The organism is Sphingomonas sp. Ant H11 (genome assembly GCF_000797515.1).
In the GTDB taxonomy this organism is placed as follows: Bacteria; Pseudomonadota; Alphaproteobacteria; order Sphingomonadales; family Sphingomonadaceae; genus Sphingomonas.
Genome location: NZ_JSBN01000010.1, coordinates 57672 through 141218, shown reverse-complemented (window position 1 = coordinate 141218; position 83547 = coordinate 57672). Strand labels below are relative to the sequence as shown.

The 83547-nt window shown below is 64.5% G+C and carries 60 protein-coding genes and 15 pseudogenes (1 of these 75 cut by a window edge); 30 read left to right on the top strand and 45 right to left on the bottom strand.

Features of this window, described 5'->3' with window-relative positions; translation table 11 throughout:
• The 13 genes and pseudogenes from NW75_RS03395 to NW75_RS03335 all read right to left on the bottom strand — a co-directional run.
• A partial coding sequence (locus NW75_RS03395) for a tetratricopeptide repeat protein (RefSeq protein ID WP_033963730.1) occupies window positions 1-550 on the bottom strand: 550 nt, incomplete at its 3' end.
• Window positions 551-650: 100 nt separating this feature from the next.
• On the bottom strand, window positions 651-1355 hold the full coding sequence (locus NW75_RS03390; protein WP_033963729.1) for a Crp/Fnr family transcriptional regulator: 705 nt from the start codon (window positions 1353-1355) through the stop codon (window positions 651-653).
• Window positions 1356-1414: 59 nt separating this feature from the next.
• The gene (locus NW75_RS03385; RefSeq protein ID WP_033963727.1) at window positions 1415-1642 is read right to left on the bottom strand and encodes a hypothetical protein; all 228 of its coding nucleotides are present in this window, start codon (window positions 1640-1642) and stop codon (window positions 1415-1417) included.
• Window positions 1643-1742: 100 nt separating this feature from the next.
• A complete protein-coding gene (gene ccoS, locus NW75_RS03380) occupies window positions 1743-1931 on the bottom strand; it encodes a cbb3-type cytochrome oxidase assembly protein CcoS (RefSeq protein ID WP_033963725.1) in 189 nt (62 codons plus the stop codon).
• Window positions 1928-4048, bottom strand: coding sequence for a heavy metal translocating P-type ATPase (locus NW75_RS03375; RefSeq protein ID WP_033963722.1), 2121 nt, complete (start codon window positions 4046-4048; stop codon window positions 1928-1930). Before NW75_RS03375 ends, ccoS begins: the two co-directional genes overlap by 4 nt.
• Entirely contained in the window at window positions 4045-4503 is a 459-nt protein-coding gene (locus NW75_RS03370) for a FixH family protein (protein ID WP_033963720.1), read from the bottom strand. Before NW75_RS03370 ends, NW75_RS03375 begins: the two co-directional genes overlap by 4 nt.
• Window positions 4500-6015 (bottom strand): annotated as a pseudogene (ccoG, locus tag NW75_RS03365) (cytochrome c oxidase accessory protein CcoG). Before ccoG ends, NW75_RS03370 begins: the two are co-directional and overlap by 4 nt.
• Window positions 6015-6945: pseudogene (ccoP, locus tag NW75_RS03360) on the bottom strand (cytochrome-c oxidase, cbb3-type subunit III). Before ccoP ends, ccoG begins: the two co-directional pseudogenes overlap by 1 nt.
• Window positions 6938-7105, bottom strand: coding sequence for a CcoQ/FixQ family Cbb3-type cytochrome c oxidase assembly chaperone (locus NW75_RS03355; protein ID WP_033963718.1), 168 nt, complete (start codon window positions 7103-7105; stop codon window positions 6938-6940). The pseudogene ccoP and the gene NW75_RS03355 overlap by 8 nt, the downstream one beginning before the upstream one ends.
• A complete protein-coding gene (gene ccoO / locus NW75_RS03350; protein ID WP_033963717.1) occupies window positions 7102-7836 on the bottom strand; it encodes a cytochrome-c oxidase, cbb3-type subunit II in 735 nt (244 codons plus the stop codon). The genes NW75_RS03355 and ccoO overlap by 4 nt, the downstream gene beginning before the upstream one ends.
• A gap of 10 nt (window positions 7837-7846) precedes the next feature.
• Window positions 7847-9358: a cytochrome-c oxidase, cbb3-type subunit I gene (gene ccoN / locus NW75_RS03345; RefSeq protein ID WP_443024434.1), complete on the bottom strand. Its 1512-nt coding sequence runs from the start codon at window positions 9356-9358 to the stop codon at window positions 7847-7849.
• Window positions 9359-9712: 354 nt separating this feature from the next.
• Window positions 9713-10791, bottom strand: a pseudogene (adhP, locus tag NW75_RS03340) (alcohol dehydrogenase AdhP).
• 38 nt (window positions 10792-10829) lie between these two features.
• Complete coding sequence (locus tag NW75_RS03335; protein ID WP_033963716.1) at window positions 10830-12221, bottom strand: NAD-dependent succinate-semialdehyde dehydrogenase; 1392 nt, start codon at window positions 12219-12221, stop codon at window positions 10830-10832.
• Between the two features lie 249 nt (window positions 12222-12470).
• On the opposite strand from NW75_RS03335, the pseudogene NW75_RS03330 reads away from it, so the two are divergent.
• Window positions 12471-13186, top strand: a pseudogene (locus tag NW75_RS03330) (sterol desaturase family protein).
• 16 nt (window positions 13187-13202) lie between these two features.
• On the opposite strand, the gene NW75_RS03325 reads toward NW75_RS03330, so the two are convergent.
• The 7 genes from NW75_RS03325 to dxs all read right to left on the bottom strand — a co-directional run bounded on the left by NW75_RS03325 (window position 13203) and on the right by dxs (window position 21778).
• A complete protein-coding gene (locus NW75_RS03325) occupies window positions 13203-14762 on the bottom strand; it encodes a bifunctional aminoglycoside phosphotransferase/ATP-binding protein (RefSeq protein ID WP_052192125.1) in 1560 nt (519 codons plus the stop codon).
• 75 nt (window positions 14763-14837) lie between these two features.
• Entirely contained in the window at window positions 14838-16007 is a 1170-nt protein-coding gene (locus tag NW75_RS03320) for a L,D-transpeptidase family protein (protein ID WP_052192122.1), read from the bottom strand.
• 12 nt (window positions 16008-16019) lie between these two features.
• On the bottom strand, window positions 16020-16823 hold the full coding sequence (locus NW75_RS03315; protein ID WP_033963715.1) for a universal stress protein: 804 nt from the start codon (window positions 16821-16823) through the stop codon (window positions 16020-16022).
• A 66-nt stretch (window positions 16824-16889) separates the two neighbouring features.
• Window positions 16890-17288 (bottom strand): UBP-type zinc finger domain-containing protein, encoded by a 399-nt coding sequence (locus tag NW75_RS23425; protein WP_231564919.1) that lies wholly within the window; start codon window positions 17286-17288, stop codon window positions 16890-16892.
• The gene (locus NW75_RS03310) at window positions 17285-18928 is read right to left on the bottom strand and encodes an FAD-dependent oxidoreductase (protein WP_033963713.1); all 1644 of its coding nucleotides are present in this window, start codon (window positions 18926-18928) and stop codon (window positions 17285-17287) included. The genes NW75_RS23425 and NW75_RS03310 overlap by 4 nt, the downstream gene beginning before the upstream one ends.
• Window positions 18929-19054: 126 nt before the next feature.
• Complete coding sequence (locus tag NW75_RS03305; protein ID WP_033963711.1) at window positions 19055-19753, bottom strand: DUF6629 family protein; 699 nt, start codon at window positions 19751-19753, stop codon at window positions 19055-19057.
• Window positions 19754-19852: 99 nt separating this feature from the next.
• Window positions 19853-21778 (bottom strand): 1-deoxy-D-xylulose-5-phosphate synthase, encoded by a 1926-nt coding sequence (gene dxs, locus NW75_RS03300; protein WP_033963710.1) that lies wholly within the window; start codon window positions 21776-21778, stop codon window positions 19853-19855.
• 97 nt (window positions 21779-21875) lie between these two features.
• On the opposite strand from dxs, the gene NW75_RS03295 reads away from it, so the two are divergent.
• Window positions 21876-22415 carry a GNAT family N-acetyltransferase gene (locus NW75_RS03295; RefSeq protein ID WP_033963708.1) on the top strand — a complete coding sequence of 180 codons (540 nt, stop codon included), beginning with the start codon at window positions 21876-21878 and terminating at the stop codon, window positions 22413-22415.
• A gap of 45 nt (window positions 22416-22460) precedes the next feature.
• Here NW75_RS03295 and NW75_RS03290 read toward each other — a convergent pair whose 3' ends face one another.
• A complete protein-coding gene (locus tag NW75_RS03290; RefSeq protein ID WP_033963766.1) occupies window positions 22461-22919 on the bottom strand; it encodes a Fur family transcriptional regulator in 459 nt (152 codons plus the stop codon).
• A gap of 52 nt (window positions 22920-22971) precedes the next feature.
• A complete protein-coding gene (locus NW75_RS03285) occupies window positions 22972-23364 on the bottom strand; it encodes a MerC domain-containing protein (protein WP_052192120.1) in 393 nt (130 codons plus the stop codon).
• A gap of 129 nt (window positions 23365-23493) precedes the next feature.
• On the opposite strand from NW75_RS03285, the gene NW75_RS03280 reads away from it, so the two are divergent.
• The 4 genes from NW75_RS03280 to rpsI all read left to right on the top strand — a co-directional run bounded on the left by NW75_RS03280 (window position 23494) and on the right by rpsI (window position 26565).
• A complete protein-coding gene (locus NW75_RS03280) occupies window positions 23494-24531 on the top strand; it encodes a COX15/CtaA family protein (protein WP_171010559.1) in 1038 nt (345 codons plus the stop codon).
• Window positions 24528-25376: a hypothetical protein gene (locus NW75_RS03275; protein ID WP_033963705.1), complete on the top strand. Its 849-nt coding sequence runs from the start codon at window positions 24528-24530 to the stop codon at window positions 25374-25376. The genes NW75_RS03280 and NW75_RS03275 overlap by 4 nt, the downstream gene beginning before the upstream one ends.
• A gap of 149 nt (window positions 25377-25525) precedes the next feature.
• On the top strand, window positions 25526-26005 hold the full coding sequence (rplM, locus tag NW75_RS03270) for a 50S ribosomal protein L13 (RefSeq protein ID WP_052192118.1): 480 nt from the start codon (window positions 25526-25528) through the stop codon (window positions 26003-26005).
• A complete protein-coding gene (gene rpsI, locus NW75_RS03265; protein WP_052192115.1) occupies window positions 26005-26565 on the top strand; it encodes a 30S ribosomal protein S9 in 561 nt (186 codons plus the stop codon). Before rplM ends, rpsI begins: the two co-directional genes overlap by 1 nt.
• 89 nt (window positions 26566-26654) lie before the next feature.
• On the opposite strand, the pseudogene NW75_RS03260 reads toward rpsI, so the two are convergent.
• The 5 genes and pseudogenes from NW75_RS03260 to NW75_RS03240 all read right to left on the bottom strand — a co-directional run bounded on the left by NW75_RS03260 (window position 26655) and on the right by NW75_RS03240 (window position 31447).
• Window positions 26655-27421: pseudogene (locus NW75_RS03260) on the bottom strand (metallophosphoesterase family protein).
• Window positions 27418-28248: a diacylglycerol/lipid kinase family protein gene (locus NW75_RS03255; RefSeq protein WP_033963704.1), complete on the bottom strand. Its 831-nt coding sequence runs from the start codon at window positions 28246-28248 to the stop codon at window positions 27418-27420. Before NW75_RS03255 ends, NW75_RS03260 begins: the two are co-directional and overlap by 4 nt.
• Window positions 28249-28304: 56 nt before the next feature.
• A complete protein-coding gene (locus NW75_RS03250) occupies window positions 28305-29930 on the bottom strand; it encodes a DHA2 family efflux MFS transporter permease subunit (RefSeq protein WP_231564918.1) in 1626 nt (541 codons plus the stop codon).
• Window positions 29908-31008, bottom strand: coding sequence for an HlyD family secretion protein (locus tag NW75_RS03245; protein WP_033963702.1), 1101 nt, complete (start codon window positions 31006-31008; stop codon window positions 29908-29910). The genes NW75_RS03250 and NW75_RS03245 overlap by 23 nt, the downstream gene beginning before the upstream one ends.
• Complete coding sequence (locus NW75_RS03240) at window positions 31001-31447, bottom strand: MarR family winged helix-turn-helix transcriptional regulator (RefSeq protein ID WP_033963761.1); 447 nt, start codon at window positions 31445-31447, stop codon at window positions 31001-31003. Before NW75_RS03240 ends, NW75_RS03245 begins: the two co-directional genes overlap by 8 nt.
• A gap of 124 nt (window positions 31448-31571) precedes the next feature.
• Between NW75_RS03240 and NW75_RS03235 the strand changes: the two genes are divergently transcribed.
• Window positions 31572-33530 (top strand): OPT family oligopeptide transporter, encoded by a 1959-nt coding sequence (locus tag NW75_RS03235; RefSeq protein WP_033963760.1) that lies wholly within the window; start codon window positions 31572-31574, stop codon window positions 33528-33530.
• A gap of 140 nt (window positions 33531-33670) precedes the next feature.
• Here NW75_RS03235 and NW75_RS03230 read toward each other — a convergent pair.
• The 3 genes and pseudogenes from NW75_RS03230 to queF form a co-directional block, all read right to left on the bottom strand.
• Window positions 33671-34949 (bottom strand): annotated as a pseudogene (locus NW75_RS03230) (glycoside hydrolase family 130 protein).
• A 45-nt stretch (window positions 34950-34994) separates the two neighbouring features.
• Window positions 34995-37268 (bottom strand): glycosyltransferase family 4 protein, encoded by a 2274-nt coding sequence (locus tag NW75_RS03225; protein ID WP_033963701.1) that lies wholly within the window; start codon window positions 37266-37268, stop codon window positions 34995-34997.
• A gap of 151 nt (window positions 37269-37419) precedes the next feature.
• Window positions 37420-37866, bottom strand: coding sequence for a preQ(1) synthase (gene queF / locus NW75_RS03220; RefSeq protein ID WP_033963700.1), 447 nt, complete (start codon window positions 37864-37866; stop codon window positions 37420-37422).
• A gap of 96 nt (window positions 37867-37962) precedes the next feature.
• Here queF and sseA point away from each other — a divergent pair, with 96 nt between their 5' ends.
• The 3 genes from sseA to NW75_RS03205 all read left to right on the top strand — a co-directional run bounded on the left by sseA (window position 37963) and on the right by NW75_RS03205 (window position 41009).
• A complete protein-coding gene (gene sseA / locus NW75_RS03215) occupies window positions 37963-38802 on the top strand; it encodes a 3-mercaptopyruvate sulfurtransferase (RefSeq protein WP_033963698.1) in 840 nt (279 codons plus the stop codon).
• Window positions 38757-39995: a cystathionine beta-lyase gene (gene metC, locus NW75_RS03210; RefSeq protein ID WP_052192112.1), complete on the top strand. Its 1239-nt coding sequence runs from the start codon at window positions 38757-38759 to the stop codon at window positions 39993-39995. Before sseA ends, metC begins: the two co-directional genes overlap by 46 nt.
• 342 nt (window positions 39996-40337) lie before the next feature.
• Entirely contained in the window at window positions 40338-41009 is a 672-nt protein-coding gene (locus tag NW75_RS03205; protein WP_331385965.1) for a TorF family putative porin, read from the top strand.
• A gap of 76 nt (window positions 41010-41085) precedes the next feature.
• Here the strand turns inward: NW75_RS03205 and NW75_RS03200 are convergent.
• From NW75_RS03200 to sppA, 5 genes and pseudogenes are all read right to left on the bottom strand, one after another.
• Window positions 41086-41501: pseudogene (locus tag NW75_RS03200) on the bottom strand (DUF3035 domain-containing protein).
• A pseudogene (gene lspA, locus NW75_RS03195) lies at window positions 41494-42034 on the bottom strand (signal peptidase II). The pseudogenes NW75_RS03200 and lspA overlap by 8 nt, the downstream one beginning before the upstream one ends.
• Window positions 42031-44929: pseudogene (gene ileS / locus NW75_RS24900) on the bottom strand (isoleucine--tRNA ligase). Before ileS ends, lspA begins: the two co-directional pseudogenes overlap by 4 nt.
• Before the next feature lie 171 nt (window positions 44930-45100).
• The gene (locus NW75_RS03185) at window positions 45101-45685 is read right to left on the bottom strand and encodes a GNAT family N-acetyltransferase (protein WP_033963696.1); all 585 of its coding nucleotides are present in this window, start codon (window positions 45683-45685) and stop codon (window positions 45101-45103) included.
• A complete protein-coding gene (gene sppA / locus NW75_RS03180; protein ID WP_033963695.1) occupies window positions 45682-47559 on the bottom strand; it encodes a signal peptide peptidase SppA in 1878 nt (625 codons plus the stop codon). Before sppA ends, NW75_RS03185 begins: the two co-directional genes overlap by 4 nt.
• Before the next feature lie 212 nt (window positions 47560-47771).
• Here sppA and groES point away from each other — a divergent pair, with 212 nt between their 5' ends.
• Window positions 47772-48059 (top strand): co-chaperone GroES, encoded by a 288-nt coding sequence (groES, locus tag NW75_RS03175; protein WP_010404457.1) that lies wholly within the window; start codon window positions 47772-47774, stop codon window positions 48057-48059.
• Window positions 48060-48167: 108 nt separating this feature from the next.
• Window positions 48168-49813: pseudogene (gene groL / locus NW75_RS03170) on the top strand (chaperonin GroEL).
• 210 nt (window positions 49814-50023) lie between these two features.
• Here groL and NW75_RS03165 read toward each other — a convergent pair.
• On the bottom strand, window positions 50024-50503 hold the full coding sequence (locus NW75_RS03165; protein ID WP_033963694.1) for a hypothetical protein: 480 nt from the start codon (window positions 50501-50503) through the stop codon (window positions 50024-50026).
• 249 nt (window positions 50504-50752) lie between these two features.
• On the opposite strand from NW75_RS03165, the gene NW75_RS03160 reads away from it, so the two are divergent.
• Window positions 50753-53620 carry a TonB-dependent receptor gene (locus tag NW75_RS03160; protein ID WP_033963757.1) on the top strand — a complete coding sequence of 956 codons (2868 nt, stop codon included), beginning with the start codon at window positions 50753-50755 and terminating at the stop codon, window positions 53618-53620.
• Between the two features lie 70 nt (window positions 53621-53690).
• Window positions 53691-55556 (top strand): oligoendopeptidase F, encoded by a 1866-nt coding sequence (gene pepF, locus NW75_RS03155; protein ID WP_052192109.1) that lies wholly within the window; start codon window positions 53691-53693, stop codon window positions 55554-55556.
• Here the strand turns inward: pepF and NW75_RS03150 are convergent.
• Window positions 55553-56032, bottom strand: a complete 480-nt coding sequence (locus tag NW75_RS03150; protein WP_171010560.1) for a GNAT family N-acetyltransferase — start codon at window positions 56030-56032, stop codon at window positions 55553-55555. The two genes, pepF and NW75_RS03150, sit on opposite strands and share 4 nt — an antisense overlap.
• Window positions 56033-56051: 19 nt before the next feature.
• Window positions 56052-57049 (bottom strand): annotated as a pseudogene (locus NW75_RS03145) (mannose-1-phosphate guanylyltransferase).
• A gap of 239 nt (window positions 57050-57288) precedes the next feature.
• On the opposite strand from NW75_RS03145, the gene NW75_RS03140 reads away from it, so the two are divergent.
• The 6 genes and pseudogenes from NW75_RS03140 (at window position 57289) to NW75_RS03120 (ending at window position 64969) form a co-directional block, all read left to right on the top strand.
• Window positions 57289-58677 carry a TIGR03013 family XrtA/PEP-CTERM system glycosyltransferase gene (locus NW75_RS03140; protein ID WP_033963692.1) on the top strand — a complete coding sequence of 463 codons (1389 nt, stop codon included), beginning with the start codon at window positions 57289-57291 and terminating at the stop codon, window positions 58675-58677.
• A gap of 5 nt (window positions 58678-58682) precedes the next feature.
• Complete coding sequence (gene prsK / locus NW75_RS03135; protein ID WP_033963753.1) at window positions 58683-60734, top strand: XrtA/PEP-CTERM system histidine kinase PrsK; 2052 nt, start codon at window positions 58683-58685, stop codon at window positions 60732-60734.
• On the top strand, window positions 60731-62080 hold the full coding sequence (gene prsR / locus NW75_RS03130; protein ID WP_033963690.1) for a PEP-CTERM-box response regulator transcription factor: 1350 nt from the start codon (window positions 60731-60733) through the stop codon (window positions 62078-62080). The genes prsK and prsR overlap by 4 nt, the downstream gene beginning before the upstream one ends.
• Entirely contained in the window at window positions 62073-63452 is a 1380-nt protein-coding gene (locus NW75_RS03125; protein WP_231564916.1) for a tetratricopeptide repeat protein, read from the top strand. Before prsR ends, NW75_RS03125 begins: the two co-directional genes overlap by 8 nt.
• The gene (locus NW75_RS25780; protein ID WP_231564915.1) at window positions 63443-64117 is read left to right on the top strand and encodes a tetratricopeptide repeat protein; all 675 of its coding nucleotides are present in this window, start codon (window positions 63443-63445) and stop codon (window positions 64115-64117) included. Before NW75_RS03125 ends, NW75_RS25780 begins: the two co-directional genes overlap by 10 nt.
• A 40-nt stretch (window positions 64118-64157) precedes the next feature.
• A pseudogene (locus tag NW75_RS03120) lies at window positions 64158-64969 on the top strand (DUF815 domain-containing protein).
• 25 nt (window positions 64970-64994) lie between these two features.
• Here the strand turns inward: NW75_RS03120 and NW75_RS03115 are convergent.
• Window positions 64995-66786 (bottom strand): annotated as a pseudogene (locus tag NW75_RS03115) (ABC-F family ATP-binding cassette domain-containing protein).
• 403 nt (window positions 66787-67189) lie between these two features.
• Here NW75_RS03115 and NW75_RS03110 point away from each other — a divergent pair.
• The 3 genes and pseudogenes from NW75_RS03110 to NW75_RS03100 form a co-directional block, all read left to right on the top strand.
• The gene (locus NW75_RS03110; protein ID WP_331385964.1) at window positions 67190-67396 is read left to right on the top strand and encodes a hypothetical protein; all 207 of its coding nucleotides are present in this window, start codon (window positions 67190-67192) and stop codon (window positions 67394-67396) included.
• A gap of 32 nt (window positions 67397-67428) precedes the next feature.
• A complete protein-coding gene (locus NW75_RS03105; protein WP_010404476.1) occupies window positions 67429-68094 on the top strand; it encodes a response regulator transcription factor in 666 nt (221 codons plus the stop codon).
• Window positions 68095-68243: 149 nt separating this feature from the next.
• Window positions 68244-69564 (top strand): annotated as a pseudogene (locus tag NW75_RS03100) (sensor histidine kinase); the annotation flags it as partial.
• A 95-nt stretch (window positions 69565-69659) separates the two neighbouring features.
• Here NW75_RS03100 and NW75_RS28070 read toward each other — a convergent pair.
• Entirely contained in the window at window positions 69660-70244 is a 585-nt protein-coding gene (locus tag NW75_RS28070; RefSeq protein WP_081988605.1) for an NUDIX domain-containing protein, read from the bottom strand.
• 110 nt (window positions 70245-70354) lie between these two features.
• Here NW75_RS28070 and NW75_RS03095 point away from each other — a divergent pair, with 110 nt between their 5' ends.
• The gene (locus tag NW75_RS03095; protein ID WP_052192105.1) at window positions 70355-71110 is read left to right on the top strand and encodes a DeoR/GlpR family DNA-binding transcription regulator; all 756 of its coding nucleotides are present in this window, start codon (window positions 70355-70357) and stop codon (window positions 71108-71110) included.
• Between the two features lie 275 nt (window positions 71111-71385).
• The gene (locus tag NW75_RS03090) at window positions 71386-71916 is read left to right on the top strand and encodes an AAA family ATPase (RefSeq protein WP_033963689.1); all 531 of its coding nucleotides are present in this window, start codon (window positions 71386-71388) and stop codon (window positions 71914-71916) included.
• 109 nt (window positions 71917-72025) lie between these two features.
• Here the strand turns inward: NW75_RS03090 and NW75_RS03085 are convergent.
• Window positions 72026-73026 (bottom strand): annotated as a pseudogene (locus tag NW75_RS03085) (LLM class flavin-dependent oxidoreductase).
• A gap of 228 nt (window positions 73027-73254) precedes the next feature.
• On the opposite strand from NW75_RS03085, the gene NW75_RS03080 reads away from it, so the two are divergent.
• The 4 genes from NW75_RS03080 to NW75_RS03065 all read left to right on the top strand — a co-directional run bounded on the left by NW75_RS03080 (window position 73255) and on the right by NW75_RS03065 (window position 77876).
• Window positions 73255-73920, top strand: coding sequence for a pyrimidine 5'-nucleotidase (locus NW75_RS03080; protein ID WP_033963687.1), 666 nt, complete (start codon window positions 73255-73257; stop codon window positions 73918-73920).
• The gene (gene dapD, locus NW75_RS03075) at window positions 73917-74738 is read left to right on the top strand and encodes a 2,3,4,5-tetrahydropyridine-2,6-dicarboxylate N-succinyltransferase (protein WP_033963686.1); all 822 of its coding nucleotides are present in this window, start codon (window positions 73917-73919) and stop codon (window positions 74736-74738) included. Before NW75_RS03080 ends, dapD begins: the two co-directional genes overlap by 4 nt.
• 215 nt (window positions 74739-74953) lie before the next feature.
• Complete coding sequence (gene glpX, locus NW75_RS03070) at window positions 74954-75874, top strand: class II fructose-bisphosphatase (protein ID WP_052192103.1); 921 nt, start codon at window positions 74954-74956, stop codon at window positions 75872-75874.
• A gap of 139 nt (window positions 75875-76013) precedes the next feature.
• A complete protein-coding gene (locus NW75_RS03065) occupies window positions 76014-77876 on the top strand; it encodes a CocE/NonD family hydrolase (RefSeq protein WP_033963685.1) in 1863 nt (620 codons plus the stop codon).
• A gap of 243 nt (window positions 77877-78119) precedes the next feature.
• Here NW75_RS03065 and NW75_RS03060 read toward each other — a convergent pair whose 3' ends face one another.
• Window positions 78120-80723 carry a M16 family metallopeptidase gene (locus NW75_RS03060; RefSeq protein WP_033963681.1) on the bottom strand — a complete coding sequence of 868 codons (2604 nt, stop codon included), beginning with the start codon at window positions 80721-80723 and terminating at the stop codon, window positions 78120-78122.
• A gap of 386 nt (window positions 80724-81109) precedes the next feature.
• Between NW75_RS03060 and NW75_RS03055 the strand changes: the two genes are divergently transcribed.
• A complete protein-coding gene (locus NW75_RS03055) occupies window positions 81110-81670 on the top strand; it encodes a DUF1993 domain-containing protein (protein ID WP_033963677.1) in 561 nt (186 codons plus the stop codon).
• Between the two features lie 135 nt (window positions 81671-81805).
• On the opposite strand, the gene NW75_RS25775 is transcribed toward NW75_RS03055, so the two are convergent.
• From NW75_RS25775 to NW75_RS03045, 3 genes are all read right to left on the bottom strand, one after another.
• Window positions 81806-82207: an alpha/beta hydrolase gene (locus NW75_RS25775; protein ID WP_231564914.1), complete on the bottom strand. Its 402-nt coding sequence runs from the start codon at window positions 82205-82207 to the stop codon at window positions 81806-81808.
• Entirely contained in the window at window positions 82171-82689 is a 519-nt protein-coding gene (locus NW75_RS25770; protein ID WP_231564913.1) for an alpha/beta hydrolase, read from the bottom strand. The genes NW75_RS25775 and NW75_RS25770 overlap by 37 nt, the downstream gene beginning before the upstream one ends.
• A 312-nt stretch (window positions 82690-83001) precedes the next feature.
• Window positions 83002-83547, bottom strand: partial view of a CehA/McbA family metallohydrolase gene (locus tag NW75_RS03045; protein ID WP_033963676.1) — the 3' end only. The gene runs 618 nt beyond the window's last position; the window shows 546 of its 1164 coding nt (coding positions 619-1164); its start codon lies beyond the right edge, outside the window; the stop codon is at window positions 83002-83004.

Sequence of the window (83547 nt, the reverse complement as noted above, 5' to 3'; positions counted from 1 at the left end):
ATATCGCTAACAGACGGACAGCCGCGACATCGTTCAGGTCCAGCCCGAAGCGCGTCCACAGCGCCGCGCGAGCGCGCGGGTCCTCGCGCGCGAAGAGCGCACTCGCGACATCGGCGAGCGCGGCATCGCCGACATAGCCCGGCACCACGCGCATCTGCGCTGCGACCGCAGCGTCGGCGCGGTTGCGCAGCGCGAGCTGGTCCCCCAGCGCATGCCAGGCGAGCGACGATTGCGGATTGGCGCTGGTCGCGCGTTCCAGCGCGGCGATGGCGAGATCGGACCGGCCGAGCGCCGCCAAGGCCGTTCCATATTCGTAGTGCAAGCCCCACGCAGCGGGCCGCACCGTCGCCAGCGGTGCCAGCACCGCGCAAGCCGCAGAGATTTCCCCGCTCCGCCGCAACGCCGCGCCAAGCAGAAAGCGCGTTTCAAACGATTGCGGTTCCACCGCCACGGCCCGCCGCGCATATTCCACCGCAGCGACCGGATCGACGCCGAGCAACCGCCGGGCCTCGCGCAATTCGGGAGAAGGACCGGGTTTGGGCAGCGTCATGGTCCCGCAAGGCCAGAGGGGAAAACGCAAGCCTATCCACCGCCGCGCCTAAAATCCACAAAGGCGGCCCTTTCATCGCGATCAACGTCTCACCGCACGCTCAATCGGGATTGGCAAGCGCCTCCAGCGCGGCACGGTCGCTGACGACGATCGCTCGCCCACCCCGCGCGAGCGTGACTGCACCCAGCACCTTCAGTCGCGTCAATTGACGACTGACGGTTTCGATGGTCAGCCCGAGGAAATCCGCCATATCGCCCCGGCTGACCGGCACATCGATGCTGAGCGATCCGTCGGCGGACCGCACCCCGGTCCGATCCACCAGATCGAGCAGAAAACCGGCAACGCGCTCCTGCGCGCCACGCTTGCCCAGCGTCAGCATTCGCTCGCGCGCCTCGTTCAGCGACGCGACCGTGCGGCGCAACAAGGTTCGTTCGATCGCCGACACCTCGGCCACCACACGCTCGAAGCGCTCGCGCGGATAGACGCACAGATCGCTATCGACGAGTGCGGTGACCGTCAGCGACGACGTTTCTTCGAAAAGCTGCCCGACAAAATCGCCGCCAAACACAAGGCCGACAATCTGTTCGCGACCATCAGAGGTGGAGGCGGTGACCTTGAGGATGCCCGACACGACGTTCGCGCATACCACATTGTCGTCGCCCGCCCAGGTGAGCACCTGCCCCGCCGCGACCGCGCGCCGTCGGCCGATCGCGCTCAATGATGACAGTTCGTCGATATCCGCCGCGCCGCAAAGGCCCATGTCGCGAACGTCGCATTCCGCGCATCTGTTGGTGAGCGTCCCCATGTCCCTGCTATCACAGGAACAGCGCCCCACGCCTGTACGTAATTGTCCCGATGCCGTGCTCAGTCACCCTCGCCGTCGTCGATCAGATCGGCCGCCGTCCTGCGGCTGCACATCGCGTGGCAGCCGGTCGGACAGTCGCGCCGCTGGCCGGGTGGCTCGCCCGAACGTCCGAGCGGAATCGTCACGGTGCCATGCCCGCCGCAGATCGCCGCGGTGATGCTATCGCCCGGCCCCCCCGCCTGCGCCACCGTGGCATTCGCCAGCCCCAGCAACGCGACCAACGCCAAGGCCGCACCGCCCCGCGAAGACCGCGTAGAATGGCAAGGGGTGAAACAGGGCATGAGCGTCTCTGTACGCCGATTCACCGCGCCCGGTGTTTGACCCCGATCAAGCATGGGGAGGTACCGGATCGACAGCCTTGGCAAGCACGGGCTGATCCTCCTCGTCGATTAGGATGCGCAGCGCGGCCCCGTCGAGATCCTCGAACTGCCCCGAGCGCGCCGCCCAGAAGAACGCCGCCAGCCCCGCCAGCCCCAACGCCAGCGCCACCGGAATCAGAACCACCAGCCCGGTCATCGCGCGACCCCGCGCAAACGCAGCGCATTGGCGACCACGATCAGCGACGATCCCGACATGGCGAGCGCGGCGATCAACGGTGTCACTTGCCCGGCGATCGCCAGCGGCACCGCCAGCACATTATAACCAATCGCCAGCGCGAAATTCTGCCGCACGACCCGCATCGTCCGGCGCGCGGCGGCGACGGCGATCGGCACCGGCATCAATTTTTCGCCAAAGAAGACCAGATCGGCGACAAGCTGGCTGACGTCCGTGCCCGAAGACGGGGCCATGCTGACGAACGCACGCTTCATCGCCGGACCATCGTTCAGTCCGTCGCCGACCATCAGCACCTTGCGCCCGCGGGCCGCAAAATCATCGACGATGCGGCATTTGTCGGCAGGGTCCATCCGCGCGCTACTGTGAATACCGAGCGTATCGCCGATCGTCTCGACCACCGCCGCCGAATCGCCCGACAATAAGCGGGGCGCGAACCCTTCTGCGCGGAGACGATCGATCGCGGCGAGCGCATCGGGCCGCAAGGCATCCCCGAACGTCATCACGTGGGCCGGGCCAGTGCCGATGCGAAATGCGGTCGCCATGGCTGCACTATTCACGAGCGACCCCACCCAGTCGAGTCGCCCCAATCGCACGACCGCGTCTCCGAGCCGTGCCTCCACGCCCAGCCCCGGATGCTCGACCAGATCGGTTACGGCGGCGGCGACCACGCTATCGCGTGCGAGCGCATCGCTCAGCGCCACCGCCAGCGGGTGCCGGCTCGCCTCGGCGAGCGCCAGCAATACGCCGCGTTCTTGCTCGCAGGTGGGCATCCCGCCCAGTGGCACGACGTGGCCGAGCGTAACGGTGCCGGTCTTGTCGAGTAGCACGGTATCGGCGGCCGCCAGCCGCTCCAACGCCGATCCGTCCTTGAGCAGAACCCCGGCACGCATCAGCGCGCCCGCTGCCACGACTTGGGCAATCGGCACTGCCAGCCCCAGCGCACACGGGCAGGTGATGATCAGCACAGCGACCGCGATCGTCAGCGCCTGGTGCAGGCCCGCCCCCGCGATCAGCCAGCCGACCAGGCTCAGTGCCGCCAGCGTATGCACCGCCGGCGCATATAATTGCGACGCGCGATCGGCGATGCGCACGTAGCGCGACTTGCCCTGCGTCGCGGTCTCCATCAGCCGCGCGATATCGGCGACGATCGTCGCCTCGCCCGCCGCCGTCACGCGCACGGTCAACGGGCCGCTGAGGTTGATCGTCCCCGCCAACACAGTGTCGCCAACGGCGACCACCTCCGGGACGCTCTCGCCCGTCACCAGCGAGCGGTCGACACTGCTGCGCCCGGCCTCGACCACGCCATCGGCCCCGATCCGTTCGCCCGCCGCGATCAGCAGCCGCATGCCCGGCGCGAGTTCGGCGGCAAGGCGCTGTTCGGTGCTGCCATCGGGCCGCCGTACCAGCACTTCGCTTGGCACGCGTCGCATCAGCGCCGCCACCCCGTCCGCTGCCCGCACGCGCATCGCACTGTCGAGAAAGCGCCCGGCGAGCAGGAAAAATAGCAGCATCGTCACGCCGTCGAAATAGGCGTGCGCGCCGCCGATGACGGTTTCGTACAGGCTCATCGACAGCGTCAGGACGACGCCGATCGAAATCGGCACGTCCATGTTCGTGCGCCCATGCCGCAGCGCACCCCATGCGCTTTTGAAAAAGGGCCGCCCCGCATAAGCGACCGCCGGCAGCGCGATCGCCGCCGAGAGCCAGTGGAACAGCGTCCGCGTCGCGCCATCCGCGCCCGACCAGATCGACACCGACAGCAGCATGACATTCATCGCCGCGAACCCGGCGACCGCCAGCGCGGTCATCAACATGCGGCTTTCGCGATTGGCCGAGGCTTCGCTTTCCCCGACAAAGGGTTGCGCCGAAAAACCCAGCCGCCCGATCGCGGCCTGCAGATCGTCGTCGGCAACGTTGGCGGCGTGCTCGATCCGGACGCGCTTGCTGGTGAAATTGACCCGGGCCGACGCGACGCCCGAAATCTCCGGCAGGCCCTTTTCTAGCTTGGCGATACAGCCCGCGCAGCGCAGCCCGTCGACCGTGAAGATCGATGTTTCGAGCGGCGCTGCGGCACTCATGCCGGAATCTCGTCGTCGAAGCGCGCATCGTCGGCACCGCGGCGGACATCGACGCGCAACAGCCAGCGCCCCGCCGGGAGCGCCGTCGTCGACACGAACCGACCGTTGCCGACCGAGCGGAAGGCCAAATCCCGCTCGGGCATCCGGCCAAGCGGATGCGTTGCGCGCACCGTGACCACAGCATCGGAGAGCGGGCCATGCGGCGCGAGCGCGGTGACGATCACCACGCGGTCACCATCGACCGTAGCATCGACATTCCACTTGAGCGCGCGCTGCGCCCGCGCTTCGGCCAGCCAGTCGTTAAAGCGCTGGCTGGCGACATAGCTGTTGTCGACCACCGTTCCGCCAAAGGTGCCGATGGCATAGCTCGCCATCAGCACGTTGACCGCAATGACAAGGCCGAACATCGCGACGACAATACCGGTCATGTGCCAACCAGTGAAGGGACGGGTCATGGCGTTTGCTCCGGACGTTCGAAAAAGCTGCTGTCGCGCGCGGTTCCACCTTCAGCATCCAGCGCGCGGACGGTGAAGCCAAGGTCGGAACGCGCCGGACCCGCACCGGGCGCGGTAACGAACACCGGCACTTGCGCGACCTGATCGGGCGCGACGTTGACGTGCACGCTTCGCGCGGCACCACCGCGGCCAGACGCCTCGGTCCACAGCACCGCGCCCGGAACACCATCGATCGCGATTTCGACGGAGCGTGGCCGCTCCTCCATGTTGCGGACCTTGACGGTATAGCCATTGCGAATGCTGCCGTCCGACAAGCGTACCCATTGCGGATTGCGCGTCTGCAGCACGCCAATGCCGATCCGCTCACGATTGCCCAGCGCGAACAGCATCGCCAGGCCGATCCCCGCCCAGGCACCGAAATAGACAAGCGTGCGCGGCCGGAACAAGCGCTTGAGCGCGGGCACCGCCGCCTCCCCCGCCCGAGCCCGCCGGGCGTCGAGGTCGGTGGTATAGCCGATCAGCCGTGGAGGCCGTCCGACCTTGGCCATCATGCCGTCGCACGCGTCGATGCATAGTCCGCAGGTAATGCAGCCGATCTGCGCCCCTTCGCGAATATCAATTCCAGTCGGGCACACCGCGACGCAAGCGTTGCAGTCGATACAATCCCCGACCCGGTCCGCCAGTTCGGGATGTTCGAGCAGCGCGACCAGCGACGGCGTCGCCGAGTCCATCTGTGCCAGCGGCTCGGCGCGTTTCAGCCCGTGGGAGCGCGGCTCGCCCCGCCACGCCTTGTACGTCACCGTCAGCGATTTCTCATCGAGCATCGCGCTCTGGATGCGCGGCCACGGGCACATGTAGATGCACACCTGCTCCCGCATCAGGCCACCGAAGATATAGGTGGTGGCGGTCAATACCCCCACGGTGGCATAGGCAACGAAGGGCGCGCTTCCCTGCACGAAGGCCTGGCCAAGCGTCGGCGCGTCGGCAAAATAGAAAATCCACGCACCGCCCGTCAGCGCACCGATCACCAGCAGATCGTGTGCTTGGCAATCCGCCGCGCGACCTTGGCCGGCCCCCAGGGCGCGCGCTGCAGCTTGATTTGCGCGTTGCGGTCCCCGTCAATCGCGCGCTCGACATGCACGAACAGGTCGGTCCACACGGTTTGCGGGCACGCGTACCCGCACCACGCCCGCCCCACCGCCGAGGTACCAGGAACAGCCCGATCCCGGCCATGATCAGCAAGCCCGCGACATAATAGAATTCGTGCGGCCAGATCTCGATCGAGAACATGTAGAAGCGCCGATGCGCCAGATCGACCAACACGGCCTGATCCGGCGCATAGGGGCCGCGGTTCCAGCGCAACCACGGCGTGACGTAGTAGATCGCCAGCGCGATCAGCATGATTGCCCATTTCAAGCGCCGGAACGGACCGTCCACGGCCTTCGGGAACACCTTGCGGCGCGCCTCGAAAAACTGTTGGCCGTCACCGGTCAAGTCCCGCGGATGGACCATCAGCGGGCCGCGACCGCCGGTGCCGCCGCAGGCTCCGGAGCGGGATCCACCGGCGTCTTTTCGCCGCCGCCCAGCGAGTGGACATAGATTGCCAGCATCTTGATCGTCACCGGATCAAGCCGCGCGCCCCAGGCCGGCATGATGCCGTAACGGGCGTTGGTCACCGTCTCGGTGATCGTGTCGCGGTCCCCGCCGTAGAGCCAGATGCCGTCAGTCAGATTGGGCGCGCCCATCGCACGGGTTCCCTTGCCCGCATCCCCATGACACACCACGCAATTGGCGGAAAACAATGCCCCACCCCCGCTTCGACGATGCGGTCGCCCGCTCCTGCTTCGACAGCACACGGACATAGGAGACCACGTCCTGCACTTCGTCAGGCTTGAGGATTCCGTCGCGGCCGAAGGCCGGCATTTGCGACATGCGGGTTTCCTCGTCGCCGGGTTGGCGGACACCGTGCAGCAGCGTTTGCTGGATGGTCTTCAAATCACCACCCCATAGCCAATCATCGTCATTCAGGTTGGGATAGCCCTTGGCCCCGGCGGCCCCCGCGCCGTGGCACTGCGTGCAATAAACCTTGAACGCCGAATGCCCGCCCTCCTGCGCCGCGCGCAGCAATTTGGGATCGTCCGGGATTTTTTCGATCGGCGTTTGCGCCAGCGCGCGCATCACCGGCGCGCGACGCGCATGATCCGCCGCCATTTCCTTGGCGAGATCGCCATGGCTCGACCAGCCGAGCACCCCGGTCGTCGCGCTGTGCAACATCGGGATCGCCGGATAGAGCACGACCATCACCGCCGCGAAGGCAATGCAGGCGTAGAAGGTGTATAGCCACCAGCGTGGCATCGGGGTGTCGAGTTCCTCGATCCCGTCCCATTCATGCCCGACAAAGCTGGTGCCGGTGGGCTCGTCGATGCGCTTTTCGTCAGCCATCCACTTCGTCCTCTTGTTCGAAGATGCTGTTTGCCGCCCGTTCATGCTCGGCGGCGACCGAACGCAGGAAGGTCCAGCCGGTGAAGGTCAGGAACGCGACCCCCATCAGGATCAGCCCCCAACTGTCGGCGAATTCCCGCAGCAGATCGTAGGTTGTCATCGCGCTTGCTCCCGCGGCGCGGCCGACTTGAAATCGACCTGTGTGCCAAGGCCCTGCAAATAGGCGACCAGCGCATCCATCTCGGTCACGCGTCCGGGCTTGCCGTCGAAATCGCGCGCTTGCGCCTTGGGATAGCGCTTGACGAGACCCGCCGTGTCGCCTTCGCCCGTCGCCTGCGTGGTGACGTCGTCGGCCGCTTTGGCGATTTCCTCATTGGTGTACGGCACCCCGACCCGGCGCAACGCGACCAGGTGATCGCCAATGTGGCTGACATCGAGATCGCGATCCGCGAGGAAGGCATAAGGCGGCATGATCGATTCCGGCACCACCGCGCGCGGGTCCTTCAGATGCTGGACGTGCCATTCATCCGAATAGCGGCCGCCGACCCGCGCCAGATCCGGCCCGGTGCGCTTCGATCCCCATTGGAACGGGTGATCGTACATGCTCTCGGCGGCCAGGCTGTAATGGCCGTAGCGTTCGGTCTCGTCGCGGAACGGGCGGATCATCTGGCTGTGGCAGCCATAACATCCCTCGCGGATGTAGATGTCGCGCCCGGCGAGTTCGAGCGGGGTATAGGGCCGCACGCCCTCCACCTTGGTCACCGTCGAGTCGATCCAGAACAGGGGAGCGATCTCGACGATGCCGCCGATGGCGACGGTGAGGAAAGCGAACACGGCGAGCAACGTGACGTTGCGCTCGATCACTTTGTGGCGGTTGAGAAGATTTGCCATGGTCGCGCCCTTATTCTGCTGGGACGTGCTGGAGCGGACGGTCGCGCGCCGGATCGAAGGCCGGGGACGACATCGGGGCTTCGTCGCGGAGCTTGCCCGCAATCGTCATCCAGATGTTCCAGGCCATGATCAGCGCACCGGTGAGGTAAAGCAGCCCACCCGTCGTGCGGATCAGATAATAAGGGTGCATCGCCTGGACGACTTCGGCGAAGGAATAGACGAGATAGCCGTCGCTTCCATATTCGCGCCACATCAGCCCCTGCATGATGCCCGCCACCCACATCGACGAGGCGTAGAGCACGATGCCGAGCGTGGCGCACCAGAAGTGCCAGTTCACCATCCGCAGCGAATAGAGCCGGGTGCGGCCCCACAAACGCGGCGTCATGTAATACAGCGCACCGAAGGTGATCATCCCGTTCCAGCCAAGCGCGGCGGAATGGACATGGCCGATCGTCCAGTCGGTATAGTGGCTGAGCGAATTGACCTCCTTGATCGACATCATCGGCCCTTCGAAGGTGGCCATGCCGTAGAAGGCGAGCGCGAACACCATCATGCGGATGATCGGATCGGTGCGGATCTTGTCCCATGCGCCGTTGAGCGTCATCAGGCCGTTGATCATGCCGCCCCAGCTCGGCATCCACAGCATCACCGAGAACACTTCGCCCAACGTCTGCGCCCAGTCGGGCAGCGCGGTATAGTGCAGGTGGTGCGGCCCGGCCCAGATGTAGAGGAAGATCAGCGACCAGAAGTGGATGATCGACAGCCGGTAGCTGTAGATCGGCCGCTCGGCTTGCTTGGGCACGAAATAGTACATCATGCCGAGGAAGCCGGCCGTCAGGAAGAAGCCGACCGCGTTATGGCCGTACCACCACTGCGTCAGCGCGTCCTGCACGCCGGCAAAGGCCGAATAGGATTTGGAGCCGAAGAACGACACCGGCATCGTCACATTGTTGACGAGGTGGAGCATCGCGACGGTGATGATGAAGCCGAGATAGAACCAGTTGGCGACATAGATATGCGGTTCGGAGCGGCGCACGATCGTGCCGACATAGACCGCGAGGTAGGAGACCCAGACGATCGTCAGCCAGATGTCGACATACCATTCGGGCTCGGCATATTCGCGGCCCTCGGTGATGCCGAGCAGATAGCCCGTCGCCGCAAGCACGATGAACAGCTGGTAGCCCCAGAACACGAAGCGTGCGAGCCAGGGGAAGGCCAGGCGCGCGCGGCAGGTGCGCTGGACGACATAATAACTCGTCGCGATCAGCGCGTTGCCACCAAAGGCGAAGATCACCGCCGATGTGTGCAGCGGCCGCAAACGCCCGAAGGTGGTATATTCCGAATGGAGGTTGAGCAGCGGGAAGGCGAGCTGCGAGGCGATGACCACGCCGACCAGCAGGCCGACGATCGCCCAGAACACCGTGGCGATCACGCCCCAGCGGATGACCTCGTCATCATAGCGATCGCGCGGGGCGGGCAAGGACCCGTCCGCAGCAATCGCGGGATTGCCAACGCGACGCATCGCGTAGAACGCAGCGATAAATGCCGCCAGCGCGACGATTCCCATCTGGATGGCAAAGCCTGGTCGATCGCGCAGGCGGACATTCCCACCGCCGCGAAGGCCACCAAGAGCCAGGCCACCGCCCTCATCACGATTCCGTCCATTCGCGCCTCCGCAGCCACTACAGCTTGCCAATGGCCACGTCAGCCGACGCGGCCCTTGACCTTCGTCAAACCGCTACTGCGGATTCTGAACGGCGGATGTACGTAGAGTCACGCGGTTCGGCGGCATCGGTGGTGGCCGCGCAGCCGCACGAATCAAACGAGGCCGGGCATAGGCCCGGCCTCGTCCATGATCCATCGACTGAACCGCGTGTCAGGCCGCTGACACCAGGGCGGCCGCAGCCGTCGCATTCGCCGCGACCGGAGGATTTTCGAAATCGATCACCACGCGGCCCTCGATCTCGCCGCGGTGCATCCGGCCGAACACATCGTTGATGTTCTCCAGCGTGTCGGTCGTCACCGTTGCCCGCACCTTGCCCGCTGCGGCGAAATCGAGCGATTCCTGGAGATCGAGCCGCGTCCCCACGATCGACCCGCGTACGGTGATGCCATTGAGCACCGTATCGAAGATCGACATCGGGAATTCGCCCGGCGGCAAGCCGTTGAGCGACACCGTGCCGCCGCGCCGCACCATGCCCATCGCCTGTTTGAACGCGATCGGGCTGACGGCGGTGACCAGCACGCCCTGCGCGCCGCCGATCTCCTTCTTGATGAACGCCGCCGGATCGGCGTCGCGCGCATTGACCGTCAGGCTCGCGCCGAGTTCCTCGGCCAGCTTCAGCTTGGCATCGTCAACGTCGACCGCGACGACGTTCAACCCCATCGCCTTGGCATATTGCACCGCCATATGGCCGAGCCCGCCAATGCCCGAAATCGCCACCCAGTCGCCCGGCTTGGTATCGGTGACCTTAAGGCCCTTATAAACCGTCACCCCGGCGCACAGCACGGGCGAGATATCGACGAACCCGATATTGTCGGGGAGATGGCCGACATAATTGGGGTCGGCCAGCACATATTCGGCAAAGCTGCCATTGACCGAATAGCCGGTATTCTGCTGCGTCTCGCACAGCGTTTCCCAGCCGCCCAGGCAATGCACGCAATGCCCGCACGCGCTGTACAGCCATGGCACGCCGACGCGGTCGCCTTCCTTGACATGGGTGACGCCGCTGCCAACCGCGACGACGTGGCCGACGCCTCATGCCCGGGAATGAAGGGCGGGTTGGGCTTGACCGGCCAGTCGCCCTCGGCGGCATGAAGATCGGTGTGACACACACCGGTCGCCGCGATCTTGACGAGGATCTGGCCCGGCCCCGGCATCGGCACCGTGACCTCCTCGATCACCAGCGGCTTGCCGAACTCGCGGACAACGGCGGCTTTCATGGTCTTTTGCATGATCTGCTTCCTTTTCGGGGGAACTCTAAGGGGGGGCGTCAGAACGGGGCGTCGATATCGACGACGTCGATCAGCTTGTGATTGACGAATTCCTTGAGACCGAGGTCGAGCAGCTCGCGCCCATAACCCGAGCGGCGGACGCCACCGAAGGGCAGGTCGGCCTTGACCATCGTCGGATGGTTGACGAACACCATGCCGGTCGAGATCTTCTTGGCGACCTCCGCGCCATGCGCCGGGTCACTGGTGAACACCGAGCCACCGAGGCCGAACGGCGAATCGTTGGCGATGCGGATCGCATCCGCCTCGTCCTTCGCCCGGAACAGCATCGAGACCGGACCGAAGAACTCCCAATAGCGCGCCGGATTGTCCTCACCGATGTCGGTCAGGATCGTCGGTCGCACGAACGCACCGTGATTGGGCGCTTCCGGCCCGACTTCCGTAGCGGTGGCCCCATGTTCGACCGCCTTGCGGATCATCGCCTTCAGGTCATCTGCGGCACTCTGCGACGACAGGGGGGCAAGCGTGGTTTCGGGGTCGAATGGATCGCCCATGCGCAACGCGGCGACACCCTTGGTGTAGCCCTCCAGAAAGGCATCATAGACCGGATCGACGATAATCATGCGCTTGGACGACACGCACACTTGCCCGCCATTCCAGTGGCGACCGAACACCGCCCATTTTGTGGTCTTTTCCAGATCGGCGTCGGCCAGCACGACGAAGGCATCGGCACCGCCCAGTTCCATTGTGGACTTTTTCAGCGCCTTGCCCGCTGCGGCCGCCACGCTTGCGCCAGCGGCTTCCGAGCCGGTCAGCGCCACGCCCTGCACGCGCGGGTCGTTCAGGATCAGCTCGATTTGCTTATGGTCGACATACAGGTTGATGAACGCGCCCTTGGGCAGCCCGGCCTCGAGCATCAACGCTTCGAAAGCGGCGGCGCTCTGCGGCACGTTGGAGGCGTGTTTCAGCAGCATCGTGTTGCCCGCCGAAAGCTGCGGCGCGATGATGCGCGCGATCTGATAGTAAGGGAAATTCCACGGCTCGACGCACAGCAACACGCCCAGCGGCTCGTACACCAGCATCGCCTCGCCCTCGGCCGGGTCGGCAACGGGGAGCCGCTCGGGCTGCAACAAGGCTTCGGCATGGCGGGCATAATAGTCGAAAATCGCGGCGGACAATTCGACCTCAGCCTTCGCCTCGCTCAGCAATTTGCCCATTTCCAGCGTCAGGATCGCGGCCAGCGACGCACTGTCGCGCCGCAGGATCGCCGCCGCATTGGTCATGATCCGCGCGCGTTCGGCAAAACTCGTCTCGCGCCAGGACCGAAACGCCTGGTGCGCCGCGCCAATCGCTTCGACCACCTGGGCGTCGGTTGCAGTCGGGAAGGTCTTGAGGGTTTCACCCGTAAACGGATTGGTCGTTGCGAATGGCATGGAATATCCTCTGATCGCCGGAAGCGTCGGCCCGCGACGGCGCACAGATCGGCCACCCCACCCCATTAGAATATTGGGATTTTTACCTAGAGGCGGCGGCCATCGCCGATTTGATGGCGGTCAAACGCCGCCGCCTGCCCCACCGCTATCGCTCGCCCCCAATCGGAACGATCGGGCAGACATCGAGTGAACACCGCACGCACGGGCCAAAACGGCACCTTCTGGACACGGTCGCATTATCTGGACCGGATGACCTTCCGCGAATTGGTGGTCGCCTATTTCCAGCATTACACCATCGTCGCCTATCTGGCGCTGACCGCGCTTTCGATCGGCCTGTTCGTGTGGCACCCCGCCGCACCATTGCCGACGGTCGCGACGGTCGCACTGATCCTGTTTGCCTATCCGCTGATCTGGTACGTGCTGCACCGCTGGGTGCTGCATTGCCACTGGATGTTCAAGGTGCCGTTTCTGGCCTCCACCTGGAAGCGGATCCACTACGACCATCATGTCGACCCCAATCATCTCGAGGTGCTGTTTGGCGCGCTCTACACCACGCTGCCGACGCTGCTCGTGGTTGCCGCCCTGCCCGGCTATCTGATCGGCGGGATCGGCGGCGCGGCAGCGGGGTTCGCAACCGGACTGCTCTGCACCTGCTTCTACGAATTTTTCCACTGCATCCAGCATCTTGCGTACAAGCCGCGGATCAAATGGCTGGCGACGATGAAGGTACGTCACGTCGAACATCATTTCCACGATGAGGATGGCAATTTCGGCATCACCAATTTCCTGTGGGATCGCCTGTTCGGGACGCTCTATACGCGTGCGACCGACCCACGAAAAGCCCGACCGTGTTCAACCTCGGCTATACCGAGGAGGTTGCCCAACGCTACCCGTGGGTCGCACGGCTGTCCGGCGGCGTCGCAGTCGGCCATCCGCGCCGCCGGACAGCCAACAAGCAGGTATAGGCCGCGGCATCTGTCATCAGGCGCTGCGCACCAACGCGCGCACGGCGCGCAAGACGTCATCGAGCGCGCCATCTGCCGCAACACGGTGCCAGTCGCCGAGCGGTCCAACGGCCTTCGCCGCTTGCCCGCGAACGACCGCCGCATTTGCGTCCGAGGCATCATGCAGCCTCCCCACGACCCGCGCCAGACGGTGGTGGAGATCGGTCTCCAGCCAGATACCGGTAAAAGCCACGCGACCGCGTCTCCCCACGATCTCGATCGCATTGCGCTGATCGCGCGAGGCAAAGGTTGCATCGACGATGACCGCACTCCCCTGCGCCAACGCCGCAGCGGCCAGCCGATCGAGCAGACGATAGACCTGCTCCGTCGTATCGGGCCCATAATAAGCGGGCGGCAACCCCATTTCAGGCATGACGCCCGCACTGCGCTTTCGCAGCACGTCGGTGCGCAGGATACGGGCGCCCGGTGCGCGACCGATCTCTCCACCTAGACCGCGTGCGACACTCGACTTTCCAGTCCCCGACAATCCTCCGATCGCGACCAGCGAAGGCGGCACCGGCGCGATCAACTCCGTCGCCAAGGCAAGATAGCCACGCGCGTCACGGTCCTGCGCGCTATCCCGGCCGGCCTGCGTGCTGCGAGTCGCGGCGACATGCGCGCGAATAACCGCGCGCGTCGCCAGGAAAACGGGCAGCAGTGCAACGCCCCCTTCATCCTCCGGCGAAAGGTCGACGTAGCGGTTGAACACGATGTTCGCCGCGCGCCGCAGCCCGCGGTGCCACAAATCCATCAACAGAAAGGCGAGATCGTAAAGGACGTCGGTGGTGGCGAGTTCGGCATCAAATTCGAGACAGTCGAATAACGTCGGCTCACCATCGAGCACCGCGATATTGGCGAGGTGCAAATCGCCATGGACATGCCGCACCCGCCCCGCCACTGCGCGCGCATCGAGCAGCGGCGCGAGTTCCTCCACCCGTCTCCGCAGATCGTCGCCCAGCCGGGCGACCTGCGCTTCATCAAGGATCGTCGAAAACTCGCCCAGGCGATCCAGCGCCGCTTCGACGACGGTGCGAAAGCCTTCTGCCGCTGTCGCGGTCCGGACGATCGGTTCCGTGGCGTGGAAGCGTTGAACGCGATCCGCCAGCCGCAGCAGCAGCGCATCGTCGATCTCTGCCGTCGCCGCCATCTCGTCGAGCAATGCGCCGTCGGGAAACCGCGTCATTTCGAGCAGCCAGTCGACCGTCTCGCCCGCCCCGCCGATCGACAACTGCCCCGTTTTGCCGCGCCGGACAGGATGGAGCGCACGATACAGCATCGGAGCGGTGCGGCGGTTGAGTGCCAGTTCCGCCGCCAGTGCGCGTTCGCGCAGAGCCGGTGTCGAGAAATCGAGATAGGGCAAGCGCACGGCGCGCTTCAGCTTCCACGCGCGATCAGGGCACAGAAACACGATCGCAGCATGGGTGTCGATCCGGCGGGGCGGACTTGCGAGACCAAAGGCGGCACCCGACGAGAGAAACGCCAGTGTCTCTGTCTGCTCGCCCGGCGCGGGCGCTGGAATAGGCGGTGAGGTCTTCATCGGCTGGAGGGTAACAGCGACGCCGATCCGCTCTATCGGGAAGAGTACGTGGATCGTTGCCCTGGAGTGAAAGACTCAGGCTGCTTTCGCCAGCCCGGCATCGCGGCCGTAAACGTCGTCAAGATACGCCACGCCACTTGTTGCCGCCGGATCGGCCACTGCGGTGAAATAGACGATGTAGACGGGCACCGGGCGATCGAGCGCAAACGTATGATTGGTGCCCTGCGCCAGATATTGGTCGAAGCTCCGCGCGGTCTCCGGTGCGAGCAGCGTGCGCGCCAGCACGTCAGGGTGTTCGGTCCGCATACATCCGTGCGAGAATGCCCGCCGCTCCTGCTCGAACAGCCCCTTTGACGGCGTGTCGTGCAGGAAGATGCTATAAGCGTTGGGCATCTCGATCTTGACTTGGCCAAGCGCGTTGAGCGGCCCCGGTCGCTGCCGCACTTGCAATCGACCACCCGCGCCGCGCGTGGCGACATAGCCAAGCCGTGCGGCCTGAGCCGGACGATTGCGCACCATCGCACCCACGCTTTCCGACACGATGCTGCTCGGCACATTCCACCACGGATTGGCGGTCACCCCGGTCACCAACGTGGCAAACACGGGGGTCGGCGTGGTCGGCTTGCCAACGATAATGCGGTGGCTCTGGATGACGCGGTCCCCCTCGATCAGATCGAGTCGATACGCTGCCGGATTGGCCCAAAGGTAGTGGGCACCCAGCGCGCGCGGCAACCAGCGCCAGCGTTCGAGGTTGACCTTCAATGTCGTGCAATGCGCCGGGGTGTCGCAAGCCGGCAGCGCGGCGCGCAATGCGGCATAGCCCGACGACCGCGGCAGCAGCGCTTGCAACGCCCCGGCCACATCGTGCCGCGCGAGCGCCTCGCGCAGCCACAGGTCCAGGTCGATCGGATCGCGTGCGATCTCCCAGCCCTTGCGTGCATCGGCGGATGCCGCACCTTCCGCATAATCATGCGCGAGGAGCAGTGCGGCGCGGCTGGCCTCCGCCTCCAAATCTGGCGCGCGCTGGTCGATCGCGCGTTGCAACGCCGTCGCGCCGTAGCGCTCGGGACTCAACCCTTCCTGCGTCGACCGCCCGATTTCCTGGACGAGCGCGGCAAGATCGCCGGCCGACCAGCGCGGTGCCTGCGCCGCAGCGGGCGGCACCGGTTGTTGGAGTGTCGCGCTGGCAACCGGGACGCTCGCCGCGACCGAAAGGGCCGCAGCGAAGCGGACGAACAAGAACATCCCCAAGATCGTTCAGTGCGCCAGGAAAATCGGCACGGGGCTTTTCGTCAGCATCATCCTGGTAACTCCACCAAACAGGGCCTCGGCAACACGGTGATGGCCGAACCCGCCCATCACCACATAGCCGAAGTGCCCGCTCGACACCCGTTCAAACAGCACATCGCCGACCTTTGCCCCGTCCAGCGCGACATGTTCGACCTCTGCGTGAATGCCATAGCGAGAGAGATAGGCCGCAGCCGCTTCGGCGGGGAGTCGGTCGGACTCGTCGCCGATCGCGATGATCGTCACGCGTTCGGCATGGCGCAGGAGCGCCACCGCCGCCCGCAGTGCTGCCGCCGACGCGGTAGAGCCATCCCAGGCGATCAGCGCCCGGTCGAGATCGAGCCGACTCAAATCCTCCGGCACGGCCAGCACCGGGATGTGGGTCTTTACCACCAGGTCGCCCGCCAGCGCCCGCATGTCGGGCACCGGGCAAGCCTCCAACTGGCGATTGACGACAATGAGATCGGCAAGCGCGGTTTCATCGCGCAGGCACGGGGCCACTTCGCCGGTTGCATCGCGCCAGTCCCAGCTCACATCCTCATGAACGAGTCGGGCCTCCAGTTTCTCGCGGTTGGCGCTCTCGCGCTGCCTTTCCTCCTGCAGCAACATGCCAAAACCCGCATCGCCCAGCGCATCGGAAACCACCATGGTCGGCATGATCGTCACGTCCAGGCATACCAGATGCCCTTCCAAGGTGCGTGTCAGGTCCAGCGCAGCCTGCAAGCGCGCCTCCTGGCCACCATCGTCGTGCAGCAGCAGCAATATGGTCTTCATGCCAGCCTCCGTAGGTATCGATACCGGGGCCACGATACCGCTCACCGCCAGAGATCGGCATTGGGACTAATACGCAGAACCCGCCGGGCAATGGAAACGCGCGAGGCGCAACCGCGCTGTTCCGACGCCAGCGAGGCGATTGCCCATGCTCACTCGGTCGCTCAATAATAACGCGGAATCGGGCCCCGTTGCGGCGTTTGGTCGGGCAAATCGATTTCCTCCTGGTCGACGTAACACCACCCCCCAGCCCTCGGGCGGATCATAGCCTTCGATGATGGGGTGCTGGGTCGCATTGAAATGTGCGCGTGCGTGTCGATGCGGCGACTGATCGCAACACCCGACATGTCCGCACGAACGGCACAAGCGCAAGTGGAGCCAGACGCTTCCGATCTTCAGGCATTCCTCACACCCCCGCGCGCTGGGCGTGACTTCGTTGATCGTGATGCTGTGACGGCAGGATGTCATACGGTCTCCGTGGTCGATCGTTCGGCGAGAAGGGCGTGAATCTGCGCGACGACGGCGGCCCCCTCGCCAACCGCCGCAGCCACGCGTTTGGTCGAGCCGGCGCGGACGTCGCCAATGGCAAACACACCGGGCAGGCTGGTTTCCAGCGACCGGGCACCGCCGCCCGTTACAATGAAGCCCTTGTCGTCGGTGTCGACGCAGTCTTTCAGCCAGTCGGTATTTGGGTCGGCACCAATGAAGAGGAACAAGTGGTGCAACGCCAGGCGACGGGATGTCCCGTCGGCTAAATTTCGGAACTCCGCCGACTCAAGCCCGGTCGCAGGATCGCCCTCCAGCGCGACGACCTCGCTGCCGACATGGATCTGCACGTTCGGCAACGCGGCGATCCGGTCGATCAAATATTGCGACATGGTTTCGGAAAGGCTGCGCCGCACAATAAGATGCAGATGTCGCACCTGGGGTGCCAGAAATACGATCGCCTGCCCGGCTGAATTGCCACCGCCGACCAGCGCGACCTCTTCGCCTGCACAAAGCCGGGCCTCGATCGGGGAGGCCCAATAGGAAATACCCCGCCCCTCGAACTCGGCGAGGTTGGCGATTGCCGGCCGTCGATACCGCGCGCCCGACGCGACGACGATTGCGCGTGCCAGCAATTGCTGCCCGCCGACCAGGTCGAGCGCGATCCGCTCGGCGGTGCAATCGAGCGCCTTCACCCCCAGCGGCACCGCGATTTCCGCGCCGAATTTCACTGCCTGATTGAAGGCACGACCAGCCAAGGCTTGCCCCGAAATACCCGTGGGGAAGCCAAGATAATTCTCGATGCGCGACGATGCGCCAGCCTGGCCGCCCATTGCACGTTCGTCGAGAACGATGACCGACAGGCCTTCCGATGCGGCGTAGACAGCCGCTGCCAATCCCGCCGGACCGGCACCGACGATCGCCACGTCATAAATCTTCGCGGGATCGAGCTTGGGTGTCATGCCGACGCACGTGGCCACTTGCAGGTTGCTCGGATTGCGCAACACCTCTCCGCTCGGGCAAACCACGAGCGGGAGGTCTTCGGGCAAAACTCCGATGCGTTCGATCAGCGCCTTCCCCTCGGCATCGGCGGCCGCGTCGAGCACTTTATTGGGGTAGCCGCTGCGCGTCAGGAAGCCCTGGAGGCGGATGACGTCCGCGCTGTTCGGCACGCCGATCAGGATCGTCCCCGCCCCGCCTTGCTCGATCAGCGCGACGCGACGGAGAATGAGCGCGCGCATGACGATCTCGCCCACATCGGCCGACCCGACCATCAACGCGCGCAGATGCGCCGGATCGAAAGGCAGCGCCACACAGCCGTTCGGCCCGGCGTGACCCGCAGCAATCGAGCCACGCCCGGCCAGTTGATTGACCTCGCCGGTAAACTGCCCCGCATTATGAGTCGTAACCGGCGCTTCATGGTTCAAGCCATCGCGCCGGACGACGTCGATCGATCCCTCCAGCACCAGCCATGCCGGAGCATCCTGTTCGCCGATCGCATAGACTTGCTCGCCCGGCGCGAAGTGGCGTTCGGGGCCGCTGGCAAAGCGCCGCGCCGTCGCGATCTGCGCGGCATTGAGCACGGGAAACATCTGCGGGGCGCGTGTATCGGGCGTGCTCATTGCGTCCCCTTTCTCGACTGGGCGAAGCCACCATAACGCGCAACCGCAATAGCGGTGACCCCATTCGTGCCGACTATACCAAGATATAGGCCCCGCGACAGGGACGGTGGGGCGCGACCGCTCCCCTCAGCCGCGCAGCCACGACAGAAGGAACGGCCGCAAACCCGGTGTCGTGCCGTTGGGCGTTTTGATATCGATGTCCTGCCGGTTGAACTGGCGGTACAGCACCACGCTCAGCACCGCGGCGTAAAAGCACCACACCGAGGCGAAGGCATACCCCTTCACCAGATGCACGATCGTCAGCCCGATCACGTTGAGCGCACCATAGGTCCGCACCACGCGGTGGGTGGACAGCAGCAGCGCCCCACACGTCGCCAAGATGTAAAGCAGCGACACCCACAATTGGCTGGTGATCGGGTTGGTGTACCGGATCGAATGCTGCTCGATGACGGCGCAGGTCGGCGCGACGACAAGACCCGACATGTCCCAAGCGAACACCACCGCGCCGACCGCAACCGTCCCCAAAATCGCAATGCGCCGCCATCCCGGAGGCTCCATCAGCAGCACCGCGACTGGCATCAGCAGCGGCAGGATGCCGATTGCGTAGAGCGTGAACAGGAACACCGCATGATCGAGTGCATAGGGGCCCAGCCGCCCCTCAAGCGCGAGCCACACCATGCCTTCGGAAAACTGGTGCGCGGAAAACAGCAGCGGGACACAAGCGAATAGCAGCGCGCGCGGCTCACGCACATGGCGCAATGTCGCCACGCCGACCGTGGCCAGCACCCCGGCGGCGGTAAAGCTGGCGGTGGCCGAAAAGCACATGCGCGGGTCTTTCGAGAACGGCGGGGGTTTCGATGGGACGAGGGTCGCCGCTTATGACCAGCGCCAAGTATCGAGGGGAGGGGGCGAGCCCCTTCCCCCTCAGGCCCGCGCGCCCTCCACTACTGCGTTCGAATTGTGACGCAGCGCCTTCAGCACCGTATCGACGATCGCATCGGCGTCGAGCCCTGCCTGGGCATATTGCACCTCGGGCTTGTCCTGATCCTGGAACAGGTCGGGCAAGCGCATGGTGCGCAGCTTGAGGCCCGCGTCGATCAGGCCGGAGTCGCTTGCGAACGTCAGCACATGCGCGCCGAGCCCGCCGACCGAGGCTTCCTCGATCGTCACCGCCACTTCATGCGTGGTCAGCAGCTTGCGGATCAAGTCCTCGTCGAGCGGCTTGGCGAAGCGCAAATCGGCGACGGTGGTCGACAGGCCCCGCGCCTCCAGCGCCTCGGCCGCGCGCAATGCCTCGCCCAGCCGCGTGCCGAGCGACAGGATCGCCACCTTATGCCCCTGGCGGACGATGCGGCCCTTGCCGATCTCGAGCCGCTCGGCCACCTCGGGCAGCGCCACGCCAGTGCCGTTGCCGCGCGGATAGCGCAACGCGATCGGCCCGCTGTCGTGCAGCACGGCAGTGTGCGTCATGTGCACCAGTTCGGCTTCGTCGGCCGGGGCCATCACCACCATATTGGGCAGCGACGCCATATAGGTCACGTCGAACGACCCGGCATGCGTCGCGCCATCGGCCCCGACCAGCCCGGCGCGATCGATCGCGAAGCGCACCGGCAGGTTCTGGATGCAGACGTCGTGGACGACCTGGTCATAGGCGCGCTGCAGGAAGGTCGAATAGATCGCGCAGAACGGCCGCATTCCCTGCGCGGCGAGGCCGGCGGCGAAGGTGACGGCGTGCTGCTCGGCAATGCCGACGTCGAAGAAGCGTTCCGGATGCGCCTTGGAGAAACCGTCGAGCCCGGTGCCCGAGGGCATCGCCGCCGTGATCGCGCAGATCAGCGGATCGCTCTCGGCTTCCTTGCTCAGCTGCGCGCCGAACACATTCTGATATTGCGGCGGTCCCGGCGGGGCCTTGGCCTGCGCGCCGGTGATGACGTCGAACTTCTGGACGCCGTGATATTTGTCGGCTGCGGCTTCGGCAGGCGCATAGCCCTTGCCCTTCTTGGTCACGACATGGACGAGGATCGGCCCTTCCTCGGCATCGCGGACATTTTCGAGCACGGGGATGAGCTGGTCGAGATTGTGGCCGTCGATCGGGCCGACATAATAAAAGCCCAGTTCCTCGAACAGCGTGCCGCCCATCGCCATGCCGCGCGCGAACTCCTCGGTCTTGCGCATGCCGGTGGCGATCGGCTTGGGCAGCCGCTTGGCGACTTTGCGCGCCAGATCGCGCAGGCCCAGAAACTCGCGGCTCGACACGATCCGGCTGAGATAGGCCGACAGCCCGCCGACCGGCGGCGCGATTGACATGTCATTGTCGTTGAGGATGACGACCAGCCGGTTGCCCGCCTGGGCGGCATTGTTCATCGCCTCATAGGCCATGCCCGCCGACATCGCGCCGTCGCCGATGACCGCAATGCCCTTGCCGGGCTTGCCCGCAATCTTGTTGGCGACCGCAAAGCCGAGCGAGGCCGAGATCGAGGTCGAGCTGTGCGCCGCGCCAAACGGATCGTATTCGCTCTCGCTGCGCTTGGTGAAGCCGCTGAGGCCACCGCCCATGCGCAGCGTGCGGATGCGGTCGCGCCGCCCGGTCAGGATCTTGTGCGGGTAGCATTGGTGGCCGACATCCCACACGAGTCGGTCGTTGGGCGTGTCGAACACATAGTGGATCGCAACCGTCAGCTCGACCACGCCGAGCCCGGAACCGAGGTGCCCCCCGGTGACGCCGACCGCCGCAATCGTCTCCTGCCGGAGCTCGTCGGCGAGCTGGCGGAGCTGGGTGGGCGCAAGCGCCCGGAGATCGGCAGGATAATGAACCGTATCGAGCAACGGCGTTTGGAGAGCGTCAACCATCCCCCCAACTTAGCGCCGTGGCCCGTGCCTGTCGATTGCCTGGATCGCGCTCGGCAAATTCTTGACGAGCGGTGCATCTGCGCATCACAGTCTAACCATGCCGCAATTGACCCATCGCCTTGCCACCGAGGCCGACATCCCGGCAATCCGTACGGTCATGGATCGTGCGATCGACGCGCTGCAGTCGGCATTTCTGACCCCGGCGCAAGTCGCGGCAAGCCGGGTCAGCATGGGGTTGGACACGCAGTTGATCGCAGACCGCACCTATTTCGTCGTCACCGAAGGCGACACGATCGCGGGGTGCGGCGGCTGGAGTTATCGTGCGACGCTCTATGGCGGCGATGCCAGCGCGATCCGCCGCGATGCCCGCTTGCTCGACCCGGCGACCGAGCCGGCGCGGATTCGCGCCATGTATACCGACCCCGATTTCATCCGCCGCGGCATTGGCCGGATGGTGCTGACGCTATGCGAGGAAGCCGCCCGTGCCGCGGGGTTTCGCCGTCTGGAAATGATGGCGACGCTGGGCGGGGAACCGCTGTACCGGGCGTGCGGCTATCACCAGATCGAGCGCGTGCCCACAATGGCGGATACCGATCCCCCCGTGCCGGGGCTTAGGATGGGCAAGGATCTGGTCTGACGATATCGGACACACGCCGTTTTGCCCAAACCCGCCGGAACGCGCCTAGTCGCAATCCGCGCATTTTCCGCGCACTTCGATCACCGGGCGAACCGGCGAAAACCCGGCAGCCTCGGCCGCCGAGCGCACGCCATTGGTGATCCGGTCATCGTCCAGATGCACCGTCTGCCCGCAGGTGTCGCATACCAGGAAGATGCAGTCGTGCAGGCAGCCGGGATGGGCATTGGCGATATAAGCGTTGGAGCTTTCCACCCGCCGCGCCAGGTTCTTGCCGACGAATAAATCCAGGATGCGGTACACGCTATTGGCCGCGATCCGCCGCCCTTCGGCCTTGGAAACGGCCTCGGCAATGTCATAGGCAGAGGCCGGCTTGTCGAATCCGGCCAGCGCCCGAAAGATGTTGGCGCGCATCGCGGTCCATTGCTCGCCCGAGCGCTCGAGCGTCGCCTGCGCCGCGACGGCAAGATCCGCGCCCTGCGGTTCGGTATGGTGATGCGTTGCCATGCGGGTCAGATAAGCGTTGTCGACCCAAGCCGCAACGGCGCGACTCAAGCGGTCAGTTGGCCGCGCGCCGGTTCAGATCATGGCCGAGCGCGAGAATGGCGACGCCGATCAGCGTCCACACCGTCTCCATGCCCGATCCGTCATGCGGCAGCGAAATTGCCCCCGCCATCGTGCCGAGCCCGGCCGAACCGACCACCGCCGGGATCATATAACCGTGCGTGAAGATGCCGCGGCCCAGCGCCAGCACGCCGAAACCAATCGCAATCGTCAGGCCAACCTCATGAAACAACGGGTTGAGCAGCAACCCGCCCGCCGTCGAAGCCAGCGCGATAAACACCGAACTCGCGATGCAATGCACCACGCACAGCCCGGACAGGCCGATCGCCATATTGTCGAAACGCTGTTCGATCCACCGTACGGTGGGAGATAGGGTCAGAGTCGTCATTCTGCTGTGCCATGTGGCACGCCACGCCCAAAGTTACAACATATCATCGCAAGGATTTTTGTCGGGGATTTTTTGACGGAGCGCTATTCCGCAATCGACGCGCGGATGACGGACGCGTAAGGCAGACCCATGCTTCAAGCGTCCTCGCTCCCGCAACAGCTCCGCCCGCGCACCTTGTCCAACTGGTTGTTTGGCGTTGCCGCGCTCGTTGTCGCGATGGTGGTGATCGGGGGCATTACCCGCCTCACCGAATCCGGCCTTTCGATTACCCAGTGGAAGCCGATCAGCGGGGTGATTCCGCCGCTCAATGCCGTGCAGTGGCAGGCGGAATTCGATAACTACAAGAAAATCCCGGAATATCAGCAGCTCAATCGCGGCATGTCGATGGCGGGTTTCCAGGCGATCTTCTTCTGGGAATATCTGCATCGCTTGCTCGGGCGCGTGGTCGGAGCCGCCTATTTGCTGCCGCTCCTGTGGTTCTGGATCCGCGGCCGCGTGCCGCGCGGTTATGTGCCGCGCTTGTTCGCGCTGGTGGCGCTGGTCTGTTTCCAGGGGGCGATCGGCTGGTGGATGGTGTCGTCCGGCCTCGTCAAGCGCACCGACGTCAGCCATGTCCGCCTGGCGGTCCATCTCGTCACCGCGCTCACCTTGCTCGCCGGAACGGTATGGACCGCGCTCGATCTGCGCGCTTTGGCGCTCAATGGCCGCGCACGACCGGCGCGTTTGCGGCCCGTCGCGGTCCTCGCTCTTGGCCTGCTGTTCGGGCAAATCCTGTTCGGGGCGTTCACCGCCGGGCTCGACGCGGGCTATGCCTTTTCCAGTTGGCCCTTGATGGGCGATGAAATCTTCCCCGCCGCCACGCCGCTGACCGATCCGTTATGGCGCAATGCCGTGGACAATCCGGTGGTGGTGCAGTTTATCCACCGCTGGTTCGCCTTCGTGGCGGCGGCAGGACTCGTCACGCTCGCGCTTGGGACGATGCGGGCGGGGGCACCCCGCACCGCCGCGATATTGATCGGCTTGGTCGCATGTCAGATCGTGCTTGGAATTGCCACGTTGCTAAGCGGCGTCGAGATCGTCGTCGCGGTCGCACACCAGGCCAATGCTGCACTCACCTTGATCGCGGCGACGGCCGCCGCCCATGCCGTGGGCCGTCGTTTCGCGTGACCCGCTGGCTGGGATTGCTCCCGGTTGCGCTCATTGCAAGTGCGGCACAGGCAACGTTCCATCCCATCCAGGATCGCCCCTACCGCTACGACTCGATCGAAACGCGCTCCGCAGACGGCGTTGAGCGGCGGTTTCAGTCAAAGCGAACGGTCGTGTTTCACCAGACCGACCGCGGATTCACCGCGATCGTCACGCTGGTGATGGTCGATCACCAAAATGCCGCAGGCGTTGCTCAAATGTTTGCGACCGCAACGGAAAGTCTGCTCAACCGCCCACTGCGCTTCGCGCTCGGCCCCGATGGATCGATCGAGGGTGTCGAGGATGCCGACGCCGCCATCGCGCAGATCGCTATGGCAATCGAGCGGATGGCGATCGGCACCCGCCGTCCCGGCATGTCGACCGCGCTCGCCGCACCGCTGCGCGCCATGCCGCCCGAGCGGAAGGTCGCAATGCTGACGTCGATCGTGTCGCCGCTGCTCGCCGGGCACTTGACCGACCGCCTGCCAGGCAAAGTCGCGGTGACGCTGCCCAGTCGCCCACCCCTGGCACCGGGGATGGCCCTGTCCGGCACCGAAACCGTGCGGCATGCCGCAAATGGTCAAGTCACCATCGAAACCGAGGCGACCGGCAACGTCGACGCATCGTCGCTCGCCGATAGCCCAGGAAAATTTGCGGCGGGGCCGGTGGCCGCGCCATCGGTCACGACCCACTCGACGCGGAGGTTCGACTCCACCTCAGGCCTGCTCGTCGAAAGCACCGAAGCCAGCGACGTGATCGCGTCGGACGGTCGCAGCCTTCACCGCACGCGCACCGCCACCGTCATAACCGTCACCCCGCCAGCATGAGATTGAAGCGGTATTCCGATACCCGTCAGCAAAGCCGCACTTTGCTTGACTTTCACCCCTATTCGCCGCAATAGGCCGTGCATCGGTGCCGTCCTTCGGGGCGGCACCTGTCGTTTTACACCCGTTCATACATAAAGGTCACAAGCCCCATGAAGGCGCTGATGAAGACCACCAAGCCGGCGTTGCCGCATGAGGTGGAAAAAAAGTGGCTGATCATCGATGCCGATGGTCTGGTCGTCGGCCGCATGGCCTCGATCGTCGCCAATATCCTGCGCGGCAAGCACAAGCCGAGCTTCACCCCGCACGTCGATTGCGGTGACAATGTCATCATCATCAACGCGGACAAGGTCAAGTTCACCGGCAACAAGCTGAAGGACAAGGTCTATTACAAGCACACCGGTTATGCCGGCGGCATCAAGGGCATCACCGCGGGCAAGGTGCTCGAAGGTCGTTTCCCCGAGCGCGTGATTGAAAAGGCGATCGAGCGGATGATCCCGCGCGGCCCGCTTGGCCGTCAGCAGCTGCGCAACCTGCGCGTCTTCGCCGGCACCGAGCACCCGCATGAGGCCCAGAACCCCGAAGTCCTCGACATCGGCAGCATGAACCGCAAGAACAAGGTGGGCAACTAATGTCCGACAACCGCCAGTCCCTCGCCGATCTCGCCGGCCTGACCAACACCCCTGCCCCCGCCATTCCGGCGGAATCGGCTGCCTCGGACCGCAAGGCCGAAGAGTATATGGCCGGCCACATTGCCGAGCCCGCTGCTCCGACGATGCCGCTGCGCGAGCAGATCCTCGACAAGCAGGGCCGCGCTTATGCAACCGGCCGCCGCAAGGACGCCGTCGCCCGCGTGTGGATCAAGCCCGGTTCGGGCAAGATCACCATCAACGGTCGTGACCAGGACGTGTATTTCGCCCGTCCGACGCTGCGCCTCGTCATCAACCAGCCGTTCGGCGTGACCGAGCGCGAAGGTGCCTATGACGTCGTCTGCACCGTCAAGGGCGGCGGCCTTTCGGGCCAGGCCGGCGCGGTCAAGCATGGCATCAGCCAGGCGCTGACCAAGTTCGAGCCGATCCTGCGCGCCCCCGTCAAGGCAGCAGGCTTCCTGACCCGCGACAGCCGCACGGTCGAGCGCAAGAAGTACGGCCGCGCCAAGGCACGCCGCAGCTTCCAGTTCTCGAAGCGCTAAGTCCTTTTCATACCCAGTCGCGAAGGGGCGGTCCGGCAACGGGCCGCCCTTTTTCGTTCCACGAAGCCGCCCTTTTGCTCCTGGCAGGCCTATTCCGCGCGTTCGCGTAGCAAAGGGGTTGCCGGGGCCAGGTCCATCGTGCGTTGCACGACGTCAAACCCTCCATCGCCGATGCGGATCTCGTTGAACGAGGGGGGCGTGATGCGGACGCGCTCGGACAGGGTGCCCGCCCCGATCATCCGAACGGTCCGTCCTTCAATCTCATGCGCGATATCGAACGGGTCGTGGACATGGCCGGTCAATACCGCATCGGCACCCGCCCGCGCCAGCGCAACCAGCGCCTGCGCGCCATTATGCGTGCGCGCCGACATCCGCGTTTCGGGCTCTGCCAAAGGGTGATGGCACGCGATAAAGATCAAACGCCCCTCCGGCACCGCCGCGATCAGCGATAGCGCCCGCTCCAGCGCCGCGCGACTGACCTTGCCCTTGGACCAGTTGAGCCGCCACTGCGCCCGCGCGTCGTTACCAACGGGATAATCGCGATGCCCGGCAGATCGAGCGGTTGCTCGACCATGCGCTCCACCGCCGTCATTCGCCGATAGGGTCGGAAGAAGCGGTCGATCGGATTGAAATAGGGCAAATCATGATTGCCGACTTCGACCGTTACCGGCACGCCAAGCCCTTGCAACCAGGCGAGCCCCGCCGCGAACTCACGCCGTCGCGCGCGCATGGTCAGGTCGCCGGTCATCACCACGGCATCGGGCTTTTCGGCCTTTACCAGCGCATCGAACCACGCGACTGCGGCTGCATCCTCGCGCCCGAAATGGACATCGCTGACGTGAAACAACCGCGTCACGCGGCCGCCCTGGTCGTAAGGAAGATTTCACGCATCATGCCCACCCGCACCATACTACCGGCTTCGAGCATGATCGGCTCGCCGTCAACCAGCGCCAGCGCGGGCTTGTCGCCGCGCGTGCGAAACTGCCCGACATGGCATTGCGTGACCTCGGCGGCGGCAACCCAATCGCCCGTCACCCATTCCCACCCCAGCCGCGCAATCGCCCGGAAATCGCGCGCATCGATGGCGGCGATGTCGAGATGATCGGCTTCCGGCCGGACGAACACAGCTTGCGCGCCATGCTTTAAAGCGGGCACGCCTTCCAGCCGGATGCCCCGACCAAAGGTTCGCTGCCACGCGTGCTTCATCGCCCGGCCGAGCCCACGCAGCCGCCCGGCGCGCACCATCTCGCGCGCCCGTACCCAGGTGGCCGCCGGGCCCAGGATCAAGCCGACGAAGGCGCGGTGCCCGGCGACGTCGACATAGGGCAGGCTCGTCCTGCGCCCGTGCTCGACCGCGGCCGCGACAATCGCTGCCGAATCGGTGGAGCCGTGAAGATGCTTCGCCAGCATGTTCATGGTGCCGCCCGGCAGAATCAGGATGGTGCCGTGCCACTCGGCCAGCGCGCACACGGCGGCGTTGATGGTGCCGTCGCCAGCGAACAGTACCGCGGTATCGACGCCCGCCGAGTCCAGCGCCTCCGGTGTCGGCAAGGCGTCATCGGGAAAGGCGGTGCGCCCGGCCAGCACCAGTCCGCGATCGGCGAACACCGTCGCCAGCGCCTCCGCTTTGGCCGGGGTGGCCGTGCCCGATTTGGGATTTGTAATGAACCAAAGTGTCTTCATCGCCCCGCCAACGCATCACGACGCGAAAAGGCTCGCCCCCGCAACGGATTCTCTGCTCAATCCATCGCCACATGGACAGGTTCGTCCCCGACCTTGGGGGCCGCCGGGCGTTGCAGCAGGAACACCAAGGGGATCGAGCCCAGCGTCAGGATCATCATCAGCTTGAAGTCGTCGAGATAGGCGACCATCGCTGCCTGCTTGTTGACGATCGCGTCGGCCATCGCCAGCACCGTATCGGTAGCTCCGCCCGTGATCGAACTCACCACCGGATCGTTGGCCACCAGGCCGGGATCGGGGATATGCTGACCGATCTCGGAATGCGCGGTCTGGATGTTGCGGGCAAGCAACGCAGTCACCACCGAAATGCCCGCCGAACCGCCAATGTTGCGCGACAGATTCATCAAGCTCGACGCCTCGGTACGATAACGGGGATCGAGCGTCCCGAAGGCGGTGATATTGAGCGGGATGAACACCAGCCCAAGTCCAATCCCCTGCACGAAGCCGGTGACGATGAAGGGTTGCTGCCCCATTTCGAGCGTCCAGCCCGTCATGTCATAAAGCGACCAGGCAGCAATGAGCAGTCCGGTGCCGACCATCATCCGCGGATCGACCTGGCGCTTCATCAACTGCCCGGCGATATACATCGAACCGACAATGCCGATCCCGCGTGGCATGAGCAGGATACCTGCGGTCAACACCGGATAGCCGTAAAGCTGCTGCAGCATCGGGGGGAGCAAGGCGAGCGTCGCTGTCATCAGTACGCCGAGCACCAGCATGAAGCCGACGCCCGTCAACAGATTGCGATTGAGGAACAGAGCCCGATCGAACATCGGATTTCTGGCGGTGAACAACTGGACGAAGAACATCCATGCGCTCGCCAGCGCGACCATGCCCTCGGTCCACACTTCCCACGAGCTGAACCAGTCCTGCGTCTGCCCCCGGTCGAGCATCAACTGGAAAGCGCTGATCGCCACCGCCAGCATCGAGAAACCGAAAATGTCGAACCCGCGCTTGGTGATGTCGCGCGAGGGCAACAGCGCCCACAGGATAAGGAAGCAAGCGATACCGATCGGCACGTTGACGTAGAAGCACCAGCGCCAGTCGTAATTGTCGGTCAGCCAACCGCCGATCACCGGCCCCAAAATCGGCCCGACCATGATGCCCATGCCCCAGATCGACATCGCCGCCGCCTGTTTGGAACGCGGGTTGATATCCATCATCACGGTCTGGCTGAGCGGGTTCATAAACGCCGCCGCGACACCTTGCAGCACGCGGAAGATCACCATTTCGGGCAGGCTGCTGGCAAGACCGCACAGCATCGAAGCGATCACGAAACCGACCACCGCGCCGAGGAAAAGATTGCGCGACCCGATCCGGTCGGCGAGCCAGCCGGTCAGCGGAATCGCGACCGCCGAGGCGACGATATAGCTGGTCAGCACCCAGGTGACCGTGTCGGACGTGGCGCTGAGCGAGGCCTGCATGTGCGGCAGGGCCACATTGGCGATGGTCGAATCGAGGATCTGCATGATCGTCGCCGCCATCACGCCGATCGTCAGCAGTGGACGATTGCTGGTGTGGAGCGCGGCGCGCTCCTCGAGCGGCACCGCCTCCTCGGTCGAGGGGATGCGGGCGAGCCGATCGGCCTCGCCCGCATCGGGATTAGCAGTGGCCACTGCGCACATCCACGGTGACGTTGGCGCTGAGCCCAGCGATCAGCGGCCGTTTGCTCGCCTGGTCGATCGCGATGCGCACCGGCACGCGCTGCGTCACCTTGACCCAATTGCCCGTGGCATTCTGCGCCGGAAGCACCGAGAATTCAGAGCCGGTGCCGGCACCGATCGACTGAACATGGCCCTTCAGTTTCAGGCCATTATAGGCATCGAACTCGACCTCGGCGGGTTGCCCGACGCACATCTTGTTGAGCTCGGTTTCCTTGAAATTGGCCTCGACCCACGCCGGATGGTTCGACACGATACTGACGGCGGGCAAGCCGACGATCATCATCTGCCCGACCTGGAGCCGGTCGGACTGGCTGATCGTACCCGATACCGGCGCGTAGACCGAGGTACGCCGCAGATCGAGCGCAGCCTTGTCGCGCTGGACCATTGCTGCCTGCACTGCGGCCGGCACGCCCGATCCATCGGTGCCGCTGCCAACTTGCGTGCGCGCCTTGGCCGCACTGGCATTGGCGGTCGCCAGCCGCGCCTTCGCCGCCGCGACTTGCTGCGCCGCCGCATCGAAGCTGGCGCGCGTGGTGAAGCCCTGCTTCATCAGCGCGGCTTGCCGGTCATAGGTCGCCTGGGCGAGCGCGATGTCGGCCTTGGCGCTGGAAATATCCGCCGCCGCGCCGCCACTGTCGGTCGCCAGCGTGCTCACTTGCACCCGTGCCGTCGCAATCGCGGCATTGGCTTGCGCCAGCGCGATACGATACGGATCCGGATCGATCTGGAACAGCAGATCGCCCGCTTTCACCGGCTGGTTCTCGCGCGCGTCGACACGGACGATGCGTCCCCCAACGTCGGATGAGACCGACACCTTGTCCTGCTGAATATAGGCGTTGTCGGTGGAGACGAAGCGCCCGGCCGTGAGCCAGAAATAGCCAGCGATCGCGATGATCAGCAAGGGTAGGCTGACCATCAGCAAGGGCCGCAGCCATGTCCGACGCTTCACCGGCGTTTCGGTCAGCGTGCCCGGCGGGGGCGAAATTACGACGGTGTCGGTTGCCGCTTTGGGGTCGATCTTGGGGTCTGCGTCAGCCATTTGCGACCTCACTGGTTTTATCCGGAGAAGAAAGATTGCTGTGGATCCGCCGGAGCGTGGCCATCACCGCGTCATATTCGGCAGGAGAAACACCTTGCAGCGCACTACCGAGCATCGCTTCGGCCAAATGCGCAAGCTCCTCGAGCAGAGGACGCGCGCGCTCGGTCAGGAAAATCTGCCACGCCCGTCGATCGGCCGGATCGCGGCGGCGCTCGACCAGACCGGCCTCTTCGAGCCGGTCAATCATCCGACATAACGTAATCGGCTCCACTTCGAGCAGATCGGCCAAACCGCCCTGATTGATCCCTTCGCCGCGCTGAAGAAACTTGAGCACACGCCATTGCGTCCGCGTCACGCCGATCAGTCGCGCACGTTCATCGAACCGCCGCCGCATCAGGCGCGAGACGTCGCTGATCAAAAATCCAATCGAGTCCTGCATGCCACCCATATAGTAAGTATGCTTAGATTATCCATAGTATCCTTTGCTGCGCCGCAATAAAGACACGGACTTGGAATGGTCCCGCTGCAAAAACCCCTGTTACGGAGCCCCCGCGCTGTGCCAGATAGCCGGATGCGCACCCCCCACCCCACCCCCGATCGCCGAACTGACCCTGCGGGGCGTGTTGCTTGGCGGCCTGATCACGCTGCTGTTCACCGCCGCCAACGTCTATCTCGGGCTCAAAGTCGGGTTGACCTTCGCCACCTCGATCCCGGCCGCCGTGATCTCGATGGCGGTGCTGCGGCTGTTCAAGGGCGCGACGATCCTCGAAAACAACATTGTGCAGACGGTGGCGAGTGCTGCGGGCACGCTGGCGGCGATCATCTTCGTTCTGCCCGGGCTGGTGATGATCGGTTGGTGGCACGGCTTCCCGTATGTCCAGACCGCGATGATCACCGCGACCGGCGGCATATTGGGCGTGATGTTTTCGGTCCCGCTACGCCGCGCGCTCGTGGTCGATACCGACCTGCCCTATCCAGAGGGCGTCGCCGCCGCCGAAGTACTGCAAATCGGCGCAGGCTCGCGCGAGGGCGCCGCCGAGGCACGCACCGGGCTGTTCGTGCTGATCTGGAACAGCATCGCGTCGGCCGGGTTCGCGATCTTCACCCAGACCAAGATCATCACCGATACCGCTGCCACCACCTTCCGCGTCGGCGCGGGCGCAACCGGCATAGCAGGCAGCCTGTCCTTCGTCTTGCTTGGCGTCGGCCATCTCGTCGGCATTTCGGTCGGCGCGGCGATGGGGCTGGGGCTGGTGATGGGCTGGTTCGTGCTGGTGCCGCTGCTCACTGCCGCGCATCCGATGCCCGGCGACATGGCCGCCTGGGTCAATACGATCTGGAAGGGCGATGTGCGCTTCTTCGGCGCGGGGTTGATCGGCATTTCGGCGATCTGGACGCTGGTGAAGATCGCCGGCCCGGTCATCGGCGGCGTGCGCTCGGCGCTGGCGGCAAGCGCCGCGCGCGACAAGGGCGAGACGCTGGCGCTGGAAGAACAGGATTTGCCGATCGTCTGGGTGGCAGGGGTCGCGCTGCTCACGCTGCTGCCAATCGCCTGGCTGTTGTGGGACGTGATCGCGGGCGGCGCGCTGGTCGGTTCGGCGGCGCTGCTGATCGCAGGCGCACTGGTGTTCGTGCTCGTCGCCGGGCTGATGATCGCGGCGGTGTGCGGCTATATGGCGGGGCTGATCGGCGCGTCCAATTCGCCCGTCTCAGGCATCGGCATCCTCGCGGTGATCGGATCTTCGCTGATGCTGGTCGGCCTATTCGGCCAGCATCCGGGCGCCGACACCACGCGCGCACTGATCGCTTATGCGCTGATCGTCACCGGCATCGTGTTCGGGGTCGCCACCATTTCCAACGACAATCTGCAGGACCTCAAGACCGGCCAATTGGTCGGCGCGACGCCGTGGAAGCAGCAGGTCGCCTTGGTGATCGGCGTAGGGTTCGGCTCGCTCATCATCCCGCCGGTGCTGAACGTGCTCAACAGCGGGATGGGCTTTGTCGGCGTGCCCGGTGCCGGGCCGAATGCGCTCGCCGCGCCGCAAGCCGGGCTGATCTCGGCACTGGCCAAGGGCGTGCTGTCGGGTGACGCCAATTGGCGGATGCTGGGCTATGGCGTGGCGGCAGGCGTCGTGCTGATCGCGCTGGACGAAGCGCTCGGGCGGTTGAAGCTGTTGCGCCTGCCCCCGCTCGGCGTGGCGCTCGGCATCTATCTGCCGATGTCGGTGATCCTGCCGACGGTGCTGGGCTCGGTGATCGGCTGGTTCTACGACCGCTGGGCGCGCACCACCGCCAACCCCGAAGTGGCCGAGCGCATGGGCACGCTGACCGCAACCGGCCTGATCGTCGGCGAAAGCCTGTGGGGCGTGCTGTTCGCGCTGATCGTATGGGCCAGCGGCAGCGATGCGCCGCTCGCGCTGATCGGCAAAGGCCATGAGGCGGCGGCGTTGATCGGCGGCACCGTGCTGTTCCTGGGGATTGCGGCGGTGCTGTACCGTCGGACCATCACCGTTTCGCGGTAATTTCCCTCTCCCAACGGGAGAGGGAGGGAGGAGCGAAGCGACGGAAGGGTGAGGGTGATCGCTCCCGTATCGCCTCGCCCTCACCCTTCCCACGCCTTGCGCGGGCCCCTTCCCTCTCCCATTGGAGAGGGAAAAGCGGCTCACATCGCCGCGAGCAGCGTGCTGATCTTGATGAACGCGAACGCGACCGAGCTGTCCGCCACGCCATACGGCACGAACAGCGTGTCGCCGTGCCGGATCGCGCCGCAGGTGTAGACGACGTTGGGCACATAGCCCTCGCGGTCCTGGTCCGCCGCCGCCAGGATCGGCTCAGGCGTGCGCCCCCAGGACCTTGGACGGATCGCGTTTGTCGAGCAGCACCGCGCCGATCGCATATTTGCGCATCGCGCCGACGCCGTGGGTCAGCAGTAACCAACCTTCGTCGAGCTCGATCGGCGGGCCGCAATTGCCGATCTGCACCAGTTCCCACGGGAACACCGGCACGAGCAGCTTCTGCCCCTCGTCCCAATGCGTCAGCGTATCGGATTTGAGCAGGAACAGATTCTCGCCGTCCTGCCGCCCGATCATCATATATTGCCCGCCGACCTTGCGCGGGAACAACGCCATGCCCTTGTTGCGCGCGGCAGGTCCCGTCATCGGCACCAGATCGAACGCACGGAAATCGCGCGTGCGCAGCAATTCGGACTGGATCGTCGAGCCATTATAGGCGGTGTAGGTGCCGAGCCATTCGACATCGCCATTGTCATGATGGAACTGGACGAGGCGCAAATCCTCGAGCCCCTTCGATTGCGCGGCGGTAATCGGGAAGATGACGGTGCCCGACAGCGTCGAATCGCGGTGGCGATAGACCGTGATCGGCCCCTCGGGCAGCGTTTCCTCATCCAGCCCGACCGCATCGGTCGCGGTGGCGAAGGGCGGCTCGGGCGCGAGCTTCAATTGATTGTCGTCGGTGATGATACCTTCGCGGAAGGCGACCGAGGAGATGTGCCCCTCCCCCACCGCGCGCAGGCTCATCAGGATGCGCTGCGATCCGGCCGGCATGCCCGACTGGTCGAAATGTGGCACCGCGCTCGGGTTCATCAACGCGGCGGCAGCATAGCTATATTCGTGGCAGAAATAGGCACCGATCAACTGGCGCTTCTCATCGCCAATCTCGCTGCCGTCGATGCCGAGCATATCCTCGATCTCGTCATAGCGCGTCATGAACACGCGGCGCGTCTGCCAGTGGCGCGCCTCGAAATCCTTGAGCACCAGTTCGAGCTGCGCGCGCGTCTCGGCAGAGTCGAGCGCCATCACCGCGCTGACGATACGCTCCGTCCGGTTGCCGCCATTCCCGCCCCACGCGAGATGGAACGGCCGCACCACGACTCGCGACGGGTCGGCATGAAGCCGCAGGGCATGTTGGAACAAATCGATCACGGTATAAAAGCCTCGCGTAACGCCTTCGCGGCGTCACGAGCGAGGCTACGCGACGGCGCTCCGCGGTCCTGCCACGCTTTCCGCCCGCTTTGCCAGCCCAGAAATGGTGCAACCGGACAATTGCAGCGCCAAAATCGACTCCGCGCCCTGATTTCGGTTCAAACCGGTCGGCATGAGGCCATCGAAGCAACCGCCGTCCTGCACGGTGGCAAGCGGCAGGTCGAGATCGTTCTGGCCGAGATACCAAAGATAGGCCCGTTGTGCCTCGGCCACCCAGCGATGGTCCCCCGACGCGTCAAAAGCGGCACTGCAAGCGTCGATAGTGGCTTGCGCCTCCAGCGGCTGCTGGTCGAACTGCAACGGCTCGGCATAGACCCGCCCGAAACTCTCACTGCCCACCGCACGGAAGCGCCCCTCTGGCGATGTCTGTTTGCCGACGATCCAATCGAGCGTACTCAAACCGCATTTGACCATGTCTTCGCGGTCGAGCGAGTGCCCTGCCCTGATCAATGCCTCGGGCAAGCGGGCGTTGTCATACGCCAACACGATTTCGAACCATTCCCATTCGGGACGCCGCGCCTCTTCAAGCAGCCCGCACAGTTCCTCGCCAAAACGCGCCAAGATGGTGCGCGCCAGCGCATGGCCCGGGAAAGCATCGAGGATGGCCGCAGCGCCCAGCATGGCAAAGGCATGCGAGCGCGGCGAGCCAAGTTCGAGCGACAGCGACGCCGTCATGTCGAACATCGACACGGCCCAATGGCGATGCTTGGCCAGCTGCGCATCGCGCGCGGTCACGCCCAGCGCCCACAGCGTGCGACCGTTCGAATCTTCCGACCCGAAATCCTCGCACCAGGTCCGGTCGAAATTCATGAAATTCCGAAAACGTCGAGCCTCCGGATTCCAGGCATATTGCAGGAACGACGCGTAAATCGTCATCCATTTGTCCCGCTCGCCTTCATCCATTGTCGGCATTTGGCTGACCAGCATGAGCGCGCGGGCGTTGTCGTCAATGCAATAGCCATGGCGGCGATCGGGCACGGAGTAGATCGAGTGCTGCAGCATGCCCGTCGAATCGCTCATGCGCTCAACCGCCGAAAAATCGGGGGCCAACGGGCTGAGCGACAATGCAACGCTCTGCAACCGTTGCGGCTTGGCTGCCACCATCTGCACGATCTCGCGCATGGCGACCTCGGCGAGACGCGGCCAGATCATCGTCCGGCCCCGCGCATACGCACGCTCCGACAGCTTCAGGCGATTGCGGTCGCTGCCAAGCAGGGCGTTGATCTCGCGTGCAAAGGCCGCAGAGTCGCCAAAATCGACCAGCACACCGTGACCATCGCCGAGAATTTCGGTGGCATGGACATAAGGCGTCGAAACCACCGCCTTGCCGACGCCGACTGCATAGCTCAGCGTGCCGGAGGTGATCTGCGCCGGGTTGAGATACGGCGTCGCGTAAATATCTGCCGCCTGCAGGTAATCGATCAGCTCGTCATGTTCGAGAAAGGCGTCGATGAACTCGATATTGCGGCCGACGCCCAATTTCGCCGCCAAAGCCTTGAGCCCGTCGCGATATTTTTCACCTTCGTGCGCGACCAAATTGGGATGCGTCGCCCCCAGTACCGCATAGAGCACATTGGGATGCTGCTCGGCGATCGCAGGCAATGCCTCGATCATGACTTCGATGCCCTTGCCCGGTGCCAACAGGCCAAAGGTCAGTACCACCTCTCGCCCCGCCCAGCCAAAGCGCCCCTTCAACGATTCGGGATCGACGAAGTCACGATCCGGGACGCCATGGGGAATCATCACCACGTTGCGCCCGCTGGCGCCGTATACCCGCTCGAGAATTTCGCGCCCGCGCTCGGCCATCACGATCACACGTGCTGCGCGGCGTAGCAGGCCTTCCATGACCCGACGCTGGTCGGCATCGGGCTTTTCGAGAATGGTATGGAGCGTGACGATTACCGGGATCGACACACGATCGAGCAGCGCGAGGATATGTTCGCCCGCCGGGCCGCCAAAGATCCCATATTCATGCTGCAACCACAGCGCCTGCGCCCCGCTCGCCTCGATCGCGCGTGCGGCATCGAGATAGGCCATACGGTCCTGATCGGGGATGCTGCGGGTTACTTCGGGGGGATAGTCGTATCGCCCAGGATGGTCGTCCATCGCATAGACATCGATCTGCAGATCGGGGAAGCGGCCCTTCAGCGCCGTAAAGGTATCCGTAGTATAAGTCGCAAGGCCGCATTTCCGCGGCAGGAAATTGCCCACCAAAGCCAGGTGATCGATTGGGGTCACGCCATCCGCCTGTTGCATCATGCTCGCAATCCTCAAAAAATCAGGGCGCTTGCCCTTTGAATACCTCCAACGAACGGCCAAGTTTCAATATGGTTGCACAGATGTTGCATTGCAACGCGGGGAATTGCGCTGATCGAAATCAACCTTGCGGTGAGATGAACGAATCGCTCGCTCAGCCGCGCCCACGATACCCCTGAACCTCCTGCGGCGGCAGCCACAAACCCTCAGGAGGCGCGCCCGATTGCCAAAACACATCGATGGGAATGCCGCCGCGCGGATACCAATATCCACCGATTCGCAGCCATAGCGGCCGCATTTCCCCGAACAGGCGCTCGCCGATACCGACGGTGCAATCCTCGTGAAATGCCTGGTGGTTGCGAAACGAGCCCAGGAAGAGCTTGAGCGATTTCGATTCGACGATGGTGTCGGCAGGCGCATAATCGATGACGAGGTGCGCGAAATCGGGCTGGGCCGTAACCGGGCAAAGCGACGTGAATTCAGGCACCGCAAAGCGCACCAGATACGTGCGCCCCGGCCGCGGGTTGGGAACATAATCCAGCACGGCTTCGTCAGGAGAAGCCGGGAGCGCGCTGGTCCGGCCAAGATGTTTCGGAGTCATGAGGCCGATATAGGGATAGAAGGCGCGTGCGTCATCCCGGTGGCTCGACGGCGTGCCTGCAGCGGGCTAGGGACGGACAAAACAAGGAGACGATACATGGACTCGCTGGTGACGACGGAATGGCTCGCAAACGAGCTGGGCGCGAACGATCTGCGCATTGTCGATGCGACCTATTTCGCCGGCTTCGGTGATCGCGATGCCGCTGCCGAATATGAAGCGGCGCACATTCCGGGCGCGGTGTTCATGGATCTGGCCGAAATCGCCGATACCTCCAGCGACCTGCCCTCTATGCTGCCGAGCGCCGAAAAATTCGCCAGCCGGATGCAGTCGCTGGGTCTCGGCGATGGCAGCCGCATCGTCCTCTACGACAACTCGCCTTACCACACCGCAGCACGCGCCTGGTTCATGCTGCGGACCTTCGGCGCGCACGATGTCGCCATCCTCGATGGCGGTCTGGCCAAATGGCAGGCCGAAGGTCGCGAAACCGCGTCGGGCAAGGAGCAGCTGCGCCACCGTCACTTCACCGTCTGGGCCGATGACAAGGGCGTGCGCACGCTCGACCAGATGAAAGCCAATGTGGAAAGCGGCGCGGAGCAAGTGCTCGATGCGCGCTCGGCGGCACGTTTCACCGGCGAAGAGGCCGATCCGCGCCCGGCGACGCATCCCGGCCATATTCCGGGCTCGAAGAATCTGCCGGTCGGCCAGATCTTCAACGAAGACGGCACGTGGAAGACGGGCGACGCACTGAAGGCCGCGTTCGAAGGGGCCGGGATTGATCTCGACAAGCCGCTCGTTACCACGTGCGGCTCGGGCATCACCGCCTCGGCGCTGGCGTTCGGCGCGCATCTGCTCGGCAACGAAGCTGCAGTCTATGACGGCAGCTGGTCCGAATGGGGCGCAGACCGCACCACACCCAAGGCGACCGGCGCGGCGTGAACGACGATCGCGACTGCCCGAAGGGCGATGCCACCCGTGTCGTAGCAGCGGGGCGGCGCAAGGAATGGACGCAGGGGATCGTCAACACGCCGGTGTGGCGCGCCTCGACGATCCTCTACGATAGCGTTGCCGATCTCCGCGCCGCCGGCACCAGCAATACGCACCACCGGCTGTTCTACGGGCGCAAGGGCACGCCGACGCAGTGGAGCCTCGCCGACGCGCTGAACGAACTGGAACCCGGCGCGGAGGGCACGTTCCTATACCCCTCAGGGGTCGCCGCGATCGCAGCGGCCTTGTTGTCGGTGCTCTCGCCCGGGGACGAGCTGCTGCTGCCCGATTCGGCCTACGACCCGACCCGATCGATGGGCACCGGCCTGCTCAAGCGGATGGGAATTTCAACGCGCTTCTACGATCCGCTGATCGGTGGTGGGATTGCCGACTTGATCGCCGAGAATACGCGCGCGATTCTGCTCGAAAGCCCAGGCAGCCTCACCTTCGAGGTGCAGGACGTGCCGACAATCGTCGCCGCAGCCAAGGCGCGGGGCGTAACGACCTTGCTCGACAATACCTGGGCGACGCCGTTGTTCTTTCCTGCAATCGCCCACGGCATCGATCTCTCCATCCTTGCCTGCACCAAATACGTCGTCGGCCATAGCGACGTGATGCTCGGCTCGGTCACGGCGGCACCGGGGCATTTCGGGCGGTTACGCGACACCAGCTTCCAACTTGGCCAAATCGCCAGCCCCGACGATTCGTGGCTTGCGTCGCGCGGCCTGCGCACCATGGCGGTGCGGCTGAAACAGCATCAGGCGAGCGCGCTGGAAATCGCGCATTGGCTGAAGCAGCGGCCCGAGGTCGCTGCCGTGCTGCATCCGGCGCTCCCCGATTGCCCCGGCCACGAAACCTTCCTGCGCGACTTTAAAGGCTCGTCCGGGCTGTTTTCGTTCGTGCTGAACGGCGGCAATGAAGCCGCCCGCGCGGCGCTGATCGACGGGCTGGAGCATTTCGGGATCGGCTATAGTTGGGGCGGTTTCGAAAGCTTGGCCCTGCCCGTCGATCCGCAACGGTATCGCAGCGTAACCAAGCGCGCTTATGCTGGCCCGATCGTTCGCCTGCAGATCGGACTGGAGGATCCGGTCGACTTGATTGCCGATCTGGCAGCGGGCCTGGAGCGATTTTCAGCGTCTCGCTGAAGCATCTCCTGTTGCTGAAGCGTTGCTCGACTGTTGCTGAGTTACAACAACCGGTGCCGAACCGGTCGTAAAACCTCAAAAATTGAGTTGTGCAGTGCCGCATGAACGGTCAATTATTCTGCGTTACCGGTTACCGGTTAGCGGCGCGGGGGGCATTTCCTGCTCCTGACAGACGCACGCACCGGTAGAAGCAGGCGGGGACAGTCGCATTTTCGAAAGGGAAACGATGCGCTTCTCCACAACCACGCTCGGCGCGCTCTTGCTCGCCGCTTCCGCCACCCCTGCGCTCGCGCAGGAAACCGCCCCACCGCCGCCGATCACGATCAATGCGACGGCACCGTCGTGACCGATTATCGGTTCCGCGGTATTTCGCAGACCGATAACAATGCGGCGATTCAGGGATCGATCACGATCACCCACAAATCGGGCTTCTATGCGTCCGTATGGGGTTCCTCGATCGACGATTATGTAACGGTCGCCGGCACCGGCCATCAGGAAATCGATCTGATCGCGGGCTACAGCCACACGATCGGCGGCATCAAGCTGGATGGCGGGATCCTGTACTATTTCTATCCCAAGACCAAGCTCGCGGGCGACAAGAGCAGCTCCGACTTTGTCGAGCCGTATTTCGACATTTCGACGACGCTTGGGCCGGTGACCGCCAAGACCACGGTCAACTATGCCCCGAAGCAAAAGGCGCTGGCGCTCGATCAGGGTGCGAGCGGCAAACTCCAGTCGCGCGACAACGTCTATCTCGCCGACGATTTCACCGTCGCGATCCCCAAGACACCGCTCGGCCTGACCGCGCATGTCGGCCATAGCTTCGGTCCGAGCTGGCTCGCCACCGATTCCAACAGCAAGAAGGGCTATACCGACTGGGCATTGGGAGCCACGGCAACCTACAAGGTGCTGACGCTCGGCGTGTCCTATGTCGATACCGACGCCAAGTTCCTCTCGGCGACCAAGAACGTCAGCAAGAGCGGCGTGGTCGCCACGCTGACCGCAAGCTTCTAAACGCTCCAGCGCACCAACAAAAAAGGCCGCGTACCGGGCATCCGGTACGCGGCCTTTTTTGGTACCGTTCAGGCGCTTATTTCGGCGTGGCGGCCTTGGCGGATTGCCCGTCCCCTTCGGGGGCGGCCACGACGTCGCGCGTCGTTGCGCCCTTGTCGACCACGGTCGTGCCGGGATCGCCGACCGACGAACGGATGCCGGGATCGTCGCTATCGGCACCGGCGGCGACCACGGTGGCCGCCTCGCCCGGGCTACGCTGTGCCGTGCCGCCGAACAGCGCGTCGAGCGCCTGCGCATTGGCGCTGACATCGTTGGCGCGCGCCGCACCCGGCTTGGGCGGGGTCAGCGAGAAATCGGGCGGAATCACGAGCGGTGCCTGACGCGCCACGGCGAACTCATCAGGCCGCCGCGGCCGCCACGGCCATGGGCACAGCCCGAGGCGAGCGCCACGATCGCCAGGCTGGCCGCGGAGAGAAGAATCGACTTACGCATGGATGTTCTCCGTTGGGCCATGTTCCGCCCCAGAATTTTTGCCCGAATCCCCGGTCGGCTTATCCCGTACCAGAAGCGCGCGCGCGAGCAAGATCACGACGCCGATCGTAATCGCGGCATCGGCGACATTGAAGACCAAAAACGGCTGCCACGCCCCAATATGGAAATCCGCCCAATCGACGACATAGCCCAAGCGGATGCGGTCAACGATATTGCCCGCAGCGCCCCCCCAGCACCAGGCCCAGCGCCATCTGGTCGGCACGGTTCTTCTCCCGCAGCAACCACACCAGCACGCCGAGCGCAATCGCCCCGGTCATCGCCACCAGCAGCCACCGCATCGTAGCGGTGTCGGCGTGCAACAGCCCGAGCGACACGCCTTGATTGGCGACGAAGCGCAGGTTGAAGAACGAGGTGACGTAATAGGCATCGCTCAAAAAGTTGAGCTTCAGCACATCGGTAATGCCATATTTCGCGGCCTGATCGACCACGAACAGAGCGGCGGCGGTGGCAAAACCAGCGATAGGCAGCTTCATGCGACGACTCCCGTGCAACGGTCACACAGATCGCGGTCCACCGCGACCTCGGGCAAATGCCGCCAGCAGCGGCCGCATTTGTGGAAATCGGTGCGGGAAACGGTGATCGCCTCACCCGTCGTCACCTTCGCGACGATGAACAACTCGGCCAGTGCTGCGGGCGACAGCATTGCCTCGGGCACTACTACCTCGGCCTCCAGACTGGAGCGCACGATCTTCTCGCGCCGCAGCGGCTCGATCGCTTCGGTCACCTGCGTGCGCAAAGCGCGGACCGCAACCCAATGCGCCGCGTCGACGTCCGCCACTGCAGGCACCTCCGGCCATTCGAGCAAATGCACCGAGCCGTCCTCGCTCGGGAAGCGATCCTGCCACACTTCCTCGGCGGTGAAGCACAGCACGGGTGCGGCATAGCGCACCAGCGCGTGGAACAGCGTGTCGAACACCGTGCGGCAGCCGCGCCGCTTGGGATCATCGACGCCGTCGCAATAGAGCGAATCCTTGCGGATATCGAAGTAGAAGGCCGACAAATCTTCCTGCGCGAATTCGGTCAGCAGCCGGACATAGCTGTTGAAGTCATACACTTCGACCGCCGCGCGCAGCTTGGCATCCAGCTCGGCGAGCAGATGGAGCATGTAGCGCTCCAGCTCGGGCATGTCCGCGACCGGCAGGCGCTCGGCCTCGTCAAACCCTTCCAGCGCCCCCAGCAAATAGCGGAAGGTGTTGCGCAACTTGCGATATTGGTCGGAGACCCCGTTCAGGATTTCCTTGCCGATGCGGTGGTCCTCGGTGAAATCGACCGACAGCGCCCACAACCGCAAGATATCCGCGCCCGATTCCTTCATCAGGTCGAGCGGGTTGATCGTGTTGCCGAGCGACTTGGACATTTTCATGCCCTTCGCATCCATGGTGAAGCCGTGCGTCAGCACCGCATCATAGGGCGCGCGCCCGCGCGTGCCGCACGCTTCCATCAGCGAGGACTGGAACCAGCCGCGATGCTGGTCGGAGCCTTCGAGATAGAGATCGGCCGGCCATTGCAGATCGGGCCAGCGCCCGCTTTCCAGCACAAAGGCATGGGTGCAGCCGCTGTCGAACCACACGTCGAGAATGTCGGTGACGCGCTCATAATCGGCGAGCGTGTAGTCGGCCCCGAGCAGATCCTGCGCCGCCTCTTCGCTCCACGCATCGACGCCCTGTTCGCGCACAGCTGCGACGATGCGGCGGTTGACCTCCGGGTCGACCAGATACTGGCCGGTCGTGCGGTTGACGAACAGCGTGATCGGCACGCCCCAGGCGCGCTGACGGCTGATCACCCAATCCGGACGCCCGGCGACCATCGCGGTGATGCGGTTCTGGCCCTTGGGCGGATACCAGGTGGTCGCTTCGATGGCGCGCAGCGCGGTGGAGCGCAAAGTCTCCCCTTCTGCTCCCCTCCCGCCTGCGGGAGGGGTTGGGGGAGGGAACTCAGCAGCGAGCGCAGCGTTCGCGGCACCGCCCTCCCCCAGCCCTCCCGCAAGCGGGAGGGGAGTTCCTGATCCATCGGAATGAACCATTGCGGCGTCGCGCGGAAAATGACCTTCGCCTTCGACCGCCACGAATGCGGATAGCTATGCGCAAAATCATCGCTCGCCGCGAGCAACGCGCCGACGGCGCGCAGATCCGAACAGATCGGCCCCTCGGCCGAGACGAACTTCTTGTTGATCACCGATCCCTGCCCGCCGAGCCACGCCCAGTCGGCGCGATACATGCCCGCGCCATCGACCGCGAACACCGGATCGATGCCGTACTGCTTGCACAGCAGGAAATCATCCTCGCCGTGGTCCGGCGCCATATGGACGAGCCCGGTGCCGGCATCGGTGGTGACGAACTCGCCCGGCAGGAACGGGCGGGGCTTGGCGAAGAACCCGCCGAGCGCGTGCATCGGATGCCGCGCGGTGGCGCCTTCGAGTTGCGAACCTTTGATGATCGTACCCAGACGGCCTTCGGGACCGTGGTCGTCATAGATTGGTGGGTTGGAAAGGCGTGAGTAGAAGGTCTCGACTAGACCATCCGCAACAAGGAGCTTCCATCCGCCAATGCGGAACAATCGATACTCGATCTCCGGCCCATAGCTCAGCGCCTGGTTCACCGGGATCGTCCATGGCGTCGTGGTCCAGATCACCGCATGGGCACCGACCAGTTCCGGCGCGTTCGGCGCGTCGACAATCTCGAACGCCACGTCGATCTGCGTCGACACGACGTCCTCATATTCGACCTCGGCCTCGGCGAGCGCGGTCTTTTCAACGGGCGACCACATCACCGGCTTGGCACCGCGATAGAGCTGGCCGCTTTCCGCGAACTTGAGCAGCTCCGAGACGATCGTCGCCTCGGCCTGGAAATCCATCGTCAGATAGGGATGGTCCCAATCGCCATTGATGCCGAGCCGCTTCAACTGCTCGCGCTGCACGTCGACCCAATGCTGCGCATAAGCGCGGCACTCGGCGCGGAATTCCTTTGCCGGAACTTCGTCCTTGTTGCGCTTCTTGGCGCGATACTGCTCCTCGACCTTCCACTCGATCGGCAGCCGTGGCAGTCCCAGCCGGGCACATAGGGCGCATCCTTGCCGAGCAGGGTCTGCGTGCGGCACACCGTGTCCTTCAGGATGTGGTTGAGCGCATGGCCGATATGCATGTCGCCATTCGCATAAGGCGGGCCGTCGTGCAGGATGAACTTCTCACGGCCCCGACGCGCTTCCCGCGTTTTCTCGTAGAGGTTCATCGCCTGCCACCGCGCGAGAATCCCCGGCTCCTTGGCGGGCAGGCCGGCTTTCATCGGAAAGTCGGTCTTCGGCAGGAAGACGGTGTCGCGCCAATCTCGTTGGGCGTCGCGGGCGGGCGTGGTGTCTGAAGCGTCGGTCATTTGATGCGGCCTTAGCGTGAAGCGGCCCCCGTCGAAAGCCCCCTGCAAAGGCCTCCTCCCGTCACCCCGGCCTCGTGCCGGGGTCCACCGTCGATCCTTCCCAACCATCTGTAGAAAGCGCGGCACGGTGGATGCCGGGACAAGCCCGGCATGACGGGGAAAGCTACCCCGTCACCAATTCCACACCATGCCGGTCGCGCTGAACGGCTTGGGTTCCATCGGTGGCAAAGTGGCGTCGTTGAGTTCGCATTGCCACAGGCCGACATCGATCCAGCGGCCTTCCTTATACCCGACCTCGCGCAGCACCCCGGCGCGGCGGAAGCCGACCGATTCATGCAGCCGGATCGAATGCTCGTTTGGCAAGGAAATCACGCTGATCGCCTGGGTAAATCCCTGCGCGCGCAGCGTATCGATCAACGCATCGTACAAATGCCGCCCATTGCCGCGCCCCTGCGTCCCCGTCTCCAGATAGACCGAGGTCTCGATCGTGTAGCGATAGGCCGGGCGGTCGCGGAAGGCCGAGGCATAAGCGTAGCCGCGTACAGGGCCGCCCTCGCCTTCGGTCACCACCAGCCACGGATACAACCCGCCCGAGGCCGCCATGCGCTGCCGCATCGTCTCGGCATTAGGCGCGGTCAACTCGAACGAGACGGTACCGCCTTCCACATAAGGCCGATAGATTTCGGCGATCACGCCAGCATCTTCAGGCGTCGCCGGGCGAACCGCGATCGGGCGCGGTGCGGGATCGACGCTCACAGGCCGAACCGCGCAAGCACGAGGGTGAGCAGCGTAGCATCGCCAGGCTGCGGCTGCGTTCCGCCCAGCCCGTCGCATTCGAGGCAGCGCGCCTGGATCGCCGCCCCCGTGCCGATCCGCTTCACATCGCCCAGCGCGCGCGCGAACACCGCGCGCCGCTCCGTCGCCATCCGCGTGAAGGCATCGCCCGCGCTCGCATCGTCATCCTTGTTCGAATCCAGGATTTGCGCGATCAATTGCATGAAAGCGCTCGGCTTTTTCTCCAGATATTCGGCATGAACGTCGGTCGCCTTCAACCCGGCGCGCTTGGCGGCTTCGTCGATCGCGTCCTGCAAGCCACCGAAACGATCGACCAGCCCGATCTGATGCGCCGTGCCGCCATCCCAGACGCGGCCCTGCCCGATCTCGTCGACGCGCGCCGGGGTCAGCTTGCGCGCAGTGGCGACGCGCGTGATGAACTCCTGATAGCCATTCTCGATCCCCGCCTGGAAGATCGTGTCGGTCTCGGCATTGGTGCCGCCGTAAATGTCCGGCTGCCCGGACAGCGGCGTGGTGCGCACGCCATCGGTGGTGAGGCCGATCTTTTTGAGCGTGTTCTCGAAAGTCGGGATGATGCCGAAGATGCCGATCGAGCCGGTGATGGTGGTCGGCTCGGCGAAGATCACGTCGCCCGCCGTCGACACCCAATAGCCGCCCGACGCCGCCAGCGAGCCCATCGAGATGACGACCGGCAGCTTCTGCGCCTTGGCTTCCAGGATCGCGCGCCGCATGTCTTCGGACGCAAGCGCCGAACCGCCCGGTGAATCGACCCGCACGACCAGCGCCTTCAGATCCTTCTTGGCCAGGGCATCGAGCAACGCCTTGGACACCGTATCGGAGCCCACGCTGCCGCTCTTCGATTTGCCATCGATAATGTCACCCGCAATCGTCAACACGCCGATCTTGGCACCGTTCGTCGGCAGCGGGTTGGCTGCGACATAGGCGTCATATTTGATGGTCTTGAAGGTGCCCGGTGCCTTGCCCGAATCCGCGCCCGCCAGCTCGGCAACGCGCTTTCCGAAATCGAGATGGCTGCCGAGCTTGTCGACGATGCCCGCTTCGAGATTGGCCTGCGCGATGTTGCCCTTGGCGGCGGTGATGACCGCGCCCGGCGTCGTCAGAAACGGCGTGACCTTGGCCTTGGGGCGCGCCTTGGCCACGGCCGCCTGCCAATTGGCGAACAGCACCTGATAGAGCTTCTCCACTTCTTCCTTGGCCTCGGGCGAGGCGTCGGTACGGGTATAAGGCTCGACGAACGACTTGTATTTACCGACGCGGTAGACGTGCGCGTTGATGCCGAGCTTGTCGATCAGGCCCTTATAATAAAGCTGGCTGCCGCCCGGCCCCATGAACAGCGTGCCGCCCATCGGGCTCATCCACACTTCGCTGGCATTGGCGGCGAGGCGGTAGCCGCTGTCGGTATAGGCAGTCGCATAAGCCAGCACCGGCTTGCCGCCGTCGCGCACGCGCCGGATCGCATCGGCGACTTCGTTCAGCGCTGCGGGATAGCCCCCGCCGAACGCGTCGAGATCGAGCACGACCGCCTTGACGCGGCTGTCCTTGCCCGCCGCATCGAGGCTGCGCACGACATCGCGCAGGCGGAATTGATGCGGCGTGCCGCCACCACCGAGGCTGGCAAACGGATCGACCTCGGCGGGCTGCTCGACGATTGCGCCGTCGAGTTTGAGCAATAAGGCCCCGTTTCCGATTGCCGCCTTGCCCGGCCGCGCGGCCAGCGCGCCGAAGAGCAAGCCAAAGAACAGCAGCATCGCGATCAGCACAAGACCGTCCTTGATGCCGACGAGAATCTTCCACGCGCCCCGTACGAGTTTCACTTGGCCGCTCCTTGATTGGCGGAAATACCGCCCTTGGCTAGGGCAAGGCGTCCGTCGAGTAAATGCGTGTTGCACGACCAACACGCATTATTTTTGTGGCGGGAGCGCGGTCGCGACCGGTTGACGATGCTCGGTCGCGACATCATATGCGCCGTGCTGGCACTCACTCCATGCGAGTGCTAACAGACGTTCAATATAAAGGGACTTCACGCATGACCTTTCGTCCATTGCATGACCGCGTCCTCGTCCGCCGCGTAGAGGCAGAAGAGAAGACCGCAGGCGGGATCATCATTCCGGAAACCGCCAAGGAAAAGCCGCAGGAAGGCGAAGTCGTCTCGGTCGGCACCGGCGCGCGCAACGAAGCCGGTGAAATCCACCCGCTCGAAGTCAAGGCTGGCGACAAGATTCTGTTCGGCAAGTGGTCGGGCACCGAAGTCAAGATCAACGGCGAAGACCTGTTGATCATGAAGGAAAGCGACATCCTCGGGATCGTCGGCTGAAGCTCTTGAGCTCCTGCGCAGGCAGGAGCCCCGAGCCCAACGCTCTGCCCTCCATAATTCTGGGTTCCTGCTCCCGCAGGAACGCAATCAAGCAAAGGATTAGCCATCATGGCAGCCAAGGACGTAAAATTTTCGCGTGACGCACGCGAGCGCATTCTGCGCGGCGTGGACATCCTCGCCGACGCGGTGAAGGTTACGCTGGGGCCGAAGGGCCGCAACGTCGTGATCGACAAGAGCTATGGCGCGCCGCGCATCACCAAGGACGGCGTCACCGTCGCCAAGGAAATCGAACTCAAGGACAAGTTCGAGAACATGGGTGCGCAGATGCTGCGCGAAGTGGCCTCGAAGACCAACGACATCGCCGGCGACGGCACGACCACCGCGACCGTTCTGGCGCAGGCGATCGTGCGTGAAGGCATGAAGTCGGTTGCGGCCGGCATGAACCCGATGGACCTGAAGCGCGGCATCGACCTCGCCGTCATCGAAGTCGTCAAGGACCTGCAGGCGCGCTCCAAGCCCGTCGCCGGCACCAAGGAAATCGCCCAGGTCGCATCATCTCGGCAAACGGCGACACCGTCGTCGGCGAGAAGATCGCCGAAGCGATGGAAAAGGTCGGCAAGGAAGGCGTCATCACCGTCGAGGAAGCCAAGGGTCTCGAATTCGAGCTCGACGTCGTCGAAGGTATGCAGTTCGACCGTGGCTATCTCTCGCCTTACTTCATCACCAACCCGGAAAAGATGAACGTCGAGCTCGCGGATCCCTACATCCTGATCCACGAGAAGAAGCTGTCGAACCTGCAGGCGCTGCTCCCGATCCTGGAAGCGGTTGTTCAGTCGGGCCGTCCGCTCCTCATCATCGCCGAGGACATTGAGGGCGAGGCTCTGGCCACGCTCGTCGTCAACAAGCTGCGCGGCGGCCTGAAGGTCGCAGCGGTCAAGGCACCGGGCTTCGGGGATCGTCGCAAGGCGATGCTCGAAGACATCGCGATCCTGACCAAGGGCGAGATGATTTCGGAAGACCTCGGCATCAAGCTCGAGAGCGTCACGATCGGTATGCTCGGCACCGCCAAGCGCGTCACGATCGACAAGGACAACACCACCATCGTCGATGGTGCTGGCGACCATGACGCGATCAAGGGCCGCACCGATGCGATCCGTCAGCAGATCGAGCACACGACGTCGGATTACGACAAGGAAAAGCTGCAGGAGCGTCTGGCCAAGCTGGCTGGTGGCGTTGCGGTCATCAAGGTCGGCGGTTCGACCGAAGTCGAGGTCAAGGAGCGCAAGGACCGCGTCGACGACGCTCTCCACGCAACCCGCGCAGCTGTCGAAGAGGGCATCGTCCCCGGCGGCGGCACGGCGCTCCTCTATGCCACCAAGGCACTTGAGGGCATGAAGGGCTTCAACGACGACCAGACCCGCGGCATCGATATCGTCCGCAAGGCGCTCTACGCGCCGGTTCGCCAGATTGCGGCGAATGCGGGCCATGACGGTGCGGTGATCTCGGGCAAGCTGCTCGAGGGCAACGATCCGACCCAGGGCTTCAACGCGCAGACCGACAAGTATGAAAACCTCGTCGAGAGCGGCGTGATCGACCCGACCAAGGTCGTTCGCACGGCACTTCAGGACGCGGCGTCGGTTGCTGGCCTGTTGATCACCACCGAAGCGGCGATCAGCGAACTGCCGGAAGACAAGCCCGCCATGCCGATGGGCGGCGGCGGCGGCATGGGCGGCATGGGCGGCATGGATTTCTGATCCGAAGGGCGGGCCGTGGCCATGCTGGCCACGGTCTCGCCCCGAGGACGGGCGGAGGGTCGGCGGCAATGCCGTCGAACCCGCCCGACGAAAGGCCATGGCTTTGCCGGGGCCGATCCAAACCTCCCGGCCCAGGCTGGACCAAGAGAAAAGGGCCGGGGTTCGCACCCCGGCCCTTTTTTTGCGCGGCTCAGTCAGTCCGCAGACAAATCAGGGCAGTTCCGGCCGGTCCGCCACGGCTGCGGCGGTCGGTGCCGCAGGAACCTTGCACCCGCGCGCCAGCCCGATGCCCTTGAGATAGGCACGGCGTGTCGATCCGGCATAGACGGCCGCCTCGACGCGACGCTGCTGCTTGTCCGCCCCGGTGATGACACGCACGATGCCCAGGCCCGGAATCAGCGTATTAACCGCAGTTCGCGCGGCGACCGCAGCGAGCGCGGACCCTTCGCCCTTGGGTTGGCCCGGCACATCCACATCGGTCCCCAAGGCGGCATTGAGCCGCCGCACCTCGCCCGCAATCGCGGCGCAGGAGCGCGTATTCTGCGAGGAATAGGGGGCCGATGCCGCCAATTGCAGGATCGGCGGGATCTTCTTGTCCGCAATCCGCACGTCGCGCAGCGGCTGGGTAACCGCCTTGCCGACGCTGTCATCCTGCGGTCCGGCTGCCTGCGCCGCGACGGGCGCAAGCATAAGAGCGATCGAGCCCAATCCGCTGAGAGCATGTGTCCGACGCATGTTCGACGTTTTTCCTTAGTTGTTGCCTTAGCGGCACGACGCCCGTGCGAGCATTTTTGTTCCCGCATGGAAACGACACAACGGGACATACTCAATTTGTTCATATCGCTCCGCTCGTCACGAACTCGTCATGAAAGCGGCGTAGCGCCGCGCAAACGGCAAAGTTGGGGAACCCCAACGTGCCTTTCGATGGGGGAAATCATCATGTTCGGACGTGTCCGGGCGCGCTCTGTTGCGTCCAAGGCAGGCTTGTGTGCCGCATTGCTCGGCTCCACCGCCATGCCCGCCTTTGCCGCGGATGTCGCGGGTCGCGTCGTTGACCCGGCAACCGGCGCGTCGCTGCCGGGCGCTTCGGTCTCGGTCGGCGGCCGCACCGCCGTATCGGACAATGACGGCATGTTCGTGATCCATGATCTTCCCGCCGGCCCCGTCCAGCTGACCTTCACCTATGTCGGCTATCCCACCACGACCCGCAGCGCGACGTCGAGCGATACCCCGCAGATCGTCGACTTCAAGCTCGATGTTCCGCCAGGCAATGAAAGCGGTGGGGACATCGTCGTGACCGGCCAGCGCGCGGCCGAACGCCGTGCGCTCCAGGCGAAGCGGACGTCCAACTTCATCCAGGATACGCTCAACGCCAACGACGTCGGCAAGCTGCCCGACCAGAATGTCGCCGAAGCGGTGCGCCGCCTACCCGGCATTTCGGTCGCCAACGACCAGGGCGAAGGCCGCTATGTCATCATCCGGGGTGCCAACCCCAACCTCGCCAACGTCACCATCAACGGCCAGACCGCACCCGCCCCAGAACCGGAGGGCCGCCAGGTCAAGCTCGACGATATTCCCTCCTCGTTGATCGGCTCGGTCACGGTGGTGAAATCGCTCACTGCCGATCGCGATGCCAACGCCATTGCCGGTCAGGTCGACATCGACACGCTTACCGCTTTCGATCGCAAGGGGGCCTTCGCCAATGCGCGCATCGCCAATGGCTATAGCAACCTCAACGGTCGCAGCCCTTATGAAGGCGATCTGACCGTCGGCTCGCGTTTCGGCGCGGACAAGACCTTCGGCGTGGTATTGTCGGGCAATTATTCGAAGCGCCCGATCGAATCCGAAAATCTGCAAGGCTCGTCCAACTGGCGCAGCGATTATCCGGGTTCAAGCAAGGCCTTGCCCGACGACTTCCGCCTACGCGACTATAACCTGACGCGCGAGCGCTATGGCCTGGTCGGCAATTTCGACTGGCGGCCAAACTCGGATGTCAGCCTGTACCTGCGCACGCTCTATTCGACCTTCAAGGACCATGAAACCCGCGACCAGTCGCGCATCGAAATTCCCGTCGTTGCACCGCCGACACCGCCTTCGGCGACCGCCACCCCGGCGCAGATCGCAGCCTATAACACCGCTTTGACCAACGCCACGAACGCCAACGCCAACATCGCCAATGGCGGCACCTTCAGCGCGCGCGGCACGCGCTTCCTGCGTCTGCGCAACGAAGATGACTCCACCTTTACCGGCGAGCTTGGCGGCAACTTCCACTTCGGCACCGCCGAACTGCAGGTTGAGGGGACGTACAGCAAGGCGCTGAAGAAGGATCCGCTGCGTTCCGAATTCTCGTTCCGCACCGGCAGTACCGCGTTGACCGGCCTGTCGCTCGACCTCAGCGACACGCTGTTCAAGGTCAACACCGCCAACGGCACACCGTACAATCCGGCGCTCTATTCGGGCTACCGCGTCAATTACGATCGCCGCCGCGCTGCCGAAAACCTGTACCAGGGTCGCGTCGACCTGACGGTGCCGCTCGGCACCGGCGACGCCTTTACGCTGAAGGTCGGCGGCAAATATCAGCAGACCGACAAGACCAACAATCGCGATTTCCAACAATATAATCTCAGCGGCAGCACGCTCGCCAGCACCGGCGCTTCCTATGACGATGGCAGCTCGGTCTATAATGGTCGTTACCTGTTCGGTCCGCGTATCAACTACGATCTTGCGCAGACCTATTATACTGTGACCAATCCGGCTGCGCGCACGCTGGACGCCGCCGCCAGCCTCGCCAACTCGCTGATCAACGATTACGATCTGAGCGAGAAAGTCTATGCCGGCTATGTGATGGCCACCGCCAAGCTGGGATCGGTCACCATCATCCCCGGCGTCCGCGTCGAACATACGGACGGGCGCTACAGCGGCAAGTCCTTCACTGCGGCGTCGACCGCGACGCAGGATTTCAATGTCACCAACACAAAGAAGTATACCGATGTCTTCCCCGACCTGAACGTGCGCTTCGACGCCACCCAGCGCCTGGTGCTGCGTGCCGCCGCGACAACGGCGATCGGTCGACCGAACTATGCCGATCTCGCCCCGTATCAAAACCTCGATCCGGTCGGAAACACGGTCACGCTCGGCAATCCCAACCTCAAGCCGTACAAGGCGGTCGCAGGGGACTTCTCGGCCGAATATTATCTGAAAGGCCAGGGCATCCTGTCGGTCGCGGCCTTCTACAAACATCTCGACGATCCGATTTTCACGGCCGGCCAGACACAATCGGGCACCTTTGGCGGCACCGTTCTGACCAATGCGCTGGTCACCCAACCGATCAATGCGCGCAGCGCCAAACTCTACGGCGTCGAAGCGAACCTGCAGGCGCAGTTGCTGTTCCTGCCGGGCGCGCTGTCGGGGTTCGGCGTGTCGGGCAATTTCACCTATACCGACGGTTCGGCCACCGGCGTGCCCAATCGCGCGGGCAACGTGCCGAACTTCCTGCAATCGAAATATACCGGCACCGCCCAGCTCTTCTACGAGAAATACGGCCTCACCGGCCGTTTGGCCTATACCTATCGCTCGGCCTATCTCGATACGCTGGGCGGATCGGCGGCGACCGACCAATATACCGCCGAGAACAACTCGCTCGACGCGCGGATCGCTTATTCGCCGGTGAAACAATACACGCTGTTCGCCGAAGCCAGCAATCTGCTCGACTCCCCGTGGCGTCGCTACCAAGCGATCAAGACCCAGTTGATCGAGAACGAACATTACCGCCAGACCTTCCGCGTCGGCGTGCAACTGGCGTTCTAAGTCGGCCCTTCCCACGGCGGGCGTGATGCGACAGAATGTCGCCATTACGCCTGCCAGGGGAACCACCATCATGACCGATCTCTCCCGCCGCGACGCGCTGGCCGCGACCGCTCTGGCGGCGCTTGTCACCGCTTTGCCCGTATGGGCGCAGGATCGATCGGCCCCGGCCGATGCGGCACAATGGGACCTCACCGAAATCTATCCCGACGATGCCGCGTGGGATGCCGCCCGCAAGAGCGTGCTCGCCAAGATCCCGGGTCTGGCCAGTTATAAGGGGAGGCTCGGCACCAGCGCGGAGGTGCTCGCCGCCGCTTTGGTGGCGCAGTCCGATCTCTCGCGGGAGGCGGCGCGCGTCTATACCTATGCCGGGCTGAAGAGCGACGCGGATCTCCGCATTTCCGCCAATCAGGAAAAGCTCGCTTTGGTCGGCGACATGTTCACCGCGTTTGGCGAAGCGACGTCGTGGATGGCACCCGAGATTCTCACGCTCGGCAAAGCCAAAATCGACGGCTTCATCGCGGCGAACCGGACTCTCGCGACGCGGTTCGATTTCTTTCTAGCCGACACGCTGCGGCAAGCCCCGCACACGCTGTCCCCCGAGGGCGAAATTCTGCTTGCAGGCGCGGGGGCACCGCTTTCGGGGCCGGGCACGATCCGCGAGCAGCTCGTCGGGTCGGATATTCCCTGGCCGACGATCACCCTGTCGACCGGCAAACAGGTCCGCCTCGACGACCAGGCCTATACCTTGAACCGCGACGCGCCCGCGCGCGCCGATCGCAAGGCGGTGTTCGACACCTTCTGGGGCGAATATGGGCACTTCAAGAGTTCGCTCGGGGCCGCCTATCTCAGCCATGTCAAAGCCGACATTTTCCGGGCCAAGGCGCGCAAATACCCAACCGCGCTCGCGGCATCACTGTCGGGCAACAACATCCCCGAAGGCGTGTATCGCACGCTGGTGACCGAGGCGAACGCTGGTCTGCCGCAACTGCATCGCTATTTCGAACTGCGGCGGAAGCTGCTCGGCCTGCCCGACATGGCCTATTACGATATCTACCCGCCGCTGGTGTCGCTCGACCGCAAGGTCACCATCCCCGAAATGCGCACGACCGTGCTGGAGGCGGTCAAGCCGCTCGGGCCCGATTATGTCGCGCTCCTCGGCACCGCCACTGCGAAAAAATGGATGGATCCCCTGCCCCGTCCAGGCAAGAAATCGGGCGCGTATATGAACCCCGGTGCCTATGACGTGCACCCCTATCTGCTGCTCAATCTGGGCGAAAACTATGAGGGCATGACCACCTTCGCGCACGAATGGGGCCATGCGATGCACTCGCTGCTGTCGAACAAAACGCAAGTCTATGAGAAATCGGATTACCCGATTTTCCTCGCGGAGATCGCCTCGACCTGCAACGAAATGCTGCTCGCTGCCTATATGGTGGCGAAGGCCAAGACCAAGCAGGAGAAACTGTTCTACCTCGGCCAGCAGTTGGAGAGCATTCGCGGCACCTTCTTCCGCCAGACGATGTTCGCCGAATTCGAACTCGCCGTGCATGACAAGGCCGAAGCCGGCGAAGGCCTATCGGGCGAGCGCTTCACGGCGCTCTATCTCGATCTGCTCAAGCGCTATCACGGGCCCAAGGTGACCATCGACCCGGCTTATGCCGTCGAATGGGCCTATATCCCGCATTTCTACAACAGCTTCTACGTCTACCAATATGCCACCTGCATTTCGGCGGCATCCTATTTCGCGCACGCCATCCTGACCGGTGGACAGAAGGAGCGCGACACCTATCTGACCGTGCTGAAGGCGGGCGGGTCGGCCTATCCGACCGAAATTCTCCAACGCGCCGGTCTCGATATGGCCAGCCCCGCGCCGTATCGCGCGGTGATCGCGACGTTCAAGGAAACGCTCGATCAGGCCGAGGCCTTGATCGGCTAATCCAGCGGGTACAGCATCGCGACGTTGCACCGTTCATAGCGCGCGCCGAATTCGTCCATGATCCCCGTATCATGGACGAAACCGAGCTTTTCGTAGAGATGGATGGCAGCGGCGCTTTTGCTGTTGCTGAGCAGATAGAGCCGCTCCGCCCCGAGCGCGCGGGCGCGCGCGATGACCGCGTGCAGCAGGAATTCCCCCGCCTTGCGGCCACGCGCCGACTCGAGCACCCCCATCTTGGTGAGTTCGAACTGGTGCTCGCCCGTTTTCTGCAGCGCGCAGGCCCCGACAATGCCCAGCCCGGCCGCTTCGACGAACAGAATGTCGCCGCCGCGATCGATGATCCGCGCGCGCGGGTTTTCGAGCACGTCGCGGTCGGTCTGCTCGATCCGGTACATGGCGGAGATCCACTGCGCGTTGATGTCGTGGAACGCCTGCGCCAGATCGTCGCGATAATCGTGAATCGTCAATCCATCCATCAGCTGCCCCCCGGCCTGTTCAGCGCTTCATCGCCTCGATCAGTGCCTTCACTTCCTGGCTCCGACCACGCGGCAGAATCAGGATATCCTTGCCGCTGGCGACCACGATCAAATCCTGCACGCCGACCATCGCGATGCGCGCGCCATCGCTCCGCACCAGGCAATTGGCGGTATCGATCGCGATCACTTCGCCGCCTTCGCGACTGGCATGGACGTTGCCGTCCTGGTCGCGATCGCTGATTTCATGGAGGGCATCCCAACTGCCAAGGTCGCTCCAACCCATCGATACAGGGACGACCGCAACGCGGTCAGCCTTTTCCATCACGGCATAGTCGATCGAGTCCGACGGGGCTGCCGCGAAGGCATCCGGTGCGGGGTAAAGGCGACTGCCCTCCGTGCGCGCTCCATCCATCGCACGCTGCGATGCCGCGAGGATGCCCGGCGCGTGAATCGCCAGCGCCGCGAGATACGCATCCGCGCGAACAGGAAGATGCCGCCGTTCCAGGCGTGGTCGCCAGCCGCCAGCATCGCCTCGGCAACGTCGAGCGGCGGCTTTTCGACGAATTTCGCGACCCGGTGCACGCCGCCCGAAATCTCCTCGCCAATGCGAATCCAGCCATAGCCTGTCTCGGGCGCATGCGGATCGATCCCGAAGGTGACGAGCCAGCCGTCTTCGACCAGGGGTAACGCAGCGTGGATCGTGGCATGGAACGCAGCGACATCGGCAATGACATGGTCGGATGGCATCACCAGCAGCGGCGCAGCCCCACTCCCGGCGGCAATCGCCGCCAGCGCAATGGCGGGGGCGGTGTTGCGTCCGACCGGCTCCAGGATCAGTGCCTGCGCCGTTGCCCCAACGGCCTCAAGCTGCGCTTCCACCATATCGGCATGACGCTCATTGGCGACGACAATCGGTGCGGTGAACCGCTCGCCCTGCGCGCGCCGAGCCGTCAACTGCAGCATCGTCTCATCGGCAGTCAAGGAAAGCATCTGTTTCGGCATGCCAGGCGTAGACATGGGCCATAGTCGTGTTCCCGATCCGCCGGAGAGTATGACGGGCACGATCGGTATGGTCTGCGGCATATTGGGTCCTCCTGATGAAAGCGCCCTAGCGGGGTTTTCGGCCGTTGGTAACTGCCTTGGATCAAGCCCGATCCATTCTGTTCAACCTTTCTTTGTCAATTTCTGCGACAGCAGCGTGCCGATGTCGGATTTGTTTACACCGTCATCGGGAAGGCGGGCGAGGTACGACGTCAATGATCAGGCTGTTCAAGCATTATATTCCCAACGCGGTGCTGTTGCTGGGGTTGTTCGATCTCATCCTGCTCGTCGTTGCGGGTGAGCTCGGCTATTCGCTGCGCATGCGCCAGGCCGCGCTGCCGGTCACGCCGATCCATATGCGGATCCCGCAATTGCTGACCTTTGCAGGATCGTTGGAAATCGCGATGATCGCGGTCGGCGTGTATGGCGCGGGCGCGTTGCAATCGCTGCGCTATGCGACGGCGCGGCTGCTGGTCGCGATTTCGCTCGGCGTGATCTTCCTGAGTGTCATCTACTTCATCGTGCCCGCAGCCACCTTCTGGCGATCGAACCTGCTATACGGTATGGCGGTGGCGGCGCTCTTGTTGATCGCCCTGCGTATCCTGCTGGGGAAAACGCTGGGCGGACAAGTGTTTAAGCGTCGCGTTGTCGTGCTCGGCGCAGGGGCACGGGCGGCTCGACTAAAGGCCTTGGCGCAGGCACCAGGCGCGGGCTTCGCGGTGGTCGGCTATGTGTCAATGAGCGAGTCGGCGCGGGTCATCCCCGAGGCGATCGCACGCGACGCAATCTATAACCTCGCCGACCATGTCGTCCTGCTCAACGCAAGCGAAGTGGTGCTGGCGCTGGAGGAACGCCGCAACGCGCTGCCCCTCAAGGATCTGCTGCGGATCAAAACTACTGGTGTGCACGTCAACGAAATCTCGACCTTCCTCGAACGCGAAACGGGCCGTGTCGACCTGCAGAGCGTCAACCCGAGTTGGCTGATCTTTTCCGACGGATTTTCGTCAGGGCGGATGCTGTCCAGCATGTTCAAGCGGATCTTCGATATCGTCGCCAGCGTTCTTTTGCTGACGTTGACCCTCCCCCTGATTCTCATCACCGCCATCGCCATCAAGATCGAGAGCAAAGGCCCTGCATTCTATCGTCAGCGGCGTGTCGGCCTGTACAGCGTCGGATTCGATTGCGTGAAATTGCGCTCGATGCGGCAGGATGCCGAGGTCGCGGGCCAAGCGGTGTGGGCCGAGAAAGACGATCCAAGAATCACCCGCATTGGGCGCATCATCCGCAAGCTGCGCATCGATGAGCTTCCGCAGACCTGGTCGGTGCTCAAGGGCGAGATGAGTTTCGTCGGGCCACGCCCTGAACGGCCACAATTCGTCGAGGATCTCGAACAGCAAATTCCCTATTATGCCGAGCGCCATATGGTGAAGCCGGGCATTACCGGCTGGGCGCAGATCAACTATCCTTACGGCGCGTCGATCGAGGATTCCCGCCAGAAACTCGAATATGACCTGTATTACGCCAAGAATTATTCGCCCTTTCTCGACTTGCTGATTCTGCTGCAGACGGTGCGCGTCGTCTTGTGGCCCGAAGGCGCGCGCTGATCCCCGTGACCGCACTCGCCACCCTTATCCTGTGGAGCCACGCGCTGGCCGCCTTGCTGTTTGCGGGCGTCGCGCTGTCACGGCTGCACGATGTGGGCACGGCGCTGCCGCGGCTGACCTTCGTGATCGCGCTGGGCAGCACCGCCTTGTGGGCACTGGCGGTCGCAGGGATCGACACGACCGACGTCGTCACACGCCTGGCCGAAGCGGCGCGCAATCTCGCGTGGCTCGGCTTCATGTACGCGCTGGTCCGGCGCGGCGGCACGGGCCCGGAACACCACGCGATTTCGGTCATCTACGGTCTTGTCGCGGTGCTTGTGCTGGCCGGCGCGACGCTGACGGTGATCGAACCCGCGATTGGCGCGGAGACGGTTTCGCAAGTCGCTGCGGTCCGGGCGGTGTGGCGGATGATGATCGCGATCGGTGCCATGCTGCTGCTTCACCATCTCTATTCGGCGGTAACGCCACAGGCACGCGGCGGCATCCGCCTGGCAGTCCTCGCGCTTGCGGCAATGTGGAGCATCGACCTGCTCCTCTGTGCCGCCGCTTATGCATTCAGCGCATGGTATGCCGGTCTGATCGCAGCGCGGGGCATCGTCATGGTGCTGGCGGCTCCGATGTTTGCGATCGCGGTGCAGCGCAATGGCGACTGGACCCTGCAACTCTCCCGCACCGTCGCCTGGCAGACGCTCACCTTTGCCGTCATGCTGCTTTACACGGCGGGTATGCTGCTGGCGACCAGCGCGATCGCCAGCATCAGCGGCGACAATGCCCGACTGTGGCAAACCGCCTTCGTGTTCGGGTCGACTGCGGCGGGGCTGACGATCCTCTCTTCCCCATGGTTGCGCGCTTGGGCCAAGGTAAAGGTGTCCAAGCACTTCTTCCGCCACCGCTATGATTATCGGACGGAATGGACGCGTTTTACCGACACGCTTGGCAAGCCCGATGGGGCAGCCCCACTTGACCAGCGTATCGTCAAGGCCGTCGCCGACCTGACCGATTCCCCCGCAGGTCTGCTGCTGGTGCCCGAAGGCGATGGTCTTGGTATTGGAGCCGGATGGCGCTGGGACGCCGCCACGGGTGCTGCCGATGCGCGATTGGTCGCCCACCTGTCCGGTAGTGGCCGGATCATCGAGCTGGATACCGTGCGCAGCGAAACCGCCGACCCGATCGAAGCCGCAAGCATCCCGATCTGGATGATCGACTGCGATGCCTGGGCTGTGGTGCCGCTGATCCATCTCGATCGTTTGCAGGGGGCGATCGTGCTGGCACGCCCGCCGCTCGACCGTGCGCTCGATTGGGAAGATTTTGATCTGCTGCGCATCGCCGGGCGGCAGGTGGCAAGTTATCTCGCGGAGGCCCGCGCGCAGGAGGCGCTGGCCGAATCCGAGCGCTTCGACGAGTTCAACCGGCGCTTCGCCTTCATCCTGCATGACATCAAGAACCTGGTCAGCCAGTTGACGCTGGTCGCGCGCAATGCCGAACGCCACGCCGACAATCCCGACTTTCGCGTCGACATGGTCGCCACCTTGCAAGACTCCGCCGCGCGCATGAACGACTTGCTCGCCCGGCTCTCCCAACAGCACCGCGCGCGCGCCGAGGTGCTACGCCCGGTCGAGCTGTTGCCGCTGGCCGAGACCGTCGCGCGCGGCAAGCGCGTCCAGCATCCGGTCGTGGTGGTCGGTCCACAGGGCCTGTTCGCCAAGGCCGATCCGGCACGTGTCGAGCAACTGCTCGGCCACCTCGTCCAGAACGCAATCGACGCGAGCCCGCCAACCGAACCCGTCACCATCGCGCTCGCCATCGCGGATATGGCGGTTTCGCTGACGGTGATCGATCAGGGCAGCGGGATGAGCCCGGCTTTCGTACGCGACCAGTTGTTCAAGCCGTTCGTCTCGACCAAACCCGGCGGCTTCGGCATCGGCGCGTTCGAGGCGAAGCAACTTGCCGAGGCGATGGGCGGCAGCGTTGCAGTCGAGAGTCGCGAAGGCATCGGCACCAGCTTTTGCATTACATTGCCGACTGCGCACGCGCGCACCCTGGAACAAGCCGCATGACCGACAAGCCCAAGCTCCTGATCGTCGAGGACGATTTAGGCCTCCAGCGCCAGCTCCGCTGGGCGTATGAAGGGTATGAGGTGCTGACCGCGATCGACCGCGCCACCGCACTCGATGCAGTGCGCGCAGCCGAGCCTGCCGTAGTGACGCTCGACCTCGGCCTGCCGCCAGACCCCGACGGCACGAGCGAAGGGTTCGCCACGCTCGCTGAAATCCTGCGGTTGAAGCCCGATACCAAGGTAATCGTCGCCTCCGGCCACGGCGCACGCGAAAGCGCGCTGCAAGCGATTGCCGATGGCGCATGGGACTTTTACGCCAAACCGATCGATATCGATGCGCTCGGCCTGATCGTCGCACGCGCGTTCCACGTCCATGCGCTGGAGACCGAAAATCGCCGCCTCGCCACGCGCGCGACCGGCACGGCGCTCGGCGGCATGATTACCGCCAGCCCGGAAATGCTGAAGGTCACCCGCACGATCGAACGCGTCGCCGGGGCCGATGTCTCGGTCATGCTGCTCGGCGCGAGCGGGACCGGCAAGGAATTGCTCGCGCGCGGGCTTCATGACAGTAGCCCGCGCCGCAGTGGCGCGTTCGTTGCGATCAATTGCGCCGCGATCCCCGAGACCTTGCTGGAAAGCGAATTGTTCGGGCACGAGAAGGGCGCGTTTACCGGCGCGATCAAGACCACCGAAGGCAAGATCGAGCAAGCGCAGGGCGGCACGCTGTTCCTCGACGAAATCGGCGACGTTCCGCTGCCGCTGCAAGTGAAATTGCTCCGCTTCCTGCAGGAGCGCACGATCGAGCGGATCGGCGGACGCAAGGCGATTGCCGTCGATACCCGGATCGTCTGCGCCACGCATCAGGACGTCGATGCGATGGTTGCCTCCGGCAGCTTTCGCGAAGACCTTTATTACCGTCTCGCCGAAATCGTCGTTCGCATCCCGTCGTTGGCGGAACGTAGCGGTGACGCGGTGTTGCTGGCGCAGCATTTCCTGAAGAGCTACGCCAAATCGATGCACGCCGCCGTTACCGGCCTGTCACCCGATGCCCGTGCCGCGATTGCCGCTTGGGGCTGGCCGGGCAATGTCCGCGAGCTGGAAAACCGCATGAAGCGCGCGGTCATCATGGCCGAGGGCAAACTCGTGACCGCCGCCGATCTCGATCTGGCGGAAGGGGGGGCCGAATTGCCGCTCAACCTGCGCGCCGCGCGCGAAAGCGCCGATCGCTCGGCGATCGCGCAAGCACTCGCCCGCGCCGAGGGTAACATTTCGAATACCGCCAAGCTGCTAGGGGTCAGCCGACCGACCCTGTACGATTTGCTAAAGAGCTACGATCTCCATGCGTAAATCCCTTTCGATCGCCATCGGCACCCTCGCCGCGATAACCAGCGCCGCACTGATCGCGGTCGCGGCGACTGGCCCGGCCCATGCCGATGCCGCGACCGCGCGCACCGAACTCGCGCTCAGCGTGCGCTTGCTGAAGGCCGGCAATTACAGCGCCGCGCGCAGCCACGCCCAAGCCGCGATCAAGGCCGATCCAAGCTGGGGCCTGGCCCATGCGATGCTCGCGCGCAGCTTCCTGGCGATTGGCGACGGGGTGGCAGCAGAGGGTGAGCTTGGCCGCGCGCGCGACGCCGGGTTCGATCCGGCCCGGGCGCACCAGCTTTACGCCCATGCGTGGTTGCTACAGGGCGACGCGAACCGCGCGCTGACCGAAGCCGCCAAGGCAGGTGCGCCTTATAGCGGCTATGCCATCCGCATCGGCGCGCGCGCGCTGGCGGCGCAGGGCGATGTCGCAGGCGCACAAGCCGCGCTCAGTACCCTGCTCGCCGATGCGCCCAAGGACAGCTTCGCCTGGTCCGACCTCGGGCGCATCAAATATCAAGCGGGGGACATTGCGGGCGCGATCGAATCGGCACAGCGCGCGGTCGATCTCGATGCCGATAATGTCGAGGCAATCACGCTGCGCGGCGAATTGGTGCGCGGCCAATATGGCTTGATCGCCGCACTGCCGTGGTTTGAAAATGCGCTGGGGCATGACGCTTATTATCATCCTGCGCTCATCGAATATGCCGCCACACTCGGCGATGTCGGGCGCTATACCGATATGCTGGCGGCGACGCGCAAGGCCTTGGCCGCGCGGCCGGGCAGCCCGCAAGCCTTGTATCTTCAGGCGGTGCTGGCAGCACGGGCGGGTAAAGACGATCTCGCCCGCACCTTGCTTGCGCGCACCGGCGGGCAATTGAACGCGATGCCCGGCGCGCGGCTGTTATCGGGGACGCTCGCCTATAAAGCCGGGGCCTATCAGCAAGCGATCGACGATTGGCGTGTGCTGGTTGGGCAACAGCCTACCAACATTACCGCGCGCCGCCTGCTTGGTGCAGCCTTGCTGCGCTCGGGCGATCCGCAAGGCGCGCTCGATGTGTTGCGCCCGGTCGCGCTGCGCGCCGATGCCGACAGCTACACACTCGCTCTGGTCGCGCGCGCCTTCGAACAAACGGGCGAGCGCGATTGGGCTGCGAAATATCTCGATCGTTCGGCCCTGCCGAGCGCGGTCGGCTCCGCGCCGTTCGGCATCGATGACGGTTTGTCGGCGCTGAACGACGCCGCCAGCGCTGCCCCCGCAGAACCAGTCGCGCAGCTCACGCTGATCCGCGGGCTGATCGAGGCGGGCGATACTGCCGCGGCGCTGGCCAAGCGCAGGCGCTGGTGCGGCTGACGCCGGGTGCGCCGCCTGCCTATCTCGCGCTCGGCGACACGTTGATGGCGGTGAACCGCTATGGCGACGCCGCCGACGCCTATCGCCATGCCGCCGACCTGCGCTTTGACGAACCGACCCTGTTGCGCGTGGTCGATGCGCTCGACCATGCCAACCGGCACGCCGAGGCGGGCAAGGTGCTCGCGCTGTTCGCGTCGCAAAACCCGCAAAATATCGCGGCACGGCGCTTGATCGGCCATTGGCAAATCGCGGCGCAGGATTGGGATGCCGCGATCGACACGCTGGAGGAGCTGCGCGGGCGCATCGGTGACCGCGATACCGCGCTGCTGGCCGAATTGTCCTATGCCTATACCGGGGCCGGAGACGCTGATACCGGCACGATCTATGGCAAGGCGGCCTATGCGCTTGCCCCGATGAACCCTGCCGCCAGCGATGCCTATGGTTGGGCGCTGTACCAGCAGGGCAAGAGCGAACCCGCGCTGCAATTGCTGGAAAAAGCGGCGTCGATCGCGCCCGGCCGCGCCGATCTGCGCTGGCATTTGGGGCAGGCCTATGCCGATCTCGACCGCACCGCCGAAGCCGCGACGCAAATCCGCGCGGCACTCGCCGACCCCGCCTTTGGCGACCGCGTAGCAGCCGCAGCGGCGCTCAAGGCGTTGGGATAGTTTGCCACACGAGGCCGCGCGCGGCTAAACATGCGGCCACATGACCGATCCCCTCGCCCGCATCGCCGCCGCGCTCGAACGGCTGGCCCCGCCACCACCCTCAAGCGCCGATCCGCTGGCGCACCCGGCCTATGTCTGGCGCGGCACGGTGCTGGAGCCGGTGCGCGATTTTCGGCCCTTGCCGCTCGACCGCCTGCACGGAATCGACGCGCAAAAGGCGGCGATGCACGCCAATGCCCGCCATCTGGCGGACGGAGCAGCCGCACATGACGTGCTGCTATGGGCGCGCGCGGGACCGGCAAATCGGCGCTGGTCAAAGCCGTAACCGGCGCGGTGCAGCACGAAGGCGGCGCGCTCGCGCTGATCGAAGTCGTGACCTCGCAGCTCGACACCCTGCCCAGCTTGTTCGCACAGATCGCCGACTTGCCGCGCGCATTCCTGCTGTTCCTCGACGATCTCGGCTTCGATGCCGCCGCCGATGGGCGCGCGCTGCGCTCGATGCTCGATGGCGGGGCGGAGGCGCGACCGGCCAATGCCCGCCTTGTCGTCACTTCCAACCGCCGCCATCTGGTGCCGCGCGAGATGATCGACCAGCCGACCGCCGTGAACCCGCGCGACGCCGCCGACGATGCGCTGGCGCTCGCCGATCGCTTTGGCCTCAGTCTAGGCTTCCATGTCGTCGATCAGGACGGCTATCTCGCGATCGTCGCCGGTTATGCGCACGCCTATGGTTTGCCGTTCGATCCGGCAGACGCGGTTGGCTGGGCAACCCGCCGCGGCGCGCGTTCAGGCCGCGTGGCGTGGCATTACATCGTCGATCTGGCGGGGCGAAACGGGCGGTCGCTAACCTAACGATCCTGCCCGTTCCGGGGAGGATTTAGGCGAGGCTCTCCACCATCTCGGCCAGTTCCAACCAGCGCAGTTCGGCGGCGTTCTTGTCTTCCTGCGCCTGGCCGATCGCTTCCATCAGCCGCTCGAACAACGCCGGGTCGCGCGTGTAGAGATCGGGGTCTTCCAGCAACGCCTGGTCACGCGCGATCGCGGCATCAAGCGCCTCGATCCGCTTGGGCAGCAGCTCGTAATCGCGCTGGTCCTTGTACGTCAGCTTGACCTTGGTGCCCGGCGGCGGCGGCGGGGCAGCCGAGGTTGCATTCCTGGCGATCGCGCCGCGCTTGGTCGGCGCGGCGGCCTTGCGACGGCGCTCCCAATCCTCATAGCCGCCCGCCACGACATCGACCGTACCCGACCCGTCGAGCCCGAGCGTGATCGTCACCGTGCGATCGAGAAAGTCGCGGTCGTGGCTGACGATCAGCACCGTGCCATCATAGTCGCCGATCACATCCTGTAACAGATCGAGCGTTTCGAGGTCGAGATCGTTGGTCGGCTCGTCCAGCACCAGCAAATTGGACGGCTTGGCGAATTCGCGCGCCAGCAACAGGCGCGAGCGCTCACCGCCCGACAGCGTGCCGATCTTGGCATCCAGCACGCCCGGCTCGAACAGGAATTCCTTCAAATAGCCGACGACATGTTTGCGAATGCCCTGCACCTCGATCCAGTCGCCGCCATCGGCGAGCACGTCGCGGATTGTCTTGTCGGGGGCCATCTTGCTGCGCTGCTGATCGATCACGATCTTCTCGATCGTCTTGGCGAAGCGGATCGTGCCGCTATCGGGCTCCAACTCGCCGGTGAGCAGCTTGAGCAGGGTCGATTTGCCCGCGCCGTTCGCGCCGACGATGCCGATGCGGTCCTTGCGCGTCACGCGCAGCGACAAATCGCGGATGATGGTGCGGTCGCCAAAACGCCTTGGAGATATGCTTGGCGTCGATCACCACCTTGGAGCGCGCATCGTCGCTGCCGATGGTGAGGTTGGCCGCCCCCTGCGGCCCGACCATCGCCGCGCGTTCGGCGCGCATTTCGACCAGCTTGGTCAGGCGGCCCTGGTTGCGCTTGCGCCGCCCGGTGACGCCGCGCAGCAGCCAATGCTCTTCCAGCTTCAGCTTGGCGTCGAGCTTTTCGGCATTGCGTTGCTCATCTGCATAGACTTGCTCGGTCCAAGCATCGAACCCGCCAAAGCCGATTTCGGCGCGCCGCAAATTGCCCCGGTCCATCCACAAGGTCTGCTTGGTCAGCTTGGTCAGGAAGGTGCGGTCATGGCTGATGACGACAAAGGCACCCCGGAAACGCTGGAGCCATTCCTCGATCCATTCGATCGCGCCGATGTCGAGGTGGTTGGTCGGCTCATCGAGCAGCAGCACGTCGGGATTCTGCGCAAACGCGCGCACGATCGCGGCGCGGCGGCGCTCACCGCCCGAGGCCTTGGCCGCTTCACGCGTCAGGTCGATGCCGAGTTGGTCGGCAATCGCCTCAGCCTCATGCCGCTGCGGCGCATCCTCGCCCGCCAGCACATAATCGGCCAGCGTCGCGAAACCGGTCATCGCCGGTTCCTGCTCCAGCTGGATCACGCGCGTGCCGGGCACGATCGTGCGGCGGCCCTCGTCCGAATCGATCTTGCCGCCGAGCAATTTGAGCAAGGTCGTCTTGCCCGCGCCATTGCGCCCGATCAGCGCCAGCCGATCACGCGGCCCGACATGAATGTCGAGCCCGCGAAACAACCAGCCCGAGCCTTGAATGACGCCGAGATTTTCATATGCAAGAATTGGTGCAGCCATAGCGTGTGCGCCCTAACGATGTAGCGCAGCTAAATCGAGGCTTTCCGCACATCGCCGACTTTACCGCGACGCATGTCCTGCTCCCGGCTCCCATCGGGAGAGGGAGGGGCACGCCGCGAAGCGGTGGGAGGGTGAGGGTGATCCGCTATGCCGCCGCGCCCGGATCACCCTCATCCGGCGCTTCGCGCCACCTTCTCCCACAGGGAGAAGGATTGATAACCGGTCTTGCGCGGGTCCGTCGCGCCTCCAACCCCCGTCCCCGCTCATTCACAGGCTGTTCAACGCTGACTGCCTATGCCAATCCCATGACGATGCTCGTACCCATCCTGTTTGGACTGGCCACCGCAACGGCACCGCTGCCGACCGACGGCGTGCAACTCCAGCGCGCCGATCAGCGCGAAGCGTGGCGCGCGCGCAGGAAGGCCGCATCCTCCCACTCAAGGAAATCGAGGGCCGCGTGTTGCCATCGATGCGCGGCAGCCAGTATCTCGGCTTCGACTTCGAGCCCGATCGCGGGATTTACACGCTGAAGTTCCTGCGCGATGGAACCGTCATCTGGGTCGAGGTGGACGGGCGTTCCGGCCAGATCCTCGGCCGCACCAGCAACTAAGCGCGGCCAGCGCCGTCCTAAGGGGAACTTTCATGCGTGTTCTGATCGTCGAGGATGAACCCAATCTCGGCCAGCAATTGAAGGCCACGCTGGAGGGGGCAGGTTATGCGATCGACCTCGCCACCGATGGCGAGGAAGGCCATTTCATGGGCTCGACCGAGAATTACGACGCGATCATCCTCGATCTCGGCCTCCCCGAAATCGACGGCCTCACCGTGCTCGACCGCTGGCGCAAGGAAGGCCGCACCGCCCCCGTGCTGGTGCTGACCGCCCGCGACAGCTGGTCCGACAAGGTCGCCGGGCTCGATGCCGGGGCCGATGATTATGTCGCCAAGCCGTTCCAGTCGGAGGAATTGATCGCCCGCCTGCGCGCGCTCATCCGCCGCGCCTCGGGCAATGCCTCGTCGGAACTAACCGCCGGCGACGTGCGGCTCGACACGCGCAGCGGCAAGGTCACGCTGGCCGGCGAACCGGTCAAGATGACCGCGCAGGAATATAAATTGCTCAGCTATCTGCTCCACCACAAGGGCAAGGTGGTCAGCCGCACCGAGCTGATTGAACATATTTACGACCAGGATTTCGACCGCGATTCGAACACGATCGAAGTGTTCGTCACCCGCATTCGTAAAAAGCTCGGCCAGGACGTGATCACCACCATTCGCGGGCTTGGCTACAGCCTTGAAGATCCGGATGCATAATGGCTGACGCGCCGGGCACGGATTTCGTCGTCGTCCCGGCGAGCGAAGGCGCGGTGGCGCACGAGCACGTGTCCCCACCCTTGCCACCGCTCGACACCGAGCCGCGCGCGACGATCGCGACGCGCACGACGGGATCGCTCAGCCGCCGCATGATCCTGATCGCGGCGGGGGTGGATTCTGCTGCTGTTGACCGGCGGCGGCTTCGCGCTGGACCGCGTGCTGACCACCGCGATCACCCAGAATTTCGACGACCAGCTCGAATATGTACTGACCGCGCTGATCGTCTCAGCGGAAATCGGGCCGCAAGGCGAAGTGTTCAACAATCGCGAGCTTGCCGACCAGCGCTTCCTCGAACCCAATTCGGGGCTGTATTACCAGATCAGTGCGCCGGGACAGGAGCCCTATCCGTCGCGCTCCTTATGGGACCGCCGACTTGCTTATGGCAGCGCGCATAATGATCTTGGCATCCATGCCTATGACAGCGACCAGTTCGTCGATCCCCGCACCGACAATCCCGAGCGGCTGCGCATCGTCGAACGCGACGCGACGCTGCCCGGCTCCAAGGTGCGCTGGCGTTTCCAGGTTGCGCAAAATCGCGAGGGGCTCGACGCGCAGATCAAAGTGTTGCGCAAGACGCTGGTGCGCAGCTTCGCGCTGCTCGGCTTCGGCCTGATCGTGATGGCGGCGCTGCAGACCTTTTACGGGCTGTGGCCGCTGCGCAAGGTGCGCGAGGAAATCGCCCGGATGCGCGCGGGCAAATCGCGCCAGATCGAACGGCCGATGCCGATCGAGGTCGCGCCGATGGTCGAGGAATTGAACGGCCTGATCGCGCATAACGAACGCCAGGCCGAGGAAGCGCGCCGCCATGCCGGCAATCTGGCGCACGCGCTGAAGACGCCGCTCACCGTCATCATGAACGCCGCCACCGCCCAGGCCGATGATCTCGGCGAAACCGTGGTGCGCGAGGCGCGCACGATGCGCCGCCAGGTCGACCACCACCTCGCCCGCGCCCGCGCGGTCGGCAGGCGCGGCTCGGCGCATAGCCGGGCGGACGTGTGGCCCAGCCTCGAATCGGTCGAGCGCGCGGTCGGCATACTCTATCGCCACGTCCGCATCGACACCGACGGCCCCAAGGATCTGCAAGTCCATGTCGAGCGGCAGGATCTCGACGAAATGCTCGGCAATCTGATCGAAAATGCCGCAAAATATGGCGGCGGCAGCGTGTTCGTCACCGTGTCCAAGCATTCGGGCTTCGTCGAATTCCTGATCGAGGATGACGGCGTCGGCATCCCCGAGGAACAACGCATCCGCATCTTCGATCGCGGCGTGCGGCTCGATTCCGGCAAGCCCGGCACCGGCCTCGGCATGGCGATCGTCCGCGACGTAGCGGAGATTTACGAGGGCACGGTCTCGCTGGAAGAGAGCGAGGATCTGGGCGGGCTGCTGGTGCGACTGAGGCTCCCGGCCGCGATTGAGGGGCGGCGCTTGTCTGGGAGCCGCCCCAATCCCAGCCCTTCAGCGTGTCCGAGCACGATCCTGAAACTGGCCGTTCGAGCTGCCCTGCGCTACGACGCGAACAGATGCAGGGCTGCGTATTGCAAGAGCATGATGGTCTTCCCATCGCGAATTTCGCCAGACCCGATCATCGACAGTGCCGTGTCTATTGCGATCTCGAAGACAGCGATGTCCTCGCCTTCCTCCGCATTCCCGCCGCCCTTCGCGACCCGATCTTCCGGTCGATACCGGCCGACAAAGAAGTGCAACCGCTCGGTCACCGAACCGGGGCTCATAAAGGCATCGAAGACCTGGCGGACCTCCCCGACGCGAAAGCCGGTCTCCTCCGCCGTCTCCGCGCGGATACGGACTTCGGGTTCCGCGTCGTCCAGCAGGCCGGCAGGAACCTCGATCAGCAGATCGTCATGCCCGTTGACGAAGGCGGGGTAGCGGAACTGGCGGGTAAGAATGACCGTGCGACGTTCGGGATCGTATAGGAGGATAGCTGCGCCATTCCCGCGATCGTAGGTTTCGCGCGACTGCCGCTGCCAACTGCCATCCTGTCGCTGAAAGTCGAACACGGTCTTTTTGAGAACGTACCAATTGTCCGACAGGACGGTGACCTCGTCTACCCGCACACGATCGGCGATGCTCATAGCTGCTCCTTGATGCTTGAAGGCAGCGGGTTCCATCCACCCGCTGGACGGCCGCCATTTTCCGTGCAATATCGTGCAGAGTCAATGATTATCGTGCAAACGAGACAAGAATGCTGACCACGGAACGCAAGGCCCTGATCCAGAAGATCCTCCGCCGGGATGGACGGTTGATCGCCAAGACGTTCAGCAAGGAGATCGGCGTGTCGGAGGACACGATCCGGCGCGATCTGCGCGAACTTGCGGGCGAAGGCCTGTTGCAACGCGTCCATGGCGGTGCGCTGCCAGCCTCGCCGGCGGTGGCGGACTTCGCAGCGCGCGAGGAGCTTGGCTCTCCCGCCAAGGTGGCGCTGGGGCGGCACGCGGCCCGCCAAATTCAACCAGGGCAGATTGTCTTTTTGGATGGCGGGACGACGAATGTACAACTGGCGCGGGCATTGCCCCACGATCTTCGGGCGACCATCGTGACCCATAGCCCGAGCATCGCGGTCGAATTGGTGCGGCACCCGCTTGTCGATGTGCAGATTATTGGTGGCCGTCTCTTCAAGCACTCGATCGTCGCAACCGGTGCGGCGAGTGCCGAGGCGATCTCCCGCATTCGCGTCGATACCTATTTCATGGGGGTGACCGGGTTGCACCCCGATCTCGGTGCAACGACGGGCGACGCGGAGGAAGCGGGGATCAAGCGTTTGATCGCGCGCCAGTCTGCCGAGACGGTGGTTCTTGCCTCCCGCGAGAAGCTGGGAGCGGGGTCCCCGTACCAGATCCTTCCACTAGCGGAAATCACGACGCTGGTGACCGAAGATGGCTTACCTTCGGACGTGCGCCACATGTTCCGTCACATGGCAGTCGAAACCATTCCGGTCTGAAAGCGACGCATGTTTTCGCCGGCAAGGCGGACATACTCGCTTTCCCCAACAACCCGCGCGATTTCCCCGGCCAGGTTCAGGATCGGCAAGGATTGCAGCCAGCCGTGCCAAACGCCTCCCCTCCCTGAAAGGGAGGGGCTGGGGGTGGGTTGGCCAGCCGCGCGGACGGAGGTGTCAGGCACACGCTCGGTCACGACTTTTGTGCTACGATGGACGTAGGTTTCCGTTCGACACGCCCCGATGGTGGCCAGTCTCGGGGTTTGATATGCAACCGTATGTCACACGTTCAGCGCAAAATCGTGATTGTTTCCGGTGCCCCGGGGGCAGGTAAGACGACACTCGCCGTGCCGCTGGCTCAGCGGCTCGGCTTCCCGCTCTTTTCCAAGGATTTCATCAAAGAGACGCTGACCGACGTGCTTGGTGACGGCAGTGGCGACATCGCCGCCTCCCGCCGGATCGGCAGTGCCTCGATGGAACTCATCTGGCAGTTGGCGAGCAACGCGCCGCAAGCGGTCTTGGAAGCGAATTTCCGACCCTATAGCGACTATGAGCGGGAACGGCTGGCCAGCCTGCAAGCCTCCATCATAGAAGTTCATTGCGATTGCGGCCCCGCCGAAACAGCGAAGCGATTTCGTGAACGGGCCGCCGCCAACGGTCATCATGCCGCTCACCCTCTGAAAGAGCTGCCCGCTGAAATGCTCGCCGAATATGATCGCCCGATGAGAATAGGTCCGGTCATTGAGGTAGACACGCGAAGCCCGGTCGTTCTGGAGTGGGTCTTGGCAGAGGTAAAACGGCTTTCCTGACCGGCAGAAAGTGCCCCAGCAAACGCCGCGCACTTCGGTGGTCGGCAGATGCCACGCGATTTCCTCCGCCCGATTCAGGATCGGCGTCGATTGTAGCAGAATCCTGAGCCTAAGCCGCCAGCGCCAGTTCGCGCATCGCCTGCGCCGTAATCTCCATGCTGCGTTTGCGCGCGGCGTGATCGTAGATCGAGCTCGCGATCATCAGTTCGTCCACCACCCGGTGCGCTCGACAAACGCGGCGATCTCGCGCGCGACCTTGGCCGGGCCGCCCACCGCCGAGCAGGACAAGACATGATCGAGGATCGCCGCGCCCTGCGGCCCCAGGCTCGCGCGATAGCCCGCGACCGGCGGCGGCAATTGCCGCGGGTTGCCGGTGCGCAAGGCGACGAACGCCTGTTGCTGCGAACTCGCCAGCAATTCCGCCTCGTCATCGCTGTCGGCGGCGAACACGTTGAAGCCCGCCATCACATAGGGCTTGGCGAGCGCCGCGGACGGCCGGAAGGTGCGGCGATAAATATCGATCGCCGCCATCAGCGCATCGGGCGCGAAGTGCGACGCGAAAGCATACGGCAAGCCCAGCATCGCGGCGAGTTGCGCACCGAACGTGCTCGATCCCAGGATCCACAAGGACACATCCGCCCCCGCCCCCGGTGTCGCGCGAATGCCGGTCTGGCCGTCATCGGCGAAATAGCTTTGCAGCTCCATCACATCCTGCGGAAAGGCATTGGCGTCGCTGTCGAGGTTGCGGCGCATCGCGCGCGCGACGATCTGGTCCGATCCCGGAGCCCGGCCGAGCCCCAGGTCGATCCGCCCCGGAAACAGCGCGTCGAGCGTGCCGAACTGTTCGGCAATGGCGAGCGGCGCATGGTTGGGCAGCATGATCCCGCCCGCACCGATGCGGATGGAGGACGTAGCGTTGCCGATATGCGCCAGCACCACCGATGTCGCCGCGCTGGCAATGCCGGTCATGCCGTGATGTTCGGCGGTCCAATAGCGTGTGAAACCGAGCCGCTCGACATGCGCGGCAAGGTCGGCGGCATTGGCCAAGGCTTGCGCAACGCTGCCGCCTTCGATGACGGGGACGAGATCGAGCAGGGAATATTGGGTCATAAGAGGGATGTGGGGAGGCCAGCGGGTGTTTCAAAGCCCCTCCCCTTCAGGGGAGGGGTTTGGGGGTGGGGTAGCGGCGGCGGAGCGGGCTTGATGCCCGCTTCGACGCTATGGTCTGGGCGCAGCGTTTGCTGGACGGCCCCACCCCAACCCCTCCCCTGAAGGTGAGGGGCTTTCCGCACTCCACGCCTTGCCCCCCTCGCCCACCCCGCTTAGAGCCTGCGCGACATGGACCCGCGCCTCGCCCATATCCGCACCTGGATCTTCGATCTGGATAACACGCTCTATCCCGCGAGCGCGCGGCTGTTCGACAAGATCGACGCCAAGATGGGTGCCTATATCGCCGCCAAGTTCGAGGTCGATCTGGTCGAGGCCCGCCGCATTCAGAAGGGCTATTTCCACGGCCACGGCACCACGCTCGCCGGGCTGATGGCCGAGCATGATGTCGATCCGCACGCGTTCCTCGATTTCGTCCACGATATCGAAATGGACGTGCTCGAAGAAAATGCCCCGCTCGCCGCCGCCATCGCGCGGCTGCCGGGGCGCAAGATCGTCTTCACCAATGCCGACACGCCCTATGCCACGCGCGTGCTCGGGCGGTTGGGTCTCGGCGAAAGCTTCGAGGCGATCCACGACATTCATGCGATGGACTTGCTGCCCAAGCCGCAAGCCTCGGCCTATGCCGGGCTGTGCGCGGCGTTCGACATCGTACCCGAGCAGGCGATCTTCTTCGAGGACATGGCCCGCAACCTCGCGCCCGCCAAGGCGATCGGCATGACGACGGTGTGGGTCGACAATGGCTCCGAACAGGGGCCGGACGAGGACCGCAGCTATATCGATTTTACCTGCGCCGATGTGACGGCGTGGCTTCACGAGCATATGGGGGAAGCATGAGCGATCTGCAGCACACGATCGAAGCCGCATGGGACGCGCGCGACACGATCGGGTTTGGCACCACGGGCGCGGTGCGCGACGCAGTTGACAGCGTGCTCGACCAATTGGGTGCGGGCGCGGTGCGCGTCGCCGAACCCGAGGGCGACGGCTGGACAGTCAATCAGTGGCTCAAAAAGGCGGTGCTGCTCTCCTTCCGCCTCAACGATAACAGCCTGGTCGAGGGCGGCGCTGGCGGCGCGCCCGCGTTCGACAAGGTGCCCTCCAAATTCGCCGGCTGGGGCGAGGCCGAGTTCCGCGCGGGCGGCTTCCGTGTCGTACCGGGTGCGGTCGCGCGGCGCGGCAGCTTCATCGGCAAGGGCGCGATCCTGATGCCGAGCTTCGTCAATATCGGTGCCTATGTCGGCGAAGGCACGATGGTCGACACCTGGGCGACGGTCGGTTCCTGCGCCCAGATCGGCAAGAACGTGCACATCTCGGGCGGCGCGGGGATTGGCGGCGTGCTCGAACCGCTCCAGGCCGACCCGGTGATCATCGGCGACGGCGCGTTCATCGGCGCGCGCAGCGAAGTGGCCGAGGGCGTGCGCGTCGGCGAAGGCGCGGTGCTGTCGATGGGCGTCTATCTCGGTGCCTCGACCAAGATCGTCGACCGCGCGACCGGCGACGTGTATCGCGGCGAAGTGCCGCCTTATGCCGTGGTCGTGCCCGGCAGCATGGGCGGCGGCGACGGCAAGCCCGCGCTCTATTGCGCGGTCATCGTCAAGCGCGTCGACGCGCAAACGCGCAGCAAGACCAGCATCAACGAATTGCTGCGAGACTAATTTCCTCCCCTCCCGCTGCGGGAGGGGCTGGGGGAGGGCAGTCTGCCGCGAGCGCAACGCCGCTATCACATCCCCTCCCCTACCCCCCCGCCAGGGGGAGGGGAAATCTGGCTCGACACACGCAAAGGCTCTGCTAACCGACACGCAAACGATAAGAGGATTCCTGATGAACACCACCCGCTCCAAAAACGCTCGACCGAGTCCTCGTGCTGGAAATGGTGCGCGTCACCGAAGCGGCGGCGATTGCCGCGTCGAAGCTGACCGGGCGCGGGGATGAAAAGGCTGCGGACGCAGCGGCGGTCGAGGCAATGCGCGCCGCGCTCAACAACCTCTATATGGACGGCACCGTGGTGATCGGCGAGGGCGAGCGCGACGAAGCGCCGATGCTGTTCATCGGCGAGAAAGTCGGCTCGGCGATCGGCAAGGGCCCCAAGATCGACATCGCACTCGATCCGCTGGAGGGCACCACGATCTGCGCCACCGCCGGCCCAAACAGCCTCGCCGTGCTCGCCATCGCCGAGGAAGGCGGGCTACTCAACGCCCCCGACGTGTACATGGACAAGATCGCCTGCGGCCCGGGCTATCCCGAGGGCATTATCGATCTCGACAAATCGCCGACGGAGAATGTCCGCGCGCTCGCCGCTGCCAAGGGGGTGGAACCGCGCGAGATCATCGCCTGCGTGCTCGATCGCCCGCGCCACCAGAAACTGATCGCCGAACTGCGCGAAGTCGGCTGCGGCATCATGCTGATCGGCGATGGCGACGTCGCGGGCGTGATCGCGACCACCAACCCCGACACCACCATCGACATCTATATGGGTGCGGGTGGCGCGCCCGAGGGCGTGCTGGCGGCAGCGGCGCTGCGCTGCGTCGGCGGGCAGTTCAAGGGCCGACTGCTGTTCCGCAACGATGATGAGCGCGCCCGCGCCGCCAAATGGGGCGTGACCGAACTCGACAAGCAATATGATCTGACCGAGCTCGCGCGCGGCGATTGCATCTTCGCGGCAACCGGCGTCACCGATGGGTCGCTGCTCGCAGGCGTCAAGCGCAAGGGCCATGTGATGACCACCGAAAGCGTGGTGATGCGCGCCAGCTCGGGCACGGTGCGCTGGGTCAAGGGCGAACACCGCATCTGAGGCGAAACGGCCTACCCGAAATCCGTCATGCCGGGCTTGTCCCGGCATCCACCGTGCCGCACATTCCGAACGTAAAGATTCGCGGCACCGTGGACCCCGGCACAAGGCCGGGGTGACGGGTGTGGAGTTTGGGGGCGTTATGCGAACACTGAAAATCCTTCTCGCGGCCAGTGCCGCGCTGCTCCCGGTCGCGCTCGTCGCTCGCCCGCAAGCCGCCCCGGCTCCCGCAGCGCAAGCGCAATCCCCCTACAGCTATGAAGAAGTGATGGTCCCGATGCGCGATGGCGCGCGGCTACAAACCGTCATCCTGCGGCCACGCGGCAAGACCGGCCCGCTGCCGATCCTGTTCCAGCGCACCCCCTATGGCGTGCCCGATGCGCCCCCGGCCAAGGTCCCCGGCAACCAGGTCTCGCTCGACAAAGACGGCTATATCTACGTCTACCAGTCGATGCGCGGTCGCTTCAAATCGGACGGCGTGTTCACGCTGTCGACTGCGGTCCATCCCGGCCAACCCAAGGTCACCGATGAATCGACCGATGCCTATGACAGCATCGACTGGCTGGTGAAGCATGTGCAGGGCAACACCGGCAAGGTCGGCATGTGGGGCGTGTCCTACCCCGGCTTCGCTGCCGCCGTCGCGCTGATCGGCCCGCACCCCGCGCTGAAGGCGGTCAGCCCGCAAGCCGCCTGGATCGATTATTGGAAGTCCGACGATCTCCACCGCAATGGCGCGCTGCGCCTCAGCTACGCGACCGACTGGCTGTCGATGCTCCAGCTCGACAAGACCAAGGACACCGACTTTCAGTATGACCGCTACGACACCTATGACTGGTTCCTGAGCAAAGGCCCGGTCGCGGAAATCGACCGGCAAGTGTTCAAGGGCCAGGTGCCGATGTTCACTGCCCTGCTCGACCATCCCAATCACGATCGCTTCTACACCGATCAGCGCTGGAGCGACAAACTCGGCAAGACGACGGTGCCGACGCTCAACGTCGCGGGCTATTGGGATCAGGAAGACCCGTGGGGCTCCTGGCAGATCTATTTCAAGCAAGCGCAGAACGACCCCGATCATCTGGCGACGATGGTGGCGGGGCCATGGGCGCATGGCTGGTGGCAAGGCCCGACCGCCGCGCTGGGACCAATCCCGTACGGCGTGCCGAGCGGCCCACAATTCCAGGAACAGATCCAGGCGCCGTTCTTCGCCTATTGGTTGCACGGCACCGGCCCGCGCCCGACCTCGGGGGTGAAGAGCTTCCAGAGCGGGAGCTGGACGTGGAAAAGCTATCCCGGCTGGCCCGTGCCCGGCGCAAAAGCGACCGACCTCTATCTCCACGCCGATGGCTCGCTCTCCTTCACCGCACCCGCCGCCAGCGAAGGCTGCCGCGACTATGTGTCGGATCCGGCCAACCCCGTCCCCTTCCGCCCGCGCCCGATGTCGGGCACCTATCTCTCGCCCGATTGGTCGTGGTGGGAAGCCGCCGACCAACGCTTCCTACAGGGCCGCCCCGATGTGCTGAGCTACACCAGCGCGCCGCTTGATGCCGATCTGACGGTGACGGGCAGCGTGCTCGCCGAGCTCGCCGCCGCCACCAGCGGCACCGACAGCGATTTCGTCGTCAAGCTGATCGACGTCTATCCCGAAGATGCGGTCAAGGCCCCCGAACATCCCAAGCCCGGCGATTATGCCAAGTCGCTGAACGGCTACCAATTGCCGATCGCGATGGACGTCCGCCGCGGCCGCTTCCTCGCCAGCGACACCACGCCGCAAGCGCTGGTGCCGAACAAGGTCACGCACTGGGACGTGCCCTTGCGCGAACACGACCATGTCTTCCTGAAGGGCCACCGCATCATGGTGCAAGTGCAGTCGAGCTGGTTCCCGGTAATCGACCGCAACCCGCAAAGCTTCGTCCCCAACATCGCCCGCGCCACGCCTGCCGATTTCGTCAAGGCCACGCAGCAGGTGTGCGCCGGATCGAAGATCGTGCTGCCGGTAGTGCGGTAGAGTCTCCCGCCCACGCCGGATCGCGCCGTAGCAAGCGGCTGGCGCGGCTCAGGGTTTCGCGGCGGGGCTTGGCAAAACGCGGATCGTAACCGGTGCTGTGCCAAAGACTTCGGCGGCGCGGGCTTTCAATTGGTCGAGCGACAGCGCGGCCAGCGCGCTTTGATAGCCACGCGCGCGCGCAACGCGTCGGGCTGCGTCTGCGCCCAGTCGAGCGCATTGAGCCACCAGGCGTTGGTCCGCATATCAAGCGCGGCGCGCGCTTTCATCGGTGCCGTCACGCGCGCCAGTTCCTCCGCAGTCGGCCCCAATTCGCCGAGTGAACTCGCAATCGTGCGAAGCGTCCGTTCGGCAAGCGGAACGTCGCCGGTGGCGACTTCGACGATCGCACCGATATAGCCAAAGCCGCGCACACTGGTCGATGCCGCATATAAAAGGCGCGGGAGAATAGGTCGCACCCGACGTCTGGCGCAGATCGTTGAAAAGCCGGGTCCGCAGGATCTCGTCGAGAACAGCCTGGGAAATACCGTCATTGGGGTCGAAGCCGTCGTGCGCCCGCCAAGCCGACACCACCAGCGCACGCCCGGCATCGCCGTGATGGGACCACACGATCGGCTCGCCGCCCGTCGGGAACTTCGGATCGGGCCCGGCGTCGTGCAGCGGCTGGGCGCGGCGCGGGGGGAGTGCGCCGAGCGTTTCCGCAGTCGCCGCAATCGCTTTATCGACATCGATATCGCCGACGATCGTGACCTCGATCGGGGCATCGGCAAGGATCGGTGCGAAACGCTGCCGGCTCTGCGAGAAACTCAATCCGGCGACGTCGGCCAGATCGAGCGGCGCGAACCGCAGATCGCCGTTGCTGAACACCGGCCAGTGCCGTGCAAAAGCCGCCATCGCCGTCGCGTCCGCCTTTTGCAGCGCCGCCTCTACCCGTGCTTGCACCAAGGCGTCGGCATGCGGATCAAAATCGGGCTTGCCGACAAGATCCGCCCAAAGCCGAAGCTGATCGGACAACGATGCCGGGTTATTCTGCCCCTTGAACTGGACGACATTCGTTCCGAGCGCGACCGAATCGACCGACACTTGTGTCGCCCGCAAACCCGCGAGCAATTGCTCGGCGCTCAGCCCGGCGACGCCGCCGAGGTACAGCATCGACAGCGGCGGCGCGACCGGGCGTTCGCCATGTGGCATGGCCAGCAACCCGCCGCCCAACCGCATCGTGGTCAACACCTCATTGGCGCGGAAATCGGTATGTTTGATGTTGAGCCGGACGCCGTTCGCAAATCGTATCTGTTCGACACCCAGGTCATCGACATGATGCCGCTCGACGACGGTGCCCGCAGGCCCGGGAACGGGCAATTGCTTGGCGACGGCGAGGGTGAGATCGCGCGTCGGCAGCGGACCGCGATGCGCCAGGGCGTAAGCATCTCGCACAAGCGCCGAGGATGCGGGCAATGCCTCCGAGCCGGCAACCGCGATCGCCGGCGGCGTTTCCCGCCACACCGCATTATAGGCCGCCGCGATGTCCGCCGGGGACGCAGCGTTGAGCACTTCCGAGATGCGCTGGAAGTTCCGCTCCGGAAGCACAAAGACCTGGCGATCGGCATAGGCAGCCACAATGCCGTTGGCGAGTTCGGACGAGGTCCGCGCGGCGGCGCGCAACGACGCACTGCGTGCGCCCTTCAAGGTATTGGTAACGGCGCGATCGACTTCCGGGACGGTGAATCCCGTCACCAGCGGTCGGCGCGTCTCCTGCTCGAGCAGCGTCAGCGCCTCGTGCCATTTGCCGGTACGGAAATTCGCGGAGAAGGAATAAAATTCGGCGAGCTCAGGCCAGCGCGAGGTTTGGAAAGAAACCGAGGCGATCGGAACCTGCGGGCTGGTCAACACCAGCCGCTCGAGCCGATCGCGCACGATGGCCATGCCGAGCGTCGCCAAGATCGCATCGTGCCGCGTCGCCGCCGTCGGCACGACGTTGGGCTGCGGCTTTGCCACGCCAAGGGTCAGCAAATCGGTAAGTCCGGCTTCTTGCACGACGGATGCGGACGCGGTGCGCGGTTGAAACAGCACGGGCTTGAGCGCGGAAATCGGCGCGGACGGCCGTTTCCAGCTTGCAAACGCAGCCTCAAGTGCCTTGCCGGTTTCGCTCGGGTCGACATCGCCCACCACGACGAGAAAAGCGGTGTCGGGCCGATACCAACGGTCATGAAACGCGCGCAACTGGTCCGCCGTAATGGTATGAAGCGAGGCCAGCCGTTGCGCAGGCTTTTCCCACAAATAGGGCAGTTCGGGATAGAATTGCTGCCGCAGCGCCCGGGCTGCGCGTGTTGCCTGCGTCTCGCCGCCCGCAATCTCCGCCCCCACCACACCCTTTTGCCGCTCAACCTCGTTGGCGTCGAACAGCGCGCCATCGCTAAACCCGCGCAGGAATCGCAGCGCGAGCGCCAGCTTCTCGGTCGTCACTTGCGGGATCGAAAGGCTGTACACTGTGCCGCGCGCAGAAGTCGCGCCGTTGACATCACCCCCCAATTGCAGACCGGCCGATTGCAATTGCGCGATTGCATCGCCCTTGGGAAACGTCGTGGTCGCGCCGAACGCCATATGCTCGACGAGATGCGCAAACTCCTTTTCGTTGGCGGACTGCTGCGCGGTGCCGACCGCAATATGATATTCGACGACAGCGACCCCCTTGGGCTCGGCGCTGCGCATGACCGCGTAGCGCAGGCCATTGGCGAGTTCGCCGTAGTGGATCGCGGGATCGGGGGTCTCGCCACGCTCTTCGGCAACCCATAACGGAGTTTGTGCGGACGCGCAGGGCGAGCCAATCACCGCGAAGGCCACAGCGACCACCCAAAGCCTTCGCATCCGCCCGTTCCCTATTCGCGCGCCAAGCAGGCCGGGGGGCGTAAGCCACCTCCCCCTTCCGCTCGATTCATGTCGCTATCTTGTTATTTTTGAAACTTTAAAAGTGATTCGTAAACTATCAAAACGACCGCGTTAAACAAACCAATGCCGTTCAAAACACCGCCGACAATGCGACGGTGCGACATCCAAGGGGCGGCTTGCGATCCCCAATTTTCGGCATCGGTTCATTCCCGCTTGCGACGGCGCAAACGACAGCGGAGTGGGTCGCCAATTCGGGTCTCGCGGCCTAGATCGCTCGACGGTGCGCTTGACGCTCATGCTCGTAGCGGCTTGGGCTGCACGCGCCTGATCCGCTATGAAAGCAATCTCTTATGACGCTGTCAGACCTCCTCGTACCCACTTACGTGCAGATGCTCGGCGCGTTGTCGAAGTGGCTTGCCAAAGCTGAGGCCCAGCGACCGACCGGCGGCGCAGACGCCTTGTTGGGCGCGCGGCTCGCGCCGGACATGTTTCCTTTGGCGACCCAGGTGCGCTTCGCATGTCGGCAAGCGCAGGAAGGAGTCTTCCGGCTGTTGCAACGAGACTTTCCGCCGTCGTTGCAGATCCTGCTGGACGAAGGGCGCAACGCCGACGAGCGGCCGGGCACCGTGGCAGACGCACAAGCCCGGATCGCGGAAACGCTGGCGATCGTAGAGTCCGCCGGGGCAGCGGGCATCGCAATTGAACCTGCGACCCCAATTGCCCATGCTCTGCCGAACGGCATGATTTTGGACCTCACTGCGCAGCAATACGCCCGCGACTGGGCGCTGCCACAATTCTATTTCCACGTGATGACTGCCTATTCGATCCTTCGAGCTCAAGGCATTGATCTCGGGAAAGCCGATTACGCCTCACATATGTTCCAATATTTCCGCGCCCCTGCAGCGTCCTGAGGCTGGCACACAGGGCGCAAATCGCTCCGATGCGGGATGGATGTTTCTTGGGAGCCCCAGACATTCAGTGCGGCTGTAGGCCGCACTCGTTCATCGCGGCGCTGCCCCATGATCGCGCGATCGACGCCGCTGCGCTTACTGAGCGTGGCGAGGCTCGAGCCACCCGCCATCGGCCAACCAGTCGTGCAGACGGTCCGGCCAATGCAGGATCGAGATGCGGTTCGATTCGTCCAGATTGAAGGCATGGCCGCTCTCGGCATACATATGGAGTTCCGCCGACATGCCATTGGTGCGCAACTGTTCATACAGCGCCACAGAGGGTGCAGCACAGCATGGGTCAATGGATCCCGCAACAATGAACGCTGGCGGCGCTTGCTTGATCGCTTTGGCGGGGATTCCGCGCGGCCCCGGGAAAACCAGGATTTGAAAGTCCGGCCGTGCCAGCTCGGTATCGATCGCGTCACGTTTCGGACGACCAGCAGGCTCGGGATTGTCGGCGATCAGCGAGACAAGCTCGCCGCCGGCCGAAAAGCCCATGACGCCGACCCGCTTAGGATCGATGCCATACGCGCGGCATTGGCACGAACCCATCGCACCGCACGTCGCGCGTCATCGGCGGCATCGCCTTCCACCGAATAAGGCGAGCCAGGCTCATTCGCGAGGCGATATTTAACGACGAAGGCCGATATCCCCATCCGGTTGAGCGCCACTGCGGCCTTGGTCCCCTCATTGGTCCAGACAAGCAATTTGTGCCCGCCGCCAGGAAAGATCACCACTGCGGCACCGCTATTGTGATCGCGGTTGGCCGGATAGGCGATCACCGATGGCCGGTGGATGTTGCGCACCCAATAGTCGCGACCGATTTCCGCTTCCGTGCTTCGCGCGCCGACGCCCGGCGCGCCCGTCGGCCAAAGCGGCACGCTTGCCGGTATGGTGGACTGTTCGACGGGAGGATCTTGCGCGATGACCGGCACGGAAGCGGCTAACGCAGTCAACACCACGATTGCGCGAATCATCATTGTCTCATCCTATCCGGTCGGCTCAGGCAGGCCCTCACCATCGCTTTGGCAGCGAGCAACGGGCTTTGATAGCGTTTACGTGGCGTAGCGGATCTCGAGCCGACAGCGCTCCTCCTCGACCGGAACCGGTTACCTGCGGCCGGTGAGGAACTGCGCGACTTTATACGCATCCGCGACACTGTTGGTCCGCGGGTGGCGACACATCTGACACCCCAACCGCAGCCGTGAAAGCGGACCGCCTTGCAAACCGCGCAAGCGGGCGGTTCGCTCGCCGCAATCTTTCAGGTCGTGCGTGCGCCGTCGACTGGCGCTTCAGAAGTGGGGATCGAAATTGAAATAGATCGGGTTCGACAGCGCGATCATCTTGCCGCTGAGCAGGCTCGAAACCGGCACTTGCGGATAGGGGGTTTGCGGGCCTTCGACCTCGACGCGGTAATAGCTGCGCCCCTTTGCGGCGGGCGTGTCGGCGAAGGTTACGGCGTTGCTCGCGGGGTCGGTGTCATAGGTGCCGAGCGGATCGCCATTCTTGATCACGCGGACGTGATAGACCCCACCGCGCACGCCGCCTCCGACAAGGCGCACCTGAAACGTGACCGGCTTTCCGGTCGGGCGCGCATTGTCGCCCATCATCATGTCCATACGCCCATCCCCGTCGAGATCGGCGCGTAGCTCTACGCGCGGGTCGTACGGATTGGCGCTGATCGACACGCGGCCATTGGTCAGCGCGTCGACCACGCCCCTGGCATCGCGTGTCTTGGCGAACACCCAGGTGGTTGGCGAGCCGACATAGTTGGCGCTGCGTTCGCCGGTGTGGGACGTCTTCTGCTCGGGCGTATCGGGTGTGCCGTGATGCGAATC

What these genes read in the sequence shown, in the direction of transcription:
- NW75_RS03325 (WP_052192125.1), bottom strand. Translation starts at nt 14,762, where the DNA reads ATGAAGACCTCACCGCCTATTCCAGCGCCCGCGCCGGGCGAGCAGACA.
- ccoN (WP_443024434.1), bottom strand. Translation starts at nt 9,358, where the DNA reads ATGCGTCGCGTTGGCAATCCCGCGATTGCTGCGGACGGGTCCTTGCCC.
- dxs (WP_033963710.1), bottom strand. Translation starts at nt 21,778, where the DNA reads ATGGTTGACGCTCTCCAAACGCCGTTGCTCGATACGGTTCATTATCCT.
- NW75_RS03105 (WP_010404476.1), top strand. Translation starts at nt 67,429, where the DNA reads ATGCGTGTTCTGATCGTCGAGGATGAACCCAATCTCGGCCAGCAATTG.
- NW75_RS03290 (WP_033963766.1), bottom strand. Translation starts at nt 22,919, where the DNA reads ATGGCAACGCATCACCATACCGAACCGCAGGGCGCGGATCTTGCCGTC.
- NW75_RS03065 (WP_033963685.1), top strand. Translation starts at nt 76,014, where the DNA reads ATGCGAACACTGAAAATCCTTCTCGCGGCCAGTGCCGCGCTGCTCCCG.
- NW75_RS03080 (WP_033963687.1), top strand. Translation starts at nt 73,255, where the DNA reads ATGGACCCGCGCCTCGCCCATATCCGCACCTGGATCTTCGATCTGGAT.
- rplM (WP_052192118.1), top strand. Translation starts at nt 25,526, where the DNA reads ATGAAGGCGCTGATGAAGACCACCAAGCCGGCGTTGCCGCATGAGGTG.
- NW75_RS03315 (WP_033963715.1), bottom strand. Translation starts at nt 16,823, where the DNA reads ATGAAGACCATATTGCTGCTGCTGCACGACGATGGTGGCCAGGAGGCG.
- NW75_RS03240 (WP_033963761.1), bottom strand. Translation starts at nt 31,447, where the DNA reads ATGCAGGACTCGATTGGATTTTTGATCAGCGACGTCTCGCGCCTGATG.
- NW75_RS03055 (WP_033963677.1), top strand. Translation starts at nt 81,110, where the DNA reads ATGACGCTGTCAGACCTCCTCGTACCCACTTACGTGCAGATGCTCGGC.
- NW75_RS03125 (WP_231564916.1), top strand. Translation starts at nt 62,073, where the DNA reads ATGCGTAAATCCCTTTCGATCGCCATCGGCACCCTCGCCGCGATAACC.
- NW75_RS03355 (WP_033963718.1), bottom strand. Translation starts at nt 7,105, where the DNA reads ATGACAACCTACGATCTGCTGCGGGAATTCGCCGACAGTTGGGGGCTG.
- NW75_RS03250 (WP_231564918.1), bottom strand. Translation starts at nt 29,930, where the DNA reads ATGTGCGCAGTGGCCACTGCTAATCCCGATGCGGGCGAGGCCGATCGG.
- groES (WP_010404457.1), top strand. Translation starts at nt 47,772, where the DNA reads ATGACCTTTCGTCCATTGCATGACCGCGTCCTCGTCCGCCGCGTAGAG.
- NW75_RS28070 (WP_081988605.1), bottom strand. Translation starts at nt 70,244, where the DNA reads ATGAGCATCGCCGATCGTGTGCGGGTAGACGAGGTCACCGTCCTGTCG.
- NW75_RS03150 (WP_171010560.1), bottom strand. Translation starts at nt 56,032, where the DNA reads ATGGATGGATTGACGATTCACGATTATCGCGACGATCTGGCGCAGGCG.
- NW75_RS03305 (WP_033963711.1), bottom strand. Translation starts at nt 19,753, where the DNA reads ATGTGCTTTTCGGCCACCGCCAGCTTTACCGCCGCCGGGGTGCTGGCC.
- NW75_RS03370 (WP_033963720.1), bottom strand. Translation starts at nt 4,503, where the DNA reads ATGACCCGTCCCTTCACTGGTTGGCACATGACCGGTATTGTCGTCGCG.
- ccoO (WP_033963717.1), bottom strand. Translation starts at nt 7,836, where the DNA reads ATGGCAAATCTTCTCAACCGCCACAAAGTGATCGAGCGCAACGTCACG.
- dapD (WP_033963686.1), top strand. Translation starts at nt 73,917, where the DNA reads ATGAGCGATCTGCAGCACACGATCGAAGCCGCATGGGACGCGCGCGAC.
- NW75_RS03255 (WP_033963704.1), bottom strand. Translation starts at nt 28,248, where the DNA reads ATGAAGACACTTTGGTTCATTACAAATCCCAAATCGGGCACGGCCACC.
- NW75_RS03320 (WP_052192122.1), bottom strand. Translation starts at nt 16,007, where the DNA reads ATGTTCTTGTTCGTCCGCTTCGCTGCGGCCCTTTCGGTCGCGGCGAGC.
- NW75_RS03375 (WP_033963722.1), bottom strand. Translation starts at nt 4,048, where the DNA reads ATGAGTGCCGCAGCGCCGCTCGAAACATCGATCTTCACGGTCGACGGG.
- NW75_RS03160 (WP_033963757.1), top strand. Translation starts at nt 50,753, where the DNA reads ATGTTCGGACGTGTCCGGGCGCGCTCTGTTGCGTCCAAGGCAGGCTTG.
- NW75_RS03285 (WP_052192120.1), bottom strand. Translation starts at nt 23,364, where the DNA reads ATGACGACTCTGACCCTATCTCCCACCGTACGGTGGATCGAACAGCGT.
- NW75_RS03140 (WP_033963692.1), top strand. Translation starts at nt 57,289, where the DNA reads ATGATCAGGCTGTTCAAGCATTATATTCCCAACGCGGTGCTGTTGCTG.
- NW75_RS03165 (WP_033963694.1), bottom strand. Translation starts at nt 50,503, where the DNA reads ATGCTTGCGCCCGTCGCGGCGCAGGCAGCCGGACCGCAGGATGACAGC.
- NW75_RS03245 (WP_033963702.1), bottom strand. Translation starts at nt 31,008, where the DNA reads ATGGCTGACGCAGACCCCAAGATCGACCCCAAAGCGGCAACCGACACC.
- metC (WP_052192112.1), top strand. Translation starts at nt 38,757, where the DNA reads ATGGGGCGCAGACCGCACCACACCCAAGGCGACCGGCGCGGCGTGAAC.
- NW75_RS25770 (WP_231564913.1), bottom strand. Translation starts at nt 82,689, where the DNA reads ATGATGATTCGCGCAATCGTGGTGTTGACTGCGTTAGCCGCTTCCGTG.
- NW75_RS03095 (WP_052192105.1), top strand. Translation starts at nt 70,355, where the DNA reads ATGCTGACCACGGAACGCAAGGCCCTGATCCAGAAGATCCTCCGCCGG.
- NW75_RS03335 (WP_033963716.1), bottom strand. Translation starts at nt 12,221, where the DNA reads ATGCCATTCGCAACGACCAATCCGTTTACGGGTGAAACCCTCAAGACC.
- NW75_RS03390 (WP_033963729.1), bottom strand. Translation starts at nt 1,355, where the DNA reads ATGGGGACGCTCACCAACAGATGCGCGGAATGCGACGTTCGCGACATG.
- sseA (WP_033963698.1), top strand. Translation starts at nt 37,963, where the DNA reads ATGGACTCGCTGGTGACGACGGAATGGCTCGCAAACGAGCTGGGCGCG.
- NW75_RS23425 (WP_231564919.1), bottom strand. Translation starts at nt 17,288, where the DNA reads ATGACATCCTGCCGTCACAGCATCACGATCAACGAAGTCACGCCCAGC.
- queF (WP_033963700.1), bottom strand. Translation starts at nt 37,866, where the DNA reads ATGACTCCGAAACATCTTGGCCGGACCAGCGCGCTCCCGGCTTCTCCT.
- rpsI (WP_052192115.1), top strand. Translation starts at nt 26,005, where the DNA reads ATGTCCGACAACCGCCAGTCCCTCGCCGATCTCGCCGGCCTGACCAAC.
- ccoS (WP_033963725.1), bottom strand. Translation starts at nt 1,931, where the DNA reads ATGACCGGGCTGGTGGTTCTGATTCCGGTGGCGCTGGCGTTGGGGCTG.
- NW75_RS25775 (WP_231564914.1), bottom strand. Translation starts at nt 82,207, where the DNA reads ATGGGCTTTTCGGCCGGCGGCGAGCTTGTCTCGCTGATCGCCGACAAT.
- NW75_RS03310 (WP_033963713.1), bottom strand. Translation starts at nt 18,928, where the DNA reads ATGAGCACGCCCGATACACGCGCCCCGCAGATGTTTCCCGTGCTCAAT.
- NW75_RS03225 (WP_033963701.1), bottom strand. Translation starts at nt 37,268, where the DNA reads ATGATGCAACAGGCGGATGGCGTGACCCCAATCGATCACCTGGCTTTG.
- prsR (WP_033963690.1), top strand. Translation starts at nt 60,731, where the DNA reads ATGACCGACAAGCCCAAGCTCCTGATCGTCGAGGACGATTTAGGCCTC.
- glpX (WP_052192103.1), top strand. Translation starts at nt 74,954, where the DNA reads ATGGTGCGCGTCACCGAAGCGGCGGCGATTGCCGCGTCGAAGCTGACC.
- NW75_RS03280 (WP_171010559.1), top strand. Translation starts at nt 23,494, where the DNA reads ATGCTTCAAGCGTCCTCGCTCCCGCAACAGCTCCGCCCGCGCACCTTG.
- NW75_RS03295 (WP_033963708.1), top strand. Translation starts at nt 21,876, where the DNA reads ATGCCGCAATTGACCCATCGCCTTGCCACCGAGGCCGACATCCCGGCA.
- NW75_RS03090 (WP_033963689.1), top strand. Translation starts at nt 71,386, where the DNA reads ATGTCACACGTTCAGCGCAAAATCGTGATTGTTTCCGGTGCCCCGGGG.
- pepF (WP_052192109.1), top strand. Translation starts at nt 53,691, where the DNA reads ATGACCGATCTCTCCCGCCGCGACGCGCTGGCCGCGACCGCTCTGGCG.